The 113,089-nt window shown below is 49.1% G+C and carries 107 protein-coding genes, 1 tRNA gene and 1 pseudogene; 49 read left to right on the top strand and 60 right to left on the bottom strand.

Annotated elements, in window-relative coordinates; translation table 11 throughout:
* The 3 genes from ACTHR2_RS05720 to ACTHR2_RS05710 all read left to right on the top strand — a co-directional run bounded on the left by ACTHR2_RS05720 (window position 1) and on the right by ACTHR2_RS05710 (window position 1,873).
* Window positions 1-75: transfer RNA gene (locus ACTHR2_RS05720), tRNA-Gln, on the top strand.
* 176 nt (window positions 76-251) lie between these two features.
* Complete coding sequence (locus ACTHR2_RS05715) at window positions 252-1,235, top strand: ribose-phosphate pyrophosphokinase (RefSeq protein WP_263336733.1); 984 nt, start codon at window positions 252-254, stop codon at window positions 1,233-1,235.
* 65 nt (window positions 1,236-1,300) lie between these two features.
* Window positions 1,301-1,873, top strand: a complete 573-nt coding sequence (locus ACTHR2_RS05710; protein WP_263336728.1) for a 50S ribosomal protein L25/general stress protein Ctc — start codon at window positions 1,301-1,303, stop codon at window positions 1,871-1,873.
* Between the two features lie 108 nt (window positions 1,874-1,981).
* Here ACTHR2_RS05710 and hscB read toward each other — a convergent pair whose 3' ends face one another.
* Window positions 1,982-2,482: a Fe-S protein assembly co-chaperone HscB gene (gene hscB, locus ACTHR2_RS05705; RefSeq protein WP_263336720.1), complete on the bottom strand. Its 501-nt coding sequence runs from the start codon at window positions 2,480-2,482 to the stop codon at window positions 1,982-1,984.
* Between the two features lie 79 nt (window positions 2,483-2,561).
* Here hscB and ACTHR2_RS05700 point away from each other — a divergent pair.
* A pseudogene (locus ACTHR2_RS05700) lies at window positions 2,562-2,784 on the top strand (alternative ribosome-rescue factor A).
* Here ACTHR2_RS05700 and iscA read toward each other — a convergent pair.
* From iscA to iscR, 6 genes are all read right to left on the bottom strand, one after another.
* Entirely contained in the window at window positions 2,744-3,064 is a 321-nt protein-coding gene (iscA, locus tag ACTHR2_RS05695) for an iron-sulfur cluster assembly protein IscA (RefSeq protein WP_063075834.1), read from the bottom strand. The pseudogene ACTHR2_RS05700 and the gene iscA overlap by 41 nt on opposite strands.
* A 21-nt stretch (window positions 3,065-3,085) precedes the next feature.
* Entirely contained in the window at window positions 3,086-3,379 is a 294-nt protein-coding gene (locus tag ACTHR2_RS05690) for a recombinase RecA (protein WP_263336714.1), read from the bottom strand.
* A 257-nt stretch (window positions 3,380-3,636) separates the two neighbouring features.
* Window positions 3,637-4,023, bottom strand: coding sequence for a Fe-S cluster assembly scaffold IscU (gene iscU, locus ACTHR2_RS05685; protein WP_003674559.1), 387 nt, complete (start codon window positions 4,021-4,023; stop codon window positions 3,637-3,639).
* A 68-nt stretch (window positions 4,024-4,091) separates the two neighbouring features.
* Complete coding sequence (locus ACTHR2_RS05680) at window positions 4,092-4,220, bottom strand: hypothetical protein (RefSeq protein WP_004519897.1); 129 nt, start codon at window positions 4,218-4,220, stop codon at window positions 4,092-4,094.
* A gap of 118 nt (window positions 4,221-4,338) precedes the next feature.
* Entirely contained in the window at window positions 4,339-5,553 is a 1,215-nt protein-coding gene (locus ACTHR2_RS05675; RefSeq protein WP_004519895.1) for an IscS subfamily cysteine desulfurase, read from the bottom strand.
* Window positions 5,554-5,604: 51 nt separating this feature from the next.
* The gene (gene iscR, locus ACTHR2_RS05670) at window positions 5,605-6,051 is read right to left on the bottom strand and encodes a Fe-S cluster assembly transcriptional regulator IscR (RefSeq protein ID WP_004519894.1); all 447 of its coding nucleotides are present in this window, start codon (window positions 6,049-6,051) and stop codon (window positions 5,605-5,607) included.
* Window positions 6,052-6,410: 359 nt separating this feature from the next.
* Between iscR and ACTHR2_RS05665 the strand changes: the two genes are divergently transcribed.
* Window positions 6,411-7,583 (top strand): alpha-hydroxy acid oxidase, encoded by a 1,173-nt coding sequence (locus tag ACTHR2_RS05665; RefSeq protein WP_263336705.1) that lies wholly within the window; start codon window positions 6,411-6,413, stop codon window positions 7,581-7,583.
* 61 nt (window positions 7,584-7,644) lie between these two features.
* Here ACTHR2_RS05665 and dsbD read toward each other — a convergent pair whose 3' ends face one another.
* Together dsbD and folE2 are read right to left on the bottom strand one after the other, a co-directional pair.
* Window positions 7,645-9,450, bottom strand: a complete 1,806-nt coding sequence (dsbD, locus tag ACTHR2_RS05660; protein ID WP_263336651.1) for a protein-disulfide reductase DsbD — start codon at window positions 9,448-9,450, stop codon at window positions 7,645-7,647.
* A 216-nt stretch (window positions 9,451-9,666) separates the two neighbouring features.
* On the bottom strand, window positions 9,667-10,440 hold the full coding sequence (gene folE2 / locus ACTHR2_RS05655; protein WP_263336647.1) for a GTP cyclohydrolase FolE2: 774 nt from the start codon (window positions 10,438-10,440) through the stop codon (window positions 9,667-9,669).
* A 178-nt stretch (window positions 10,441-10,618) separates the two neighbouring features.
* On the opposite strand from folE2, the gene ACTHR2_RS05650 reads away from it, so the two are divergent.
* From ACTHR2_RS05650 to ACTHR2_RS05635, 4 genes are all read left to right on the top strand, one after another.
* On the top strand, window positions 10,619-11,776 hold the full coding sequence (locus tag ACTHR2_RS05650) for a trans-sulfuration enzyme family protein (RefSeq protein ID WP_263336645.1): 1,158 nt from the start codon (window positions 10,619-10,621) through the stop codon (window positions 11,774-11,776).
* A gap of 70 nt (window positions 11,777-11,846) precedes the next feature.
* Complete coding sequence (locus ACTHR2_RS05645; protein ID WP_263336641.1) at window positions 11,847-12,290, top strand: META domain-containing protein; 444 nt, start codon at window positions 11,847-11,849, stop codon at window positions 12,288-12,290.
* Between the two features lie 98 nt (window positions 12,291-12,388).
* Window positions 12,389-13,168 (top strand): ferredoxin--NADP reductase, encoded by a 780-nt coding sequence (locus tag ACTHR2_RS05640; protein ID WP_070608885.1) that lies wholly within the window; start codon window positions 12,389-12,391, stop codon window positions 13,166-13,168.
* A 77-nt stretch (window positions 13,169-13,245) separates the two neighbouring features.
* Complete coding sequence (locus ACTHR2_RS05635; RefSeq protein ID WP_263336635.1) at window positions 13,246-14,256, top strand: adenosine deaminase; 1,011 nt, start codon at window positions 13,246-13,248, stop codon at window positions 14,254-14,256.
* Window positions 14,257-14,302: 46 nt separating this feature from the next.
* Here ACTHR2_RS05635 and bioB read toward each other — a convergent pair whose 3' ends face one another.
* Entirely contained in the window at window positions 14,303-15,355 is a 1,053-nt protein-coding gene (gene bioB, locus ACTHR2_RS05630) for a biotin synthase BioB (RefSeq protein ID WP_263336630.1), read from the bottom strand.
* A gap of 217 nt (window positions 15,356-15,572) precedes the next feature.
* Between bioB and miaA the strand changes: the two genes are divergently transcribed.
* The 3 genes from miaA to hpnC are packed head-to-tail and all read left to right on the top strand — an operon-like array spanning window position 15,573 to window position 18,110.
* Entirely contained in the window at window positions 15,573-16,514 is a 942-nt protein-coding gene (miaA, locus tag ACTHR2_RS05625) for a tRNA (adenosine(37)-N6)-dimethylallyltransferase MiaA (protein ID WP_263336628.1), read from the top strand.
* A gap of 3 nt (window positions 16,515-16,517) precedes the next feature.
* Window positions 16,518-17,240 (top strand): tRNA adenosine(34) deaminase TadA, encoded by a 723-nt coding sequence (gene tadA / locus ACTHR2_RS05620; RefSeq protein ID WP_263336625.1) that lies wholly within the window; start codon window positions 16,518-16,520, stop codon window positions 17,238-17,240.
* Between the two features lie 54 nt (window positions 17,241-17,294).
* On the top strand, window positions 17,295-18,110 hold the full coding sequence (hpnC, locus tag ACTHR2_RS05615; RefSeq protein WP_263336622.1) for a squalene synthase HpnC: 816 nt from the start codon (window positions 17,295-17,297) through the stop codon (window positions 18,108-18,110).
* A 48-nt stretch (window positions 18,111-18,158) separates the two neighbouring features.
* On the opposite strand, the gene htpX is transcribed toward hpnC, so the two are convergent.
* From htpX to surE, 6 genes are all read right to left on the bottom strand, one after another.
* Window positions 18,159-18,998, bottom strand: coding sequence for a protease HtpX (htpX, locus tag ACTHR2_RS05610; RefSeq protein WP_263336619.1), 840 nt, complete (start codon window positions 18,996-18,998; stop codon window positions 18,159-18,161).
* 188 nt (window positions 18,999-19,186) lie between these two features.
* The gene (hemF, locus tag ACTHR2_RS05605; protein ID WP_440375461.1) at window positions 19,187-20,095 is read right to left on the bottom strand and encodes an oxygen-dependent coproporphyrinogen oxidase; all 909 of its coding nucleotides are present in this window, start codon (window positions 20,093-20,095) and stop codon (window positions 19,187-19,189) included.
* Between the two features lie 197 nt (window positions 20,096-20,292).
* Entirely contained in the window at window positions 20,293-20,826 is a 534-nt protein-coding gene (locus ACTHR2_RS05600) for a C40 family peptidase (protein ID WP_263336613.1), read from the bottom strand.
* Between the two features lie 43 nt (window positions 20,827-20,869).
* Window positions 20,870-22,393 carry a phospholipase D family protein gene (locus tag ACTHR2_RS05595; RefSeq protein ID WP_263336609.1) on the bottom strand — a complete coding sequence of 508 codons (1,524 nt, stop codon included), beginning with the start codon at window positions 22,391-22,393 and terminating at the stop codon, window positions 20,870-20,872.
* 78 nt (window positions 22,394-22,471) lie between these two features.
* Entirely contained in the window at window positions 22,472-23,383 is a 912-nt protein-coding gene (locus ACTHR2_RS05590) for a peptidoglycan DD-metalloendopeptidase family protein (RefSeq protein ID WP_440375460.1), read from the bottom strand.
* 93 nt (window positions 23,384-23,476) lie between these two features.
* Entirely contained in the window at window positions 23,477-24,232 is a 756-nt protein-coding gene (surE, locus tag ACTHR2_RS05585) for a 5'/3'-nucleotidase SurE (protein WP_440375459.1), read from the bottom strand.
* A 98-nt stretch (window positions 24,233-24,330) separates the two neighbouring features.
* Between surE and ACTHR2_RS05580 the strand changes: the two genes are divergently transcribed.
* Window positions 24,331-24,669 (top strand): hypothetical protein, encoded by a 339-nt coding sequence (locus tag ACTHR2_RS05580; RefSeq protein ID WP_107723339.1) that lies wholly within the window; start codon window positions 24,331-24,333, stop codon window positions 24,667-24,669.
* A 55-nt stretch (window positions 24,670-24,724) separates the two neighbouring features.
* Here ACTHR2_RS05580 and ACTHR2_RS05575 read toward each other — a convergent pair whose 3' ends face one another.
* Together ACTHR2_RS05575 and ACTHR2_RS05570 are read right to left on the bottom strand one after the other, a co-directional pair.
* Complete coding sequence (locus ACTHR2_RS05575; protein ID WP_150537792.1) at window positions 24,725-25,093, bottom strand: rhodanese-like domain-containing protein; 369 nt, start codon at window positions 25,091-25,093, stop codon at window positions 24,725-24,727.
* Window positions 25,094-25,205: 112 nt separating this feature from the next.
* Complete coding sequence (locus ACTHR2_RS05570; RefSeq protein ID WP_003686488.1) at window positions 25,206-25,541, bottom strand: carboxymuconolactone decarboxylase family protein; 336 nt, start codon at window positions 25,539-25,541, stop codon at window positions 25,206-25,208.
* Between the two features lie 128 nt (window positions 25,542-25,669).
* Between ACTHR2_RS05570 and ACTHR2_RS05565 the strand changes: the two genes are divergently transcribed.
* Complete coding sequence (locus ACTHR2_RS05565; protein WP_107723337.1) at window positions 25,670-26,626, top strand: cupin domain-containing protein; 957 nt, start codon at window positions 25,670-25,672, stop codon at window positions 26,624-26,626.
* Between the two features lie 101 nt (window positions 26,627-26,727).
* Here ACTHR2_RS05565 and typA read toward each other — a convergent pair whose 3' ends face one another.
* Window positions 26,728-28,539, bottom strand: a complete 1,812-nt coding sequence (typA, locus tag ACTHR2_RS05560) for a translational GTPase TypA (RefSeq protein ID WP_107696847.1) — start codon at window positions 28,537-28,539, stop codon at window positions 26,728-26,730.
* A gap of 419 nt (window positions 28,540-28,958) precedes the next feature.
* Between typA and bfr (ACTHR2_RS05555) the strand changes: the two genes are divergently transcribed.
* Window positions 28,959-29,423, top strand: a complete 465-nt coding sequence (gene bfr, locus ACTHR2_RS05555; RefSeq protein WP_004520304.1) for a bacterioferritin — start codon at window positions 28,959-28,961, stop codon at window positions 29,421-29,423.
* Between the two features lie 29 nt (window positions 29,424-29,452).
* Window positions 29,453-29,926 (top strand): bacterioferritin, encoded by a 474-nt coding sequence (gene bfr / locus ACTHR2_RS05550; protein ID WP_003680736.1) that lies wholly within the window; start codon window positions 29,453-29,455, stop codon window positions 29,924-29,926.
* Between the two features lie 121 nt (window positions 29,927-30,047).
* Here bfr (ACTHR2_RS05550) and ACTHR2_RS05545 read toward each other — a convergent pair whose 3' ends face one another.
* Window positions 30,048-31,163 carry a class I SAM-dependent methyltransferase gene (locus tag ACTHR2_RS05545; RefSeq protein WP_263336578.1) on the bottom strand — a complete coding sequence of 372 codons (1,116 nt, stop codon included), beginning with the start codon at window positions 31,161-31,163 and terminating at the stop codon, window positions 30,048-30,050.
* Window positions 31,164-31,389: 226 nt separating this feature from the next.
* On the opposite strand from ACTHR2_RS05545, the gene ACTHR2_RS05540 reads away from it, so the two are divergent.
* Window positions 31,390-33,183, top strand: a complete 1,794-nt coding sequence (locus ACTHR2_RS05540; protein ID WP_049330811.1) for a 2-isopropylmalate synthase — start codon at window positions 31,390-31,392, stop codon at window positions 33,181-33,183.
* Window positions 33,184-33,265: 82 nt separating this feature from the next.
* Here ACTHR2_RS05540 and ACTHR2_RS05535 read toward each other — a convergent pair whose 3' ends face one another.
* The 5 genes from ACTHR2_RS05535 to ACTHR2_RS05515 form a co-directional block, all read right to left on the bottom strand.
* Window positions 33,266-33,598, bottom strand: a complete 333-nt coding sequence (locus ACTHR2_RS05535; RefSeq protein ID WP_263336573.1) for a hypothetical protein — start codon at window positions 33,596-33,598, stop codon at window positions 33,266-33,268.
* 96 nt (window positions 33,599-33,694) lie between these two features.
* Window positions 33,695-34,180, bottom strand: a complete 486-nt coding sequence (gene purE / locus ACTHR2_RS05530; protein ID WP_003686478.1) for a 5-(carboxyamino)imidazole ribonucleotide mutase — start codon at window positions 34,178-34,180, stop codon at window positions 33,695-33,697.
* Window positions 34,181-34,260: 80 nt separating this feature from the next.
* Window positions 34,261-35,016 carry a tetratricopeptide repeat protein gene (locus tag ACTHR2_RS05525; protein WP_107723331.1) on the bottom strand — a complete coding sequence of 252 codons (756 nt, stop codon included), beginning with the start codon at window positions 35,014-35,016 and terminating at the stop codon, window positions 34,261-34,263.
* A 14-nt stretch (window positions 35,017-35,030) separates the two neighbouring features.
* The gene (locus ACTHR2_RS05520) at window positions 35,031-35,699 is read right to left on the bottom strand and encodes a class I SAM-dependent methyltransferase (protein ID WP_263336566.1); all 669 of its coding nucleotides are present in this window, start codon (window positions 35,697-35,699) and stop codon (window positions 35,031-35,033) included.
* Window positions 35,700-35,711: 12 nt separating this feature from the next.
* A complete protein-coding gene (locus tag ACTHR2_RS05515) occupies window positions 35,712-35,897 on the bottom strand; it encodes a DUF3460 family protein (RefSeq protein ID WP_003680728.1) in 186 nt (61 codons plus the stop codon).
* Between the two features lie 215 nt (window positions 35,898-36,112).
* Here ACTHR2_RS05515 and ACTHR2_RS05510 point away from each other — a divergent pair, with 215 nt between their 5' ends.
* A complete protein-coding gene (locus tag ACTHR2_RS05510; RefSeq protein ID WP_263336560.1) occupies window positions 36,113-37,465 on the top strand; it encodes a polynucleotide adenylyltransferase PcnB in 1,353 nt (450 codons plus the stop codon).
* Window positions 37,466-37,582: 117 nt separating this feature from the next.
* Here the strand turns inward: ACTHR2_RS05510 and rpoD are convergent, their stop codons facing one another.
* Window positions 37,583-39,535, bottom strand: a complete 1,953-nt coding sequence (rpoD, locus tag ACTHR2_RS05505; protein ID WP_150537799.1) for an RNA polymerase sigma factor RpoD — start codon at window positions 39,533-39,535, stop codon at window positions 37,583-37,585.
* Between the two features lie 195 nt (window positions 39,536-39,730).
* A complete protein-coding gene (gene dnaG / locus ACTHR2_RS05500) occupies window positions 39,731-41,503 on the bottom strand; it encodes a DNA primase (protein ID WP_263336554.1) in 1,773 nt (590 codons plus the stop codon).
* Between the two features lie 330 nt (window positions 41,504-41,833).
* On the opposite strand from dnaG, the gene ACTHR2_RS05495 reads away from it, so the two are divergent.
* Window positions 41,834-43,270, top strand: coding sequence for an NAD-dependent succinate-semialdehyde dehydrogenase (locus ACTHR2_RS05495; protein ID WP_263336551.1), 1,437 nt, complete (start codon window positions 41,834-41,836; stop codon window positions 43,268-43,270).
* 698 nt (window positions 43,271-43,968) lie between these two features.
* Here ACTHR2_RS05495 and ACTHR2_RS05490 read toward each other — a convergent pair.
* Window positions 43,969-44,955, bottom strand: coding sequence for a malate dehydrogenase (locus tag ACTHR2_RS05490; RefSeq protein ID WP_003680720.1), 987 nt, complete (start codon window positions 44,953-44,955; stop codon window positions 43,969-43,971).
* Window positions 44,956-45,076: 121 nt separating this feature from the next.
* Window positions 45,077-46,051, bottom strand: coding sequence for a PhoH family protein (locus ACTHR2_RS05485; protein WP_049328513.1), 975 nt, complete (start codon window positions 46,049-46,051; stop codon window positions 45,077-45,079).
* Between the two features lie 102 nt (window positions 46,052-46,153).
* On the opposite strand from ACTHR2_RS05485, the gene ACTHR2_RS05480 reads away from it, so the two are divergent.
* The 3 genes from ACTHR2_RS05480 to rlmB all read left to right on the top strand — a co-directional run bounded on the left by ACTHR2_RS05480 (window position 46,154) and on the right by rlmB (window position 47,981).
* A complete protein-coding gene (locus ACTHR2_RS05480; RefSeq protein WP_440375458.1) occupies window positions 46,154-46,864 on the top strand; it encodes an AzlC family ABC transporter permease in 711 nt (236 codons plus the stop codon).
* Window positions 46,861-47,169: an AzlD family protein gene (locus ACTHR2_RS05475; RefSeq protein ID WP_440375457.1), complete on the top strand. Its 309-nt coding sequence runs from the start codon at window positions 46,861-46,863 to the stop codon at window positions 47,167-47,169. The genes ACTHR2_RS05480 and ACTHR2_RS05475 overlap by 4 nt, the downstream gene beginning before the upstream one ends.
* 62 nt (window positions 47,170-47,231) lie before the next feature.
* Window positions 47,232-47,981, top strand: coding sequence for a 23S rRNA (guanosine(2251)-2'-O)-methyltransferase RlmB (gene rlmB / locus ACTHR2_RS05470; protein ID WP_440375456.1), 750 nt, complete (start codon window positions 47,232-47,234; stop codon window positions 47,979-47,981).
* 53 nt (window positions 47,982-48,034) lie between these two features.
* Here the strand turns inward: rlmB and ACTHR2_RS05465 are convergent, their stop codons facing one another.
* The 3 genes from ACTHR2_RS05465 to pdxH form a co-directional block, all read right to left on the bottom strand.
* A complete protein-coding gene (locus ACTHR2_RS05465; protein WP_440375455.1) occupies window positions 48,035-49,627 on the bottom strand; it encodes a vWA domain-containing protein in 1,593 nt (530 codons plus the stop codon).
* 252 nt (window positions 49,628-49,879) lie between these two features.
* The gene (locus ACTHR2_RS05460) at window positions 49,880-50,938 is read right to left on the bottom strand and encodes a pseudouridine synthase (RefSeq protein ID WP_440375454.1); all 1,059 of its coding nucleotides are present in this window, start codon (window positions 50,936-50,938) and stop codon (window positions 49,880-49,882) included.
* Between the two features lie 159 nt (window positions 50,939-51,097).
* Window positions 51,098-51,730: a pyridoxamine 5'-phosphate oxidase gene (gene pdxH, locus ACTHR2_RS05455; protein WP_036490991.1), complete on the bottom strand. Its 633-nt coding sequence runs from the start codon at window positions 51,728-51,730 to the stop codon at window positions 51,098-51,100.
* Between the two features lie 111 nt (window positions 51,731-51,841).
* On the opposite strand from pdxH, the gene dut reads away from it, so the two are divergent.
* The 3 genes from dut to guaA all read left to right on the top strand — a co-directional run bounded on the left by dut (window position 51,842) and on the right by guaA (window position 54,521).
* Window positions 51,842-52,294 carry a dUTP diphosphatase gene (gene dut / locus ACTHR2_RS05450; protein ID WP_263336526.1) on the top strand — a complete coding sequence of 151 codons (453 nt, stop codon included), beginning with the start codon at window positions 51,842-51,844 and terminating at the stop codon, window positions 52,292-52,294.
* 186 nt (window positions 52,295-52,480) lie between these two features.
* Window positions 52,481-52,807 carry a hypothetical protein gene (locus tag ACTHR2_RS05445; protein WP_039862324.1) on the top strand — a complete coding sequence of 109 codons (327 nt, stop codon included), beginning with the start codon at window positions 52,481-52,483 and terminating at the stop codon, window positions 52,805-52,807.
* 148 nt (window positions 52,808-52,955) lie between these two features.
* Complete coding sequence (gene guaA / locus ACTHR2_RS05440; RefSeq protein WP_003686344.1) at window positions 52,956-54,521, top strand: glutamine-hydrolyzing GMP synthase; 1,566 nt, start codon at window positions 52,956-52,958, stop codon at window positions 54,519-54,521.
* Between the two features lie 71 nt (window positions 54,522-54,592).
* Here the strand turns inward: guaA and gloB are convergent, their stop codons facing one another.
* Both gloB and ACTHR2_RS05430 read right to left on the bottom strand, forming a co-directional pair.
* Window positions 54,593-55,342, bottom strand: coding sequence for a hydroxyacylglutathione hydrolase (gene gloB / locus ACTHR2_RS05435; RefSeq protein ID WP_263336519.1), 750 nt, complete (start codon window positions 55,340-55,342; stop codon window positions 54,593-54,595).
* Window positions 55,343-55,365: 23 nt separating this feature from the next.
* Window positions 55,366-56,451, bottom strand: a complete 1,086-nt coding sequence (locus ACTHR2_RS05430; RefSeq protein WP_263336516.1) for a hypothetical protein — start codon at window positions 56,449-56,451, stop codon at window positions 55,366-55,368.
* A gap of 310 nt (window positions 56,452-56,761) precedes the next feature.
* Between ACTHR2_RS05430 and ACTHR2_RS05425 the strand changes: the two genes are divergently transcribed.
* Window positions 56,762-57,202 carry a DUF6530 family protein gene (locus ACTHR2_RS05425; protein ID WP_263336514.1) on the top strand — a complete coding sequence of 147 codons (441 nt, stop codon included), beginning with the start codon at window positions 56,762-56,764 and terminating at the stop codon, window positions 57,200-57,202.
* A 153-nt stretch (window positions 57,203-57,355) separates the two neighbouring features.
* On the opposite strand, the gene purL is transcribed toward ACTHR2_RS05425, so the two are convergent.
* The 7 genes from purL to ACTHR2_RS05390 form a co-directional block, all read right to left on the bottom strand.
* Window positions 57,356-61,366, bottom strand: coding sequence for a phosphoribosylformylglycinamidine synthase (gene purL / locus ACTHR2_RS05420; RefSeq protein WP_263336511.1), 4,011 nt, complete (start codon window positions 61,364-61,366; stop codon window positions 57,356-57,358).
* Between the two features lie 307 nt (window positions 61,367-61,673).
* A complete protein-coding gene (rep, locus tag ACTHR2_RS05415; protein ID WP_440375453.1) occupies window positions 61,674-63,674 on the bottom strand; it encodes a DNA helicase Rep in 2,001 nt (666 codons plus the stop codon).
* 90 nt (window positions 63,675-63,764) lie between these two features.
* Window positions 63,765-64,700, bottom strand: a complete 936-nt coding sequence (locus tag ACTHR2_RS05410) for a dihydroorotate oxidase (protein ID WP_440375452.1) — start codon at window positions 64,698-64,700, stop codon at window positions 63,765-63,767.
* 224 nt (window positions 64,701-64,924) lie between these two features.
* Entirely contained in the window at window positions 64,925-66,106 is a 1,182-nt protein-coding gene (locus ACTHR2_RS05405; RefSeq protein ID WP_440375451.1) for an aspartate aminotransferase family protein, read from the bottom strand.
* Between the two features lie 112 nt (window positions 66,107-66,218).
* The gene (locus tag ACTHR2_RS05400) at window positions 66,219-67,163 is read right to left on the bottom strand and encodes a class I SAM-dependent methyltransferase (protein ID WP_263336500.1); all 945 of its coding nucleotides are present in this window, start codon (window positions 67,161-67,163) and stop codon (window positions 66,219-66,221) included.
* Between the two features lie 14 nt (window positions 67,164-67,177).
* Window positions 67,178-67,573 (bottom strand): glycosyl transferase, encoded by a 396-nt coding sequence (locus tag ACTHR2_RS05395; protein ID WP_300483670.1) that lies wholly within the window; start codon window positions 67,571-67,573, stop codon window positions 67,178-67,180.
* A gap of 21 nt (window positions 67,574-67,594) precedes the next feature.
* Entirely contained in the window at window positions 67,595-67,798 is a 204-nt protein-coding gene (locus ACTHR2_RS05390; RefSeq protein ID WP_440375450.1) for a hypothetical protein, read from the bottom strand.
* A 115-nt stretch (window positions 67,799-67,913) separates the two neighbouring features.
* Between ACTHR2_RS05390 and ACTHR2_RS05385 the strand changes: the two genes are divergently transcribed.
* Window positions 67,914-69,299 (top strand): DEAD/DEAH box helicase, encoded by a 1,386-nt coding sequence (locus tag ACTHR2_RS05385; protein ID WP_440375449.1) that lies wholly within the window; start codon window positions 67,914-67,916, stop codon window positions 69,297-69,299.
* Between the two features lie 127 nt (window positions 69,300-69,426).
* On the opposite strand, the gene leuB is transcribed toward ACTHR2_RS05385, so the two are convergent.
* The 8 genes from leuB to leuC all read right to left on the bottom strand — a co-directional run bounded on the left by leuB (window position 69,427) and on the right by leuC (window position 75,712).
* Window positions 69,427-70,497 (bottom strand): 3-isopropylmalate dehydrogenase, encoded by a 1,071-nt coding sequence (leuB, locus tag ACTHR2_RS05380; protein ID WP_263336489.1) that lies wholly within the window; start codon window positions 70,495-70,497, stop codon window positions 69,427-69,429.
* 66 nt (window positions 70,498-70,563) lie between these two features.
* Window positions 70,564-71,427, bottom strand: a complete 864-nt coding sequence (locus ACTHR2_RS05375) for a DUF1444 family protein (protein ID WP_263336485.1) — start codon at window positions 71,425-71,427, stop codon at window positions 70,564-70,566.
* 38 nt (window positions 71,428-71,465) lie between these two features.
* Window positions 71,466-71,927 carry a YhcH/YjgK/YiaL family protein gene (locus tag ACTHR2_RS05370; protein ID WP_263336482.1) on the bottom strand — a complete coding sequence of 154 codons (462 nt, stop codon included), beginning with the start codon at window positions 71,925-71,927 and terminating at the stop codon, window positions 71,466-71,468.
* 103 nt (window positions 71,928-72,030) lie between these two features.
* Window positions 72,031-72,699 (bottom strand): DUF2625 domain-containing protein, encoded by a 669-nt coding sequence (locus ACTHR2_RS05365; RefSeq protein ID WP_107723308.1) that lies wholly within the window; start codon window positions 72,697-72,699, stop codon window positions 72,031-72,033.
* A 68-nt stretch (window positions 72,700-72,767) separates the two neighbouring features.
* On the bottom strand, window positions 72,768-73,409 hold the full coding sequence (leuD, locus tag ACTHR2_RS05360) for a 3-isopropylmalate dehydratase small subunit (RefSeq protein ID WP_003677355.1): 642 nt from the start codon (window positions 73,407-73,409) through the stop codon (window positions 72,768-72,770).
* A gap of 45 nt (window positions 73,410-73,454) precedes the next feature.
* A complete protein-coding gene (locus ACTHR2_RS05355) occupies window positions 73,455-73,820 on the bottom strand; it encodes a VOC family protein (protein WP_049331002.1) in 366 nt (121 codons plus the stop codon).
* A 103-nt stretch (window positions 73,821-73,923) separates the two neighbouring features.
* Window positions 73,924-74,178, bottom strand: coding sequence for a hypothetical protein (locus ACTHR2_RS05350; protein WP_070608961.1), 255 nt, complete (start codon window positions 74,176-74,178; stop codon window positions 73,924-73,926).
* Window positions 74,179-74,302: 124 nt separating this feature from the next.
* The gene (gene leuC, locus ACTHR2_RS05345; RefSeq protein ID WP_263336469.1) at window positions 74,303-75,712 is read right to left on the bottom strand and encodes a 3-isopropylmalate dehydratase large subunit; all 1,410 of its coding nucleotides are present in this window, start codon (window positions 75,710-75,712) and stop codon (window positions 74,303-74,305) included.
* 264 nt (window positions 75,713-75,976) lie between these two features.
* Between leuC and gshA the strand changes: the two genes are divergently transcribed.
* The 7 genes from gshA to ACTHR2_RS05310 all read left to right on the top strand — a co-directional run bounded on the left by gshA (window position 75,977) and on the right by ACTHR2_RS05310 (window position 85,397).
* Window positions 75,977-77,335, top strand: coding sequence for a glutamate--cysteine ligase (gene gshA / locus ACTHR2_RS05340; RefSeq protein WP_263336466.1), 1,359 nt, complete (start codon window positions 75,977-75,979; stop codon window positions 77,333-77,335).
* A gap of 108 nt (window positions 77,336-77,443) precedes the next feature.
* Window positions 77,444-78,514 carry a magnesium/cobalt transporter CorA gene (gene corA / locus ACTHR2_RS05335; protein WP_263336463.1) on the top strand — a complete coding sequence of 357 codons (1,071 nt, stop codon included), beginning with the start codon at window positions 77,444-77,446 and terminating at the stop codon, window positions 78,512-78,514.
* A 114-nt stretch (window positions 78,515-78,628) separates the two neighbouring features.
* Window positions 78,629-79,111, top strand: a complete 483-nt coding sequence (locus ACTHR2_RS05330) for an acyl-CoA thioesterase (protein ID WP_049351048.1) — start codon at window positions 78,629-78,631, stop codon at window positions 79,109-79,111.
* Window positions 79,112-79,238: 127 nt separating this feature from the next.
* Window positions 79,239-82,010, top strand: a complete 2,772-nt coding sequence (gyrA, locus tag ACTHR2_RS05325; protein ID WP_440375448.1) for a DNA gyrase subunit A — start codon at window positions 79,239-79,241, stop codon at window positions 82,008-82,010.
* Window positions 82,011-82,074: 64 nt separating this feature from the next.
* Window positions 82,075-83,916, top strand: coding sequence for an excinuclease ABC subunit UvrC (gene uvrC / locus ACTHR2_RS05320; protein WP_440375447.1), 1,842 nt, complete (start codon window positions 82,075-82,077; stop codon window positions 83,914-83,916).
* Between the two features lie 27 nt (window positions 83,917-83,943).
* Window positions 83,944-84,693: a type I 3-dehydroquinate dehydratase gene (aroD, locus tag ACTHR2_RS05315; protein WP_108700176.1), complete on the top strand. Its 750-nt coding sequence runs from the start codon at window positions 83,944-83,946 to the stop codon at window positions 84,691-84,693.
* Window positions 84,694-84,827: 134 nt separating this feature from the next.
* Window positions 84,828-85,397 (top strand): acetate uptake transporter, encoded by a 570-nt coding sequence (locus ACTHR2_RS05310; protein ID WP_063067856.1) that lies wholly within the window; start codon window positions 84,828-84,830, stop codon window positions 85,395-85,397.
* Between the two features lie 76 nt (window positions 85,398-85,473).
* On the opposite strand, the gene yfaE is transcribed toward ACTHR2_RS05310, so the two are convergent.
* The 5 genes from yfaE to nrdA form a co-directional block, all read right to left on the bottom strand.
* The gene (gene yfaE / locus ACTHR2_RS05305) at window positions 85,474-85,773 is read right to left on the bottom strand and encodes a class I ribonucleotide reductase maintenance protein YfaE (protein WP_049331016.1); all 300 of its coding nucleotides are present in this window, start codon (window positions 85,771-85,773) and stop codon (window positions 85,474-85,476) included.
* Between the two features lie 61 nt (window positions 85,774-85,834).
* Window positions 85,835-86,212, bottom strand: a complete 378-nt coding sequence (locus ACTHR2_RS05300; RefSeq protein WP_009427512.1) for a DUF6979 family protein — start codon at window positions 86,210-86,212, stop codon at window positions 85,835-85,837.
* A 75-nt stretch (window positions 86,213-86,287) separates the two neighbouring features.
* Window positions 86,288-87,421, bottom strand: coding sequence for a class Ia ribonucleoside-diphosphate reductase subunit beta (gene nrdB / locus ACTHR2_RS05295; protein WP_141745805.1), 1,134 nt, complete (start codon window positions 87,419-87,421; stop codon window positions 86,288-86,290).
* Window positions 87,422-87,498: 77 nt separating this feature from the next.
* Window positions 87,499-88,365, bottom strand: a complete 867-nt coding sequence (locus ACTHR2_RS05290) for a DUF4393 domain-containing protein (RefSeq protein ID WP_440375446.1) — start codon at window positions 88,363-88,365, stop codon at window positions 87,499-87,501.
* 40 nt (window positions 88,366-88,405) lie between these two features.
* Window positions 88,406-90,685 carry a class 1a ribonucleoside-diphosphate reductase subunit alpha gene (gene nrdA / locus ACTHR2_RS05285; protein WP_440375445.1) on the bottom strand — a complete coding sequence of 760 codons (2,280 nt, stop codon included), beginning with the start codon at window positions 90,683-90,685 and terminating at the stop codon, window positions 88,406-88,408.
* 391 nt (window positions 90,686-91,076) lie between these two features.
* Here nrdA and ACTHR2_RS05280 point away from each other — a divergent pair, with 391 nt between their 5' ends.
* Window positions 91,077-91,409 carry a stress response protein gene (locus ACTHR2_RS05280; protein ID WP_107737144.1) on the top strand — a complete coding sequence of 111 codons (333 nt, stop codon included), beginning with the start codon at window positions 91,077-91,079 and terminating at the stop codon, window positions 91,407-91,409.
* Between the two features lie 51 nt (window positions 91,410-91,460).
* On the opposite strand, the gene ACTHR2_RS05275 is transcribed toward ACTHR2_RS05280, so the two are convergent.
* Both ACTHR2_RS05275 and ACTHR2_RS05270 read right to left on the bottom strand, forming a co-directional pair.
* Window positions 91,461-92,195 (bottom strand): epoxyqueuosine reductase QueH, encoded by a 735-nt coding sequence (locus tag ACTHR2_RS05275; protein ID WP_101756277.1) that lies wholly within the window; start codon window positions 92,193-92,195, stop codon window positions 91,461-91,463.
* A 99-nt stretch (window positions 92,196-92,294) separates the two neighbouring features.
* Window positions 92,295-93,752, bottom strand: a complete 1,458-nt coding sequence (locus ACTHR2_RS05270) for a patatin-like phospholipase family protein (protein WP_440375444.1) — start codon at window positions 93,750-93,752, stop codon at window positions 92,295-92,297.
* A 139-nt stretch (window positions 93,753-93,891) separates the two neighbouring features.
* Here ACTHR2_RS05270 and recO point away from each other — a divergent pair, with 139 nt between their 5' ends.
* The 10 genes from recO (at window position 93,892) to ACTHR2_RS05220 (ending at window position 105,883) form a co-directional block, all read left to right on the top strand.
* Window positions 93,892-94,635, top strand: coding sequence for a DNA repair protein RecO (gene recO / locus ACTHR2_RS05265; protein ID WP_440375443.1), 744 nt, complete (start codon window positions 93,892-93,894; stop codon window positions 94,633-94,635).
* Window positions 94,636-94,705: 70 nt separating this feature from the next.
* Window positions 94,706-95,434 (top strand): pyridoxine 5'-phosphate synthase, encoded by a 729-nt coding sequence (pdxJ, locus tag ACTHR2_RS05260; protein ID WP_440375442.1) that lies wholly within the window; start codon window positions 94,706-94,708, stop codon window positions 95,432-95,434.
* A gap of 88 nt (window positions 95,435-95,522) precedes the next feature.
* Complete coding sequence (gene acpS / locus ACTHR2_RS05255; RefSeq protein WP_070711955.1) at window positions 95,523-95,900, top strand: holo-ACP synthase; 378 nt, start codon at window positions 95,523-95,525, stop codon at window positions 95,898-95,900.
* Between the two features lie 153 nt (window positions 95,901-96,053).
* Window positions 96,054-96,857 (top strand): NUDIX domain-containing protein, encoded by an 804-nt coding sequence (locus tag ACTHR2_RS05250; RefSeq protein ID WP_440375536.1) that lies wholly within the window; start codon window positions 96,054-96,056, stop codon window positions 96,855-96,857.
* 1 nt (window position 96,858) lies between these two features.
* Window positions 96,859-97,281, top strand: a complete 423-nt coding sequence (locus tag ACTHR2_RS05245) for a hypothetical protein (RefSeq protein WP_440375441.1) — start codon at window positions 96,859-96,861, stop codon at window positions 97,279-97,281.
* A 763-nt stretch (window positions 97,282-98,044) separates the two neighbouring features.
* On the top strand, window positions 98,045-98,920 hold the full coding sequence (gene prpB / locus ACTHR2_RS05240) for a methylisocitrate lyase (protein ID WP_440375535.1): 876 nt from the start codon (window positions 98,045-98,047) through the stop codon (window positions 98,918-98,920).
* An 84-nt stretch (window positions 98,921-99,004) separates the two neighbouring features.
* A complete protein-coding gene (gene prpC / locus ACTHR2_RS05235) occupies window positions 99,005-100,159 on the top strand; it encodes a bifunctional 2-methylcitrate synthase/citrate synthase (RefSeq protein ID WP_070711958.1) in 1,155 nt (384 codons plus the stop codon).
* 403 nt (window positions 100,160-100,562) lie between these two features.
* Window positions 100,563-103,169, top strand: a complete 2,607-nt coding sequence (gene acnD / locus ACTHR2_RS05230; protein WP_070837981.1) for a Fe/S-dependent 2-methylisocitrate dehydratase AcnD — start codon at window positions 100,563-100,565, stop codon at window positions 103,167-103,169.
* A gap of 118 nt (window positions 103,170-103,287) precedes the next feature.
* Window positions 103,288-104,457 carry a 2-methylaconitate cis-trans isomerase PrpF gene (gene prpF, locus ACTHR2_RS05225; RefSeq protein ID WP_440375440.1) on the top strand — a complete coding sequence of 390 codons (1,170 nt, stop codon included), beginning with the start codon at window positions 103,288-103,290 and terminating at the stop codon, window positions 104,455-104,457.
* Between the two features lie 214 nt (window positions 104,458-104,671).
* A complete protein-coding gene (locus ACTHR2_RS05220) occupies window positions 104,672-105,883 on the top strand; it encodes an acetate kinase (RefSeq protein WP_128580680.1) in 1,212 nt (403 codons plus the stop codon).
* A gap of 75 nt (window positions 105,884-105,958) precedes the next feature.
* Here ACTHR2_RS05220 and purM read toward each other — a convergent pair whose 3' ends face one another.
* Window positions 105,959-106,993, bottom strand: coding sequence for a phosphoribosylformylglycinamidine cyclo-ligase (purM, locus tag ACTHR2_RS05215; protein ID WP_003686290.1), 1,035 nt, complete (start codon window positions 106,991-106,993; stop codon window positions 105,959-105,961).
* A 203-nt stretch (window positions 106,994-107,196) separates the two neighbouring features.
* On the opposite strand from purM, the gene ACTHR2_RS05210 reads away from it, so the two are divergent.
* Entirely contained in the window at window positions 107,197-108,267 is a 1,071-nt protein-coding gene (locus ACTHR2_RS05210; RefSeq protein WP_263336380.1) for an AI-2E family transporter, read from the top strand.
* 66 nt (window positions 108,268-108,333) lie between these two features.
* The gene (locus ACTHR2_RS05205) at window positions 108,334-109,050 is read left to right on the top strand and encodes an S-methyl-5'-thioinosine phosphorylase (RefSeq protein WP_263336377.1); all 717 of its coding nucleotides are present in this window, start codon (window positions 108,334-108,336) and stop codon (window positions 109,048-109,050) included.
* Between the two features lie 45 nt (window positions 109,051-109,095).
* Here ACTHR2_RS05205 and ACTHR2_RS05200 read toward each other — a convergent pair whose 3' ends face one another.
* From ACTHR2_RS05200 to ACTHR2_RS05190, 3 genes are all read right to left on the bottom strand, one after another.
* Entirely contained in the window at window positions 109,096-109,590 is a 495-nt protein-coding gene (locus tag ACTHR2_RS05200) for a hypothetical protein (protein ID WP_049328665.1), read from the bottom strand.
* Between the two features lie 144 nt (window positions 109,591-109,734).
* Window positions 109,735-110,169, bottom strand: coding sequence for a hypothetical protein (locus ACTHR2_RS05195; protein WP_263336367.1), 435 nt, complete (start codon window positions 110,167-110,169; stop codon window positions 109,735-109,737).
* Window positions 110,162-111,469 (bottom strand): homoserine dehydrogenase, encoded by a 1,308-nt coding sequence (locus tag ACTHR2_RS05190; RefSeq protein ID WP_049330891.1) that lies wholly within the window; start codon window positions 111,467-111,469, stop codon window positions 110,162-110,164. The genes ACTHR2_RS05195 and ACTHR2_RS05190 overlap by 8 nt, the downstream gene beginning before the upstream one ends.
* Before the next feature lie 206 nt (window positions 111,470-111,675).
* On the opposite strand from ACTHR2_RS05190, the gene ACTHR2_RS05185 reads away from it, so the two are divergent.
* Window positions 111,676-112,050, top strand: coding sequence for an MTH938/NDUFAF3 family protein (locus ACTHR2_RS05185; protein ID WP_263336358.1), 375 nt, complete (start codon window positions 111,676-111,678; stop codon window positions 112,048-112,050).
* Between the two features lie 239 nt (window positions 112,051-112,289).
* Window positions 112,290-113,089 (top strand): DUF6531 domain-containing protein (locus tag ACTHR2_RS05180; RefSeq protein ID WP_440375439.1); only part of this gene is annotated, 800 nt, incomplete at its 3' end.

Genomic DNA, 113,089 nt, shown 5'->3' with positions numbered 1-113,089 from the left:
GGGGAGTCGTCAAGCGGTTAAGACACTGGATTTTGATTCCAGCATGCGAAGGTTCGAATCCTTCCTCCCCAGCCAAATAAAAGCGTGTAAGTTTTCTTACACGCTTTTTTACGCTAAGAGCAAAATAACGCTGAAAAACTTTTTTTTACCCGTCTTTACGCGTATAATCGCGTAATTAGTGTCTTAGACATGGGGCAGAGGGAAGCGTAATGTTTTCTGCGCGTAAATCAAATCTTGAATCAGGTGAAGATATGGCTGCTTATGACAGTTTAATGGTGTTTACCGGTAATGCAAATCCGGAATTGGCGCAACGTGTTGTCAAACATTTGGATATTTCACTCGGTGAAGCCACTGTTTCCAAATTCTCTGATGGCGAAGTAGCCATTGAATTGTTGGAAAATGTGCGTGGTCGCGATGTGTTTATTTTGCAACCTACCTGCGCGCCAACCAATGACAATCTGATGGAAATTTTGACTATGGCCGATGCACTCAAACGTGCTTCTGCCGGTCGTATTACTGCCGCGATTCCTTACTTTGGCTATGCGCGTCAAGATCGCCGTCCTCGCTCTGTTCGTGTACCGATTTCCGCTAAATTGGTTGCGAATATGTTGTACTCAGCCGGTATTGACCGCGTATTGACTGTTGACTTACATGCCGACCAAATTCAAGGTTTCTTCGATATTCCGGTAGATAATATTTACGCTACCCCGATTTTATTGAACGATATTAAACAACAACGTATCGACAATCTGACTGTTGTCAGCCCTGATATCGGTGGTGTTGTACGTGCACGTGCTGTTGCTAAATCTTTAAATGCTGATTTGGCCATTATCGACAAACGTCGTCCTAAAGCCAACGTGGCTGAAGTAATGAATATTATCGGTGACATTCAAGGCCGTACCTGCTTGATCGTAGATGATATGATCGATACGGCAAATACTTTGTGTAAAGCAGCCGTTGCCCTGAAAGAGCGCGGTGCAGATCGTGTACTGGCATACGCCAGCCATGCAGTATTCTCTGGTGAAGCAGTGAGTCGAATTGCTTCTTCCGAAATTGACCAAGTAGTTGTAACAGATACGATTCCGTTGTCTGAAGCAGCTAAAAAATGTGAACGCATCCGTCAAGTAACTATTGCCGGTTTGCTGGCTGAAACGGTACGCCGTATCAGCAATGAAGAATCCGTCTCATATCTTTTTAATGAAGAAGTGATGACAGGCAGCATGTTGCTGCCATAACCCGATGTCGTCTTAAGCTGGTCGCGGCCGATGATGACGATTTTATCTAAATTGGAGTATTAAACATGACTTACGAAATTCAAGCCTCTGTTCGCGAAGCCCAAGGCACTGGTGCGAGCCGCCGCCTGCGTCGCGAAGGCCAAATCCCTGGCATTCTGTACGGTGAAGGTCAAGAGCCTGTTGCTATCGCTGTAGACCACAAAACTGTATTCTACGCATTGGAAAAAGAATCTTTCCATACTGCTTTGATTAAACTGTCTTTGAACGGTGAAACTAAAGACGTTATCGTGCGTGACTTCCAAATGCACCCATTCCGTCGCGAAGTTCAACACATCGACTTCCAAGCTGTAAAAGCTGATCAACCTGTACGCATCCGCGTTCCTCTGCACATTGTTAACGCTGAAAACTCTCAAGCTGTTAAACTGCAAGGTGGTCGCGTATCTCTGTTGAACACTTCTGTTGAAGTAGTTGTTTTGCCTGCAAACATTCCTGCTTTCTTGGAGTTGGATTGTGCATCAGTAGTTGCCGGCGACATTCTGCACTTGTCAGACGTCAAATTGCCAGAAGGTGTTGAAAGCGTTTCCCTGAAACGTAATGAAAACCTGGCTGTTGCTACTGTTACTGGTAAAAAACGCTAATCGGTAGTTAATATAAGAAAACCGTATCAGATTTATCTGATACGGTTTTTGTTTTACATATAAAATCATTTGCTATAAAACTTAGGCAAATGTAACAGCATATGTACTTTATAAGATTGAAGCAATTTCATTGCGAAGCTTATTAAGAAAGCGTCCATGCCGTACCCATTGTGCAGCTGATTCATAATCCTGCTGTTCAAATGCTTGTTGCAAATCTTGATATAGGCTGCTTTGTACTTCTTGAATTTCTTGATCCAGTGCCCGGATGGCATCATGGTTTTGTTCCATTTGAGCATCCATCAATGTTTCCCGCCATTCCATCTGCTGCATGAGGAATTCCGGTGAAAACGAAGTGTGTTCAGGTGCATCAGCATCGATATTTTGGCTTTTCAAGAGATAAGCAGCCCGATCAATAGGACTTTTTAATGTGCGGTAGGCATCATTAATTGTAGAAGACATCATAACGGCTTGTTTCTGCTCAAAAGCTGAAGCAGAAGCAAATTTATCAGGATGAAATCGGGCAGCTAAAGCCCGATAGCTTTGTTCGAGTGCTTCAGTATCAATATTGAAAGATGGCTCAAGCTGGAAGAGGTTGAAGTATTGAGACATGATATTAAAGGAAAAAATCTAAAGAAGAGGATTATTTTACGATATAATCCGGAAACTGTTTATACGAAAGGAAAACAATATGACCGGTAAGGTGCAACACAATAAAGGCAAAATACGAGACAATACCTTAAAAGCCTTAGTCAAATCTGATTTGTTCCGACACAAAGTAGAACGAAAAAGAAAAGGCAAAGGTAGCTATAATAGGCAAGAAGCCAAAAAATGGCGGGATGGTTTTGATACTTTCCCGCCATTTTTTATATTTTAAACGTGGAAGCTCTCGCCACAGCCGCAGGAGTCTTTAACGTTTGGGTTTTCAAATTTGAAACCTTCCTGCAAACCTTCTTTAGTGTAATCGACTTGCGTGCCGTCTAGATAAACCAAGCTTTTCGGATCGATATAAACGCGTGCACCGTGTTCTTCAAAAATCAGGTCATCCTCGTTCACTTCATCGACAAATTCCAGGTTGTATGCCATGCCCGAGCAGCCGCTGGTTTTCACACCTAAGCGCACGCCCAAGCCTTTGCCACGTTTGGTCAGGTAGCCGTTGATGTGTTTGGCTGCGTTTTCTGTGATGGTAATCATGCTTTTTTCCTCATTTCGCAATCATTTTCTGTTTGTCTGCTTTTTTATTTCAGACGACCTCTTGACTCTCAGGACGTCTGAAAACGCTGTTTTGCCGCACTCTATTGCGGCGGCAATGGCAGCTTTTGCCTGCGGACTGTTTTTCCAACAGGTCGAACCGGTCAATTGTGCGCCTTGTTCCAAAATATCGTCCAAATCTGCCGCCGCCAGCTTGGCAACATCATCCAACCCCATTTGCCGCAAACGCTGCAATATGGTTTTACCTATGCCTTTGACAGCAAGTAGGGATTGGATTTCTTCATCGGTAAAAGGCATATCGTCTTCTTTGATTTTGCAGGTATAACGACTAAATATAAGCTGTAGCTTATTGCCCTCTCCCTAACCCTCTCCCGCGGGGAGAGGGGATAGATTGGCAGGTAATCCCAAACTTGGTAGCAACTTCAAAACGATTAAGTTTCTGTACAGTTGGTTTTGCCTCACAAAAGAAGAGGGAGGGAAACCATTAGATTTACTTTTCTCGAAGACTCGCCGGGAATCTTGGGCACCTGCCGACAAGGGTTCGTTGAATCCGGTTATTTGTTTTCCTGACGTTTGCGATAGTCGGCAACGGCTGCTTTTACCGCATCTTCAGCCAAGATGGAGCAATGGATTTTCACAGGCGGCAGTTCCAATTCTTCGGCAATTTCGCTGTTTTTGATTGCCAGTGCATCGTCAAGGCTTTTGCCTTTAACCCACTCGGTGATCAGACTGGAAGAAGCGATGGCGGAGCCGCAACCGTAAGTTTTGAATTTTGCATCTTCGATAATACCCTCATCGTTTACTTTGATTTGCAGACGCATTACGTCACCGCAGGCGGGCGCGCCAACCATGCCGGTACCGACAGATTCGTCGTTTTTGTCGAAAGTACCAACGTTGCGAGGATTTTCGTAGTGGTCGATTACTTTATCGCTGTATGCCATGATGTGGTTTCCTTAATGTTTTTGATAGTTTAAGTAGTTTGTTTGCTGATTTTCAGACGGCCTGAAGTTTAGATTTTGCACGCGCCGCCTTCGCAGCCGTCGTCGTTTTCCGAATCGACGCCGCCTTCCACGGTAACGCCGTCAAAATCTTCAAGCAGGTTGTCAAGATTATCGAGGTCGAGTTCTTGTTCATCCATAGTTTATGTCTTTAATCTGAAAGTTATGCCTTAGTGGGGCTAAGGGATCAAATGAGATCTATATATGGGTCGTCTGAAAAGTTTTATTGATTTTCAGACGGCCTTTTATAAATGCGGATTAATGCGCTGCCCATTCAATCGAGTTCAAATCGATACCTTCTTTAAACATTTCCCACAGAGGAGACAGTTCGCGCAGTTTGCCGATTTTGGATTTAATCAGTTCTGCTGCGAATTGGACTTCTTCTTCGGTGGTCATGCGGCCGAAGGTGATGCGCAGGGATGAGTGTGCCAATTCGTCGTTGCGGCCGAGTGCGCGTAAAACGTAGCTTGGCTCAAGGCTTGCGGAAGTACAGGCGGAGCCGCTGGATACGGCGAGTTCTTTGACTGCCATAATCAGGCTTTCGCCTTCGACGAAGTTGAAGCTGACGTTCAGGTTGTTTGGAGCGCGGTGTTCGAGGTCGCCGTTGATGTAGACTTCTTCGATGCCTTCGATACCTTTGAGGAAGATATCGCGCAGTTTCAGGTAGTGCGCAGTGTCTTGTGCTAATTCTTCTTTGGCAATGCGGAAGGCTTCGCCCATGCCGACGATTTGATGGGTCGGCAATGTGCCGGAACGGAAACCGCGTTCGTGACCGCCTCCGTGCATTTGGGCTTCGAGGCGGACGCGTGGTTTACGGCGTACATACAGGGCGCCGATGCCTTTAGGGCCGTATACTTTGTGGCCGGACATAGACAGCAAATCAACTTTGGCAGCTTCAACATCAACAGGTACTTTGCCGCATGCTTGTGCTGCGTCAACGTGGAAAATAATTTTGCGTTCGCGGCAGATTTCGCCGATGGCAGGAATATCTTGAACCACGCCGATTTCGTTGTTTACCCACATAACGGAAACGAGGATGGTGTCTTCGCGGATGGCGGCTTTCAGTACGTCTAAATCGACCAAACCGTTTTCTTGTACGTCCAGGTAAGTTACTTCATAACCTTGGCGTTCGAGTTCGCGCATGGTATCGAGCACGGCTTTGTGCTCGGTTTTTACGGTGATGAGGTGGTTGCCTTTAGATTTGTAGAAGTGCGCCGCGCCTTTGATAGCGAGGTTGTTGGACTCGGTTGCGCCGCTGGTAAAAACGATTTCTTTGGAGTCGGCGTTAATCAGGGCTGCAATGTCTGCGCGTGCTTTTTCGACTGCTTCTTCTGCTTCCCAGCCGAAGCTGTGGCTGTTGGAGGCTGGGTTGCCGAAAATATCGGACAGGTAGGGAATCATTTTTTCGGCAACGCGGCGGTCAACGGGAGTGGTTGCGGCGTAGTCGAGGTATACGGGGGTTTTGACGGTCATGGTTTGCTCTTTCGTTTGGTCATCTGCCTGCGGTCTTTGCCGTAGGTCGGTTTAATGAATGTGTGTAAAGGTAACGACATGACTGCTGTCGCTGCAGTTTTTTTGTTCAATGATGCTTTGCAGCGTAACGCTGCTGAGGTAATCATTGATGGTTTTGTTTAAGTTCTCCCAAAGGTCATGGGTCAGGCAGGGGGCACCGTGGTGGCAGTTTGCTTTGCTGCCGCATTGTGTGGCATCCAGTCGGTCTTCGGCTGCGGAGATGATTTGTGCAATATTGATTTGCTCGGCGGGTGCGGCAAGGATATAGCCTCCGCCGGGGCCGCGTAGGCTTTCAACCAATCCGGCACGGCGCAGCTTGCTGAATAATTGTTCGAGGTAGGAAAGCGATATGCTTTGTCGTTCGCTGATGGCACTGAGTTTGACAGCGCCTGTTTGCGCGTTCATCGCCAAATCTATCATGGCGGTTACTGCAAATCGCCCTTTGGTAGTCAGTCTCATGGTGTGGTTGCCTGTGTGGGGCGTTTTTATTAGTGGGGGAATTGTCTAATATCTGAGTGTTTCAGTCAAGTATGTGGCAGCTCGGTTTGATTGTTTGTTTAAATGGTGGCATTGGCTGATTTTTAAATTGGAAAATATTTTCTTTATTTTTCTGTAATTTGGATTTAAGGCCGTCTGAAAAAAGGCTATCAACCCTACAAATATCAGGGTTAAAATGTTTTGATTTAATATTGATACTAATATAGATTATCAAAATTATTCTTAAAATTTAGTTGTTTTGATGGAGCAGAGCAAAGGGTTGTTTGAAATATTCAGACGGCCTGAACCATCCGTCTTTACTTGAACAGAGGCAATCGACAATGAAATGTGATTTAAGCAAAATAACCTGTATCGAAGACTTGCGCCTTGTTGCCAAACGTAAAATGCCGCGTATGTTTTATGACTATATTGACTCAGGCTCTTGGACGGAAACCACTTATCGTGAAAATACGTCGGATTTTAAAGACATCCGTTTCCGTCAAAAAGTATTGGTTAATATGGAAGGACGCAGCCTTGAGACCAAAATGATCGGGCAGGATGTGAAAATGCCGGTAGCGATTGCGCCGACAGGTTTCACGGGCATGGCGCACGCCGACGGTGAAATCTTGGCGGCGCGGGCGGCGGAAAAATTCGGTATTCCGTTTACGCTGTCGACCATGTCTATTTGTTCGATTGAAGATGTGGCTGAAAACACCAGCTCGCCGTTTTGGTTTCAGCTTTATGTGATGCGCGACCGCGAGTTTATGGAAAACCTGATTAAGCGTGCAAAAGCTGCCAATTGTTCGGCTTTGGTATTGACCGCCGATTTGCAGGTTTTGGGTCAGCGCCACAAAGACATTAAAAACGGCCTGTCTGCGCCGCCGAAACCGACCATCGCCAATTTAATCAATTTGGCGACCAAACCGGAATGGTGTATGAAAATGCTGAACACGGAACGCCGTACCTTCCGCAATATCGTCGGTCATGCGAAAAACGTAGGCGATTTGTCTTCGCTGTCTTCATGGACTTCCGAACAATTCGACCCGCGCCTGAGCTGGGACGATGTGGCGCGCATTAAGGATTTGTGGGGCGGCAAGCTGATTATCAAAGGCATTATGGAACCTGAAGATGCGGAAAAGGCAGCGAAAAGCGGTGCGGACGCATTGGTCGTTTCCAATCATGGCGGTCGTCAGCTTGACGATACCGTGTCTGCCATTAAAGCTTTGCCTGATGTGGTTAGCGCAGTGGGCAGCGACATCGAGGTTTGGATGGACAGCGGTATCCGCAGCGGTCAGGATATTTTGAAGGCTTGGGCTTTGGGTGCGAAAGGTACGATGATTGGCCGGGCGTTCCTGTATGGTTTGGGTGCGTATGGTGAAGAAGGCGTAACCCGTGCGCTGGAAATCCTGTATAAAGAAATGGATATTTCTATGGCGTTTACCGGCCATCGTAATATTCAAGATGTTGATTCCAGCATTTTGCGTTCTACGCGTTGGCATCAAGATGAGTTTTAATTTTTGAACATATGAAAAGGCCGTCTGAAAATCTGTTTTCAGACGGCCTTTTTATAGACGGCTATTTCTCGTTTTTGCGATACCATTCAATGAAGGCATCGGGTTTGACAAAGCCTAATAAGGGTTCGCTATGACTGCCGTCGGCGTGGACCACAAACACACCCGGAGGGCCGAAGAGGCCGTATTCTTTCAGTAAGGCCTGATGGTCGGGAGTGTTGGCGGTTACGTCGATTTGGAAGAAGCGCTGCATATCGACCGCTTCGTGTACCTGCGGTTGGTTGAGCGTGTAGGCGGCCATTTCTTTGCAGGATACGCACCAGTCGGCGTAGAAATCAATTAGCACGGGCTTGCTTGGATCGGCTTTCAAGGCGGCATCCATAGCGGCTTTGAGTTCGCCGACATCGGTAAACATCTTGCCGTGGTCGGTTTCTTGGCCGGCTTCGGATGGCGGAACCAACGTTAAAAAGTGGTGCAGGGCGGTGGTTTGTTTGTTGAAGCTTTGCCAGCCAAACCACGAGCCGCCAATCAACAGTAAAAAGCCTAATACGGCGGCAACTGTTTTCAGACGGCCTTTTTGTTTGCCTGATTTTGTCAAAAGCATCAGGGCGGGAACAATCATCAGCAAGGTGTAGAGGCCGACTACTGCGAAATAGGGCAGATGCGGCGTGGCGAGATATACGGCAACGGCCAGCAAAATGAAGCCGAACGCGTATTTGATGCCGTTCATCCAGTCGCCTGCTTTAGGCAGGATATGGCCGCCGAATGTGCCGATGATAATGAGCGGTACGCCGGTGCCGAGTGCCAAGACATAAAGCGCGAGGCCGCCCAACACGGCATCGCCGGTTTGGCCGATATAGCCCAAAGCAAATGCCAGCGGAGGCGCAACGCACGGGCCGACAATCAGCGCAGACAAAATACCCATGATAAAGACGGAAACGATTTTACCGCCGGAGAGTTTGCTGCTTTGATTTTGGAAATAGGATTGGACAGAGTTGGGCAGCTGGATATTGAAGAGGCCGAACATGGACATAGCCAGTACCACCATCAACGCGGCAGCGGCAAGCACAACCCAAGGCTGTTGCAGCCATACGGTCAACAGCGCACCGGTCAAACCGGCAATCACGCCGACCAAGGTATAGGTCAGTGCCAAACCTTGTACATACACCATCGACAAGGTGAATGCGCGGCCTTTGCCGGCTTTTTTATCGCCCACGACAATACTGGAAACAATCGGCAGGAGCGGATACATGCAGGCGGTAAAGCTTAAGCCCAAACCTGCGACAAAAAACGCCAACAGGTTGGCGTTTAAAGTATCCCAAGAGAGCTTGAAGCGGCTGCTATCGGGATTGTTTGCACTAGGCTGGGCAGGCATTGGGCCGTCTGAAGAGGCGGACGGTTGCAAAAAGCGGTCTTTGGCAGAAACCGGCTCATCGCTTTGCGGCTGGTAAACCCCGTTGCCTTTTATGTCAAACTCGGTATCCACAGGCGGATAACACACACCGGCTTCGGCGCAGCCTTGATAAGTCAGCGTCAGTTTGTATTGCGGCGCGGCTTGTTTGTAAGGCAGGTCGACCTGTGCGGTATGGTGGTAAACCGTTTGTTTGCCGAAGAATTCGTCTTCTTTTTCTTCGCCTTTGCTGAATTTGGGTTCGCCTAGAATTTTGTCAGGATTGGTCGCTGCAACGATTTTGGACTGGTACATATAGTAGCCGTCAGCGATTTTGAACTGCACACTGATGCCTTGATCGGTTACATTGACTTGAGGTACAAAGGCTTGCTCTGGAGGCAGCAAATCATTGGCATCTACTGCGAATGCGAAGCTGCTCAAGCCTAAAAATGCAATGAGGAAATAAAGGAATTTTTTCATAGTATCTACGGAGATGCCGTTGAGAAACCGTCATTATAAATGATGGGAAAACAATCGGCTTAATTTATGTTAAATATTGCGAGAGAAATCTAATGCTTTTGAATTATATCGAAATAGGGTTGCCCATATATGACCGATAGTCTCATGTTATCGTTCAATTTATGCCAAAGGCCGTCTGAAACGTTCAGACGGCCTTTGTTGCTATTTGGCTCAACTTTAAGGATAAGCGATATAAGCGTAAGCGGAATGGTTGTGTATCGATTCGAAGTTTTCGCTTTCGACGACGAATGATTCGATGCGTTTGTCGGCTATTAACACCGTGGCCACATCACGAACCATGTCTTCGACAAACTTCGGATTTTCGTATGCTTTTTCCGTTACATACTTTTCGTCAGGGCGTTTAAGCAAACCGTAGAGTTGGCAGCTTGCCTGTGCTTCGACGTAATCGATGATTTCTTCGATGGCTACATCCGCGTTTGCAATCAGGCTGACGGTCACATGCGAACGTTGGTTGTGCGCGCCGTATTGGGAAATTTCTTTGGAACACGGACACAAGGAAGTAACCGGAACCATCACTTTCAGGCTGTGGCTGTATGTACCGTTTTTGATTTCGCCGGTCAGGGTAACATCATAGTCGAGCAGCGATTGGATGCCGGAGACCGGCGCGCTTTTCTTGCGGAAAAATGGGAAGGAAACGCTGATTTTGCCGGAATGGGAATCCAGCAGGGCAACCATGTCGGCAGTCAGCTTGTGCAGCGTATCGAAATCCAAAGCATCGGTTTGTTTTTCCATCAGGGCGACAAAGCGCGACATATGCGTGCCTTTTTGGTCGGCAGGCAGGAAAACCGTCATGGTCAGGCGGGCGACGGTGGATTGTTCGCCTTCTTTGCTTTTGAGGGAAATCGGAAAGCGCAGGTCTTTGATGCCGACCTGATTAATCGGCAGGTTGCGTAAATCGCGGCTGGATTGCACGTCTGCAATGGCGTTCATGCGTGGTATGTCCTTCATGATAGGATTGTTGAGATGCGTGTGGAGGGAATCGACTCGTATCGGCCGATTTGCAAATGCGAGATTATATCACTTGCTTTATCCGCCTGCATTGATTGTTTCTATTTTTCAGATAGTGATAAAATCTTCGATTATTCACATCTACATAGGCAGAGACTAAATGAAATTCGCCACGAAAGCCATTCATTCCAGCTACGATTGCGACGAACACAACCGCGCGCTGATGCCGCCGATTTATCAGAACAGTATGTTTGCCTTGCACGAAATCGGCGAGCAGGTTCCTTACCGCTATTCGCGCCTGAGCAACCCGACCCGCCAGGTCTTGGAAGATACCGTTGCCGATTTGGAGCATGGTGCGGCCGGTTTTGCGTTTTCCAGCGGCATGGCGGGGATTGATGCCGTATGGCGTACTTTCCTGCGCCCGGGTGATACCATTGTTGCTGTCGCCGATATTTACGGCGGTGCTTATGATTTATTGGTCGATGTTTATCAAAAATGGGGTGTGAACGTTGTTTTTGCCGATTTGGGCAATCCGGATAATTTGGATGAGCTGCTCAAAGCGCACAATGTCAAACTGGTTTGGCTGGAAACGCCGTCCAATCCGCTTTTGCGCTTGGTAGACATCAAAGCGCTTGCCGCAAAAGCCAAAGCGGCCGGTGCGCTGGTCGGCATCGACAACACCTTTGCCACGCCGTATCTGCAACAGCCGTTGGATATGGGTTGCGATTTTGTATTCCATTCCGCTACCAAATATTTGTGCGGCCATTCGGACGTATTGATGGGCGTAGTCGTTGCCAAAACCAAAGAGCTGGCGCAGCCTTTGCACGACATGATGGTGCATACCGGCGCGATTGCAGGTCCGATGGACTGCTGGCTGGTGTTGCGCGGTATCAAAACGTTGGCCTTGCGCATGAACGCCCATTGCCAAAACGCACTCGAAATCGCACGCCGTTTGGAAGCCCATCCTGCCATTGAAAAAGTGTTCTATCCCGGCCTGCCGTCTCACGAACATTACGAACTCGCCCAAGCACAAATGCCCAGAGGCATCGGCGGAGTGGTGACGGTTTATCTCAAAAACGATACGCGTGAAGCAGCCAATAGCGTGATTAAAAACATGAAACTGGTCAAAATGGCTTCCAGCCTCGGCGGCGTGGAAAGTTTGGTCAACCATTGCTATTCCCAATCCCACAGCGGCGTGCCGCATGATGTGAAAATGGAAATGGGTATCAAAGTCGGCCTGCTGCGTTTCTCTGTCGGTATTGAAGACGTTGACGATATTTGGAACGATATTTCCAAAGCATTGGATACGACTTTGTAAATAAGGCTTAAAGGCCGTCTGAAGGTGAATAGTTTTTCAGACGGCCTTTAGTAATACATAAGGAATAGATATGAAAACATTATTCGGCGCATTGATGAGTATGGTGGTTTTGGCAGCTTGTACATCTCCTTCAGTATCTCAGCCTGAACAAGCCTCTAAAGCGCAGGTGCAAACTCAACAAACGGTGCAACCTACTTTAGCCGCCAAATGGCGTGTTGTCGCTTTTAATAAATTCACCGAAAAAGAATTGGCCGGTATTGATGCCTATCTGGATTTGAGCGAGATGCCTAAGGCGTATGGCAAGATGGGGTGTAACGGTATGATGTTCCAAGCCAATACGATTGGTTCGGACAAAATTGATTTTGGCCATATTGCGGTAAGCATGATGCTGTGTGAAGACATGAAGCTGGAAGATGCGTTTTTGCGCAAACAAAGCGTGTGGAACTATCGTTTTGACGGTAACGATTTGATTTTGGAACAAAAAGGCATCAGCATCCGTTTGCGCCGTGAATAATCTTAAAGGCCGTCTGAAAATAAATATTTCAGACGGCCTTTTGAATCTTTATAATAAGCCCTATTTGAAACTGATACCGAATATCAAGGAAACCTATTATGGCAGCTTCTCCAGAAGCCAAGTTTACCGAAGAAAAAGTCTTGTGGATCAAACACCATACGCCCAAGCTGATGACTTTTGCCATCAGCCGCCCTGAGTCCTACCGTTTTTCGGCAGGGCAGTTTTCGCGCCTTGGTTTCCGTGACGGCGAGGGCTTTATTTGGCGCGCGTATTCTGTCGTATCTGCCGAATACGCCGATACGCTTGAGTATTTCGCAGTATTAATCGAAGGCGGCCCGATGTCGGCGCGTTTTGCTGCGATGAAAGAGGGCGACACTATTTTATTGGATAAAACGGCTACCGGTTTCCTCTTGCCCGAGCGTTTCCCCGACGGAAAAGATTTGGTTATGCTCTGCACAGGTTCAGGCATTGCGCCTTTCCTCTCCATTATCGAGCAGCCTGAAATTTGGCAGCGTTTCGACCGTTTGGTTTTGGCGCATTCCGTCTCTTACGCCGACGAGTTAATTTTCAACCAGCGCCTTGCCGATTTGAAAGAGCATCCGCTGATTGAAGAATATTTCCATAAATTCACTTTTGTGCCAGTCACTACGCGTGAGGAAACGGAAGGCGCATTGAGCGGCAAACGGATTCCCGAATTGCTGAAGAATGGCGGCTTGGAAGAAAAAGTCGGCTTCAAGTTCACCAAGGCCGATACGCGCTTTATGGTCTGCGGCAACCCGGCAATGGTCAAAGACACTTTCCAAGCACTAATGGATTTAGGCTACGCTATGCACCGCAACCGTATCCCCGGCGAAATCATGATGGAAAATGGTTTCTAACAGGTAAATGGTCAAAGGCCGTCTGAAAGTTTCAGACGGCCTTCAATATTAAATATAAACCGAAAATCAGAGAAAATATGAATATCAAACAATTGATCCAAGCCCTGCCCAAAGCCGAGCTGCACGTCCATATCGAAGGGACGTTCGAGCCGGAGTTGATGTTTGAAATCGCCAAGCGCAACCACATCACGATTCCTTATGAAAATGTCGATGCGGTACGGCAGGCTTATGATTTTCACAATTTGCAGTCGTTTTTGGATATTTATTATGCCGGTGCCGGCGTATTGTTGCACGAGGCGGATTTTTACGATTTGACCCGCGCGTATCTTGAGCGTTGCCGCGAAGACAATGTCGTGCACACGGAAATATTTTTCGATCCGCAAACCCATACTGCGCGGGGGGTGGCGTTTGAAACCGTGATTAACGGCATTGTCCGAGCCTGCCGTGAAGCCGGGCAGCAATGGGGCATAAGTACGCATTTGATTATGTGTTTCCTGCGGCATTTGTCGGAAGAAAGCGCATTTGAAACCTTAAATCAGGCTTTGCCTTATAAAGAACACATCATCGGCGTAGGCTTGGATTCGAGCGAGCTGGGGCATCCGCCGTCCAAGTTTGAACGTGTGTTTGCTCAGGCGCGGGCGGAGGGTTTGTTGACGGTGGCACATGCTGGAGAAGAAGGACCGCCGGAATATGTTTACGAGGCTTTGGACTTGCTGCATGCCCGCCGTATCGATCATGGCGTACGGGCGGAAGAAGATGAGGCCTTGATGGCGCGTTTGATTACAGAGCAAATGCCGTTGACCGTTTGCCCGTTGAGCAATTTGAAATTAAAAGTATTTCCGGAGATGGCAAAACACAATTTGCGCCGTATGTTGCAACGCGGCGTATTGGTAACCGTTAATTCCGATGATCCGGCGTATTTCGGCGGCTATATGAACCGTAATTTTGAAGTGCTTGCCGAGGCTTTGGATTTGAGTGTGGAAGAAATTAAAACCTTGTGCGCCAATTCGTTCCGCGCTTCGTTTTTGAGCGAGGAGGAAAAGGAAAAATGGATACGGAAGATTGAAAGTTTTAATGCTGAATCATGATAAAAGGCCGTCTGAAAAAGTTTCAGACGGCCTTTGTTGATGGCGGTTAATAGTCGACTTTGATTTTAGGCGTTTTCTGCGCGGCTTTGTATTCTTCTTCCAATTCAAAGCGCAGCGGATACAAATTCAGTTTTTCCATCAGCAGGCGGTCGCCGTCTTCGTCCGGATTGCCCGTAGTCAGCAGCTTGTCGCCGTAGAAAATCGAGTTTGCGCCAGCCATGAAACACATGGCCTGCATGGATTCCGGCATATTGCTGCGGCCTGCGGACAGGCGGACGTAGCTGTGCGGCATGGTAATGCGCGCGACGGCGATGGTGCGGACAAATTCCGTCCAGTCCAAATCTTCGGCATCGGCCAGCGGCGTGCCTTCTACTTTAACCAACTGGTTAATCGGCACGCTTTCGGGTTGCGGGTCGAGGTTGGCAAGGCTGGCAATCAGGCCTGCGCGTTCGGCGCGGGTTTCGTTCATGCCGACAATGCCGCCGCAGCAGACTTTCAAACCGGCATTACGGACTTTGCCCAAAGTATCCATGCGGTCTTCGTGTTTGCGGGTGTGGATGATGTCGTTGTAGCGTTCGGGGTCGGTGTCGAGGTTGTGGTTGTAGTAGTCCAAACCGGCTTTTTTGAAGTCTTCAGCCATGCCGTCTTCGAGCATGCCGAAGGTGCCGCACACTTCCATGCCCAAGCCTTTCACCGCGCTGATGATTTCGGAAACGACAGCTACGTCTTTGGGTTTGGGTCCGCGCCATGCCGCGCCCATGCAGAAACGGCTGGCGCCGCGCGATTGGGCAATTTTGGCTTTTTCAACGATTTCGTCCACGTCCATCATCTGCTCTTTGCCCAGATTGGTGTTGTGGTGTGCCGATTGCGGGCAGTAGGCGCAATCTTCGGGGCAGCCGCCGGTTTTGATGGAGAGCAGGGTGGAAAGCTGGATTTCGCGCGGGTTGAAGTTTTGGCGGTGGATTTCGGCAGCTTGGAAAACGAGGTCGAGGAAAGGCAGTCCAAACAAAGCCTCGACATCGCATTTTTTCCAATAACGCGCAGTCGGATGCGGCTTGCGCTCGGTTTGACGGCGCAAGGCTACGGGAGATACGGTCATAGTGTGTTCTTTCGTGTTTACAGCGACGCAGTGTCGCTGACGGCTTGACTGCCGGCGCAATGACGGCAGCAGCAGGTTTGAAATCAATATAAAAGGCCGTCTGAAACGGCGCAGCAAGTGTAACGCTTTTGATAATGTAGAGCAAATGTTTCAGACGGCCTGAAATATGGTTTGCCCGGGTTTGCTATAATCGCATTTTTAATTTTTCCGTTTTCTTATGAACGCGCCCAAAGCCTTCGCCGTACTCGGCCCGACCGCCGGCGGTAAAACCGCACTGGCCTTAAATATTGCCCAATCGTTGCCGGTGGAAATCATCAGTTTGGATTCCGCGCTGGTGTATCGCGACATGGACATCGGTACAGCCAAGCCGACTGCCGAAGAGCTTGCCGCCGTACCGCATTATTTGATTGATATTATCTCGCCGCTGGAAAGTTACAGCGCGGCGGATTTTGTCGGCGACTGCGTGCGCTTGGTGAACGAAATACATGCGCGCGGACGCTATCCGCTAATTGTCGGCGGTACGATGATGTATTTCCACGCGCTGACGAAAGGTTTGAACGATTTGCCCGGCGCGGATACGGCGGTGCGCGCACAGCTTCAGGCAGAAAAAAACGAACATGGTCTGGCAGGCCTGTATCGCCGTTTGCAGGAAGTTGACCCGATTACGGCAGGCCGTCTGAAAGCCAATGACAGTCAGCGTATTGAGCGCGCTTTGGAAGTCTACCTTCTGACCGGCAAGCCTTTGAGCGAACATTTCACAGAGCAGAAGCAGGCCGCGCCTTTATTGGATTTATGTACGGTTGCCCTTATCCCTGAAGACCGCCATTTGTTACACCAGCAAATCGAAAAACGCTTTTTAAATATGCTGGAACACGGTTTCCTCGATGAAATGCACGCCTTGCGCCACGATTATCCGCAGCTGCATGCCGACATGCCGTCTATGCGCTGCGTGGGCTACCGTCAGGCTTGGGATTATCTCGAAGGCGAAACCGATTATGACACCTTTGTCGAAAAAGGCATTGTCGCCACGCGCCAGCTTGCCAAACGCCAGTTGACCTGGTTGCGGAAAATTCCTTTGGCGCACACGTTAGATCCTTACGCAGACAGCGATTATGTTCAGACGGCCTTAGCCTTGGCGCGTCAGCATTTTCAGGAATAATCCATGCTGACCACGCCACCACTTGCGCCTAAAACATTGGCCGCATTAAAAGAATTGGGTATTCGTACACGGGAAGATTTGCAAAAAATCGACGCAGTTCGTGCATTTCTATTGCTGAAAGCGTCGGGTTTGACCGTAACCAAAAGCACCTTGTGGCAACTTGACGCGTTGGTTTCAGGTGTGGATGTCCGGTGTATTTCCGAGGAGAGAAAGACGGAGCTGGGCGAGGCCTTGAAAAACCATCCGCCTGTTGCCGTTTTTCCTTCTCAAGGCGATGTGGAAACCTTTATGCGGCTGGCGATAGAACAGGCCAGACAATCGGCAGCATTGGGCGAAGTCCCCGTTGGCGCGGTCATCGTATATCAAGGCAAGGTAATCGCAGCGGCACACAATACCTGCATTGGCGACCACAATGTCAGCCATCATGCCGAAATCAACGCACTTGCCGCTGCCGGCAAAGCCTTACAAAACTACCGTTTGGAAGATTGCGACGTGTACATCACATTAGAGCCTTGCTCCATGTGCGCCTCTGCCTTGATACAGGCAAGGATCGGGCGCGTGATTTATGGTGCGGCCGAAGCTAAAACCGGTGCGGCAGGCAGCGTGGTCGATTTGTTTGCCGACAAACGTCTGAACAAGCATACCGCAATTTTAGGCGGCATATTGGCAGAAGAATGCCAAAGCGTATTGCAGGATTTCTTTGCGGCCAAACGTAAGGCCGTCTGAATTTCAGACGGCCTGTCAGCAAAAAAAACTTTATTTTAAATTTTCGGATTTCCCATGTCAGTCAATCATTACGAAAACTTTCCAGTTGGCTCCATTGTGCTGCCGCGCCGTTTGCGCAAGCCGATTCACGCCGTTTACGCTTTTGCACGGACGGCGGACGATATTGCCGACGAAGGTAATGCCGAAGCAGCCGAACGCCTGCGCCAACTGGACGAATTGAAAGCAGAATTAGACCGCATTGCACAAGGTGGGAAACCGCAAACGGCTTTGATGCAGCGTTTGTACAACGAAGCGATTGAGCCGTTTCAATTACCGTTGCAGCCGTTTTATGATTTGCTGGCGGCGTTCAGTCAGGATGTGGGCAAAACCCGTTATGAAAACTTTGGTGAATTGATTGCCTATTGCCGCTTGTCCGCCAATCCGGTGGGACGTATTATGCTGCATTTGTACGGGCAAACCGATGAAGTGAGCATGGCGCAAAGCGACGGCATTTGTACTGCCTTGCAGCTGATTAATTTCTGGCAGGATGTGGCGATAGATTGGCAGAAAGGTCGCGTGTACATCCCTCAGGAAGATTTGCAGAGGTTCAAAGTCAGCGAAGAGCAGATTGCGACCGGCAAAGCCGACTTTGCTTTTCAACGACTGATGGCGCACGAGTGCCAACGTGCTTTTCAAATGCTGAAGGCAGGCTCGCCGTTGGGCAAAACCCTCAAAGGACGAATCGGTTTTGAGTTGCGCATGATTATTGTCGGCGGCCAGTTGATTTTGCAGAAGCTGGACGGTTGCAAATATGATGTGTTTAACCAGCGGCCGCTGTTGGATAAGAAAGACTGGATGATTATCATCAAACGAGCTTTGCTGAAGAAATAAAAAAAGGCCGTCTGAAATGGATGTTTCAGACGGCCTTGATGTTTTCGATTAGCGGTTTTTCAAACGGCTGATGCGGTTGTCCAAAGAAGGATGGGTACTGAACCAAGAATCTTTGGCTTCGCTGGCAATGCCCATTGCAGTCATGGTTTGCGGCAGGTCGCTGGGGTTGCCTTTCAAGCGTTGCAGGGCGGCAATCATTTTCGGCGCACCCACCAGTTTTGCAGCGCCTGCATCGGCGCGGTATTCGCGTTGGCGGCTGAACCACATCACAATGATGCTGGCGAGGAAGCCAAATACGATTTGCAATACCATGCTGACCATGAAATATGTACCTTGCGACGTACTGCCGTCATTGTTGCGCGCCACCATGCTGGAAACGATACGCGCCAAGAAGACGACAAAAGTATTCACAATACCTTGAATCAGCGTCAGCGTTACCATATCGCCGTTGCCGACGTGCGCCATTTCATGCGCCAAAACGGCTTCGACTTCATCTCGGGTCATGTGATCGAGCAGGCCGGTGCTGACAGCGACGAGCGAGCTGTTTTTGGTTGCGCCGGTTGCAAAGGCGTTAGGCTCGGGAGAGTCGTAAATGGCTACTTCCGGCGTTTTCAGATTCCATTGGCGGGCTTGTGCTTCAACAGTTGCCAACAGCCAAGCTTCTTCTTTGCTTTGGGGCTGGTCGATGACGACGGCGCCGACCGAATGTTTGGCGATGGTTTTTGACATCAGCAGGGAGACAATCGAGCCGCTGAAGCCGACGACTGCGGAATAAGCCAACAAGCTGCCAACCTGGTCGGTACTGTTGATGCCCAAGATGGCCAAAATAACACGGATGACAACCAGAACTGCGATATTGGTTGCGATAAATAAGAAAATGCGTTTCACCGATTATTCCTTTTTAGTGTGGTTTGTGAGGTGATTTTTATATGGGCGCATTGTCTCAAAAACTCTATAGAGATGAAACAGCATGATAGGCAAAGGTATGCAAATTCAAAGCAATTGAAGCAAAGGCCGTCTGAAAAGGTAGTCTCAACCAGTGAGAATCGCTTTTCAGACGGCCTCTTATAGGTAAACTATCTGCCGGCTTCTTCCAGCCAGTTGCGCGGTATAAGGAATTGATTGAGGCGTGCTTCGGGTGAACCTTCTTCCGGTGCATATTGATACTCAAAGCGTACCAAAGGCGGCATGGACATCAAAATGCTTTCCGTACGGCCGCCGCTTTGCAGGCCGAACAGCGTGCCTCTGTCCCAAACCAAGTTAAACTCGACATAGCGTCCGCGACGGTAGAGTTGGAAATCGCGTTCACGTTCCCCATAAGGCGTGTTTTTGCGTTTGGCCACAATCGGCAGATACGCGGCGATATAGCCTTCCCCAACCGCTTTGATAAAATTCAAGCAGGTATCGAAATCCCAACGGTTTAAATCGTCAAAAAACAGGCCGCCCACGCCGCGTGTTTCGTTACGGTGTTTCAAATAGAAATATTCGTCACACCATTGTTTGAATTCAGGATAAACCGATTCGCCAAATGGCGCGCATACGTCCCGCGCCACTGTGTGCCAATGCACGATATCTTCTTCAAAAGGATAAAACGGCGTCAAATCAAAGCCGCCGCCAAACCACCAAACTGGCTCGGCATTTTCAGGATAGGCAATAAAAAAGCGCACATTGGCATGGCTGGTCGGCACATACGGATTTTTCGGATGAATCACCAGCGATACGCCCATGGCTTCAAACGCCGCGCCTGCCAATTCCGGACGATGGGCAGTGGCAGAAGCCGGCATTTGGGTTCCCTTTACATGCGAAAAATTTACACCGGCCTGCTCGAATACTGCGCCGTTTTTCAATACGCGTGTTTCGCCGATGCCCAGTTTCCCTGTCCATGCTTCATGCACAAATTCGGCTTCACCATCTTCTTGCTCCAGCGCGGTGCAGATTTGGTTTTGCAAGGTTTTGAGGAGGGTTAGAACGGATTCTGTGTGCATGATATTTCCTTGATGGTTTTGTACTTATAAAATGACAGGGCGAAAGATGATTTAAGCTTTTAAAACTGAGTGTTATTTTACTATTGCTTTATTATGGGTAAATTTTTGCATGGGGCTATCTTGCAATCAAGCTTGACTCATCAGCAATAGATTGAAAGGTATCGATGATGTTGCGATACCTTTCAGACGGCCTTGATTTATTCAGTAAAAAAGGTATGTGCGCCCAAATAGTTTTTGGCGTAAAACGGGGTAGAAAGTTTTTCGGTTTTGATGGTTTTGCCGCTGCTGGGGGCGTGGATGAATTCGCCGTTGCCGATGTAGAGGCCGACATGGGAATATTTGTGTGCGCCGCCGGTGTTGAAAAAGACCAGGTCGCCGGCTTTTAATTTGTCATCGGAAATTTTACGGCTGGCTGCGGCCATATCGCGCGCGGTGCGTGGCAGGTTGACGTTGAGGGCGTTTTTATAGACGAATTGGATCATGCCGCTGCAGTCAAAGCCTGTGGCTGTGGTACTGCCGCCCCATTTGTAGGGCGTGCCGATCAGACCCATGCTGTGAAGCATCAATTCCTGCGAACCTTGAGTGCGGTCGATATGGGAAATGCGGACAGATTGGACTTTTCTGGCGGTTGTTTGCGGCTTGTGGGATTTGTGTTTGCCTGTGGTGCCGCATGAGGCCAACAATAGGCCGGTGGTACAAACAAATAGGGTTTTGCAGATGAGTCGATACATGGTGAATTCCTCCGGCCGCATGATTTCTGTTTTCAGACGGCCTCTATAATAATCCTTCTATGGGCAGAATGGACAGGATTTTTGAAGTCATCCGTTTCCAGAACTTGGCTTCGGGCTCGTGTGCGTAAGTTCGTTTTTCGCTTGGGTCATACCAGTATAGTTTATTGTAATTGCCAAGCGTTACTTGATAGGCGTAGCTTGGGGTGGTCGTTACGAGGGTGCGCTGCATTTGGCCTGCGATTTCGGGGCTTTCGATGACGACACCCATTTCGGTATTGAGGCGTGCGGAGCGTGGGTCGAGGTTGAATGAGCCGATGAAAATGCGTTTCTCGTCCACGATGAATGTTTTGGCATGCAAGCTGGTGGCGGAGCTACCGGTCAAGCCGCGGTCTTTGGAAGTCGGAACGGCGTGGTTTGGCTGGAGTTCGTAAAGTTTGACTCCGGCTTTAAGCAAAGGTTTGCGGTATTTGACGTAGCCGGAATGGACGGCGGCAACATCGGTTGCTTGGAGCGAATTGGTCAGGACGGTAACGTCCACGCCGTTGTGAATCAGCTTTTCTATGGCCTTAACGCCCGATTTTGTGGGTACAAAATAAGGGGAGACAAGGTAAACGCTTTTTTCTGGTTGCTTGAGGGCATCTTGCAGGCGTTCGGAAATAGGCGGTTTGTGCCGGTCGCGGTCTAAGCCTTTGGCCGGGTCATCGCTGATCAGGCGTGTGCTGACGCTTTGCCACTCCATAAGGTTGCTCTGCATTTTTTGATAGAGGTTGGAGTGTTCGATACTTTGACGGTAGCGGATGAGCGTTTGGTTTTTATCTTGGTCGGTGTAATCGAGCTCTACCAATCCTTTTTGCAGGTTTCCCCGTTTGATGATGCTGGTTGCGTTGTAGGCGGAATGGCTTGCCCAATAGCGGTCGAAGTCTTGGGAAACTTCGGTTACGACGCGGCCTGTGGCGAGGATATCGAGGTCGGCAAAGATGGTATCGTCGTTAACCTTAAAATATTCGTCGCCGATATTGCGTCCGCCCAAAATGGTAGCACGGTTGTCGGCGGTAAACGATTTGTTGTGCATCCGGCGGTTAAGTCGCGGAAAGTCAGTAACATAGCCGAGTGCACGCCATTTTCTGAAAATAAAGGGATTAAACAGACGGACTTCGATATTGGGATGATTGTCGAGTGCAAGCAGGAGATCATCCATGCCGTTGGTGTTGTTGTCGTCCAGAAGCAAACGCACACGGACGCCGCGTTCGGCCGCGCGATGAATCAGGTTGAACAAAAGCTTGCCGGAGATGTCGTTGTGCCAGATATAGTACTGCAAATCGAGGGTATGGTCGGCGGATTCAATCAGGGCGGCACGGGCGACAAAGGCTTCATGGGCATCGTTCAGCAGATAGATATGGGAAATATCGGCCTTGGAGGGAGTAGAAGGAATACCTAAGGCGCTGTCCAGTCGCGGCGTTGAAGGGATGTCAAGATAACTGCTTTGGGTGCGTTCGTCCAATGATGGCAAAAACGCGGCGCAACCGCCCAATAGCAGGGTATAAAGAAGAGGAAGATGAAATTTCATGGGAAACCGGTACAAACAATCCCTACCTAAATGACATTTAGGCAGGGATTGAATTGAAATTAGGTTGCTTGAATCAGCTTAGAAGGCAACATAATTTGCCGGATTGACCGGTTTGCCGTTTTGACGGATTTCAAAGTGCAACTGAGTGCGGGATGCATCGGTATTACCCATGTGCGCAATGGTTTGACCGCGTTTCACGGTTTGGTTTTCATTAACCAGCAGGCGTTGGTTGTGGCCGTATGCGCTCAAGAATGAGGAGTTGTGTTGGATGATGACCAAGTTGCCGTAACCGCGCAAGCCTGAGCCTGCGTAAACGACTTTACCGTCTGCCGCTGCAACGACAGGCTGACCTTGTGTACCGGCGATATCTACACCTTTGTTGCTGCCGCCGAAGTTGGCAATAACGTTACCGGTAGTCGGACGCTGCCATGTGATGCCGCTAACGTTGCGGCTGCTGCCGGTAGATACGGTTGGTGTATTGGCAGGAGTGCTTGGGGCCGGAGCAGTGGTTGTAGTTGTTGGCGTAGAAGGTTTGCTTGCAGAAGCTGCAGGTGCAACGTAGCCTTCAGGTTTCACTCGCAGGGTTTGACCAATGCTAATGGTGTTGTCGGCCAGGTTATTCCATGCACGCAGATTGTCTTGGGTAATGTTGTAGCGTTTGGAGATGTTGTAAACGGTATCACCACGAACAACAGTATGTGTCGCTGCATTAATATCAACAGGCGCATAAGAAGGCGTGTAAGTGCCGGTGCTGCCGCTGTTGTACGTTGGAGCAGGTGTACTTGCCGGCGGAGTGTATGGAGCATCTGCCGCTGGGCTGGTGTTGGTATTGTAAGGCACTGCACCGTAAGGATTGTCAGCGGTAGAGCTTGTTGTTGAACCACCGCTTTGTGTGCCGACGACTACAGGAGCCGGTTGTTGGCTGGCACAGGCTGCAAGTAATAAAACCAAAGCTGCCGATCCGGCATAAGATACACTTTTTTTCAACATGTTAATGACTTTCGTATTCGGGTAATTGTTCTCGTCGGGGCATATCATAATAAAAATATGCTTGTTTCTCAAGTGTTCGGCTGTTAGGGACTGTTAAGGCGCAGGGATTTCTGACCAAAAGGAAGCGGTTTGCTCCATTTGTCCGTAGGCAGTCAAATCGACTTGCAGGGGGGTAATCGTGATGAAGCCGGATGCGCATTCGCCAAAGTCGGTACCTTCTTCGCTGTCGGAAACATCGCCGACCGGCCCAATCCAATAAATTTGTTCACCACGTGGATTATACATGGGAACAATGCTTTGTTCATGATGACGACGGCCGAGCCGTGTAATTTTTATGCCTTGGATATCCTCAGGTGCGACGGCAGGGATATTGATGTTCCATAAGATGGGTTCGGAAACAGGGTGTTTGAGAAAGTAGGAAAGCAGTATCCAAGCGGCTTTTTCCGCGGTTTCCCAATAACGGCCGCTGGAATCGGCAAGCGAGAAAGCAATGGCGGGAATACCCATCAGGTAGGCTTCCGTCGCGGCGGCAACCGTACCGGAATAAAGTGTATCGTCGCCCATGTTTGCGCCGTTGTTAATGCCGGACAAAACTAAGTCGGGTTTGAAATCGGCAAGGGCGTATTGACCGACATAAATACAGTCGGTGGGCGTACCATTCACATAGTAAAACCCGTTTTCCGCCTGTTTCAGTTGTAAAGGACGGTCTAAAGTCAGGGAATTGCTGACGCCGCTGCGATCGCGTTCGGGCGCAACCACCCTGACATTGGCAAATTCTGCACACACTCTTGCCAAAACTGCCAAACCGGGCGCAAGATAACCATCGTCGTTTGAGATTAATATGTTCATGTGACAATATTGTGTCTATCGGTAAGATGGGCGGTATTGTACTGGTTTGCTTGAGCGATTGTCCACGAATCGGCAACGTTTGGGCGGAAAGGATAATAATGAAACATTATGAGTTAGACCCCAAAGCTTTATTGGGCGGCGTGATTGCTTCAGACGGCAATCAGGAGATTGTTCAGCTTTCACTGCAGAAGAATAATGAAATTCCGGCATATGAGGCGGATGCGATTATTTTGCTTTTGGTTTTAAACGGCAAAGCTGAAATCAAAACGGTGGACGAAGTTTTGCAAACCGAAGGCTTACAAGTTATCCGTTTTGAGCCGATGGAAGCACACAGCATTCGCGCCTTGGCCGATAACACCAATATTTTGGTTATCAAACAATTGATTCACGAAACCGGTCTCAGCAAACGTTTGAGATTTGGAAGTTGCTGTCTGTAATGGCAATAAAGGCCGTCTGAAAAGTTTCAGACGGCCTTTTTAAAATCAACTAGGTTTATTTCAAACCTTTTTTCACCAAGTCTTCATAACCGCCATGGTTGGTTACGTTGGTGTAGCCGGCTTTTTTCAGCTCAGTCAGCGCGGCTTCTGCACGGCGGCCGCTGCGGCAGTAGAGGTTGACCGGTGCGTTTTTATCCGGGCTAACGGATTTGATGCGGTCAACGATTTGATCATGCGGAATATTGAGTGCACCTTGCAAATGGCCTTCTTTAAATTCTTCGGCAGAGCGGACATCAATCCAAACGCCTTTTGCTTTTGCAGGTTGTGCCGCGCTTTTTTCAACTTTTGGCATAGAGGCTGCGGAAGCGGCCAAAGGAGTGGCAATAGTGGCGGCAAAAAGTACGGCGGTCAGCAGTTTCTTCATGGTTCAATCTCCTATTAGACAGAAAACAATATGATAACTTTATCAGTTTAGCATTTCATCAGGCCGTCTGAAAGGGGAGTCGGCTTTCAGACGGCCTGATTTTACAAACCGATTAGCGTTGGGTTTCTACTGCTTCCAAAGCGCGTAAAGCGTAGGTATAAGCGGCACCAGCGTTCAGGGCGATAGCAGTGGCCAATGCGCCGGCGATTTCACTTTCGGTTGCCCCAGCTTTGGCTGCGGCGGCTGCATGCACGCTGATGCAGCTTTCGCAACGCGTGGTAATGGCAACGGCAATGGCGATCAGTTCGCGTGTTTTGGCATCCAGTGCTTCGGCAGCGGCTGCTTGATCCAGTGCGCCGTAGGCTTGCAGCATTTTAGGATGGTTTTTACCCAGTTCGCCGAATGCTTTTTTTACCAAGGCGGTATGTTCAGGCCAGTCTTTAAACATGATATGTCCTTTCTTAATGTGAGTGGATAAGATAAAAAATCCTATCCGTTTGTGTTTGGTGTGTGTATTATTGCAATAATTGGATGAATAAAATCGTCAAAACATCTCATTTATTGGTAAAAAACACTATGGATATTTTGGATAGGCTGGTCGAATTGGCGCAGGTAAAAGGCAGCGTGGATGTTCAATGTCTTTTTCGGGGGGAGTGGTATGTGCGGCATGAGCCAAAGCGTGCGCATGGTTTGGTACATATCGTAACTGCCGGTTCAGGTTATATCCGAATTGATGGGGAGCAAGAGGCCAGGCTGCTGAGTGCGGGGGATGTCATTTTTTTCCCGCGCAGCGTAGGGCATACTTTGAGCAGCGACAGCAGTTGTGAAAATTTCAGTGTCAGCGTGCTGACGAGTAAAAAAGGCGCATTTAAAGTCAAGCAGAGTCATGCAGGAGGAGATGCGGCTTTGCATCTTTTCTGCGCGCGGTTTGAATATGAAGCTCAGGCGGATATTATGGCAGGGCTGCCTGACACAGTTTTGCTGAATATCAACGATCCTTCTTTACAGTATTTGGTGGCATTGTTGCAATATGAGAGCGGTCAGGCTTTGTCCGGCTCGGTAGCGGTTGTGAACGCATTGGCTTCGGTGTTGTTGGTATTTCTACTTCGAGCCAGCCTGGAGAAAAATGGGGAAGCGCAATTAAGCGGTTTACTGAATGGTTGGCAGGACAAACGTTTGCGGAATTTGCTTCAGGCAGTAGTGGATAAGCCGGAAGAGGAATGGAATATCGAGAAAATGACCGTGATTGCCAACTTATCTCGCGCCCAGTTGATGCGAGTATTTAAGCAGCAGACGGGAACAAGCCCGCACGCCTTTGTTAACAGTATTCGCTTGCAACATGGGGCATTATTATTGAAACAGACGGCGGATTCGGTTTTATCGGTTGCGCTCTCGGTCGGTTTTCAATCGGAAACGCATTTTGGCAAGGCATTTAAAAAGCAATATGGGATATCGCCGGGGCAATATCGTAAGAATGATCGCGCTGATGAAGCAGCAGTACAAGCGGAAGAAATGCCGATTTACTTTATTTGAACAGATGATAAAAGGCCGTCTGAAAGTGTAAAAATGAAATCTAGGATTTCTAAAACACTTTTCAGACGGCCTTAATTTTAAAATGCGTCAATCAAACAGAATCAGTCCAGTTTTTTGAAATGACGGCGACGTTCCAATTCGCTCAGGTAGCGTTTACGCAGGCGGATGGATTGTGGCGTGATTTCAACCAGTTCGTCATCGTCGATGAACTCAACTGCACCTTCCAAAGTCAATTTGATCGGCGTAGTCAGGCGCACGGCTTCATCTGTACCGCTGGCGCGGACGTTGGTCAGTTTTTTACCTTTCAGAGGGTTTACCACCAAGTCGTTGTCGCGGCTGTGAATACCGATAATCATGCCTTCGTAGACTTTGTCGTTTGGAGAAACGAACATACGGCCGCGGTCTTCCAAGTTCCACAGGGCATAAGCAACGGCTTCACCTTGCTCTTGAGAAACCAGTACGCCGTTGTGACGGCCGGGCATATCGGGTTTAACCGGAGCATAGTCGTCAAAAACGTGGCTCATCAAGCCGGTACCGCGGGTCAAGGTCATAAACTCACCTTGGAAACCGATCAGGCCGCGTGCAGGAATATGGTATTCCAAACGTGTACGACCGTTACCGTCGCTTTCCATATTGGTCAATTCGCCACGGCGGCGGCCGAGTTCTTCCATGACCGCGCCTTGGTTGTCATCCGGTACGTCTACGGTCAGGTTTTCGTAAGGCTCGCATTTTTGACCATTGATTTCACGGAATACCACGCGCGGTTTACCAACTGCCAGTTCGAAGCCTTCGCGGCGCATGTTTTCCAACAAAATAGTCAGGTGCAATTCGCCACGGCCGGAAACGCGGAAGACGTCGGCATCGGCAGTATCTTCAACACGCAGGGCAACGTTGGTCAGCAATTCTTTTTGCAGGCGGTCACGGATTTGGCGGGAAGTCACGAATTTGCCTTCAGTACCGGCCAAAGGAGAAGTGTTGACCATAAAGTCCATGGTCAGGGTCGGCTCGTCCACGCTCAACATAGGCAAGCCTTTAGGATTGTCTTTGTCGGTAATGGTTACGCCGATACCGATGTCTTCGATACCGGAAATAATCACGATATCGCCGGCTTCAGCTTCTTCCAAAGGTACGCGTTCCAAGCCTTGGAAACCCAACAGTTGGTTGATGCGGCCTTGTGCAACTTGTTCTTCATGGTTCATCACGGCAACGACTTGGCCGGGTTTGATGCGGCCGTTCAAGATGCGGCCGATACCGAGGCGGCCGGTGTAGTTGTCGTAGTCCAGTTGGGAAATTTGCAGTTGCAGCGTTTCGTCCGCGCTGCCGCTTGGTGCGGGCGTATGTTTTAAGATGGTCTCAAACAGAGGACGCATATCGTTGCTCTCGTCGGTTTCTTCCAATTTGGCAAAGCCGGAGAGGCCGGAAGCATAAACGATAGGGAAGTCCAATTGTTCGTCTGTTGCGCCCAGGTTGTCAAACAATTCGAATGTTTGGTCGATAACCCAGCTTGGACGGGCAGACGGTTTGTCGATTTTGTTGATAACAACGATAGGTTTCAGACCCAAAGCCAAGGCTTTTTTGGTCACGAAACGGGTTTGCGGCATAGGGCCTTCTTGTGCGTCAACCAACAGTACGACACAGTCGACCATGCCCAATACACGTTCCACTTCGCCACCAAAATCGGCGTGTCCCGGGGTATCTACGATGTTGATATGGTAGCCTTCGTATTCGATGGCGGTATTTTTAGCGAGAATGGTAATGCCGCGCTCTTTTTCAAGATCGTTGCTGTCCATGACGCGTTCTTCGACTTGCTGGTTGGAACGGAATGTGCCGGACTGACGCAGCAATTGGTCAACTAATGTGGTTTTGCCATGGTCGACGTGGGCGATGATGGCAATATTGCGGATTTGTTTCATGATAATTTATGTGTTTCAGCTAGGTGCTTAAAAAAAAGATAACTGGTAATTATAGCACGATTCGCAAGTGATGGCGGAATGGGTGATTCAAAAAAATCAGGCAAAAGCAGTTGAGAATAATTCATAATTAAATTTGATTGATTTTGTTGGATTATTTGCTTTTATTTATGGTTAACGAATGTAAATGTTTTTGAATAATGCAATGGATTCTTAATACTAATGTCAAAAAAATATTATTAAAAACAGGGGATTAATTTTTCAGACGGCCTTTTTGGCTGGTTAACTTTTTTGATAATTGTTTGTATTTTAAATAGAAAATTTGTCAAAAGTGCTACTTGTGCATACAATTACCTCATTCCATAACAACACACGAATCTTCATTTCGTGATTATCAACTTTTAAAAGAAAGAGAAAGAATTATGCAAGGCAACCAAGCAGTTATTGATTACATGAACGAATTATTGTCTGGTGAGTTGGCTGCTCGCGACCAATATTTTATCCACTCTCGCCTGTACTCTGAATGGGGTTACACCAAACTGTTCGAACGTTTGAACCACGAGATGGAAGAAGAGACCACTCACGCCGAAGACTTCATCCGTCGTATCCTGATGTTGGGCGGTACGCCTAAAATGACCCGTGCCGAACTGAACATTGGTACTGACGTAATCTCTTGCCTGAAAGCAGACTTGAACACTGAATACGAAGTACGCGATGCGCTGAAAAAAGGCATCAAGTTGTGCGAAGAAGCTCAAGACTACGTTACCCGCGATTTGATGATTGCCCAACTGAAAGACACTGAAGAAGATCACGCTCACTGGTTGGAACAACAACTGCGTCTGATCGAATTGGTCGGCGAAGGCAACTACTACCAAAGCCAACTGTAATCTAGCGTATAACATACAAGGAGCTGAATATGAAAGGCGATCGCTTAGTTATCCGCGAATTGAACAAAAACTTAGGCTTGTTGCTGATTACCATTAACCAATACTTCCTGCATGCCCGCATTTTGAAAAACTGGGGCTTTGAAGAATTGGGCGAACACTTCTTCAAACAATCCATCCGCGAAATGAAATCCGCAGACGATTTAATCGAGCGTATTTTGTTCTTGGAAGGCCTGCCTAATCTGCAAGAATTGGGTAAACTGTTGATCGGTGAATCTACCGAAGAAATCATTGCCTGCGATCTGAAAAAAGAGTATGAAAAACATGATGCTCTGGTTGCAGCCATCGCTCTTGCAGAAGAGCAACAAGACTACGTCAGCCGTGATTTGTTGGAAAAACAAAAAGACATCAACGAAGAACACATCGACTGGCTTGAAACTCAGCAGGAATTGATTGGCAAAGTTGGTTTGCCAAACTACCTGCAAACAGCGGCGCAAGAGGACTAAAACACAAACCACTGCCAAATATAGCAGTCCCTGCTCCCATCAACGGCATATCTTTACGGATATGCCGTTTTCTTTTATAGAAATGCTTAAAGGCTGTCTGAATGTTCAGACGGCCTTGATTTTATATCGCTTTCAAACGGTATAGATAAGTAGTTTCCTTGTTTCTGGCAAACGCCAAAGGATCGGATTCATCTATTGCTTTTTTGTGTTGCGGTTTGGTTTTCAAAATATCGACTATATTGAGCGAGGCCGTCTGAAAGCATTGGTTTAGAAAGTCTTTATCGCGCAAATGCAAGTGTTCTGCCAAGTCGGAAATAATCAGCCAAGCTTCGCCGTTTGGATTTAAGTGCTGGCGTACGCCGTTGAGGAACGCAGTCAGCATGGCATGATTGGGGTCGTAAAGGGCAGTCTCAATAGCCGAGGTCGGTTTTGCCGGCAGCCAAGGCGGATTGCAGACGATAAGGTCGGCGCAAGTTTCGGGAAATAAATCAATCGATTGGATGTTGACGGCTTTATCCAAGCCTAGGCGTTCGAGGTTTGCTATGGCGCAGGCAATTGCTTTGGGGTTGGTGTCTGTGGCAATGATGTCGGGTATGCCTCGTTTGGCCAAAATTGCGGCAATAACGCCTGAACCGGTGCCGATGTCAAAGGCCGTCTGAATATTGGGAGCGAGTGGGGCTTGTGTGATTAAATCCAAATACTCGCCGCGCAGTGGAGAGAATACGCCGAAAGGAACATGGATTTTTCCGTCTAGTTGAGGGATATCTATGCCTTTTTTGTGCCATTCGTGTGCACCGATAAAGCCTAGTAATTGATTCAGCGGCAAAAGAAACGGCTTATTGTTTGGTGTGTCGTAAACATCGCATAGAGCGGCGTAGATATCGGGTGCGCGTGCATTGCCCAGTTGAAAATTCGGTTGAATTTCAACGGCAAGCATATTGAGCAAACGGCTTTGTTGCGCCTGTTTCATACGGTGGGCATGAAAGGCTGTCTGAATATCGGCAGGTGCGCCTTTCTTTTTTTCAGACGGCCTGCGGATACGTTTTTTCATTGCAGATAAGACTTGCTTGGCATTGTGAAAATCGCCAGTCCAAACAGTTGCAGTTTGCGCGTGGGCATTTTTTAAGATTTCTGTTGCGCCTGCTTCTTGTATGTAAACCGCCTGCTTGGGTGGCTTTTGTGTACTTTTGTTGCGCCATTCGATGTCGGAGCGGTTGGTAGGGATGGTATGGGGCATAATGTGTTTCAAATCGGGGAAATAGGGGATTAGTTTACTATATTTAGGATGTGTTCGGTTTGAGAGGAGCTTTTAATAGTCCAAATTAGACAAAATGTATAAAAATTTCTCAAGTTTTAAAATTTATACCAATATTTTGATAAAAATAGATTGTCGTTTTGTCTAAAATGAGTATAATGCAAAACTAGAACACAATAATCTTAATCAGATTTGGACAAGGAACATCATGCAATTAGACATTGACCGTTTGGTTGCCTATTTTGGCGGCGTAAACGCGCTGGCCGAAGCCCTGAAACAGCACGACCCGGAAAATGCTGCAACGACGGCGGCTATCTATAAATGGCGTACACGCGGTTCTCTGCCTTTAGCACAGTTGCAAAAACTGACCGCTTTGGCGGAGGCACAAGGCAGACCGCTTGATTTGAATGCTTTTTTACAAAAAAACGAATCTCTGGAGAGAACAGAAATGACACAAACCAACCGCGTTATCATTTTCGATACCACTATGCGCGACGGCGAGCAGTCGCCCGGTGCGTCCATGACCAAAGAGGAGAAAATCCGCATTGCCCGCCAGTTGGAGAAAATGGGCGTGGATGTGATTGAGGCGGGTTTTGCCGCCGCGAGTCCGGGCGATTTTGAATCGGTTAATGCGATTGCCAAAATCATTACTAAATCTACAGTTTGCTCATTGGCGCGTGCCGTTGAAAACGATGTGCGTAAAGCAGGCGAAGCTGTTTCCCCTGCTCCGAAAAAACGTATTCACACTTTTATCGCCACCAGCCCCATCCACATGGAGCACAAACTGAAAATGAAGCCGCAGCAGGTCATCGATGCGGCGGTCAAAGCGGTGAAAATTGCCAAAGAATATACTGACGATGTGGAATTTTCCGCCGAAGACGCCGTGCGTTCGGATTTGGACTTCCTCGCCAAAATCTTTACGGCGGTTATCGAGGCAGGCGCAACCACCATCAATATTCCCGATACTGTCGGCTACTCCATCCCTTCCGTATGGTACGAGCGTATCAGTAACATCATCAAAAGCGTGCCCAACGGCGACAAAGTAGTCTGGTCGACCCACTGCCACAACGACTTGGGTATGGCGGTTGCCAACTCGCTGGCCGCTGTTCAGGCAGGCGTGCGTCAGGTGGAATGTACCATCAACGGCTTGGGCGAACGTGCGGGTAATGCCAGCCTTGAAGAAATCGTGATGGCGTTGAAAGTGCGTCATGATTTGTTTGGCTTGGAAACCGGCATCGATACCACGCAAATCGTGCCGGTATCCAAACTGGTATCTACTATCACCGGCTATCCGATTCAGCCAAACAAAGCAGTAGTCGGCGCAAACGCCTTTGCACACGAATCAGGCATTCATCAGGACGGCGTGTTGAAACACCCTGAAACCTATGAAATCATGACTGCCGAATCAGTCGGCTGGTCAACCAACCGCCTGACTTTGGGTAAACTCTCCGGCCGTAATGCTTTCAAAACCAAGCTGGCAGATTTGGGTATCGAATTGGAAAGTGAAGAGGCGTTGAATGCGGCATTTGCACGCTTCAAAGAGCTGGCGGATAAGAAACGCGAAATCTTTGATGAAGACTTGCACGCTTTGGTGTCTGACGAAATGGGCAATATGAATACTGAAAGCTACAAATTCATTTCCCAAAAAATCAGCACTGAAACCGGCGAAGAACCGCGCGCCGATATTGTGTTCAGTATTCGCGGCGAAGAAAAACACGCTTCCGCTAGCGGATCAGGCCCTGTTGATGCCATCTTCAAAGCCATTGAAAGCGTGGCTCAAAGTGGCGCAACCTTGCAGATTTACTCTGTCAATGCGGTAACTCAAGGTACAGAAAGCCAAGGCGAAACTTCCGTCCGTCTGCAACGTGGCGACCGTGTGGTCAACGGCCAAGGTGCGGATACCGACGTATTGGTGGCAACTGCCAAAGCCTATTTGTCTGCGCTGAGTAAATTGGAATTCGGCCAAGCCAAGCCAAAAGCGCAAGGCAGAGGCATGATTTAATGCTTTGAACAAGTAAAGGCCGTCTGAAATCGTAGTGATATGTTTCAGACGGCCTTTTTTATGTAGTCAAAAAATAGTTTGTTTATTGAAGTTTAAGCAGTCGGTCTTGTTCGACAGACAATACGCCGTTTATTTTTTTGAAATAGGCAATAGTATCTTCAATATTGGTCTTGGAGGACGGACGAATGGCAATACCGTGCAGGTTTTTGTATTCGTAAACCAAAGTTGCACCGGAGATTTTCACTGCTTTTAGCAATGGCGCGGAACCGGTTTGAGCATCATAGAAGATAATCAGATTGCCGGTTGTATCTTGGGTTTGTTGCTGAGATGGAATAGTAGTTGATTGAGCGGGAGTGTTTGGGCTTTGGCAGGCACAAAGCAGGGTGGAGAGTAGGACGAATGCTAGGGTTTTCATGGCATTAATTCAATTTGATAAAACACTAAGGCCGTCTAAACAATCGTAAAACGAAATCAAAGTTTCCCTTTACAACTTTCAGATGGCCTTTGTCAGTCATGCTTCAGGCAATTCCATGGCTAGAACGGTTTGTTCTTGTTTGGCACGGAAAGCTGCCAATTTTTCAGCCAATTCAGGATTTTCATTGGCCAAAAGTGAAATGGCAAACAGCGCTGCATTGGCCGCGCCTGCTTCGCCAATGGCAAATGTGGCAACAGGAACACCTTTGGGCATTTGCACAATCGAAAGCAGGGAGTCTTCGCCGCGCAGATATTTGCTGGGCACGGGAACACCCAAGACGGGCACCGTGGTTTTGGCTGCAACCATGCCTGGCAAATGCGCTGCGCCGCCTGCGCCGGCAATGATGGCTTTGATGCCGCGTTCGCGTGCGGTTTCGGCGTATTCAAACATCAAATCAGGCGTGCGGTGTGCAGAGACGACACGCGCTTCGTATTCAACGCCGAATTCTTTGAGAAATTGTGCTGCCTGCTGCATCACCGGCCAATCGCTGTTGCTGCCCATAATAATGCCGACTTGGATCATGAGGAGTTCCTTTTGCTTGAATGGATTAAGGGTAAAAAAATATTCAGACGGCCTTGGGGATGACAAGGCCGTCTGAACGTTTATCTTTGTTTGAGACTGATGGAAGCGCGTTTTGCCGCTTCGCTGTTGGGGAAGCTTTGTATCAGTTTGCGCCATGTGCTGCGGGCGATGTCTTTTTGTTGCAGTTTGTATTGGCATTGGCCGATGCTGTACATGGCATCGGGAGCTTGCGGGCTGTTGCGGAATCGGTTGGCGTAGCGGTTGCCGATTTCGATAACGGATTCGCAGTTGCCCAGACGCTGTTGGCTTTGCAGAAGTAGATACATATTGCGGCGGGCAATTTCGCTGCCGTTGCCGCCGTCGGCTTCTTTCAAAATGGCTACTGCAGCGGAGAAATTATTGCGCTGATAGTATTTTTGTGCCTGGTTATAAAGGCGCAGCTCGTTTTGTGCGGCTGAGTCTGTTTCAGACGGCACGCCGCCGTCATTGGCCAAATAGTTCATTTTCAGCTTGTGGTCGTCCAAACGCTGGGCTTTGGGTTTGGGAGCCAAAGGGGTTGGGCGTTTGATGGTTCGCTGTTTTTCCAGTGTTTGCAGGCGTTGATTTAATTCTTCAACGGTGCGTTCCAGTCGGGCAATTTGTATGCCCAAGTGGTCAATCTGGGTTTGTTCGTCCAAGCGCGGATAGGGAATATTTTTTTCAGGCAAAGGCTCGCGCGGAATATCCGGCAGGACAAAGTTGGGATTGTCGGCAGGTTGGGGAGGATGGGAAACGGCGCATGATGTGGCCAATAGAGTAAGCGGCAAAAGAAACAGGGAATGTGATAATGTTTTCATCGGATTGTGTCGTTTTATTTTTTTAGTAGCAGTGTCAAACCGTCGCCGATAGGCAGGGTAATGGGAATAATACGTGTATCGTGTGGCAGATTTTGGTTGAAATGGCGCAGGATATCCAAGCTGGGCGGATCGTTTTCGGTAGCTTCATTCATGACACGCCCACCCAGCAAGATATTGTCGATGGCAATCACGCCGCCACTCCGTATCAGTTGCAAACAGCGTTCAAAATATTTTGGCGTAGGCGGTTTGTCGGCATCGATAAGTGCCAAGTCGTAGCTTTCCGATTCGCCTTGCGCAATCAAATCATCCAAAGTCAGCAAAGCCGGTTGCAGATGAAGCGAGATTTTATGCGCTATGCCTGCAGCCTGCCATGTTTCTCGGGCAATATCGGTAAAGGTTACATTAATGTCGCAAGCCGTGATTTTGCCGTCTTCGGGGAGGGAAAGCGCCATGGCGGTGCTGCTGTAACCGGTAAAGACGCCAACTTCCAAATATTTTTTAGCATTCAACAATTTGGCCAACCACACCAACATAGCTGCCTGCTCTCGGGCGATGGCCATCTTTCCCAGACGATGTGATTGGGTACGCTCGCGCAATGCGGTCAAAACGGGATGTTCGGATTGACTGATGCTGTTGAGGTAATGTTGTAATACCGGATCGGTATTGTGGGTGTTGGTCGTCATGCCGATACGGGATTAGTCTTGATAGTAGGTGTAGGGTTTTTTGTTGACTTTGGCCGCTTCAAATTCGGCCTGCTCTGTCGGGTTGAGGGTAACATCCCATAGCAAATGGCGGTTTTCGAGGCGTTGTGCTTCCATTTCGGGATTGTCTTCCATGAGTTTGTCGAGGAATTGGGTAGCTTCGGATTTGTAGTGGTACATGATGTTCTGCCTGAATCGTTGTCAGACTGTCATTATAGCCGATATTTTTTGCCAATACGCTAATTAATCGAACTTCCATAAGGTATAATGGCACGTCTTTTTAGGCCGTCTGAAGCCTTTGCTCAATGTTTTGTCCCTTCTGCGGCAGAATATTGTGCAAAGGCTTAAGCCAGACAAGTTTCAGACGGCCTTTTTTATTGTGAAAAGAGCTGCTTATGTTAAAAAAATGGCTGCATAAAGTGTTGCCTAAAAAACACGTCAAATCATTGCCCGAAAAGGAAATTATCCCGCTTGAGCAACACGGTATCCTCACGGATATGTTGAGCTTTGCCGCGGAGAAAATTGCCAAACGCCTTCATGAAGCCGGTTTTCAGGCTTATGTTGTGGGCGGTGCCGTTCGGGATTTGTTGCTCGGGGTCGAGCCCAAAGACTTTGATATTGCAACCGATGCCACGCCAGAGCAAATCCGCAAAGTATTCCGCCGCAGCCGCATTATCGGCCGCCGCTTCCAAATCGTTCATGTGATGATTGGCCCTGAAACCATTGAAGTGACGACGTTCCGCGGTGGCGATAAGGTTCAGCAAAATGCGCAAGGCCGCATTATGAAGGACAATACTTACGGCAGCATTGAAGAAGATGCCATGCGTCGCGACTTTACTTGCAATGCGCTGTATTACGACCCGATTAAAGAGGAGATTTGGGACTTCCATCAGGGTGTGGCTGATGTTGCCGATAAAAAATTGGTGATGATAGGCGATCCTGCCGAACGCTATCAGGAAGATCCTGTCCGTATTCTTCGCGCCGTCCGATTGTCGGGTAAATTGGGTTTTGAAGTGGAAGAGCAAACCGCTTTGCCGATTGCCGAATACGCAGGCCGTCTGAAAAATGAGCCTGTTGCTCGTCTTTTTGACGAAATTCTGAAAATTCTGTTTTCCGGTTATTCTCGTGCCTGTTTGAAAAGGCTAAACGAGTTGGGTATTCCCGAAGACATCCATCCGCTTTTAGATGCCTTGAAAACTGCTGAAGCAGCCGACAAACGTATGATTATGTTGGCCTTGAAAAATACCGATGAGCGCCTTCGTGCGGATAAGTCCGTTTCCGTCGGTTTTGTATTGGCGGCGGTATTGTGGCCGACACTAAACGCCATTTGGCAACGCAATCAAAGCCATGGTCAAAAACCTGTCCCTGCGTTGATGGATGCGATGAACACCATGCGTGACACAGTGGAGAAAGGTTGGGGCGTACCGCAACGATTTTCTGCAACCATGCGTGAAATCTGGCAATTTCAGCCGCAATTCGACAATATGCGCGGCGCGCGCCCGTATCGTCTGTTGGCGCAAGCCCGTTTCCGAGCCGCTTATGATTTTCTGATTTTGCGTAGTGAGGTTGGCGAGGTTGATAAAGATATGGCTTCTTGGTGGACAACTTTCCAACATGCCGATGAGGAAACCCGTCAGCAAATGACTGCGGCTAATGATCACAAACGTCAGAAACAAAGTGGATCAACTGATGGCAAACCCAAACGTCGCCGCCGTCGTCCGAAAAAGAAAACTACAGAGGCTGAATAAGTTATCAAAATAAATTTAAGGCCGTCTGAAACGATTAAATCTTTTGGGATTTGGTTTTCAGACGGCCTTTTTGTATTCCAATAAAAAACCGCAGGTCTTTCAACCTGCGGTTTGCTTTTATGATTTGTTTTCTTCGCTGTCAAGGAAGCTGCGGAGGCGGTCGCTGCGGGTCGGGTGGCGCAGCTTGCGCAGGGCTTTAGCTTCGATTTGACGGATACGTTCACGGGTTACGTCAAATTGTTTGCCGACTTCTTCCAAAGTGTGGTCGGTATTCATATCAATACCGAAACGCATACGCAAAACTTTGGCTTCGCGCGGCGTCAGGCTTTCAAGGATTTCTTTGGTTACTTCGTGCAGGCTGGTGTACATTGCAGCTTCTGCCGGCGCAACGTTGTTGGCATCCTCGATGAAGTCGCCCAAGTGCGAATCGTCGTCATCGCCAATCGGTGTTTCCATGGAAATCGGCTCTTTGGCGATTTTCATGATTTTGCGGATTTTGTCTTCCGGCATTTCCATTAGTTCGGCCAGTTTGGCGGAATCAGGCTCTTCACCGGTTTCTTGCAGGTATTGGCGCGAGATACGGTTCATTTTGTTGATGGTTTCAATCATGTGAACCGGAATACGGATGGTACGTGCTTGGTCGGCGATGGAACGCGTAATCGCTTGACGGATCCACCATGTGGCGTAAGTCGAGAACTTGTAGCCGCGGCGGTATTCGAATTTGTCCACCGCTTTCATCAGGCCGATATTGCCTTCTTGAATCAAATCCAGGAACTGCAAGCCGCGGTTGGTGTATTTTTTAGCAATGGAAATAACCAAACGCAAGTTGGCCTGAATCATTTCCTGTTTGGCTGCTGAAGTTTCTTTCTCACTCAACACCATGTTTTTGTTGATCTCTTTCAACTCTTCGATGGAAATGCGGGTTTCAGCTTCCATATTTGCCAGCTCGGTTTGTTTTTCGAGGATGGCGTGGCGGAAACGATCCAATGCGTTTGCCCATACACGGCCTTTGGCTACTTCTTCTTCTACCCATTCCAAATCGGTAATGGCTGGCAGGAAGTTTTTGATGAAGTAGTCGCGCTCCATGCGGACGCGGTCGATACAGATGTCGCGGATTTCGCGTTCGAGTTTGCGGATGTTTTCAACGCGGCTGCGCAGGTTGCTGCTCAAATTTTCGATTTGACGTGTGGCAAAACGGACTTCTAACAGTTTGTTGGCAATGGCATCGCGGTGTTTAAGGTAGTTGGCGTGTTGGCTGCCGTGTTTTTCCAACTGTTTAATCATTTTGCCGTATTCGCTCTCGATAAAGGCGAAGTGTTCCAAAACTTTTTGTTTCAGTTCGGCCAAATGGGCGGCGGATATGGCTTCAGAGTCGCCGCCGGAGTCGTCTTCATCTTCCTCGTCGCCATCTTCATCATCGCTATCGGCTTCTCCTTCTTCGTCATCAGGTTTGGCATTTTCCAAATGACCCAGGCCTAATTCGTTCAACAAGACTTCATTAGGATCGATGATGGCTTCAACCACTTCATCCACACGGATTTCATCATTGCGGACTTGTTCGATCAACGCCAGAATTTCGGCAATCGAGCCCGGGCAGGCGGAGATTGCCTGCACCATGTTTTTCAGTGCATTTTCGATTTTTTTAGCGATGATGATTTCGTCTTCACGTGTCAACAGATCGACTTGACCCATTTCACGCATATACATACGCACAGGGTCGGTAGTGCGGCCAAATTCTGAATCTGCGCTGGAGAGTGCTGCTTCGGCTTCTTCAACGGCATCGTCGTCGGTCATGGCGGCGGCGTTGTCGCTCAAGAGGATGTCTTCAGCATCAGGAGCTTGCTCGGTTACTTGGATGCCCAAGCCGGAAATCATGCTGACGATGTTGTCGATTTGCTCGGCGTCGGACATATCGTCGGGCAGCGCGTCGTTAATTTCGGAATAAGTGATGTAGCCGCGTTCTTTACCCATAATAATGAGTTGACGCAGACGGGCGCGCTGCTCTTCGATACTCAAGGGACGGTTGTCATCTTGGTCTTGGTATTCTTCGTAGTTTTGGTTTTTAGACATGGATTGCTCTCTAGGTTGATAGGATGCCGACGGTTTACGGTGATGTGGCCGTACCTGAAGGCGGAGCAGAGCTTTTTGTTGTGAAATCAGATTTCACTTTAATACTCTGAGGCCGTCTGAAAAATATTACAGATGGAGTGTTCTGCGTGTCATGTTTCGCAGCGTGTGTTTAGATTGTTCAGACGGCCTGAGGGGTTAGTTTTGCTTTGCCGTCAAAAGTGACAGCAATAGTCTTTTTTCATTTTCGGTCAAACCAGTTTGAATACTTTTTTGCTTTAAAGTTTCGATTTGACTGTATTTTAATTCATTTAACAACTTTTTCATGCCGATTTGGAAACTTTCGCAATCTTCTTCATTATCCCCTTCCATTTCTTCAGAATGAAGGGTCGATAAAAAGATTTGATTGACGGTTTCCTCATAGGGCGAACCGCGCATATATTCAAGCACTTGTGCGGTTGCAGGAGTCGTATCGTGATGCTTGATGGTTTCGGCCAGATTGGCAAGGCAGGCGAAGTCACCGCTTAAAGCCAGATAATCGGGCAGGTCTATATATGAAGCCCAAGCCGGATTTATCAAGAGGCTGCGTATCTGTCTTTGAACCAGTGTCAGCATGGTTGGCTGTTTGACAGAAATGGGCGGTAGTTTGTAACTTTTTTGTTTGACATACCGCTTTGGCGCTTCTTGTCCGAGTAACTGGGCGAGGTTGTCAGGGTCAATGCCTACGAGCTCGCTGAGTTTTTGTTTCAGAAGATAGCCTAATGCCGGCGCGGTAATCTGAGCCAAGAGCGGAGAACTGGTTTTGACCAATTCTGCTTTGCCTTCTTGTGTATTGAGGTTGAGGCCGTCTGAAAGATGTTCCCAAAAGTATTCCGATAGGGGCTTGCTTTGGTTTAACAAGGCATCTTCAAATTGAGTCTTGCCGTAGGCGCGGATGTAGCTGTCTGGGTCGTGTTCTTCGGGTAGGAAGAGAAAATGCAGCGATTTATCGTCTTTTAATTGTGGCAACGCATTTTCCAGCGCGCGCCAAGCCGCTTTACGTCCCGCGCCGTCGCCATCGAAACAAAAATAAATACTGTCGGCCTGACGCATCAGGATTTTAACGTGTTCCGTCGTGGTTGCCGTACCCAAAGCTGCTACGCCGTAGCCGACGCCGAACTGCGCCAATGCGACCACGTCCATGTAACCTTCGACCACCAAAATCCGTCTAGCCTCTTTTACGGCAGCACGCCCTTCATATAGCCCGTAAAGGTTTTTCCCTTTATCGAACAAAGGAGTATCCGGCGAGTTCAGGTATTTGGGTTTGGAGTCATCCAATACGCGGCCACCAAAGCCGATGACCTGCCCGCGCGGATTACGGATAGGGAACATAATCCGATGGCGAAAGCGGTCGTAATGTTTGCCTTCGTTGTCGATGACCATGCCCGTATCCACCAACGCAGTATTAGGATAGGGTTGGAATACTTGTGCCAAAGGCTGCCAACCGTCAGGCGCATAGCCCAAACCATAATGCGCGATGATTTCCGCACTCAAACCGCGTTTGTCCAAATAAGCCTTCGCCGCCGGATTGAATTTCAACTGTTGCGCGTAAAAATCCGCTGCCGCTGCCGTCGTTTCTTCCAAAGTCTGTTGTTTTTTCTTACGTTCGGCACGGATTTCGGGGTTGTCTTCCTGCCCACGAACTTTAGGTACCGTCATGCCGACGCGATCAGCCAAAAACTGCACCGCCTCCGGAAACGACAGCCCCTGATGTTCCATCACAAAACCAATCGCCGAACCATGAGCCCCGCAACTGAAGCAATGGTAAAACTGCTTAGTCGGGCTGACCGAAAACGACGGTGTCTTTTCCTTATGGAATGGACAGCAGGCCATATAGTTCGCCCCGCCTTTCTTCAGCGGAACCTGCTCGTCGATAATATCGACAATATCGATTTTGGACAAAAGCTCGTCAATGAAATCAGATGGAATCATGGCTCGGCAGAAGAGGATGGACGGAAAATATTTCAGACGGCCTTATAAACAGACAAAGGCCGTCTGAAAATGGAATTTTGGATGAGGATTGAGATGAGTTTTGTATTATAGCAAATAGTTGTAATACATGTGTCTTATCCTTTTGAGGTAGAGTATTAATAATCGTATTTCATTCGTAATTAAGATGGATATGATGTCGTTAAAGCAAAGGCCGTCTGTAAGATATTCAGACGGCCTTTGCTGTTGTCTTATTTTTGCGATTTAGTTGCGCTTTCATGGTATGAATATGATAATGAACACATATTCCAGATTTTAGAAAGCTAGTTTCTTATGAAAGATTTTGCCTGTTTGCTCAATCATCCCGATATTTCCTTTTCTCCGATTTCAGACTGCCTCAAAGTCGGCAATCCGGCAACGGGCGAGACCTTGGCGTTTGTCCGCACGACTCGTTCAGACAGCCTCAAATTGCTGATTCAAAAGGCGGAGGTTGCGCAAAAATTATGGGCGGCAAAAACTGCGTTGGAGCGCGCTGATGTGTTGTGGCGTTGGTATTTTTTGATTAAAGAAAACAAAGAAGAACTGGCGCGTATCATGACGATGGAGCAGGGCAAAAGCCTGACTGAGGCGCGTGGTGAAATTGATTATGCGGCTTCGTTTGTGCGCTGGTTTGCGGAAGAGGCGCGGCGGATTGACGGCGATGTGCTGACAAGTGTGAAAGCGTCACAAAAACTGGTTGTGTTGAAACAGCCTGTCGGCGTTACTGCTGCGATTACGCCGTGGAATTTTCCATCTGCGATGATTGCGCGCAAGGCTGCGCCTGCTTTGGCGGTTGGTTGCGCGATGATAGTCAAACCAGCATCACTCACGCCTTTGAGTGCGTATGCATTAGTCGTTTTGGCTTATGAAGCGGGCGTATCACAGGATTTGTTGCCTGTTGTCAGCGGTAGTGCTTCGGAAATCAGCCATGAATTTGCCACGAATCCGACCGTGCGCAAAATCAGCTTTACCGGTTCAACCGAAGTCGGTGCGAAAATTTTTGCCGATAGCGCGGCAGACATTAAAAAACTCAGTTTGGAGCTGGGTGGTAATGCGCCGTTTATCGTGTTTGACGATGCCGATTTGGACAAAGCCGTCGAAGGTGCGCTGGCCAGCAAGTTCCGCAACAGCGGCCAGACCTGCGTCTGTACCAACCGCGTTTACGCTCAATCAGGTATTTACGACGAATTTTGCCGCAAATTAAGTGAAAAAGTGGCGGCGCTCAAATTGGGCAACGGCTTGGAGGATGGCGTAAACCAAGGGCCGTTGATTGAGGAAAAAGCGGTGGAGAAAGTCGAGCAGCATATCGCCGATGCGCTCTCAAAAGGCGCGGTTTGCCTGACCGGCGGCAAACGCAGCGCATTGGGCGGAACGTTTTTCGAACCGACCGTCTTAAGCGGCGTAACGGTGCAAATGGCGGTAGCTCGCGAAGAAACCTTCGGGCCTTTGTGTCCTGTGTTTCGTTTTGAAACCGAAGCCGAAGTCATCGAGGCCGCGAACAACACAGAATACGGTTTGGCTGCTTACCTTTATACGGCTGATACCGCCCGCCAGTGGCGCGTCGGCGAAGCCTTGGAATACGGAATGGTCGGTATCAATACGGGCTTAATCAGTAATGAAGTGGCACCATTTGGCGGCGTAAAACGCAGCGGTTTGGGACGTGAAGGCAGCAAATATGGTGCGGATGAATATTTGGAATTGAAATATTTGTGCATTGATGTAGCGGAATAAAGCTGCACAGTAAAGGCCGTCTAAAATTTGGTTTTCAGACGGCCTTTTTTAAACGCAGAAAAGGTATTGGGTAATTTTCATATTATGAGAACGAGCTTTATAAAGAAGCAAAACCATAAGAAACAAAGTTGCAAAAAATTTGTCACATGTTTATAAAATTAGTTTGATAACTATTTTATATGTTTTAATTGCATTAGAAGTGTATTCCAAATTTCTGGCAGTAGTTTTTCTTTGAGTGATGGCAGCGAAATTTTGGCACATATATCGGCGGCACAATTAGTTATATACACAAATGTGGGCAAGGCGAGATTGGTTCTTTTTGCTCACACAGTGTGGCTCATATCGATAGCGTGGGAACTTTATCTAGGTTGCAATTTTGGGGTATGATTTTTATAAAAAAGGTGATGTGAATGTTGAAGAAATTTTTAATCCTGTTTTGCGTAGCTTTCACCGGCGCATGCAGTTCCTTTGATAGAGACGGTTTGACAAATGGCTCATATTCTCAAGGGAAACGGCTTGACCCGAATTGTGATCATTATGCTGTCGGCGGTAGTGGTGGCGGTTGTACACCGTCAGGTCAATGGCATCTTAAAGATAAGCAAGGACAAAGAGTGCCATTCTAGCTTTTAAAAATGATTGTAGAACGGGCATTTAATTATTTAGGCCGTCTGAAATTTGGTTTTCAGACGGCCTTTGTTTTAGAGTAGATCCTGGATGGCTGAACGTTCTTCTTCCAATTCGGCCAGTGTGGCGGCGATACGTTTTTGGCTGAATTCATCCGACAAATCCAAGCCTTGGACGATGCGGTAGCTGCCTTCGTCACAAATGACGGGGAAGCCGAAAATCAAACCTTCGGGAATGCCGTAAGAGCCGTCGGATGGAACGCCCATGGTTATCCATTTACCGCTGCTGCCGAGCAACCAGTCGCGCAGGTGGTAGATGGCGGCATTGGCTGCGGAAGCTGCGGATGATGAACCGCGTGCGGCGATAATGGCGGCACCGCGTCCGGCAATTTTCGGCATGAAGACTTCGGTGTTCCAGTCGGGTTCGGTAATCATGTCTTGGACGGACTCGCCATTGCTGGTGGCGTAGCGGTAGTCGGCGTACATGGTCGGGCTATGGTTGCCCCAGACGCACATTTGCTCGATGGAAGTAATCGGGCGGTTGATTTTTTCGGCAATTTGGCTGACAGCGCGGTGATGGTCGAGTCGCATCAGGGCTGTAAAATTTTCCGGCGGGATGTCGGGGGCGGATTTCATGGCGATGTAGGCGTTGGTATTGGCCGGATTGCCGACGACGAGGACTTTAACGTTGCGATTGGCAACTTTGTTCAACGCCGCGCCTTGTACTTTGAAAATTTCGCCATTGGCGTGCAGCAAGTCGGCGCGCTCCATGCCTTGCGTACGCGGGCGCGCTCCAATCAAGAGGGCGATGTCGGCATCTTTGAAGGCGACTTCGGGGTCGTCTGTGGCGAAGATGTCGGCAAGGAGCGGGAAGGCGCAATCCTGCATTTCCATAATCACGCCGCGTAATGCCTGTTGTGCCTGCGGCAAGTCGAGCAGCTGCAGGATAACGGGTTGGTCGCGTCCGAGCATAATGCCGCCGGCGATACGGAAGAGGGTGGCGTAGGCGATTTGGCCTGCCGCGCCGGTAACGGCGATTCGGACGGGTGGCTTGAGGGTCATATTTTTCCTTTTGAAGTCTTTGTTTTACTTGATTTTCGGATTATAGCAGTATTATGGGGAGAATGATGTAGGAAGGCCGTCTGAAATTTGATTTTCAGACGGCCTTGAGTGTTTGAAAAGATTATTCGCCGTTTTTCTTTTCAGCTTGTTCTTCTGCTGCTTCATAGGCTTCGACGATTTTCTGTACCAAAGGATGGCGGACGACGTCTTCGCTGGTGAAGGTGTGGAAATACAGGCCTTCTACATTGCGCAGTTTTTCGCGTGCATCTTTCAAGCCGGATTTGATGTTGCGCGGCAGGTCGATTTGGCTGATGTCGCCGGTAATGACTGCTTTGGCACCGAAGCCGATACGGGTCAGGAACATTTTCATTTGTTCGGGCGTGGTGTTTTGCGCTTCGTCCAGAATCACATACGCGCCGTTGAGCGTGCGCCCGCGCATGTAGGCGAGCGGGGCGATTTCAATCAGGCCTTTTTCCATGAGTTTGGTCACTCGGTCGAAGCCCATCAGGTCGTAGAGCGCGTCGTAGAGCGGTCGCAGGTAGGGATCGACTTTTTGCGCCAAATCGCCCGGCAGGAAGCCTAATTTTTCGCCTGCTTCGACTGCAGGGCGTACCAAAACGATGCGTTCGATTTGGTGTTTTTCCATGGCATCGACGGCGGCGGCAACGGCAAGATAGGTCTTACCCGTACCGGCAGGGCCTAAACCGAACACGACATCGTGGTTGAGCAAGGCGCGTATATAGCCGTTTTGGCGCGGGGTACGGCCGCCGATGCTGCCGCGTTTGGTGCGGAAATAGTATTGTTGGTCGTGGTGTTTTTCTTCGTGTTTTTCATCTGCGGTTTTGGCTTCAACGGCCGCAAGACTGATGGCGTTGTCGTCCAAGTCGCCTTTTTCTGCGGCTTCGGCAAGCGACAGCAAGGCACGACGGCCGGCGTGTGCCAGTTCGCCCATGAAGGTGAAATGTTCGAAGCGGCGGCTGATTTGGATATCAAGGGCTTTGCCTAAGGCTTCGAGATTGCTGTCGAGAGCGCCGCACAGGCGTTGCAACACGGTATTGTCAATTTCTTCAAACTGCAGATGGACGGTGTGGGTCATATCGGTTTCCGTAAATAAATCTAATTTTTCCGTATTATACCCTTGTTCAGACGGCCTGCTTTATAATACGTAGCTTCTTTTTAATAAACCGTTTCAATCAAAATGAATCACACTGCTTCTCCTCAATCGGAATTTCTGCGCGGTATCAAAGAATGTTCCCCCATGCTGATCGGCTTGTTGCCGTGGGCGCTGATTTTGGGTATGCAGGGCGGGCAGAAGGGCATGAGCTGGCTGGAAATGCTGTTGATGACGGGTATGAACTTTGCCGGAGGTTCGGAATTTGCCGCAGTCAATTTGTGGGCAAATCCTTTGCCGATTCTGCTGATTGCAACAGTTACGTTTATGATTAATTCGCGCCATATCCTGATGGGTGCTGCCCTTGCACCGTATATGAGGGATATGCCGCTGAAAAAGGCGATGCCCGCGCTGTTTTTTATGTGTGATGAAAGCTGGGCAATGGCGTTTGCTGAAATTCAAAAGCGTAAGGCGGCAGGTTTGCCTGCATTCAATATGCCGTTTTATGCCGGCGTGTGTTTTATTTTGTATGTAACGTGGATTGGTTTTGCAGCATTTGGCGCGGCAGTCGGCCCGATGTTCGGCGATGTGGCGGCTTGGGGCTTCGGCATGGCGTTTCCTGCGGTGTTTTTGGTGTTGCTGCGCGGTATGTGGAAGAGCTTTGCGGCTTCACGCCCTTGGTTTGTCAGCCTGATTGTGGCGTGCGCAACTTATTTGACCGTGGATGGCGCATGGTATGTTCCGGCCGGAACGTTATCGGGTTTGTTGGCGGCGTATGTGTGGGGAGAGCAAAAATGAAGGATTTGTTGTCGCTGCAATCGTTTTTGCTGTTTTTAAGTATGTTGGCCGTTACCTATTCAACCCGATTAATCGGCTTTTTTGCATTGCGCAACCGTACATTGAGCCGTCGCGTGCAAGTGGTTATGGAGGCTGCGCCGGGCTGCGTGTTGATTTCGGTGATTGCGCCTTATTTTGTGTCGGACAAACCGCATGAGCTGATTGCCATTGCTTTGACGGTATTGGCCGCCAGCCGGTTTTCGATGTTGGTAACGGTATTAATCGGCGTTGGCACTTCGGGCATACTCGGTTATTTGATGAAATAAAAAATTTTCAGACGGCCTTACTTGTTATAATGGCCGTCTGAATTTTTTGATAAAGCAAAAACATGGCAAACCAACGACTCATCTATGGCTTTCATGCCGTCAATGCCCGTTTGTGGCAAAACCCGAAATCGATTACCGAACTCTATATCCAAGAGGGCAAATCCGATGCGCGCACCCGCGATGTATTGGATAAAGCGGCCTCTGAAAACGTGCGCGTACATTTTGCCGATGCCGACCGCCTGAATGCCATCAGCAAAGGGGCGCGCCATCAGGGCGTGGTCGGGTTTATCGACGCTTCCAAAAACCATGTTCATTTGGAAGATGTGTTGGAAAACCTGAGCGAACCACCGTTTTTGCTGGTATTGGACGGTATTACTGATCCGCACAATCTCGGCGCGTGCCTGCGTACCGCCGACGCAATGGGCGTACACGCCGTCATCGCACCAAAAGACAAAAGCGCGGGACTGAACGCCACTGTCAGCAAAGTTGCCTGCGGCGCGGCAGAAACCGTCCCCTACATCACCGTGACCAACCTCGCCCGCACCCTGCGCGAGCTGAAAGAATACGGCATCTGGATCATCGGCACCGACATGGGCGGCAACGCCGACCTCTACCATTGCGACCTGCCCGACAGCGCGGCATGGGTGATGGGCAATGAAGGCGAAGGCATGCGCCGCCTGACGCGCGAACATTGCGACATGCTGGTGTCGATACCCATGTTCGGCACGGTCGAAAGCATGAACGTCTCCGTCAGCGCAGGCATGGTGTTGAGCGAAACGCGCCGTCAACGGGTGTTGAAATCGGAAAAATAAAAAGTTTAATTAAAAGGCCGTCTGAATGTTTTTCAGACGGCCTTTTTCAGGTTTTATTCTTTAACCAAAGGACCTGATTTCTTTTCGCTACCGGCGGCAATGCGAACCAATTGGAGAAATTCCGATTTCAGTTCAAACGGATCGTCGCCTTGGACTTTCTGTACCATTTTTTCAATGTCGCTCCAGCCAAGTTTGCCGTTGTATTCGCCGCCGCGCAGGGCCTGGGCATAGGAAGCTGCGGCAAGGGCAAGCAGGGTGTCTTTATCGGCTTGCTCCAGCGGTTTGCTGCCAACAGGGATTGCTTGTTCCATCAGCTTGCTGTCTTTTTCTCCGGGCAGTTTGTAGCGTACTTTGACAAAGGCGTATTCGTTTTTACTGCCTTTGACGGCAGGGGCTTTTTGATAGCGTGATTCGTTCAGCCAGCCGTTTTTGCCTGCCGGAATGATTTCATAGATGGCGGTCACGCTGTGGCCTGAGCCGATATCGCCAGCATCTACTTTGTCATTGTTGAAGTCTTCATTGCGCAGGGTGCGGTTGGTGTAGCCGACCAAGCGGTATTCTTTGACAGTGGCAGGATTGAATTCGACTTGGATTTTGACATCTTGCGCAACGGTGGCTAGTGTGGAAGTCAGTTGCTGTTGCAGAACTTTTTTCGCTTCTTTTTCGTTGTCGATATAGCTGTAATTGCCGTCGCCTGCATCGGCAATTTGTTCCATCATGTCTTCGTTGTAATTGTCCGTACCGAAGCCTAGTGTACTGAGTGAAACGCCGGTTTTACGTTTTTCGGCAACCATGGATTTGAGCGTCTCGGTATCAGATACGCCAACATTAAAGTCACCATCGGTCGCCAAAAGGATACGGTTGATGCCGTTGGGTACAAAGGCTTTTTGTGCTTGCTCGTAGGCCATGCGTAAAGCGGATTCGCCTGAGGTCGAGCCTTCGGCCTCCAGTTTGTCGATGGCCTTCAGGATAGTTTCTTTATCAGCACCTGATGTGGGTGGAAGTACCAGCTCTTCGCCTGATGAATAGGTAATCAGAGTAACTTTGTCCTGAGGACGTAATTGTTGGGTCAAGATCCGCAGCGTTTTTTGAACCAACGGAAGTTTATTTTCTTCATCCATGCTGCCGGATACGTCCACGAGGAACACAAGATTGGCGGGCGGAAGGTCTTTCTTTGCCGTGTCTTGTGCTTGAATGCCGATTTTGATCAGCTTGGCTTCCGGTTGCCATGGAGAATCAATGGTTTCAGTGTGAACGGCAAATGGACGACCGTCAGTAGGCAGTGGGTAGTTGTAAGGGAAATAATTAACAATTTCCTCAATGCGCACGGCATCTTTGGGTGGCTGTTTGCCGCTGTTCAGAAATCGGCGGACGTTAGCGTAGCTGCCGGTATCGACATCGATGCTGAATGTGGAAACAGGTTCTTGAGCAACGGATTTAACCGGTTGATCGGGTTGGTCTTGGTAGCGTTCGGTGTTTCGAGCATTGACAGTAGGTGTTTTAACCTTCTGTATGGCAACAATTTGGCTTTCCTTGAATCCTAGAGAGGGTCCAAAAGAGGGATTTGAGTATTCTTTTGATTCAGAACACGCGGTCAAAGCTGCCAAAGTGAGTATGGAAACGGTTTTTAGGAAGAAACGGGGCATGATTTAAGCTCCAGGGAAATATCATATGCTGATTATTAAAAGTGTTGATGGCAGTGTATTGGCAGATTCAACGAGAGCGCAGAGTCACTTTTTATTTGGATTTTAATGTGTGAATAGTGGGTTAAGTTTAAATCAGGACAAGGCGGAGCAACGCGGTACTGGTCTAAACTTAACCCACTATTTTATGACTTGGGCAAGATTTTGTCGGGCTGAGACGATTTTGTAAAGGCCTCAGCCCCGATTTATCTTACATTAACTTTTCTTCCGGCGACGTTCACCCGGCAGCAGCATATCTGCCCATTTGATGATGTTGGCGACTTCTGCCGGATTGAGTTCGTAGAACTGTCCGCGTTTAAGGCGGTTGGGTAGGCCGATAGGGCCGAAGCCGACGCGCACGAGGCGGCTGACGGTGAGGCCTTGGCTTTCAAAAATGCGGCGTACTTCGCGGTTGCGGCCTTCTTTGATGACGACGTTGTACCATTTGTTTGCGCCTTCGCCGCCTTGTTCGTAGATGCGTTCGACTTTTGCCAAACCGTCTTCGAGCATAACGCCTTCTTCGGTCAGGACGTGCATTTGTTCGGTGGTCAACTCGCCCAATACGCGCACGGCGTATTCGCGTTCGACTTCAAAGCTGGGGTGGGCAAAGCGTTGAACCAGTTCGCCTGAAGTGGTCAGGATCAAAAGGCCGCTGGTATTGATGTCCAAACGGCCGATAGCCACCCAGCGGCTGCTGGCTGCTTGCGGCAGGCGGTCGAAGATGCTGACGCGGCCTTGCGGGTCGTCGCGGGAAACGATTTCGCCTTCTTGTTTGTAGTAGAGGATGATGCGCGGCAGGCGGTCGGCCCATTTGAGTTTGATGATGCTGCCTTTGACGGTAACGTGGTCGTCGGGGGTGACTTTGTCGCCCAGTTGGGCGACGCGGCCGTTGACCGTTACCCAGCCGTTGCTGATCCATTCTTCCATTTCGCGGCGTGAGCCGACGCCGGAAGCGGCCAGGACTTTTTGCAGGCGCTCGGGTTCGAAGCGTGAAAGGTCGCTGCGGCGTTCTTTCAAATCGCGGGCGTGCTCCATGATTTTTTGGTTGGGGTTGCGGACAACCAGTTTTTTGGCTTTGGCGGCACGTTGTTTTGGGGCAATATTTTGAGCTTTAGGGCCGTCTGAAACTTTTTGGCCGTAAGGTTTGCCTGATGTTTTGCGTTCGTTGTCTGGACGTTTTTTATTGGCGAAGGATTTGGCCGGTTTGGAAGGTTTCTTGGCGGCAGACGATACGCCGTCGCGCCATTGGCGTTTGCTGGAAGGCTGTTTGGACATGATTTTTCCTAACTCGCTTGAAAAAGCGGTTCTTCTGCGGCAGTTGCGGCAGGGGTTGGATTGGGGGAAAAGGCCGTCTGAAAATCAGATTCAGACGGCCTGCCGATGAAAGCTTGTATTGTAACTCAACCAGTAATTTTTTGTTTGAAAATCCGAAAATTATGGTGAAAGGCGTTCGCGTATCCAGTTGCCGTCAACCAGGCGGTATTGGATGCGGTCATGCAGGCGGCTGGGGCGGCCTTGCCAGAATTCGATGCGGTCGGGAATAACGAGGTATCCGCCCCAATGCGGCGGGCGGGGAACATGCAGGGGATGTTTGACGCCGACGGCTGCGGCTTTGGCCACCAAAACGGCTTTGCTGGAAATCACTTCGCTTTGATCGCTTGCCCATGCGCCGATACGGCTGGTGTAGGGGCGGCTTTCAAAATATTCGTCCGAAGCGGCGGCGTCGAGTTTTTCGATGCGTCCTTCAATGCGCACTTGGCGCTCGAGTTCCGGCCAGAAAAAAGTCATGGCGGCAAAGGGGTGTGCCGTATAGGAGCGGCCTTTGCGGCTGTGGTAATTGGTAAAGAAAACAAAGCCTTTAGGGTTGACTTCTTTCAGCAGTACCATGCGGCTGTTGGGTCTGCCGTCTTCGCCCACGGCGGCAACGTTGACCGCGGTCGGCTCGTTGACTTCGGCGTGAATCGCTTCGTTCAGCCATTGCTCGAATTGGACAATCGGGTCGGCGTGGCACTCGGCTTCCGACAGCTCACGTTTGCTGTAATCTTCGCGGATATTGTGCAGATCCATGATTTTTCTCCTTAGGTTTGACTGAATCATACTCCGTTTTTTCAGACGGCCTCAAGGGCATTTGTGTATAATCGTAGCCCTTTCCAATATAGAACAATACGGAGTCCTGTCATGCAAACCGAAGTCGAACTGAAAATCTTAAATCCGAAAATGGCCGATTCCCTGCCTGCTTATGCAACGCCCGGTTCTGCCGGTTTGGACTTGCGTGCCTGCTTGGATGGAGCCGTTGTGTTGCAGCCGGGCGATGTATATCTCGTGCCGACCGGTTTGGCGGTGCATTTGGCCAACCCTGCGTATGCGGCCGTTTTGTTGCCGCGTTCCGGTTTGGGTCATAAACACGGTATTGTTTTGGGCAATTTGGTCGGTTTGATTGACTCGGATTATCAAGGAGAATTGAAGGTTTCTCTGTGGAACCGTGGTAAAGAAGCGTTTACCATCGAGCCGATGGAGCGCATCGCGCAAATGGTGATTGTGCCGGTTGTCCAAGCCGCGTTTAAGGTTGTGGACGAGTTTGCCGCCAGCGAGCGGGGTGAAGGCGGATTCGGCAGCACCGGCAAAGCCTGATGATTTGAAAGGCCGTCTGGAACAGGATAAATTGAAATATTCGATTTCGGTTTGCCACGGTTCAGACGGCCTTTTTGTTGTGCCAACCTTTGCATAATTACACACAAGATTGCATTTTTATATCTTGCCTGCATGGCCGACGCACCCAATAATACAGGCCGTCTGAAACCTTTACGGAGCGTTGTTATGTCCCGCCCCTCACTTTTTCTGCCTTTGTTTTTGATTATCTTTGGCGCGATTTGGTTTTTACGCGCTACGGATATTTTGCCTGCGACATCGACCATGATTGCCGGTGCATTAATTATTTTGGGCTTTGCCGTGTTGATTATGGACGGCATCAACAAACAGTCTATCGTTTCCGGTCCGATGCTGGTTTATATCGGTACAGCCATTTATCTGCACATGAGTTACTGGATTTACCTCTCGCCGTTATTGGCCATCGGCATGGTCGTGTTGGGTTGCCTGCTGTTGCTCTCGCGCAGCGATATGATTCCTGAGAAACACACAAAATAGAAAGATGAGAGATTTGGGTTTTGCCCTATAAAGGCCGTCTGAACAATGGTATAATCCGCCGATTCAGACGGCCTTTTTTATTGTGGTTTAAATTTGAAATTTACCCTCTCGGCCGCACCGTTTTCTTACATTTTACAAAGTTTCCGCCATGACCCAAGACAAAATCCTTATTCTCGACTTCGGCTCGCAAGTTACCCAGCTGATCGCCCGCCGCGTGCGCGAAGCCCACGTTTACTGCGAACTGCATTCTTTCGACATGCCTTTGGAAGAAATCAAAGCCTTTAACCCGAAAGGCATCATCCTCTCCGGCGGCCCTAATTCCGTTTACGAATCCGATTATCAAGCCGATACCGGTATTTTTGATTTGGGCATTCCGGTCTTGGGCATCTGCTACGGCATGCAATTTATGGCGCACCACTTGGGCGGCGAAGTTAGCCCGGGCAACCAACGCGAATTCGGTTATGCGCAAGTTAAAACCATCGACAGCGAGCTGACACGCGGCATTCAAGACGATGCGCCTAATACGCTCGACGTATGGATGAGTCATGGCGATAAAGTTTCCAAACTGCCTACCGGCTTCTCTGTTATCGGCGACACCCCGTCTTGCCCGATTGCCATGATGGAAAATGCTGAGAAACAATTCTACGGTATCCAATTCCACCCTGAAGTGACCCACACCAAACAAGGCCGCGCGTTGTTGAACCGCTTTGTCTTGGATATTTGCGGCGCACAACCAAGCTGGACCATGCCGAACTACATCGAAGAAGCTGTTGCCAAAATCCGCGAACAAGTTGGTAGCGACGAAGTGATTTTAGGTTTGTCCGGCGGAGTGGACTCTTCCGTAGCGGCCGCGTTGATTCACCGCGCCATCGGCGACCAACTGACCTGCGTGTTTGTTGACCACGGTCTGTTGCGTTTGAACGAAGGCAAAATGGTGATGGACATGTTTGCCCGCAACTTGGGCGTACGCGTGATTCACGTTGATGCCGAAGAGCAGTTCTTGGCGAAACTTGCCGGCGTGACCGATCCGGAGAAAAAACGTAAAATCATCGGCGCAGAATTTATCGAAGTCTTTGACGCTGAAGAGAAAAAACTCACCAATGCCAAATGGTTGGCGCAAGGTACGATTTACCCTGACGTAATCGAATCCGCAGGCGCAAAAACCAAAAAAGCCCACGCCATCAAATCCCACCATAACGTTGGCGGCCTGCCTGAAAACATGAAGCTCAAATTGCTTGAACCTTTGCGCGACTTGTTCAAAGACGAAGTACGCGAATTGGGAGTCGCTTTGGGTCTGCCTCGCGAAATGGTATACCGTCATCCGTTCCCGGGCCCGGGTTTGGGCGTGCGTATCTTGGGCGAAGTGAAAAAAGAATACGCCGACTTGCTCCGTCAAGCAGACGATATTTTCATTCAAGAATTGCGCAATACTACCGATGAAAACGGTACATCTTGGTACGACCTGACCAGCCAAGCCTTTGCCGTATTCCTGCCCGTGAAATCCGTCGGCGTAATGGGCGACGGCCGTACTTACGATTACGTCGTTGCTTTGCGTGCTGTGATTACCAGCGACTTTATGACTGCGCACTGGGCTGAGTTGCCTTACTCGCTGCTTGGCCGTGTGTCCAACCGCATCATCAACGAAGTCAAAGGCATCAACCGCGTAGTTTATGATGTCAGCGGCAAACCGCCTGCCACGATTGAATGGGAATAATCCCTAAATAATGAAGGCCGTCTGAACAGATATTATTCAGACGGCCTTTATTTTTTAGGGACTAAGCCCAATTAAAATTGATTTTTCAATTCACGCAAAGCAGCGAAGACTTCGAGTTCGCTGTTTAATTTTCGTCCGCTCAATTCTTCGGCGCGTGCCTGAACTTGAGGCAGGTGTACGCGGAAAAACGGATTGACTTTATGTTCGTGCGCCAGGCTGACAGGCAGCGTCGGCGTGTGTTCTGCTGCGGCCAAGGCCGTCTGAATGTCGGCATTGTTTGGCTCAATATGCTGGGCAAAGCGCAGATTGGAGGCGGTGTATTCGTGCGCCGGATAAAACAGCGTTTCTTCGGGCAGTTGGTTGAATCGGTGGAAGCTGTCGTAAAGCTGCTCGATTGTACCGGTAAATACGCGGCCGCAACCTGCTGAGAACAAGGTATCGCCACAGAAAACGTGCAGGCCGTCTGAATTTTCCAGCAGATAGCTGATGTGGCGGTCGGTATGGCCGGGGGTTGCCCAAACGGTAACCAAGCCTTCGCCAAACGGGAACTGCGTACCTGCGGTGACGGTATGCGTCGCCACGTCGATGTCGCTTTCTCCATAGATCGGGGATTCCAAAAAGCCGTGAAACAGGCTTTTTGCGCCGCCGGTATGGTCGGGGTGTGGATGGGTAATCCATGTTTGCGCCAGCATCAGGCGGTTGTGGACGAGAAATTTCAAAACGGGCGTGGCATCGGACGGATCGACGCAGGCGGCATGGTTGCCTTCTTGAATCATCCAGATGTAGTTGTCGTTTAGGGCTTGGATTGGCGTGATTTTCATATGCTTTCTTCTGGTTAGGGGTTTCAGACGGCCTCTAAATAATCTTTAATATTCGGGCTTTGGCCGAACACGGCTTCATGGGCTTGATGGATGCACAGTCGGTTGAACAGCAATCTTTGGGTTTGGTCGCCGTCGATAATTCGCACTTGACCTTGCAGTTTGGGCGCGTCGTGATGAAAGGTATTTTTAAACGCGTGCCAACGGTCGGTTTGCAGATGGACGATAGCAAACATATCGTGCGAGATATTAACGCCGATGCTGAATAGCTTAGCTGAGGCTTGCAGGCAGAAACTGCTGTCGCCAAACAGACACAGCCCCGTGTTTTCCGGATAGCGGAACAATTCGATTTTCACTGCTTCGGGTTCGGCAAAGATATTACAAAACAGTCGTTCAAACAACGACGGTTGCACCACGCCTTCGCTCAACATACCGTAAAGCCCGCCCAGCCAATCGACATAGCCGAGAAAGGTGAAACGGTAATCCTGCATAATGGCTTCGATGCGCTTGGGGTCGCGTTTGCTGATCAAGCGGACAAATTCAAAACCGACTTCCGGCAGCCGCGCCCGCAGTGTTTGATGCAGTCGGTGGGCAAACAGGTTTTTATGGTTGTGCGGATTGCGCAGAATACCGAGGAATTTCAGCCGCAATATCCGCCACAAGGCATCCGGTACTTTGACGGTGTCGGCATTTGCCGTAGTTGTTTTCAGACGGTCTGTAGGCAGGGTGCGCAGATGGTTACAGGCCTCTTCGTAGCCGCTTTCATGACGGTTGAACCAGGTTTCCAGATTGTATTGGTTGGCGGTGTCTTCGACAAAGGTCAGCGTATAGAGGTTTTTCGCGGCCAAGTTGCCGATGATGTTGACGCTGATCGCTTCGCTGCGGTTTTGTTCTTTGCCGCGGGCTTTTTCGCCAGTATGGAACATAGACAGCGGCAAGCGATAAACGTTTTGATTTTGCGGGCTGACCTGCGGATTATGCGAATGCTGCCGTTGCTCGGTTTGGGCGATGAAGTGGTGTTCCTTAGTCGGATTCGCGGTCAACAGGGCGTAAGGCTTTTCTCCGCATTCGGAAAATTCGCAATCGCTGAGAATAAAGGCTTGTCGAGTCATAATGTCGGGAAAGGCCGTCTGAATATCTCGATTATAGTTTAAAAGAGGGAATTATACAGAATGATGCTTCTGCTTGCAGAATACGCTAATAGGAATCCAAAAAACACTTCGCTGCCGTCATTCCCGCCTGCGCGGGAATGACGGCGGTCAAGGTGTCCTGTCTCTCTTTAAACCACTATAAAAGCTCACCTGAAAAAAATAATTTAATATTTTTACTAACTTACTTACTAAGTAGGTTAGTAGGCGTTGCAGTAATAAAATTGCTTTAGTATAATACAAATTCATAAATTAACCTGCTATGGAGGCACTAATGGATATACCTACTCATTTGAACCACCGCCCTATTATTAAATGGGAAAACTATTCTAAAGTAGATGGACGTTTTGCAAATGATGAAGATGCACAAGGCTTATCAGTCGGCGTAGCGCAATGGAATAGTTCTGATGAGAACAAACCTGATATTTCGGTTAAAGTATGGCGACATACTGGTGAGAGATGGTCGCGCCAATCTGAAGAAATTCCACCACACCGCCTTGTTGATATGACTAGTTTGTTATGCTCAGCTTTGATGTATGTAAGAAACGATAAGTTATTAAGTGATGAATCTTTCAATATTACCAGTAGTCAGGACGCTATATTGTTAGAACAGCTAAAAGAAGGGTTACAAAAAGAAGAACCTTTTCTTGAATCTTCATTACTCCGTTTGGCCAAAATGTTAAAACAATTAGGCTATTGTGATAAATTGAAATAAGAAGAAGTCATGCTATTATCTCCGTACAGACAGAAATAACGGCAGTTAACGCAAAAGAATGAATAAAGGTCGTCTGAAAACGAATATAGCAGAATCCGCTAAATCGTTTTCAGACGACCTTTTCTTTAAAGCCGAATCAAATCAGCCTGCCGGTTAACCCAAAGCCTTCCTTGCACCGGCAAAGAGGCGGTACCAGCCGGACAATTCCGTCCAGTCTTCCGGTTTCCAGCTCATTTGCGCGGCACGGTATACGCGTTCTGGATGCGGCATCATGATGGTAACGCGGCCGTCTGCGTTGGTCACACCGGCGATACCTTGCGGCGAGCCGTTGGGGTTGAGCGGGTAGGTTTGGGTAACTTGGTTTTGTCCGTCGACGTATTGCAGCGCGATGCCGAGGTCGTCTGAAATTTTGCCGCCGTGAAGCGCGAAGTCGGCGCGGCCTTCGCCGTGGCTGACCACGACAGGCAGGCTGGAACCTTGCATTTCGTTCAGAATCAGCGACGCGGATTTCGGAACATGAACCATGCTCAGGCGCGCTTCGAACTGTTCGCTCAGGTTGCGTTTAAACTTCGGCCAGCCTGCCGTGCCGGGGATGATTTCGGCGAGGTTGCTGACCATTTGGCAGCCGTTGCACACGCCCAATGTCAGCGTGTTCGGGTCGGCGAAGAAGGCGGCAAATTGGTCGCGCAGAGCAGGGTGGAACAGAATCGATTTCGCCCAGCCTTCGCCTGCGCCGAGTACGTCGCCGTAGCTGAAGCCGCCGCACGCCGCCAGCATTTTGAAGTCGGCAAGGTTGACGCGGCCTGCCATCAGGTCGGACATATGCACGTCGTAGGCATCGAAACCGGCGCGGGTGAAGGCGGCTGCCATTTCGATTTGGCCGTTTACGCCCTGTTCGCGCAGGATGGCGATTTTGGGTTTCGCGCCGCTGTTGACGAAAGGCGCGGCGATGTCTTCGTTTACATCAAACTTCACGTCGGCAAACAATGCGCTGCGTTCGTTGTCGCCAATCAGGGCGAACTCGCTGTCTGCGCAGGCGGGGTTGTCACGCAGGCGTTGAATGGCATGGCTGGTTTCCTGCCATGCGCGTTGCAGGTCGGCGCGTGGTTGGTCGAACAGAGTTTCATCGTCAACTGTGATTACAAGACGGTCGGATGTCGGATTGATTGTGCCAATATAATGGCTGGCAAATTTGCCTATCTTGCGCGGAGAGAAGCCTCCCTTGTTTACAAAAAATTCTTTCTTGTCAAATTGCTTGAGTACATAATCAGCATCTTCTGCACGAACTTGTAAAACTGCACCAAGCTCTTCATTAAACAGCGAACGGATTACGTTTTCTTCGGTAGAGATGATAGAACCAGCATTAACAAAGCCTAGGTCGTGGTCAACCTGGGCAGGTGTATAGGTTGCTATCGTGGTTGCAAAAAGTATGCTTCCCAATGTGATATCTAACCCGCAACGCCCCGCAAACGCCATTTCCGCCAGCGTCGCAAACAAGCCGCCGTCGCTGCGGTCGTGGTATGCCAAGAGTTTGTCTTCAGCGACAAGCTCCTGAATCACGCCGTAGAAGTCTTTCAGACGGCCTGTATCGTCCAAATCGGGCGCGTCGCCGCTCATGTTGTTGTAAACCTGACCGAATGCCGAGCCGCCCATACGCGCTTTGCCAAAGCCTAAATCGATAAACAGCAATACGCTGTCTTCGACGTTTTTCAACTCAGGTGTAACGGTTTTGCGCACATCTTTCACAGGCGCGAACGCGGAGATAATCAGGCTCAACGGCGAAACGACGGATTTTTTCTCTTCGCCGTCCTGCCATACGGTTTTCATCGACAGGCTGTCTTTGCCCACGGGAATACTCAAATCCAATGCCTGACAGGCTTGGGAGACAGCTTCGACGGTGCGGTAGAGTTTTTCGTCTTCGCCCTCGTTGCCGCACGCCGCCATCCAGTTGGCGGAGAGTTTGATATTGCCGATGTCGCCGATATTGACCGCAGCGATGTTGGTGATGGCTTCGCCGACGCACATTCTGCCCGAAGCAGGCGCGTCAAACAGGGCGACAGTCGGTTTTTCTCCCATAGACATCGCTTCGCCGCGATAGGTATTGAAGCCCATCATGGTAACGGCGCAGTCGGCTACGGGGGTTTGGTATTTGCCGACCATTTGGTCGCGGTGGGTCATGCCGCCGACGCTGCGGTCGCCGATGGTAATCAGGAAGTTTTTAGCTGCTACGGTAGGCAGGCGCAAAACGCGGTAGGCGGCTTCGGTAATGTCGATATCGCCAGCGTTAAACGGTTTTTCAGACGGCGTAACCGTTTTGTCGGTGCGCGTGGTTTTGGGCGGTTTGCCGAGCAAAACGTTCAACGGCAAATCGACAGGGTTGTTAGAGAACAAATCGTCGCGCACTTTCAAATGGCCGTCGTCGGTCGCCGTGCCGACCACGGCAAACGGGCAGCGTTCGCGTTCGCAGATGGCGCGGAAGGTCTCCAAATCTTTTTCCAAAATGGACAATACATAACGTTCTTGCGATTCGTTGCACCAGATTTGCAGCGGGTTAAGGCCATGTTCTTCCAGCGGCACTTCGCGCAGCTTGAATACTGCGCCGCGTCCGGCATCGTTGACGAGTTCTGGGAAGGCGTTGGACAAGCCGCCCGCGCCGACGTCGTGGATGGAGATAATCGGGTTTTTGTCGCCGAGCTGCCAGCAGCGGTCGATGACTTCCTGTGCGCGGCGTTCGATTTCGGGGTTGCCGCGTTGCACGGAGTTGAAGTCTAAAGAGGCGTCGTTCGTGCCGGTATTCATCGAAGAAGCCGCGCCGCCGCCCAAGCCGATAAGCATGCCCGGGCCGCCCAGTTGGATCAGCAACGCGCCTTCGGGGATTTCGTCTTTATGCGTCTGCTGCGCCTGAATGCTGCCCAAGCCGCCGGCGATCATAATCGGTTTGTGGTAGCCGCGAACCTGACCGTCAAACTTCTCTTCAAAGGTGCGGAAGTAGCCCAAGAGGTTGGGGCGGCCGAATTCGTTGTTGAACGCCGCGCCGCCGATCGGGCCTTCAATCATGATGTCTAGAGGGGAAGCAATATGGCCGGGTTTGCCATAGGCTTGTTCCCAAGGCTGCTCCAAGCCAGGGATATTCAAGTTGGAAACGGTAAAGCCGGTCAAGCCTGCTTTCGGACGTGAGCCTTTACCTGTCGCGCCTTCATCGCGGATTTCACCGCCCGCACCCGTTGCCGCGCCTGCAAACGGCGCGATGGCGGTCGGGTGGTTGTGTGTTTCCACTTTCATGATGATATGGGTGTCTTCTTCGTGGAAACGGTAGCCTTGGTTTTCCGCCGCATTCGGATAGAAACGCTCGACTTTGGCGCCTTCAATTACGGACGAATTGTCTTTATAGGCAACGACTGTGCCTTCGGGATGTGCGTTGTGTGTATCGCGAATCATGCCGAAAAGGGATTTCGGTTGTTTTTCGCCATTGAGGATGAAGTCGGCGTTGAAGATTTTGTGGCGGCAGTGTTCGCTGTTTGCCTGAGCGAACATCATCAATTCAACATCGGACGGATTGCGGTTTAAAGCCTGATAGTTTTCAACCAGATAATCGATTTCGTCGGCTGAAAGCGCCAAGCCCATTTCGGTATTGGCTTTGACCAATGCCTCTTTACCGCCGCCCAATACATCTACGCTGGAGAAGGTTTCCGATTGGATATGGTGGAACAGTTGCGCCGCTGCATCGATGTCGGTCAACACGCTTTCGGTCATGCGGTCGTGCAACAGGGCTGCCCATTGCTGTTTCTGTTCATCATTCAGACGACCTTCCAGCCACACCGCCATGCCGCGCTCGATGCGCTCTATGCCTTCCAAGCCGCAGTTTTCGGCGATATTGGTTGCTTTGGAAGCCCAAGGCGAAATGGTGCCCAAACGGGGCGTTACCAAAAATAAATGCAAGCCCTCGCGCGCTTTGGGCGTTTGTTCAACGCTTTGCGCTGCCAGTAAGGCTTGCAGTTTTTCGACTGTCGAGGCATCAAGTGTTTTTTCGCTACCGACAAAATACCAAAATTCGCTGCTTAATTTGACTTCGGGCAGGCCGAGGGCGGCTGCTTTTTGGAAGAGTTTTTCAACACGGAAATCGGAAAGGGCGGTTACACCGCGCAAGGGCAGAACAACAGACATGGATTCAGCTCACAAAATGCAGTTGGGGAATCCTTTATTATACCTGAAAAATGCAATTTTGCTTGTGAATTTATACTTCAAGTGTTGACAATTTTTGCTTGTAAATTGAAGGAGAATGAGGCGATCGTGTCACCTGCTTTTTTATTTTGTACCTGATTATTCGATTATTTTTGTTTATTTTTGAAGAATCTGGAGGAATGGAAATAGATGGGCATAAAGGTATTAAAGTAAAAATTATTTGATTGTTGTCTTTGACATTTTGCTGACAATAAGGCCGTCTGAAATTCTGTTTTCAGACGGCCTTGCTTTATCCCTTTCTTTTGTTTCCCAGCATATCCAGCAAACCTGCCAGATTGCTTTTCCCTTCTTCCTTACTCACAAGCGGCTCGCCGCCTTTACGGCCTAGGATTTTGATGTCTTCCTGTGGCATTTCATCTATGAAACGGCTCGGCTCGGGGAATTGCCATGTACCTTGTTTTTTGCGTTTGAGGCAGTGGGTTAGTGTAAGCTGGCGTTTGGCGCGGGTAATGCCGACGTACATCAGACGGCGTTCTTCTTCGACATTGTCTTCTTCTATGCTGTCGTTGTGCGGCAAGATGCCTTCTTCGCAACCAATAAGGAAAACGTAGGGGTATTCCAAGCCTTTGGAAGCGTGCAGGGTGGAGAGTTTGACGGCATCGACTTCTTCTTCACCTTTACCTTCCAAAAGCGTCATCAGGGCGATGGTTTGGGCGAGTTCGATGATGTTTTTGCCGTCTTGCTCGCCTTTGCGTTCCAGCCAGCCGGTCAGGTCGGTAACGTTGCGCCATTTGATTTCGCCTGCTTTGCCTTCTTCATTGGCCAGCAAGTGGTTTTCGTAGTCGATTTCTTTCAGCAGGTTATGAATAAGCTCGCCTGCTTCGCTGGTTTCGGCTTTGGCGCGGTAGTTTTCAATCATATCCATGAAGGCTTGCAGGTGTTGGCGGTTGATATTGTTCAACAGGGCAAGCGCTTCTTCGGTTTGCGCGGCTTCATATAGGCTGCATTCGTGTTCGTGCGCGTAGGTGTTGAGTTTGCCCAGCGTTACATCGCCGATACCGCGTTTGGGCGTGGTTACGGCGCGAAGGAAGGCGGGATCGTCGTTGGGATTGGCAAGCAGGCGCAAATAGGACAAGACGTCTTTGATTTCGGCTTTATCAAAAAAACTTTGTCCGCCGGAGAGTTGGTAGGGAACGCGCGCGCTGCGTAAGGCTTCTTCGAAAATCCGCGCCTGATGGTTGCCGCGGTATAACACGGCAAAATCGGCGTATTGGGTTTTGTCGCCGCCGACCAGCTTCTGCTTGACGATTTGGCTGACAACCCAGTCGGCTTCATGCTGCTCGCTTTGACAGGCAACGACTTTGACGATTTCGCCTTCGCCGAACTGCGACCAAAGTTTTTTGGTAAAGAGTTTGGGGTTGTTTTCGATGACTTTGTTGGCGATTTTGAGAATCCGCGCGGTGGAGCGGTAGTTTTGCTCCAGTTTGATGACTTTCATCTGCGGATAGTCTTCCTGCATTTTGCGCAGGTTTTCCATGTTTGCGCCGCGCCATGCGTAGATGGACTGGTCGTCGTCGCCGACGGCGGTAAACATGCCTTCCGCGCCGGTCAGAAGCTTCATCAGCGTAAATTGGCAGGTGTTGGTGTCTTGACATTCGTCAACCAGCAGATAACGCAGCCGTTGTTGCCATTTGTTGCGTACTTCGCTGTTTTGCTGCAACAGCACGGCAGGCAGGCGGATTAAGTCGTCGAAGTCCACCGCCTGATAGCTTTGCAGGGTTTCCTGATAACTCGCATACACGCGCGCTGTTTGCTGTTCCCACACATTAGAGGCCGTCTGAACGACCTCTTCAGGCGTTTTTAAATCGTTTTTCCAAAGGGAAATTTGATGCTGCGCTTTGAATATGGCTTCTTTGCCCGTACCGCCCAAGAGCTCGCCGATGATTTTGGCGCTGTCGGTAGAGTCGAGGATGGAAAAGTTTTTTTTGTAACTGATATGGTTCGCCTCTTCGCGCAAAATCTTCATACCCAAAGAGTGGAACGTGCAAATCGTCAGCCCGCGCGTTTGCGACTTGGGCAGCATTTTGGAGACGCGTTCCTGCATTTCCGTGGCGGCTTTGTTGGTAAAGGTAATCGCGGCGACGGTATGCGGCAGATAGCCGACATTGACGATCAAATGCTTGATTTTTTGCGTAATCACGCCGGTTTTGCCGCTACCTGCGCCGGCAAGGACGAGCAGGGGGCCGCCGAGATATTTGACCGCAGCTTGCTGTTGGGGGTTGAGTTTCATTGAAGGGGAAGACGGGTAATGTGGGGAGCAATTATACAACAAGGCCGTCTGAAATTTTCAGACGGCCTTGGGCGTTTTTTAGAGTAAACCTTATTCAAAATATTTCAATTTGCCTTTGAAGTCTTCCAGCTTCTCATAGCCTTTTTGCGCCATGATGGCTTTTAATTCAAGGGAAACCCGTTCAAAAATACCGACGCCTTGCTGGTGTAGCGCCGTGCCGATCTGCACCATGCTTGCGCCGCACAAGATGTGTTCAAACGCATCACGGCCGCTGTAAACGCCGCCGGTTCCGATGACTTGGATAGACGGATCCAGTCTTTGATAGAACGCGTGGACATTGGCGAGCGCAGTCGGTTTGATGTATTGGCCGCCTATGCCGCCGAAGCCGTTTTTCGGGCGGATGACAACGGATTCGTCTTCGATATACATACCATTGCCGATGGAGTTGACGCAGTTGACGAATTTTAGGGGATAGCGGTTGAACACTTTCGCGGCCTGATCGAAATGGGCAATATCGAAATACGGCGGCAATTTGATGCCCAAGGGCTTGTCGAAGTAGGTAAAGGCATTATCCAAAATCGTCTCGGTTGTTTCAAAGTCGTAGGCGATTTGCGGTTTGCCGGCGACGTTTGGGCAGGATAGGTTGAGTTCGGTAATGCCGTTGAACCCGCTGTTTTGCACCTTTTCCAACAGGATATGTGTTTCGCCGGGCGACAGACCGACCAGTGATAGGAAAAATGTCCGTTCCGGCTGAGAGTCTTGAAGGGTAAGCAGGTAATCCAGATAGTAATCAATGCCTTGATTCGGCAAACCCATCGAATTTATGCTGCCGAGAGGCACGTCCCGATAACGCGGCTCGGGGTTGCCTTGACGAGGGGTAAGCGTTGCGGTCTTGGTAATGAAAGTACCTGCCGAAGACTGTCTGACCGCTTCCAATTCCTCAATAGTCATACACGACACACCAGCCGCATTCATCAGGCAGTTGTCAAAAGAAAAACCGGCGATTTGTGTTTTCAACGATACCATCTCCTGCTCCTTTCCTTCGTAAAATCAAAATGTTTGCCAAGCGTAACACGAAGAGGCGGTACGATTTTTAACAAACATCAAATGACAAAGCATGTAGGCGGATGTTGTTTTCAATATTGAAAAAAAGCCGTCTGAAAAACTCAAACAGTCTTTCAGACGGCCTTCACTATATGGCATTAATAGAACCAAAAGCTGTCGGCTGATTTGGATATTGGGTTTTAAAATCAGGCCAACCATTCGTCCAAGGCTACTTCAAAACGTTTCAAGCCTTCGGCCATGTCTTCATCGTTCAGCAGCAGGCTGGGGGCGAAGCGTACCACATTGGCGCCGGCAACCAGTACCATCAGGCCGTGTTTTAAAGCGGCGGCAGTGATTTCAGATGCCTTGCCTGCGTATTTGTCTGCCAACACGCAGCCGAGCAGCAAGCCCATGCCGCGGACTTCTTTAAATACGCCGGTTTTTACGCCCAATTCACGCAAGGCCGTCTGAAGTTTTTGGCCTTGTTGCTGAACGTGTGCCAATGTTTCGGGCGCATTGATGATGTCAAATGCACGGCTGCCGACTGCGCACGCCATTGGGTTGCCGCCGAAGGTCGAGCCATGTGTTCCGGGGCCGAAGGTTGGGGCGATTTTATCGGTGGTCAGTATCGCGCCAATCGGGAAGCCGCCACCCAAGGCTTTGGCGGAGCTGAGAATATCGGGTGTTACGCCGTAATGCTCGTAGGCAAACAGTTTGCCCGTATGACCCATGCCGGTTTGCACTTCGTCCAAAATCAGCAAGGCGCCGTGTTTGTCGCATAAACGGCGTGCGGCTTGCAGATATTCTTGGGTGGCAGGCAGGATGCCGCTTTCGCCTTGAATCGGCTCGATAATCACGGCGCAGGTTTTGTCGCCGACGGCTGCTTCCAATGCGGCAACATCATTGAAGGGAACGTGGGTAATGCCGGCCGGCAGCGGCGCGTAGTCTTTGCTGTATTTGGGCTGGCCGCCGACGGATACGGTAAACAGGGTGCGGCCGTGGAAGCTGTTGAGGCAGGAGATGATTTCGGTTTTGTGTTCGCCAAAATGATCGCGGCCGTATTTGCGCGCCAGTTTCAGCGCGGCTTCATTGGCTTCTGCGCCGGAATTGCAGAAAAACACTTTGTCGGCAAAGGTGTTTTCGACCAATTTTTTGGCCAATTCTTGCGCCGGTTGGGTGGTATAGATATTAGAAATGTGCCAGAGTTTTTGCGATTGTTCGGCCAAGGCTGCGACCAAATCGGGATGGCAATGCCCCAGCGCGTTTACTGCAATGCCGCCTGACAGGTCAATGTATTCTCGTCCTTCGGTATCCCAAACCCGGCTGCCGAGCGCACGTTCCGGAATCATGGGGGCGAATGAGAAATTGGGCGTCAGGTAGTTTTGCATGTTCTTTTCCTTTTGATATTGTCAACAATTTCTTCAATTATGCGCCTATTGATTGAGAGATTCAATATGGTAATCAGGCCGTCTGAAAACTGGCTTTCAGACGGCCTGATGCTTATTTATGCTTGATTTCCCAGCATTGATGGATTTTTTTGTTGCGGAAATCGTCGGGAACGGACTGTTTGGAAATATCTTTGACTGCGTATTGTTCCGATACCGAATCGTCCAACACAAAACTGCGCAAGTTGTTGGAGAAATACAGAATGCCGTCTGAAGCGAGCAGGCTCATTGCGCCGTCAATCAGCTTCTTATGGTCGCGCTGGATGTCGAGGATGTCGAGCATCTTTTTGCTGTTGGAAAAGCTGGGCGGGTCCATGACAATCAGGTCGAACCTTTTGCCTTCATCTGCGGCATTTTGCAGGTATTGGAACACATCGGCGCGGACGATTTTGTGTTGTTCGGTGTCAATGCCGTTTAGTTCAAAATTGCGTTTTGCCCACTCGAGATAAGTGTTGGATAAATCGACGGTTTCGCTGGATACCGCGCCGCCGGTTGCGGCATAGACGGTAAAGCTGCCTGTGTAGGAAAACAGGTTGAGGAAGCGTTTGCCTGCTGCAGTTTCGCCGACTTTTTTGCGCGTGTTGCGGTGGTCGAGGAAAAGGCCGGTGTCGAGGTATTTGTCGAGGTTGACCCAAAACTTGCGGCCGTTTTCAGTGATGACGAAATCGTCGCCGGTTTTGCCGGTTTTCTCGTATTGCTGTAAACCTTTTTGACGTTCACGGCGTTTGAGGTGGATTTGTTCGGGCGCAAAACCGGTTACAAAACCGATGGCTTCCAATACATCGGCAAGCCATGCTTTGTATTCTTCGGGCTGCATCAGCCAGCCGGTATCGTATTCCTGAAGATGGATTTGGTCGCCGTAAACATCGACGGCAAAGGGAAATTGGGGAATATCGCGGTCGTAAATGCGCCAGGCTTCGATATTGTTGCGTTTGGCCCATTTCATAAGATGTTTGATGTTTTTGCCCAAGCGGTTGGCAAAGGGGGTAATGTCGGTCATGGTTTCAGACGGCCTTATTGGGGAAGTTTCCAGAATTGATCAGCAGGGACGTAGGCGTGTCGGTCAAGCATATAGAGAATTGTATCGTCAGGCGCAACCATGGTGGCGCGGTCGGTCTTGCCTTTAAACGGGAACACGATTCGTGCTTCCGAGGCGTTTTTGATGTCGATGCCGTAGCTGGTTCTGCCGCTTTCCAGTTTGTATTGGTTCTGAGTGTATTCGTAGACGGTTTCTTTGCCTTTTTCGTCTTTGATAGTAAAGCTTTTTTTGGCAAAGGTGATTTCGGCTTTGCTGCCATCGGACGCAACGGCCTTCCATTCGCCGCGATAACTCTCTGATCCGCTGCACGCGCCAAGCAACAGGGCGACAGCAAGTGCAGGTAATAAGGCGGTGGTTTTGAAAAACTTCATGTCGGATTCATCCGTGCTGATTCAATAAAACGGCATTATAGCTTGATTTTGCAGTCGCAGCCTGTTTTGCTTGACCTGGGCGGTTTTCTCCTTTATTATCCGCCGTTCGCCTTTTGATACGAAGCCATCGTCATCCAACCTAAACCGCTGTTTCGGGCGCGTTTCTTTTATTGCTTGCATATTTGCAAAGCCTTTTCTGTGCAGGTTGTCGTCGATGTTAACCACAAGCAAGATGCTTGCGACAACCCTGTAACTTCACATTTCCCGTATCGTTACTTTCCTTTGCTTCAGGTCGTCTGAAATTGTTCAGGCGTGCGCGTTGTTGTCTCTTAGGATAGATATGTCTATTAAATTTGCCGATTTGAACCTTGATAAAAACATTTTGTCTGCCGTACGCAGCGAGGGTTATGAAAGCCCAACCCCGATTCAGGCGCAAGCGATTCCGTTTGCTTTGGACGGCCGCGACATTATGGCTTCGGCGCAAACCGGTTCAGGCAAAACCGCAGCCTTCCTGCTGCCGACTTTGCAAAAACTGACCAAGCGCAGCGAAAAACCGGGCAAAGGCCCGCGCGCTTTGGTCTTGACCCCGACCCGCGAACTGGCAGCTCAGGTGGAAAAAAACGCGCTGGCGTATGCTAAAAATATGCGTTGGTTCCGTACCGTCAGCATTGTCGGCGGCGCATCTTTCGGCTACCAAACCCGTGCTTTGAGCAAACCGGTTGACCTGATTGTCGCTACTCCGGGCCGTCTGATGGACTTGATGCAGAGCGGTAAAGTTGATTTTGAACGTTTGGAAGTGCTGATTTTGGATGAAGCCGACCGTATGTTGGACATGGGCTTTATCGATGACATTGAAACCATCGTGGAAGCAACGCCGAGCGACCGTCAGACTTTGTTGTTCTCTGCCACTTGGGACGGCGCAGTGGGCAAACTGGCGCGCAAATTGACCAAAGACCCTGAAACCATCGAAGTTGAGCGTGTGGATGATCAAGGCAAAATCGAAGAGCAGCTGTTGTACTGCGACGATATGCGCCATAAAAACCGCCTGCTCGACCACATCTTGCGCGATGCCAATATCGACCAATGCGTGATTTTTACATCCACTAAAGCCATGACCGAAGTCATTGCGGATGAACTGTACGAAAAAGGTTTTGCCGCCAACTGCTTGCACGGCGATATGCCGCAAGGCTGGCGTAACCGCACGCTGATGGATTTGCGCAAAGGCCGCTGCAAAATTTTGGTTGCCACCGACGTTGCCGCACGAGGTATCGACGTACCAACCATTACCCACGTTATCAACTACGACTTGCCGAAACAGGCTGAAGACTACGTTCACCGCATCGGCCGTACCGGCCGCGCAGGCCGTACCGGTATTGCGATTACTTTTGCCGAAGTGAACGAATACGTCAAAGTACACAAAATCGAAAAATATATCGGCCGTAAATTGCCCGAGCTGACCATCGAAGGCATGGAGCCGACACGTAAACGCAAATCTGCCGGTGGCAAACCGAAAGGCAAAGGCGGCTGGCGCAGCGATAAGAAACCGGCTAAAGAAGGCTTCGGCGGCAAATCACGCGGCGAAGGCCATAAAAAAGACGGTTTCAAAAAAGATGGCTTTAAGAAAGACGGTTTCAAGAAGTCTGACGGTTTCAAAAAAGGCGGCGAAGGCTTTAAAGGCAAACGTAAGGCTAACGACGGCTTTGGCGGCAAACATAAAAAAGGTTGATTGTTTCAATCTTAAGGCCGTCTGAAATAAGACGAAAGGGCGTGTGAAGACACGCCCTTTTTTATGGTTTCGAGTTTTCGCATATAAAAAAGCGCGGGATTGATCCCACGCTTTTTCAGACGGCCTCTTACAAAGCGGCTAATACGGCATCGCCCATTTCAGAGCAGGAAACCAGTTTGGTGCCTTCTTCGTAAATGTCGCCGGTACGCAAGCCTTGTTGCAGTACTTTTTGTACGGCGTTTTCAACTTGTTGAGCGCGAGCTTCGTCATTTAGGCTGTAACGCAGCAACATGGCAAGAGACAATACGGTCGCCAGCGGATTGGCTTTGTTTTGACCGGCAATGTCAGGAGCAGAGCCGTGGGACGGTTCGTACAGGCCTTTGCCGTTTTCGTCCAAAGAAGCAGAAGGCAGCATACCGATGGAACCGGTCAGCATGGAGGCTTCGTCGGAGAGGATATCGCCGAAGATGTTGCCGGTGGCAATCACGTCAAATTGTTTGGGCGCACGTACCAACTGCATGGCGGCGTTGTCGACGTACATATGGGAAAGCTCGACATCAGGGTATTCTTTGCCGATTTCTTCAAAGATTTCGCGCCACAGTTCGGTGGTTTCCAAAACGTTGGCCTTGCCTACGGAGCAGACTTTTTTGCTGCGTTTTTGGGCGGATTGGAAGGCAACGTGGGCGATGCGGCGGATTTCGCTTTCGCTGTATTTCATGGTGTTGTAACCTTCGCGTTCGCCGTTTCCCAAAACACGGATGCCGCGCGGTTCGCCAAAGTAAATATCGCCGGTCAGTTCGCGTACGATAAGGATGTCGAGGCCTGCTACGATTTCCGGTTTCAGAGTGGAAGCATTGGCCAGCTCTTTATACAAAATGGCAGGGCGTAGGTTGGCAAACAGATTCAAGTCTTTACGGATGGCCAACAAGCCGCGTTCAGGGCGCAGCGGACGGTCGAGATTGTCGTATTGAGGAGAACCGACTGCACCAAGCAGTACCGCATCGGCTTTACGGCAAAGGTTTTGCGTGAATTCTGGATAAGGATGGCCGTATTCGTCATAGGCTTCACCGCCCAAAGGTGCGTATTCGTAGCTGACATCCAAACCTTGTTCGATAAGTTTGTCGAGTACGCGGACGGTTTCTGCAACGATTTCAGGGCCGATGCCGTCGCCGCGCAAGATAGCGATATGTTTGGTCATTTCGGGTTTCCTTATGGGAAGGTTTTAGGTAAAGGGCAGGCCGTCAGTTTTTCAGACGGCCTTAAATCAATTTGCTCTGAAAACGCTGATTGTACCATTATGGTACTGGTAAAGCTGGGTAGAAATCGCGTAGGCAGAGTCTTCAAATGCCTGCAGGGCAATATTCGCCATCGCCTGCAAAGCTTCTTCATCGGACGGGCTGCAAACGAGCAGGGCGTTGCGTGCCGGGACTGCAAAAACAGGGTTGGCCGGCAGCATAGGATCATCTTTAAGTACTTCGTCCAAAAGCAAAATCAAGGAAGCATCATAGTCGTTGTCCAAATGGATTTGGGTCAATGACCAACCTTCGGCATGATGAATTTGGACACGTCCATTCATCCGTTGGCGCAGATTATCCATGGCGGTACGATACAAGGCGTCCTCATCTTCAATACCGGCCTCTTTCATATGTTCACGATTGAGCGTATGCATGGATTCTTCCGTATCCACCATATAAAGCAACATGATATCGCCGGCAATCGGTTTGTATACCAGGTAATCGGCAGGTTCGGCTTCGTCCGTATTTGTAATCAGTCTGGCGTTTTCCAGATAAATCGTATTTTTAATTGTCGGAAGAATTTGTTGTGCTGAAACAATGGCATCAGTGTCTTGAATCTTATAGATAACCGCTAAATTGGCTGCAACAATCGCCTCCAAGGCCTCGGGATTTTGCAGATAACTTGTGTAATGGTTGCTCAAATATGTGCTGAATGATGCTTCATCGTCTTCGGAAAAATGGACAATAATCGGCGAAGACGCAATATTTTCGCCCCAGTCGATTTTTGCCTCAAGATCCAATTCTTCTTGGATGCGGCGGGCAAAGTATTCGACAAATTCCTGCCAAGTCATTAATTTAGGTTTGGAGCGGAACAACCTGCTGAAAAAAGACATATTGTGTCCTGAATAAGGGGATAAGGCCGTCTGAAAAATTATAGACGTTCGGTTTCAACACGGATTTTAAAAACAACTTTGCGTATGTTTGCCCTGTCGCCGACCAAAGGGGCATGCGCATCATTCGGGAAGAATAGCGCAAATTCGCCGGGCTCCAAGGTCAGCCAAGTTTCCGGCTCGCAGTCGAAAAACTCGATATCGCGCTTTTCGTTGTAGCCTAAACCGTTTTTCAGACGGCCTCTGTCTATCCAGCCATATGTTTCGCTGCCATCAATCGGCGTTTGAATATCAATGTGTTTTAAGTGCGCTTCAGGCTGAGCTTCGCCTTTAGTCCTCATCGGCTCGCTGCCGATAAAAATACGGATATTGGGGTTCTCGCACGGCACTTGGCCGTCCGGCAGCTTGGTAAAATCTAGGGTTTGCAACAGATGGAAGGCCTCAGCAAAGTCGGGATGCAAGGCAGCGTAGCGGGTGGCATTGCTTATGGTGTCGGTAATCATGGTGTGGTTAGGTAGAAATTAAACTTCAGGATGTAGAGAAGCCAATACGGTTTTCAGGATGCCTTATTTGGATTCTGACAATAAGGCTGTCTGAAAAGGCTTTTTATAGAGTTATGTTTTGCAGATCCAAAGTGGAAGCATAATGTTCAGCGATAGGAATACGCTTGCGGCTGACTTGGTTTATATCGCTGCCTTCTTCAGTCCATAAAAACGGAAAGAACGTGTAAACGCTGTCGCCATTCAAATCACGGATTTCTTCGTGCCAATTTTTCCAACGCAGGTTTTCGTAAAACAACTGTAAATCGCCGTTCAATGCCCAATTTAAGAAGTCGCCATAACCTTTACCGCAATCTTCCCATTCCAGTGTATCCGGTGGTAGGTAGAAAACATTACCTACTTTGCCATTCAATCCTCCGCCATTAATCGCAAAATAGCCTCCAGCAACATCATCGGCAAACAGATAATAGGGAGCAGGGCCTGCTGGCTCGGATTGTGTACGGCTTAGATTCCAACTTCCCAAACCACGAGGTAGCTTCGCGCTGCCAGAACCAAGTATCCGTAACCAGCCGTCATCGATAAGAATACCGCCGGTTTCATAAACGACAGCACCCATAAACGAACGTATCGTTACTTGGGTTTTGACAAGTTCTTCCTTTGCCTTTTCAAGCGTACGTGGCAGAACTTCAACGCTGTTTACCGCTTCTGTAAGCCACTCTTGAATCAATGGCCACGCAGGGTCTTGGGTTTGGATTAATTCGTCGAATGATCTCATGGTCTATCCCAAAACATTCAGTAAAGGCCGTCTGAAACACTTAAATTTTTCAGACGGCCTTTTGTATGTCAACCGTTAAACAGCCAAGGCTGGCTTTGGCGGCGTTTTTCTTCAAAGGCGTGAATTTCGTCAGCGTGTTGCAGGGTCAGGCCGATTTCGTCCAAGCCGTTTAAGAGACAGTGTTTGCGGTGTTCGGTAATGTCGAATGTGAATGTTTCGCCGCTAGGGGTGGTCAGGGTTTGCTCGGCAAGGTCGATGGAGAGCTGATAGCCTTCGTTGGCTTCAACTTCTTTGAAAAGCTGGTCAACCTGTTCTTCTGTCAAAACGATAGGCAAAAGGCCGTTTTTGTAGCAGTTGTTGAAGAAGATGTCGGCGAAGCTGGGGGCGATGACGGCGCGGAAGCCGTAGTCGTCCAATGCCCAAGGGGCGTGTTCGCGTGAAGAGCCGCAACCGAAGTTTTTACGCGTCAACAGGATTTGTGCGCCTTGATAGCGTGGCTGGTTCAGGGAGAAATCCGGATTCAACGGGCGTTTGCTGTTGTCCATGCCCGGTTCGCCGTGGTCGAGGTAACGCCATTCATCAAAAGCATTGGGGCCGAAGCCGCTGCGTTTGATGGATTTCAGAAATTGTTTGGGGATGATGGCATCGGTGTCGACGTTGCTGCGGTCGAGCGGGGCGACGATGGCGGTAATTTTGGTAAAGGCTTTCATGTCAGATTCTTATAGTAATAATGGGAAATTTTATGGCTATTCGGGTTAGCGTGTGCTGTGCAAACCGATTCGGTTGCCTTCTGTGTCTTCGATAAATGCTGCAAAGCCGTTGGCAATGCGGAATTTTTCTTGTAACAGTTTGCCGCCTGCTGCAACGGCTTTTTCTGCTGTTTCGGCACAATCCGGGCAATTGAAGAAAATGGTTGTACCGCCGTGGCCGGGCTGGGCATTGCTGTCGTGCCAAATCATGCCGGCCGTACCGTGTTGGGTGTAATCGGCTGGGAAAATGATGAAACGGAATCCGTTGCCGCCAACGTCTTGCAGGGGCTTACCGAATACGGATTCGTAAAAGGCTTTGGCGCGATCCAAATCATGAGCGTGAATACCAAACCAGCTTGACGGATTACTCATTGTTTCTTCCTTTGCTTGGAATCGTGAAAATGTCTGAAAAATTAATAATGTATCAGGCCGTCTGAAACGGAGTCAGGAGCTTCAGACGGCCTGATTTACCGAATTATTCGGTAGCGGCTTCGATTTTTTCTCCAACATGGCTCATGCCGCGGCCTACTGCATTGCCGCCTTTTTTAACGGCTTCGCCGGTTTTTTCGGCAACGTGTTCTGCGGTTTCTTTGGTTTTATCGGCTACGCGCTCGGCAGTCTCTTTGGTTTTGTCCCAATTGCGGTTGGTATCGTTTTTTGCGCCGGACCAAGTGCTGGAACAAGCTGACAGGATGAGGGCTGCGGCAGCTAATGCAAACAGTTTTTTCATACTAGATTCCTTTCAAGTTATCAATGATTAAGAAGGTTTTCGGACGTTTTGCGCAATAGGAAAACTTACTTGAGCAAGGTATTGTTTCAGACGGCCTGATCAATAAAGGCCGTCTGAAAATACTTTAAGCCATAGTGCGGATGTCGGTAAAGTGGCCGGTAACCGCGGCTGCAGCTGCCATGGCAGGGCTGACGAGGTGGGTGCGTCCACCGTTGCCTTGACGGCCTTCAAAGTTACGGTTGGAAGTAGAGGCGCAACGTTGTCCCGGGGTCAGGCGGTCGGCATTCATGGCGAGGCACATAGAGCAGCCTGGTTCGCGCCATTCAAAACCGGCTTCGATAAATACTTCGTGCAAGCCTTCTTTTTCGGCCTGTTCTTTCACCAAACCGGAGCCGGGGACAATCAATACGCGTTGTACATTGTCCGCTTTTTTACGGCCTTTGGCGATAGCGGCGGCTTCGCGCAAGTCTTCGATACGGCTGTTGGTGCAAGAACCGATAAAGACGATATCGACAGGGATTTTGTTTAATGGCGTACCAGCTTCCAAGCCCATGTATTCAAGGGCGCGTTCCATGCCGCTGCGTTTGACCGGATCGGCTTCTTCGGCAGGATTAGGCACTTTGCCACTGATGTCCAAAACCATTTCAGGCGATGTGCCCCAAGTCACTTGAGGCTCGATGTCTTCGGCTTTGAAGTGGTATTCTTTATCGAATACTGCGCCTTCGTCAGACACCAGCGTACGCCAGTATTCGACGGCTTTATCCCATGCTTCGCCTTTAGGTGTGAAAGGTTTGCCTTTTACATAGTCGATGGTGGTTTGGTCGACGGCAACCATGCCTGAGCGCGCACCGGCTTCAATCGCCATATTACACAAGGTCATGCGGCCTTCCATAGAAAGGCTGCGGATGGCTTCGCCGCCAAATTCGATGGCGTAGCCTGTACCGCCGGCCGTACCGATTTGGCCGATGATATAAAGCGCCACGTCTTTGGCGGTAACACCGGGTTTCAGACGGCCTTCAACGGCAATCAGCATGGATTTGGATTTTTTCGCAGTAATACATTGGGTCGCCATGGTGTGTTCGACTTCGGAAGTGCCGATACCGTGCGCCAATGCGCCGAATGCGCCGTGGGTAGAAGTGTGCGAGTCGCCGCAGACAACGGTCATGCCGGGCAGGGTGGCGCCTTGTTCCGGGCCCATAACGTGCACGATGCCTTGGCCTTTATCCATAAACGGGAAGTAGGCGAGTGCGCCAAACTCTTTAATGTTTTTGTCCAAAGTATCAACTTGCAGTTTGGAAATCGGGTCTTGGATACCTTTGTCCCAGTCGCCGGTCGGGGTGTTATGGTCGGCTGTGGAGACTACGCTGTCGATACGCCAGAGTTTGCGGCCGGCCATTTTCAAGCCTTCAAATGCTTGTGGGCTGGTTACTTCGTGAACCAGGTGGCGGTCGATGTAAAGCAGAACAGTGCCGTCTTCTTCTTCGCGGACGACGTGGCTGTTCCAAAGTTTATCGTAAAGGGTTTGTGTGCTCATGATGAGTATTCTTTGCTATTGGTAGGTATGAATGATGGTTTGCGTTTATGGGCGGATTTTAGGCTTTTTATAGGGGCTGCGCAATAGAAATTTGTCCAATTTTTAAAATTTGTCGTAGAGTTTCAAAAATTCTTACTGAAAATTAGACAAATTGTAGAATTGTTGACAAAAAGATGCATTTTATCTGAAAGAATGCTTGTCGAAATGCACTAAAAAGTTCTATCATTCTCACTCAACATCCACACTTACCAAGAGGTATAGAGAATGAAATTACCGGTAATGGCTCCTGAGCATCTGACTCAATTACGGGAATTTGAGAAAAAAGTCCTTGCCAATCATGCCAAAATCGAAGCATGGTTCCGTTCGCATTGGAACGAACACCGTCCGCCGTTTTATGGTTCGGTTGACATCCGTAATGCCGGTTACAAAATTTCATCTATCGATATGAACCTGTTTCCGGGCGGCTTCAATAATTTGAATCCCAACTTTATCCCGCTGGCGGCGGTTGCCGCGCAAGATGCGGTGCAGCGTGCCTGTGAAACGGCAAAATCCGTATTGATTATTCCTGAAAACCACACGCGCAACACATTCTATCTGCAAAACGTTTACGCACTCAGCGAGATTTTGCGTTCGGCAGGATACGAAGTGCGCTTGGGCAGTTTGAATCCTGAAGTGACTGAGCCAACCGAGTTTGAAACCGCGTTGGGCGACAAAATTTTGCTTGAGCCTTTATTGCGTACCCGTGAGCGTGTACATCTCGCAGACGGTTTCTCGCCTTGCGTTGTTTTGTTGAACAATGACTTGTCTGCGGGTGTTCCTGAAATCCTTAAAGGTATCAACCAAACCGTTTTGCCTCCATTGCACGGCGGTTGGACGACTCGCCGTAAAACCGAACACTTCGGCGCGTACAACCAAGTTGCTGCCGAATTTGCCAAGTTGATTGACATCGACGAATGGCAAATCAATCCTTATTTTGAAAAAATCAGCGGTTTGGATTTCCAAGAACGTGAAGGCGAGGATGCGTTGGCGGAAGCAGTAGAACGTGTGCTGGCGAAAATTCAAGCCAAATACGATGAATTGGGTATTACAGACCAGCCTTTCGTGATTGTGAAAGCCGACGCAGGTACTTACGGCATGGGCGTGATGAGTGTTAAATCTGCGGATGAAGTGCGCGGCTTGAACCGTAAAAACCGCAATAAAATGGCGAAAGTCAAAGAAGGTTTGGAAGTCAGCGAAGTCATTGTCCAAGAAGGTATTTATACCTACGAAACCATGAACGGCGCCGTGTGTGAACCTGTCGTTTATATGATGGACCGTTTCGTTATCGGCGGTTTCTTCCGTGTACACGAAGGCCGTGGCGCGGACGAAAACCTCAATGCCGGCGGTATGGTATTTGTGCCACTGTCCAACAGCATTCCTACCGGTAACGGCGATAATTCTCAAGAAGCACCTGAAGCCTGCAAACGCGTATTTGAACAATGGGATTCGCTCGGTATGCCGCGCTCTGAAAAAGACTGCGACGTGGACAACGAACACAACCGCCTCTACGTTTACGGCGTAATGGCGCGCCTGTCCTTGCTTGCTGCCGCATTGGAGTTGGAGAAAACCGCGCCTCAAGCCTAATAAAGCATAAAGCGTTGATCGATATTGTCAGGCCGTCTGAAAATTTGTTTTCAGACGGCCTTTTCTGTCTGTACAATTCATTCTAACTAAAAAACATGATTTATTTTTATGAGCAAACCAGCCAATCCAGTTGAGACAACCGACAATCTGCAAGACCAAACCATGCAGCGCAGCAATACCGACAATGCGCCGCGTTCTGCTATCCATCAAACCTTGTATTCCGCCGATACCTTTGCTCAGCATGATTATCTTGCCGGAAAAAACTTGCCCGATATTGCCCGCCCGCAAGAAGGTCAAATCAACTGGCTGCATTTTGTCGGCATCAATGATGTTGTCTTGCTCAAACACGCGCTTGAGCCTTACGGCATCCATGAGCTGGTGATTGAAGATATTCTCAGCCGCAAACAGCGTCCGAAAATCGAAGACTACGGCAGCTATGTTTTTACTGCCGCACAGGTTTACCACTATACCTCCACGGGCAAGCTCCATTCTGACCAAGTGTATGTGATTATCGGCAAAGATTTTGTGTTGTCTTTCCAACAAAAACCGTTGGGCTTGTTCAGCCATCTCCGCCGGCAGATGCACGAAAATCCGCACAATATTTTGAACAAAAATACGGCGTTTCTTGCTTATTGCCTGCTTGACCGCATCGTGGATGACTATTTTATCGTCCTAGAAGAGTACAACAACCGCGTCGAAGTCATAGACAAATCCTTGTTTAAAAACGAAAACAGCGATATTCTCGGCAAAATTCACCGCCTCAAGCGCGATGCCGTCCGCCTGCGGCGCGCGCTTTTACCATTGCGCGATGTGTTCTATCAGCTTGCAGTGCGCGGCGATTTTGCCATTTTCAAAGGCGAATCGACTGTTTATCTGCGCGACGTATACGACCATAATATGCAGCTTATCGAATCGCTTGATGCCTCGCGTGATATGGTGTTGAGCATGATGGACATTTATCTTTCCTTCCAATCCAACCGCATGAACCAGCAAATGCGCGTGTTGACAGTTATTACCATCATCTTTATGCCACTGACCGTCATAACCGGCATCTACGGTATGAACTTCGACAATATGCCCGAGCTGCATTGGCATTACGGCTATTTCATGGTTTTGGGTGTGATGCTGTTCATCATCATCGGACTGCTGATTTTCTTTTCGAGTAGAAAATGGCTTTAAACGGGTAGGCAAGGGGTTGAAAGTCAACGTTTAAAAACGGTAGAATGATTTTGCACACGTGCAGTCTGAAGTTTTCAGACAATTTAAAAATAAATATCAAAAGGAGAAGAAACTATGAAACCGGAACGCCAACTACCTTCCCATGAACTGATCATGTCCGAGCTGATGATGCCTTATACGGCAAACTTCAGCGGCAATGTTCACGGCGGCGATCTTCTGCGCCTGCTCGACCAAGTGGCATATTCCTGCGCCTGCCGTTACAGCGGAACCTATTGCGTTACTCTGTCTGTTGATAAAGTATTGTTTAAAGAGCCTATTCATGTCGGCGAACTGGTAACCTTTTACGCCAGTATCAACTACACCGGCCGTACTTCTATGGAAGTCGGTATCCGTGTGGAGGCGCAAAACATCCACACTGGCGAAGTGCGTCATACCAACAGCTGCTACTTCACCATGGTTGCTGTTGAAGACGGTAAGCCGGTTCCTGTCCCACCTTTGGAAATCAATACACCGCGCCAACGCTGCCGTTATGAAAGGGCTAAAAAGCGTAAAGAGTTGAGTCTGCAGGCTGCGGACAAAGATTCTGGCTGTAACTAAATTAAATTTATTAAATAATGAAGGCCGTCTGAAACCCTGTTTCAGACGGCCTTCACGCAAAAGCCATAAACCGCTTGTTTTGTGGTAGAATCAACAAGATTTTTGCCATACGAAATTACAGATAATCATGACCGACGCAACCATCCGCAACGACCATAAATTTGCACTCGAAACCCTGCCTGTCAGCCTTGAAGACGAAATGCGCAAGAGCTACCTCGATTACGCCATGAGCGTGATTGTGGGCCGAGCCCTGCCGGATGTCCGCGACGGTCTCAAGCCGGTACACCGCCGCGTGTTGTACGCGATGCACGAGTTGAAAAACAACTGGAATTCCGCCTATAAAAAATCGGCGCGTATCGTCGGCGACGTTATCGGTAAATACCACCCTCACGGCGATATAGCCGTTTACGACACCATCGTCCGCATGGCACAAGACTTCTCCATGCGTTATGTACTGATCGACGGTCAGGGCAACTTTGGTTCTGTCGATGGCTTGGCCGCAGCAGCCATGCGTTATACCGAAATCCGCATGGAAAAAATTTCCCATGAAATGCTGGCGGATATTGAAGAAGAAACCGTTAATTTCGGCCCCAACTATGACGGCAGCGAACATGAGCCGCTGGTATTGCCGACCCGTTTTCCCGCGCTGTTAGTCAATGGTTCGTCCGGTATTGCCGTCGGTATGGCAACCAATATCCCGCCGCACAATTTGGGCGATACCATCAATGCCTGCCTGCGTTTGTTGGACGAGCCTGAAACTGAAATCGATGAACTGATCAACATTATCCAAGCGCCCGATTTCCCAACAGGCGCAACTATTTACGGCTTGAGCGGCGTGCGCGAAGGCTATAAAACCGGCCGCGGCCGCGTGGTAATGCGCGGTAAAACCCATATCGAGCCTATCGGTAAAAACGGTGAACGCGAAGCCATCGTTATCGATGAAATCCCATATCAAGTAAACAAAGCCAAGCTGGTTGAGAAAATCGGCGAGTTGGTACGCGAAAAAACGTTGGAAGGCGTATCCGACCTGCGCGATGAGTCCGACAAATCCGGTATGCGTGTCGTGATCGAATTGAAACGCAATGAAAATGCCGAAGTCGTTTTGAACCAACTCTACAAACTGACCCAGCTGCAAGACAGCTTCGGTATCAACATGGTGGCTTTGGTTGACGGCCAGCCGCGCTTGCTGAACCTGAAACAAATCCTGTCCGAATTTCTGCGCCACCGTCGCGAAGTCGTTACCCGTCGTACCTTGTTCCGCCTGAAAAAAGCGCGTCATGAAGGCCATATTGCCGAAGGTAAAGCGGTGGCCTTGTCCAATATCGACGAAATCATCCGTCTGATTAAAGAATCTGCCAATGCGCCGGAAGCCAAAGAAAAACTGCTGTCCCGCCCATGGCGCAGCAGCTTGGTTGAAGACATGCTTAGCCGCACGGATTTAGACCTGCACATGATGCGCCCTGAAGGCTTGCCAGAGAATTTGGGTCTGCACAGCCAAGGCTATTACCTGAGCGAATTGCAAGCCGATGCCATCCTGCGCATGAGCCTGCGTAACCTGACCGGCCTAGATCAGGAAGAAATTGTCGGCGAATATAAAAACCTGATGAGCAAAATCATTGATTTCGTGGATATTCTTTCCAAACCTGAACGCGTTACCCAAATCATCCGCGAAGAATTGGCAGACATCAAAGCCAACTTCGGCGATGAACGTCGCAGCGAAATCAATCCGTTTGGTGGCGATATTGCAGATGAAGACCTGATTCCGCAACGCGAAATGGTCGTTACCCTGACTCATGGCGGCTACATCAAAACCCAGCCGACAACCGATTATCAGGCGCAGCGTCGCGGCGGCCGCGGCAAACAGGCAGCGGCAACCAAAGACGAAGACTTTATCGAAACCCTGTTTGTTGCCAACACGCATGATTATTTGATGTGCTTTACCAATTTGGGCAAGTGCCATTGGATTAAAGTGTACAAACTGCCGGAAGGCGGTCGTAACAGCCGAGGTCGTCCGATCAACAATGTTATCCAATTGGAAGAGGGCGAAAAAGTCAGCGCCATCTTGGCCGTCCGCGAGTTCCCGGAAGACCAATACGTCTTCTTTGCCACCGCACAAGGCATGGTGAAAAAAGTCCAGTTGTCTGCGTTTAAAAACGTCCGCAGCCAAGGCATTAAAGCCATCGCGCTTAAAGAAGGCGATTACTTGGTCGGCGCAGCGCAAACCGGCGGTGTGGACGATATTATGTTGTTCTCCAACTTGGGCAAAGCCATCCGCTTTAACGAATATTGGGAAAAATCCGGTAACGATGAAGCAGAAGATGCCGATATCGAAACCGAAAATGAAGATTCAGACGGCCTGGATGATGAAAATACCGAAAACGCATTGCCAAGCGGCAAACACGGTGTCCGTCCGTCCGGTCGCGGCAGCGGCGGTTTGCGCGGTATGCGCCTGCCGGCCGATGGCAAGATTGTCAGCCTGATTACCTTCGCACCTGAAGCTGAGCAAAGCGATTTGCAAGTATTGACCGCTACCGCCAACGGCTATGGCAAACGCACCCCGATTGCCGATTACAGCCGTAAAAACAAAGGCGGCCAAGGCAATATCGCCATCAATACCGGCGAGCGCAACGGCGATTTGGTTGCCGCGACTTTGGTCAGCGAAACCGACGACCTGATGCTAATTACCAGCGGCGGCGTCCTGATTCGTACCAAAGTTGAGCAAATCCGCGAGACCGGCCGAGCAGCCGCAGGTGTCCGCCTGATTAATCTGGATGAAGGCGAAACCTTGGTCAGCTTGGAGCGCGTGGCCGAAGAGGCTGAAGATGAAGCCCCTTTAGAAACCGATGCAGCTGAAAACCAAGTGGTAGAAACTGAAGATACTCCGTCTCAAGAATCTTAAACGTCAATGAACAAGGCCGTCTGAAAAGTTTTCAGACGGCCTGCTTATTCCAAAAGAAAATCCCGTGAGCGCAACCGAACCGTTCGATTTACCTCTTTTTCTGAAAAATCTGCCCAATCTGCCGGGCGTGTACCGTTTTTTTGACGAAGACAATAATGTTTTGTATGTCGGCAAAGCGGTTAATCTCAAGCGGCGCGTTTCCAGCTATTTCCAAAAAAACGACCATTCTCCGCGTATTGCATTGATGGTAAAACAGGTTCACCATATCGAAACCACCATCACGCGTTCCGAAGCCGAAGCACTGATTCTCGAAAACAACTTCATTAAAGCCTTATCGCCGAAATACAATATTCTTTTCCGCGATGACAAAAGCTATCCTTATTTGATGCTCAGCGGCCATCAATATCCGCAAATGGCGTATTACCGCGGCGCGCTGAAAAAGCCTAATCAATATTTCGGCCCGTATCCCAACAGCAACGCCGTGCGCGACAGCATTCAAGTGTTGCAAAAAGTATTTATGTTGCGTACCTGCGAAGACAGCGTATTCGAGCACCGCGACCGTCCTTGTCTGCTTTACCAAATCAAACGCTGCACCGCTCCTTGTGTCGGCCACATCAGCGAAGAAGATTACCGCGACAGCGTACGTGAAGCCGCGACTTTCCTCAATGGCAAAACCGACGAACTGACGCGCACCTTGCAACACAAAATGCAAACCGCCGCCGCCAATCTGCAATTTGAGGAAGCAGCCCGTTACCGCGATCAAATTCAAGCGCTCGGCATCATGCAGAGTAATCAGTTTATCGACAGTAAAAATCCGAACAATCCAAACGATATTGATTTGCTCGCGCTGGCGGTTTCAGACGGCCTGGTTTGCGTACACTGGGTTAGCATCCGCGGCGGACGGCATGTCGGCGATAAAAGCTTTTTCCCTGACACCAAAAACGACCCCGAACCAAACGGGCAAGACTACGCCGAAGCCTTCGTCGCCCAACACTATCTGGGCAAAAGCAAACCCGACATCATCATCAGCAACTTTCCCGTTCCCGATGCGCTGAAAGAGGCTTTGGAAGGCGAACACGGCAAGCAGATGCAATTTGTCACCAAGACCATAGGCGAACGCAAGGTCTGGCTGAAAATGGCGGAACAAAACGCACAAATGGCGATTGCACAACGTCGCCTGCAACAAAGCAGCCAGCAACACCGTATTGACGAACTGGCCAAAATCCTCGGCATGGATTCAGACGGCCTCAACCGCCTTGAATGTTTCGATATCAGCCACACGCAAGGCGAGGCCACTATTGCGTCCTGCGTTGTGTACGATGAGCAAAACATCCAGCCTTCGCAATATCGCCGCTACAACATCACGACCGCCAAGCCCGGCGACGACTATGCCGCCATGCGCGAAGTGTTGACGCGCCGTTACGGCAAAATGCAGGAAGCCGAAGCCAACGGAGAGGCCGTCAAATGGCCGGATGTCGTGTTGATTGACGGCGGCAAAGGGCAAATTGGCGTAGCCGTATCGGTATGGGAAGAACTCGGGCTGCACATTCCTTTGGTCGGTATCGCCAAAGGCCCTGAGCGCAAAGCCGGCATGGAAGAACTCATACTGCCTTTTACCGGCGAAGTCTTCCGCCTGCCGCCCAATAGCCCGGCCTTGCATCTATTGCAAACCGTACGCGATGAGTCGCACCGCTTTGCGATTACAGGCCACCGCAAAAAACGCGACAAAGCGCGCGTTACTTCCTCACTCAGCGAAATCCCCGGTATCGGCAGCAAACGTCGCCAAGCATTGCTTACCCGATTCGGCGGTCTGCGCGGCGTGATTGCGGCCAGCCGCGAGGACTTGGAAAAAGTGGAAGGCATCAGCAAAGCCTTGGCGGAAACCATTTACGAGCATCTGCACTGATTGGCTTGAAGAGCAAAAAGGAACAATATGAAACCTGTTATCATCAAAAATATCGAGATCGGCAAAGGCCTGCCTAAAATTGCCGTGCCGCTGGTGGCTGCCAATACGCAGGAATTGGAGCAGGCTTTGCGCGTATTGAAAGAGACGGCTTTTGACATTATTGAATTTCGTGCGGATTTTTTCCAAAAAGCGCTTGATGCCGATTTTATTACCGAACAATTAGGCATTGTCCGACAGGCTTTTCCTGACAAGCCCTTACTGTTTACGTTTAGAAGGGCGCAAGAGGGCGGCAATACGCCTTGTTCTGACGACTATTATTTTGAATTATTGGAAAAAATCATCCGTTCCAAACAAGCCGATATTATCGACATCGAGCTTTTTGCCGAGAAAAGCGGCGTAAAACAAACCATTGCTTTGGCGCATGAGTATCAAACTGTTGTCTTACTTTGCAATCACGATTTCCAAGCCACGCCGTCTTTGGCAGACATTACAGGCCGTCTGAAAATAATGGCCGAGTGGGGCGCGGATATCTGCAAAATTGCCGTTATGCCGCAATCGCCGCAAGATGTATTGACCTTATTACAGGCAACATATGATGTTTCACAAATTATCAATCGCCCGATTATTACTATGTCTATGGGTAAAATCGGAGCCGTCAGTCGCTTGGCCGGCTCGACTTTCGGCTCGGCCGTTACCTTTGGTGCGGCACAAAAAACGTCAGCTCCCGGTCAAATTGATGCCAACGAATTGAAGAAAATCTTGGCAACTTTGGGATAGTTTAATTATTAATATTTAAGGCCGTCTGAAAAATATTTTTCAGACGGCCTGATTTTTTTAAATTTATTTCTTTTAATTTTAAATAAAATAGGTAACAATAGGCTTCCTATTTCAATAACTAGAGGAGAAATAAAATGACTACTACTAAAGAAAACCTAGCGAACCCAGGTCCAGTAGGCCTGTGTGGCTTTGCATTGACAACTTGGTTGCTCAGTCTGATTAACGGCGGCTTTTTTACTGCTCAAGAGGGTGTCGGCTTAGTTTTGGGCATGGCTCTCGCCTTTGGTGGTATCGCTCAAGTTATTGCCGGTATGTTTGAGTTCAAGAAAGGCAATACGTTTGGCTTTACCGCTTTTATCAGCTATGGCGCATTCTGGTGGACATGGGCTTTGTTTACCATCTTTTTCAAAGGTGAAACAGCCCCGGCATTTATCGGCTGGTATCTTTGCGCATGGGGTATGTTTTCGCTGATGATGTTTGTGGCCACCTTGACCAAGCCTAAAGTATTGAGCGGTATTTTCTTTTGCTTGACACTGACTTTCTTTGCACTGGGTATTGGCGATGGTATGGAAAATCATAGCATTGTCCATATCGGCGGTTGCTTAGGCTTGGTAACTGCACTTGGTGCGTTCTACTTGGCAGCGGCAGAGGTCATCAACGAATCTTTCGGCCGTACTGTTTTGCCGGTTGGCGAACGTAAATAAGGTTGCTTAAACAAAATGCCGTCTGAACGGTGGAAATGAAATCAAAGATTTCGGCCACAATGTTCAGACGGTATTTTTATTTGTCTTCAAATAAATCGACATCAAATAAATCCGGCTCTTTGATGCGCTCCCGACAATCAAGTTTGATGTCTTCAGTAACCCGACAGCAGCACGGCAAAATTTCTCCGGGCGCGATGAAGGCGAGCGGAAAATTATCATAAGACACTTTCCCATCCAAGATTTTGACCCGGCATGAACCGCAATAGCCGCTGCGACATTGGTATTCAACCTCGTGTCCGGTGCGCTCTAAGCCCTCCAATAAGGTTTCACCTTGTTGGAGTTGGAAGGTTTTGTCGTGTGTGCTGATGAGTGCCATGTGTGTTTTAGGGCATAGAGGCCGTCTGAACAATGTTTCAGACGGCCTTAAATATATAAATTCAAATAATCAAGCCTTTTTCCCACAAGGCCAAAACGACATGAAGCTGGCTGTTATATTTTTTTTCATTACCCACAATTTCGCGCCAGAAAACGGATTTTTTCTGATTTGCCCATTCGGGATCATTTTTTAAAAGGCTGACCGCTGCAACGGCATATTCTCCGTTTTTGGAATGTTTGGTTTTGACTTTTTCCGGGTTGATTCCTTTAACCAACCCCGCACGACACAATCCCAAAAATGCATTCTTTGGGCATCCTTTTTTTCTAATTGACTCCTTGATGGGAAATGATGCCGCAATCTCTGTCCAAGCTTGTTCCATATCTTCATATTTAGAATATGATTCAGCTGCTTTTACCGCAATGTCGCCATAAATCTTCATTTTTGGTTATACCTTGAGGATTGAAAAGAGATTTTCAGACGGCCGGTTACGCCCAAAGGCCGTCTGAAACGCGGTTTACAGCTCGAAATCGCCCAAATCGTCCGCGCTGACTTCCGAATCAATCTGACCGATTAAGTAAGAAGAAATTTCCACTTCCTGCGGCGCAACCTGTACATTGTCAGAAGACAGCCATGCGTTGATCCAAGGAATTGGATTTTGGGTCGCACCTTCAAATCCGGCAGGAAGGCCAACCGCCTGCATACGCAGATTGGTAATGTATTCAACGTATTGAGCCAGAATTTCCTTGTTCAGGCCAATCATTGAGCCGTCTTTAAACAGATAGGCCGCCCATTCTTTTTCCTGCTCGGCTGCTTTTTTGAAGAGGTTGAAACACTCGTCCTGCAATTCATTCGCAATTTCAGCCATTTCAGGATCATCGGCACCGGCACGCATCAGGTTGAGCATATGCTGGGTGCTGGTCAGGTGCAGGGCTTCGTCACGGGCAATCAGTTTGATGATTTTGGCGTTGCCTTCCATCAATTCGCGTTCGGCAAAGGCGAAAGAGCAGGCGAATGAAACGTAGAAGCGGATGGCTTCCAATACGTTGACGCACATCAGGCAGAGATAGAGCTTTTTCTTCAACTCGCGCAAAGATACGGTAATGAGCTTGCCGCCGACATTGTGCGTGCCTTCACCCAACAGATTGTAATACTGAGTGTATTCAATCAAATCATCGTAATAGCAGGCAATGTCTTCAGCACGGGCGATGATGTATTTGTTTTGCACAATATCATCGAACACGACTGATGGATCATTCACGATATTGCGGATGATATGAGTGTAGCTGCGCGAGTGGATGGTTTCGCTGAAGCTCCACGTTTCAATCCAAGTTTCCAGTTCGGGAATCGACACCAAAGGTAAGAACGCAACATTCGGGCTGCGGCCTTGGATAGAATCGAGCAGGGTTTGGTATTTCAGATTGCTGATGAAAATATGTTTTTCATGTTCGGGCAGATTGGCGTAGTCGATACGGTCGCGCGACACGTCGATTTCTTCCGGACGCCAGAAGAAAGACAATTGTTTTTCGATCAGTTTTTCAAATACTTCGTATTTCTGCTGGTCATAACGGGCGACATTTACCGGTTGACCAAAAAACATCGGCTCTTTCAGCGCGTCGTTTTTGGTTTTGGAAAAGGTGCTGTATGACATAGTTAAGTGTTCGCAGGACATAGCTGTTTCTCTTAGGGATAGAATTTACAAATGTAAAGAGTACGTATTTATATAAATCAACAACATATATTCACAAACATATTTCCTAATGAAGTTAATTCACACACCCCTTTTTTCAACTCTACTTTTTTTTCTTCTAAACAATCCTCAATATCTAAAATAGAAATATTCAAATCTAAAGCAATTTCATTTTTAGAATAATTTTTTTCTAATAAACTTTGAATTTTTAATTTTAAATCTGTAAGTGGATTACATATGCTTAAAGACTCAAGTAAACTAGTAGAATAAAAATCTTCATATTGCTTATCATCTTGAAAACATCTATTAAAATCAATACGTACCAAACCTAATTGGATTAAATTATCTATAGATATTGCCGTTTTTTCAATGTCTTGCTCTCCAAATGCAAGGCAAACAATTAAATTAAAAAAAATTAATGCATTGTCATTATTTTTTTTAATATAATATTTGCCAATCGCTATATTTTTTAATTCTTTCATTAATTGAAGAAGTTTTGCATCATGGGACGATAAAGACTTAACTTTTTCAACAAAGCTATTGTGGATCTTTCCATTATTTCTAGCATCGAAAGAGGCTGATACTAACTTTGCAAATATTTCCCTAAGTTCTTCTTCTTCAAGGTAATATTGAGATGCCTCGATCGCAGGTCCTAAAATACTATACTTAGGTTCTTGAATTTCTTCTTGAGGAATTTTTTCTAAATTTTCATTAAGTCTATTACTGAAATCATCTAACTCTTTTTTCCTTTTTAGTTGCTGTTTTTCCATCCATAAATCAAAAGAACCAAATACTTGCTTCCATACTAAATTTAATGTATGAGCAGGTGCTTCAGCTCCCTTTGTCAATAACGTTGTAGCACCTGCTGTTAAAACAGTTACAACTGTTGTATCCATAATACTCATATCCAATTTTCTTAGAAATCTTCAACAATCTTTAATATGCTCAAATCTTACAAGCCCCGCCTGCGCAGCCGTCATCTTGAATATCGGCCTGTGTATCGTCCGCACCATCGCGGGTGTTATGGTAGTACAGTGTTTTGACGCCATATTTGTAGGCAGTCAGCAGGTCTTTCAGCATTTGTTTCATGGAAACTTTGCTACCTTCAAATTTGTTCGGGTCGTAGGCGGTATTGGCGGAAATCGATTGATCGACGAATTTTTGCATTACGCCGACAAGTTTCAGGTAGCCTTCGTTGCCGGGAAGCTGCCACAGAGTTTCGTAGGCGTCTTTCAGGGTTTCAAACTCCGGCACGACTTGTTTCAAAATACCGTCTTTCGATGCTTTGACCGTTACCAATCCGCGTGGCGGCTCGATGCCGTTGGTGGCGTTGGCAATTTGCGAGCTGGTTTCAGACGGCATGAGTGCGGTCAGGGTAGAGTTGCGCAGGCCGTATTTGACGATGTCGGCGCGCAGGCTTTCCCAGTCGTAGTGCAAAGGCTCGTTGCACACGGCGTCCAAGTCTTTTTTGTAGGTGTCGATAGGCAGTTTGCCTTGCGAATAAACGGTTTGGTTGAACAGCGGGCATGCGCCGTATTCTTTGGCAAGGTTTACCGATGCTTTGAGCAGGTAATACTGCATGGCTTCAAAGGTGCGGTGGGTAAGGCCGAGGGCTGAGTCGTCGCTGTAACGTACGCCGTTTTTCGCCAGATAGTAGGCGTAGTTGATGACGCCGATGCCGAGTGTGCGGCGGTTCATGGTTGCGGTGCGTGCGGCTGCAACCGGATAGTCTTGATAATCCAGCAGGGCATCAAGTGCGCGTACGGTCAAATCGGCAAGTTCTTCCAGTTCGTCCAAGTTGTTCAATGCGCCCAAGTTGAAGGCAGACAGGGTACACAAGGCAATTTCGCCATTCGGATCGTTGATGTTGTCCAGCGGTTTGGTCGGCAGGGCGATTTCCATGCACAAGTTGGACTGATGAATAGGCGCAACGCGCGGATCAAACGGACTGTGCGTGTTGCAGTGGTCAACGTTTTGGATATAGATACGACCGGTACCGGCGCGCTCCTGCATCAGGGTGGAGAACAATTCTGTTGCCGGCAAAGTGCGTTTGCGGATGTTTGGGTCTTGCTCGTATTGAGTGTAGAGGCGCTCGAATTCGTCTTGGTCGGCGAAGAAGGCATCATACAAACCTGGAACTTCATTCGGTGAGAACAGGGTAATGTTGCCACCTTTAATCAAGCGGGTGTACAGTAGGCGGTTGATTTGCACACCGTAGTCCAACTGACGGATACGGTTGTCTTCTACGCCGCGGTTGTTTTTCAATACCAACAGGCTTTCGGCTTCGATGTGCCACAATGGGTAGAACAAGGTTGCCGCGCCGCCGCGTACGCCGCCTTGCGAGCAGGATTTAACCGCCGCTTGGAACATTTTGAAAAACGGGATGCAGCCGGTGTGTTGTGCTTCACCGCCACGGATTTCGCTACCCAAGCCGCGGATACGGCCGGCGTTGATGCCGATGCCTGCTCGTTGGGAAACGTATTTCACAATCGCGCTGGTGGTCGCGTTGATGGAGTCGAGGCTGTCGTCGCATTCAATCAATACGCAGCTTGAGAATTGACGGGTAGGGGTACGCACGCCGCTCATGATAGGCGTAGGCAGCGATACTTTGAATGTGGAAACGGCGTCGTAAAAGCGTTTGACGTAATCCAAACGGGTCTCTTTCGGATATTTGCTGAAGAGACACATGGCCACCAAAATGTATAAAAACTGCGGCGTTTCATAAATTTGGCGGGTAACGCGGTTTTGAACCAGATATTTGCCTTCCAGCTGTTTTACGGCAGCATAAGAGAAGGTCATGTCGCGGCTGTGGTCGATATAGGCATTCAGCTCGTCGAATTCTTCGCGGCTGTAATCTGCGATGATGTGGCGGTCGTATTTGCCTGCCTCGGTCAGTTTTTTAACGTGATCGTAGAGGTGGGGCGGTTCAAACTCGCCATAAGCGATTTTGCGCAGATGGAAAATGGCGAGGCGGGCAGCCAGATATTGATAATCGGGCGTATCTTGTGAGATCAGGTCGGCCGCGGCCTTGATGATGGTCTCATGGATGTCGTCGGTACGGATACCGTTGTAAAACTGAATATGAGATTTGAGCTCGACTTGCGATACGGAGACGTTTTGTAAGCCTTCTGCCGCCCAAGTAACAACACGGTGGATTTTGTCTAAATTGATATCTTCCAAGCGTCCGTCGCGTTTGGTTACTTTAATATTCGTTGCTGCATTCATTGTTCAGTCTTCCCATTAAAAAACACAAGATACGGTATGTGATTGCTTTGAACGGCACAATATAATGTATTTTTCTTTGTTTAACTAGACTTGACAATGCGCTTTTTTCGGGGTGTGGATTAGGGGATGGGAGGCTTAAACTAGATTTTATGTGGCTTTGTGGCGATTTGGCATTATTTTGCGTTTGCATCACATTTGGCCAGACATTGGCTAGAGGCTTATGAAATAAAGAAATTTATATTCAGGTTTCGTCTAAATGGAAGGAGTGTTAAATTTTGCAAAGCAAGTAGTATGATGTAGTAATTAACCACATTTTTGTCATGTAAAAAATGGGCGTTTTGCCGGTGCCCTGGCGAAACATATAATGGAAAAACTATTTAGGAGGCGAATCATGTTAATGTTGAAAAATTTAGGTTCCGCACTGGCGGCGGTTGCCGTATTGAGCTTGGGTACTTATTCTGCCGAAGCGGCGGCCAAACCGTATGGCCATCATGTGAGCAAACACCAGCCAGCGAAGAAAAACAAATTGCATCCCGCTTGTAAGAGATACTTTGAGCGCCGTGCTGCTTGGTATCGCTATAAAGGCAACAAGGCCGAGTTGAGGGAAAACCGTAAAGCGGCAAAAGCGTTCCGCGGTTTGCCTTATGCCGAGCAAAAAATTCAATGCCAAGCTGCTTATCAGGCATTTGATGATTTTGATCACGGCAAATTCCGCCGCCGTTAATCGTCTGATTTGAACAAAGGCCGTCTGAATGTTTCAGACGGCCTTTGATATTTATTTCTCAACAATGATTTTGTTTTCGGCTTGAGGCTCGTATTGAGTGGATTCATCACCGTAATACAATACGCCCAGCTTGATGGGGATGCGGCCTTGCGATTTGCGGTGGGCATTGGAGTCGCGCAGGGAGTAGGCGCAACCGCAGTATTCTTGTTGGTAGAAATGCTCGCGCTTGCTGATTTCAATCATGCGTGCGCTGCCACCGCCTTTGCGCCAGTTGAAATCCCAATAAACCAAGTCATCGTACGGCTCGGCAGCGCGATGGCCGCAGCCGTTGATCTGTTTCATGTCTTTCCAGCGTGAAATGCCCAGTGAGCTGGTGAAAACATGAAAGCCGTTTTCATGGGCATATTGTGCCGCTTTTTCAAAACGCATATCGAAACACATGGTGCAGCGGATACCGCGTTCAGGTTCAAATTCCATGCCTTTGGCTTTGGCAAACCATTCTTTGCGGTCGTTTTCGTAGTCGTCGTCTTTATCGACAAAAGGGATGCCGAATTTGTCCGCAAAGCGCATATTTTCTTCTTTGCGCAACATATATTCTTTGTGCGGATGGATATTGGGGTTGTAAAAATAAATGGTGTAGTCGATGCCGCTGGCAAGCATGGCTTCCATCACTTCGCCGGAACATGGGGCGCAGCAGGAATGCAGCAGGACTTTTTTGTGGCCGCCGGGCGGAACGAGAATAGGGCGGTCAATATCGGTAACGATAGGCGTGGTTTTTTCGGTCATGGTTTTATTCTATTTTTGATATTTTTTTCAGACGGCCTTTATCTCTGAGGCCGTCTGAAAGGGTTGAAATCTATTTGTCTATTTTAACAGAGCAATACTTTATGGAACAGATTGTTTCTGTGTTTCTTTTTCGTTTAACGGTTTGAAATCTTTAGCGTCCGGCGGCGGTTCGGCAAAGATGGCGTCAGGATTGTGGTGCGCTGTAAATTCTGTCAGCAGGTTGCGGTAGTCCAACGATTGCTTCATCAGTTCGGCAGCGGCGGTACGCAGATTGTCCACGTCTTCCGGCGGCAGATAAAAACTAGTCGGAATGTTCAATACTTTTTCCCTTAACTCGGAAGGAGGGAGGTCTTTGAGGTTGAGGCTGACGAAGGAGAAGCTGATGCCGTCGGTTTGTTTGTCTTTATTCCACTGATCGACGAAGGCACGGAAACGGCGCAGGGATTCTTGCGAGTTTTGGTCAATGGGGATATTGACGATAGAGGAGACAACGTCGCGGAAACCGGGAACGGCCGCGGTTTTGTCCAAATTGCTGCTGACTTGGTTTTGCGCATTGACGTTGATGACGACGATATGGCGGATGTTGTTTTGCAGGATTTTGTTTGTCAGGATTTTTTCCGGGTACATTTCCGTCATATCTAAAAGGCTGCGCATACCCAGAGTGTCGGTCAGGCCGCCGTCTATCAGGTGGATATAGGGTCGGTTTTTCCCGTCTGCGTATTTTTGGAAGCGCTCGTAAAATTCTTTTATGGTGCGGCTTTGTTGTCTGCCTGTTTCGCTGTCGTCTGCATCTTCGATTTTGATCGGCGGCGTGTAGTTGCAGCGTCCGCCGTTGTTGTTTAGGGTGATCGGTGCAAATACCATAGGCACGGAGCTTGAAGCTGCGACGGCGCGGGCAAGTCGCAAGTCGCCCAAGTCGATACACATCGGGTCGAAATATTCCTGCGTGAAATTGAAACGCTCGCCTATACCCATATCGGTGGCGGAAATGATGGCAAACGGGCCCTTGGCATTTTTTTCCAAATCGCGGAAAGTGGTTTTGCCGAAAAGGTAGTTTTCAAACTGCTCCTGCAACAGATCGCCGCGTCCGTATTCAGGTGAGGCCAGTCGGGGCAGATTGGACATGGAGAATGCCTGTTTGACGACTTGGCGTTGGAAGTTTTGATGCAGGAAGCGTTTGTAAAACAATGGGATAGTGTCTTCGCCTTTCAATGCGAAATAGGCGGCCAAAACCGAGCCGCCGGATACGCCGACGACGACATCGACGTTGGCCAGCAAGGATTTTCTCTTACCGCCGATGGTTACCTGCTGCTGATTGAGCTGTTCTAAAACGCCGTAACCCAACGCCGCCGCACGTGTTCCTCCGCCTGAAAACATGATGACAATTAAGGTATCGTCATCGTTTTCCCGCTGGAGTTTGCTGGTTTCAAAGCGGTAGCCTTGCTTCAAATCGACTGCATCAATACCGGCAACGGGTTGGTATTTCACCAAGGAGCAGGCGGATAACAGGGCGAGAGAAAGTATGGAAAGCGTGGATTTGAGCTGGAATTTCGGCATAAAGTCAACAAAATCGGAAAATTATTGAAAACGGATTATAAAGGTTTTCAGGCGTTGTTCACAGAAGCAGGCCTTTCAGACGGCCTTTCGTGTCGATTTTCCGTTATAATCGACACAATCTTTATCTTTCCAAACCCTTATGGCGCAACCGAACCGCATCAATCACGAACCTGTCTTTCTGCTTGCTTCCGCCCCTTGGCGCGAGAGCAGCTTGTGGGTGGAGGCATTCAGCCGCCGTTATGGACGTGTGGCTTTGTTGGCCAGAAGCGCACGCAAACGGCAGAGCGAATTGCGCGGCGTGTTGGTGCCGTTTGTGCCGGTGAGCGCGTCTTGGTATGGCTCGCAAGAGTTGAAGACTCTGCATCGTGCCGAATGGATAGGCGGTTGGCCGCAGCCGCAGGGCAGGGCTTTGTTCAGCGGATTGTATGTGAACGAGTTGATGCTGAAGTTGACCGTCCGTGAAGACCCGTTGCCCGAGCTTTACGATGTTTTGGCGGAAACCATGAAAACCATTTGTTGCGAGGCCAACCACATTGCCGCCTTGCGCCGTTTTGAATGGTTGCTGTTGACACGCTTGGGCTTTGCCCCCGATTTGTTCCATGACGGCAACGGCAATGAAATCAACGGCGAAGAAACTTATTGGCTCACACCGGAAGAGGCTGTGGTGCCTTTGGCTGAGGCCGACCGTTTCCATCCGCTCAATAAAGGCGTTGCCGTATCGGGTGCGACGTTAATCGATTTGAGGGAAGGCAGTTTCGTTCATCAGGAAAGCCTCGGGCAGGCTTTGAAAGTGGCGCGGCTTTTGATTGACAACCTTCTACCCGAGGGCATTAAGTCTCGGCAGGTTTTGCAGCAGTTACAGCAGTTTGGCTTGGGCAGTTGAATTTTTTTTCAGACGGCCTTTGATATGAGAAGGTTCAGGCCGTCTGAAACCTTAAAGAAAGGACATTATTATGTTGTTAGGCGTAAACATCGACCATATTGCCACCGTCCGCAATGCGCGCGGTACGATTTATCCCAGCCCTGTCGAAGCAGCGCTGATTGCGGAAACCCACGGTGCAGATTTGATTACCATGCACTTGCGTGAAGACCGCCGCCATATTAAAGATGCGGACGTGTTCGCCGTTAAAAACGCCATCCGCACGCGCCTGAATTTGGAAATGGCGCTGACGGAAGAAATGCTGGAAAACGCGCTCAACGTCATGCCGGAAGATGTGTGCATCGTGCCTGAAAAACGTCAAGAAGTAACCACCGAAGGCGGTTTGGACGTATTGGCGCAACAGGATAAAGTGGCCGAGTTCACCAAAATCCTGACCGACGCAGGCATCCGCGTGTCCTTGTTTATCGATGCCGACAACGCGCAAATCCAAGCCGCTTATGATGTTGGCGCGCCCGTTATCGAATTGCACACCGGTGCGTATGCCGATGCGCACAGCCACGCCGAGCGAATGAAACAATTCGAGCGCATTCAAAACGGCGCGCATTACGCCAGCGATTTGGGTTTGGTCGTCAACGCCGGACACGGCCTGACCATTCACAACGTAACGCCGATTGCTCAAATTCTTGCCATCCGCGAGTTGAACATCGGGCATTCGCTGATTTCCCAAGCACTCTTCCTCGGCTTGCCAGAAGCTGTCCGCCAAATGAAGGAAGTCATGTTCAGAGCCAGAATGCTGCCTTAACGGCATCAGTCATACCGACTAAGACAATTGGCTTTGGCCGGTATTCACACTTTCAGACGGCCTGACTATTTAAACAAGGAGCAGACCCATGATTTACGGAATTGGTACAGACATTGTTTCCCTCAAACGCATTATCCGCCTGAACAAAAAATTCGGACTGGCATTTGCGCAACGCATTCTCAGCCCGGAAGAGCTGTTGGAGTTTCCACAGGCAGGCAAGCCGGTCAACTATCTTGCCAAACGCTTTGCCGCCAAAGAAGCTTTTGCCAAAGCCGTCGGTACGGGCATACGCGGCGTGGTGTCTTTCCGCAATATCGGTGTTGGACATGACGCACTGGGCAAACCTGAATTGTTTTTTGCACCGGCTTTGACCAAATGGCTGGAGGAGCAGGGTATCAGCGGCTGCCATCTCAGTATGAGCGATGAAGAGGATACCGTTATGGCTTTTGTCATTGCGGAAAAATAAGGCCGGATTTAAGTATTCTGAAAGATAAAATCCTTTTCAGACGGCCTGAAGGATTAGATATTTGTTAAAAGTCGGGCGTATGGGCCCGACATCGTTTTTTTACGCATAAATCGGCAGGTGTCGCCGCCTGCCGCATATAAGAATAATCTCATGATGACTGAAGACACACGTCCATTGGTACAAGTGGTTGCCGGAATTTTGCTCGACAAAAACGGCCGCTACCTGCTCAGTTCCCGCCCGGAGGGCAAGCCGTATGCCGGTTATTGGGAATTTGCCGGCGGCAAGGTTGAGGCAGGCGAAAGCGATTTTCAAGCCTTGCAACGCGAGTTTGAAGAAGAACTCGGCATCCGTATCCTCGCCGCTACGCCGTGGCTGACCAAAGTCTATTCCTACGAACACGCACATGTACGCCTGCATTTTTTATGGGTGGAAGCCGACCAATGGACAGGTGAAATCCAATCGAGGGAAGGGCAGAAATGGGCATGGCAAAAGGCAGGGGATTTTACCGTTGAGCCGATGTTGCCTGCCAATAGCGCATTGTTACGCTCCCTATCCATTCCGCGCCAACTTCAAGGCCGTCTGAAAAGCGGCTTGAGCGGTCAAAACAGCATGGGCGAATATCATGTTGTGCCATATCTATCGGCTCAGCATCAAACCGCCTCTGCCGTATTGTTGGAATTTGCCAATTGGCAGCAAGGCAAGCCGATAGAAGCGCCCAGCGTGTGGCCAATCATTGAAAATGCCGAACAATGGCAGCAGGTGCAAAATGCGGATGCTGTCGTATGGAAAGTAGCGAATAAAGCGGCAGCCAAGCAAGTTGTCGATATTTTGGCGCAAGGCGTGGCTATGCCGGTGATTGCAGCTGCTCCGGAAAGTATGGTTTCCATTTATTGTGAACAGTGGCAGAGCATGGGTGCGCATGCCGTTGTGACCGATAATGACATTGAGGCCGTCTGAAATGAGTAAAAATCAAAAACTACTGATTGCCGCTGTTTTACTGATTGTGTTTGCGGCGGCCAAACTGCTGCTTTTGGATTGGTGGCAGCGGCAACAGTCAAAAGCGAATGTAGTCGAATGTAGTCTGACACAAGGCTGCGTCCTGCCTGACGGTTCAAAAGTGCGTGCAACCTCCATCAATACACACGATCCGTTTGATATTGTGGTGGAGAATGTGCCGAAGAATACGGGCGCGGTCAGTATCAGTTTCAGTATGAAAAACATGGACATGGGCTTCAACCGCTATAACCTGACGCAACAATCGCCGCAAAGTTGGCAGGCTGCGCAAATCCGCTTGCCGTTTTGCGTCGAAGGCCGCCATGATTACACTGCCGACATTACCATTGGCAAACAGACTTTTCAGACGGCATTTAGTGCAGAGTAGTCATCATGCAAAGGCCGTCTGAAAATTTAAAGGCAAAAATTTTAATTTTTTCAGAAGGCATATTTAAAAGTTCTTTATAAATGAATCAATTATAAATTATTTTTAGATAGATTGTTTACAATTATTCTGACTATCAGCCAAAAGTACAAAACGGACAGAAGCTAGACCACATAAGGGTTTGATGTGGTACAGCCTGTCCGTTTTTTACATTTGTTGTGAAAAAATCGTTTATTAATAACTGAATTTTTTATAATTTTTTTGAAAAAAGTGTTTGACAAGACTGGTTTTATTTTTTAAATTTGTTTCCATAAATAAAAACTACATTGCACTACAAAGGAACATCATCATGAATCTGTATCAAACCACTCTCTCTTGTTATAGATTTTCTCCCGTCTCTGCCGCTCCCGTCGCTGCCAGCTTATTGGCAGTCGCGACGGTCTGAAGGCTCTCGACCCGAATCCAGTTTCCGCATTCCTACAAACGTTTCGGGTTTTAAAATATCTGTATCTCCAATCGAATTCATATTTTGATTAATAAAAATTAAAAAACGTACGCCTCCGCTTCAACCTTATTGTATTTATTGGTTTTGATAACTATTTGTATTTATTGATTTTAAATTTTCAGATGGTTGATGATTGAAATTTTACAGGCCGTCTGAAAACAGTTTTTAGAACGATTGTTTCTTTTTAAACGGTTCGTTTCAAGTTATGAAAAACCGAGCCGTCCGATTAATACTGAAAAAAGTCTATAAAGGAGAAATATGATGAGCCAACACTCTGCCGGAGCACGTTTCCGCCAAGCCGTGAAAGAATCGAATCCTCTTGCCGTAGTCGGTTGCGTCAATGCTTATTTTGCACGATTGGCCACCCAAAGCGGTTTCAAAGCGATTTACCTGTCCGGCGGCGGCGTGGCAGCCTGCTCTTGCGGTATCCCTGATTTGGGCATTACCACAATGGAAGATGTGCTGATCGACGCACGACGCATTACGGACAACGTGGATACGCCTCTGCTGGTGGACATCGATGTGGGTTGGGGCGGTGCATTTAATATTGCCCGTACCATTCGCAACTTTGAACGCGCTGGTGTTGCAGCGGTTCACATCGAAGATCAGGTAGCGCAAAAACGCTGCGGCCACCGTCCGAACAAAGCCATCGTTTCTAAAGATGAAATGGTCGACCGTATCAAAGCTGCCGTAGATGCCCGCGTTGATGAGAACTTCGTGATTATGGCGCGTACCGATGCGCTGGCGGTAGAAGGTTTGGATGCCGCTATCGAACGCGCTCAGGCTTGTGTCGAAGCCGGTGCAGACATGATTTTCCCTGAAGCCATGACCGATTTGAAAATGTACCGCCAATTTGCAGATGCAGTGAAAGCACCGGTATTGGCCAACATTACCGAGTTTGGTGCAACGCCGCTTTATACCCAAAGCGAGCTGGCTGAAAACGGCGTGTCGCTGGTGCTGTATCCACTGTCATCGTTCCGCGCAGCAAGCAAAGCCGCTTTGAATGTTTACGAAGCGATTATGCGCGATGGCACTCAGGCTGCAGTGGTTGACACTATGCAAACCCGTGCCGAGCTGTACGAGAATCTGAACTATCATGCCTTCGAGCAAAAACTGGATAAATTGTTTCAAAAATAAGTAACCGCTTTCAGACGGCCTTTCAACAAATCCGCATCGGCCGTCTGAAAAATAAAACCCATAAAAATACAAAGGAGAAATACCATGACTGAAACTACTCAAACCCCGACCTTCAAACCTAAAAAATCCGTTGCGCTTTCTGGCGTTGCGGCCGGTAATACCGAATTGTGTACCGTTGGCCGTACCGGTAACGATTTGAGCTATCGAGGTTACGACATCTTGGATTTGGCACAAAAATGCGAGTTTGAAGAAGTCGCCCACCTGCTGATTCACGGTCATCTGCCCAACAAATTCGAGCTGGCCGCTTATAAAGCCAAACTCAAATCCATGCGCGGCCTGCCTATCCGTGTGATTAAAGTTTTGGAAAGCCTGCCTGCACATACCCATCCGATGGACGTGATGCGTACCGGCGTATCCATGCTGGGCTGCGTTCATCCTGAACGTGAAAGCCATCCGGAAAGTGAAGCGCGCGACATCGCCGACAAACTGATCGCCAGCCTTGGCAGCATCCTGCTGTACTGGTATCAATATTCGCACAACGGCAAACGCATTGAAGTTGAAAGCGACGAAGAGACCATCGGCGGTCATTTCCTGCACCTATTGCACGGCAAACGCCCAAGCGAATCACACATCAAAGCCATGCACGTTTCACTGATTCTGTATGCTGAACACGAGTTCAACGCTTCTACCTTCACCGCCCGCGTGATTGCCGGTACAGGTTCTGATATGTACTCCAGCATTACCGGTGCAATCGGCGCGTTGAAAGGTCCGAAACACGGCGGCGCGAATGAAGTGGCTTACGATATTCAAAAACGCTACCGCAATGCCGACGAAGCCGAAGCAGATATCCGCGAACGCATCGGCCGCAAAGAAATCGTGATCGGTTTCGGTCATCCGGTGTACACCATTTCCGACCCTCGCAACGTTGTCATTAAAGAAGTGGCACGCGGTTTGAGCAAAGAAACCGGCGATATGCGCCTCTTTGACATTGCCGAACGCTTGGAGAGCGTGATGTGGGAAGAGAAAAAAATGTTCCCGAATCTGGACTGGTTCTCCGCTGTTTCCTACCAAAAATTGGGCGTACCGACCGCTATGTTCACACCGCTGTTCGTAATTTCCCGTACAACCGGTTGGAGCGCACACGTTCTCGAGCAACGCAAAGACGGCAAAATCATCCGTCCGAGCGCAAACTACACAGGCCCTGAAGATTTGGCATTCGTGGAGATTGAAAACCGCTAATACGCGTAACAGCAGGGTGGGCCGCCAGCCCGCCCCATCTCGAAATGCCGTTTGAAAACAATGAATAAATTAAGTTTTCGTTTTTCGACGGCCTAGTGCAGTATGCGAGAGAGAGAGAGCCGGCCGTTTGGAAAACATGCTGCTCTGCTGTCGTCATTCCCATACAGGCAGAAATTCAAAAGTTGAAATGTTCTGCTGTAAAGAGTACTGAAAGATTTAAGTTTGGATTTCCGTCTATACGGGAATGATGGTAGCGGAGCAGCAATTTTTTTTCATACCGCGAATAGATTTCAGACAACAAGCAATAAAACAGAATTTATGGTTTCAGACGGCCTTAAGGTCCGAATCAACAGGCCGTCTGAAACCCCAAAACCAAAAAAAGAATAGATTTAGGAGAACCGACATGACTGCCAACCAACGCTACCGTAAAGCTTTGCCCGGTACGGATTTGGAATATTACGACGCGCGTCAGGCGTGTGAAGACATCAAACCAGGCTCTTACGACAAGCTGCCTTATACAAGCCGTATCTTGGCTGAGAACTTGGTCAACCGCGCAGACAAAGTCGACCTGCCTACACTGCAAAGCTGGCTGGGCCAACTGATTGAGGGAAAGCAGGAAATCGACTTCCCTTGGTATCCGGCGCGCGTGGTGTGTCACGATATTCTGGGTCAGACAGCGTTGGTGGATTTGGCGGGCCTGCGTGATGCAATTGCCGAAAAAGGCGGCGATCCTTCCAAAGTGAATCCGGTGGTGCAAACCCAGCTCATCGTCGACCACTCTTTGGCCGTTGAATGCGGCGGTTACGATCCTGATGCCTTCCGCAAAAACCGCGAAATCGAAGACAGACGTAACGAAGACCGTTTCCACTTCATCAACTGGACAAAAACCGCATTTGAAAATGTGGACGTGATTCCTGCGGGCAACGGCATTATGCACCAAATCAATTTGGAAAAAATGTCGCCGGTTGTCCAAGTCAAAAACGGCGTGGCATTCCCTGACACCTGCGTCGGTACTGACTCACATACGCCGCACGTCGATTCATTGGGCGTGATTTCCGTAGGTGTGGGTGGTTTGGAAGCCGAAACCGTAATGTTGGGCCGTGCCTCCATGATGCGTCTGCCTGATATTGTCGGCGTTGAGCTGACCGGCAAACGCCAGCCGGGCATTACTGCCACCGACATCGTGTTGGCACTGACCGAATTCTTGCGTAAAGAGCGCGTGGTTGGCGCATTTGTCGAATTCTTCGGCGAAGGTGCAAGAAGTCTGTCCATCGGCGACCGTGCCACCATTTCCAATATGACCCCTGAGTTCGGCGCAACTGCCGCGATGTTCGCTATTGATGAGCAAACCATTGATTATTTGAAACTGACCGGTCGCGACGATGCGCAAGTGAAATTGGTGGAAACCTACGCCAAAACCGCAGGCTTGTGGGCAGACGCCTTGAAAACCGCCGTTTATCCTCGCGTATTGAAATTTGATTTAAGCAGCGTAACGCGCAATATGGCAGGTCCAAGTAACCCGCATGCCCGTTTTGCGACCGCCGATTTGGCCAGCAAAGGCTTGGCTAAACCTTACGAAGAGCCTTCAGACGGCCAAATGCCTGACGGTGCAGTGATTATTGCCGCGATTACTTCCTGTACCAATACTTCCAATCCGCGCAACGTTGTTGCCGCCGCGCTGTTGGCACGTAATGCAAACCGCCTCGGCTTGCAACGCAAACCTTGGGTGAAATCTTCGTTTGCCCCGGGTTCAAAAGTAGCCGAAATCTATTTGAAAGAAGCAGGCCTGCTGCCTGAAATGGAAAAACTCGGCTTCGGTATCGTTGCCTTCGCATGTACCACCTGTAACGGCATGAGCGGCGCGCTGGATCCGAAAATCCAAAAAGAAATCATCGACCGCGATTTGTACGCTACCGCCGTATTGTCAGGCAACCGCAACTTCGACGGCCGCATCCATCCGTATGCGAAACAGGCTTTCCTCGCTTCGCCTCCGTTGGTCGTTGCCTACGCACTGGCAGGCAGCATCCGTTTCGATATTGAAAACGACGTACTCGGCGTTGCAGACGGCAAAGAAATCCGCCTGAAAGACATCTGGCCTACCGATGAAGAAATCGATGCCATCGTTGCCGAATATGTGAAACCGAAACAATTCCGCGACGTTTATATCCCGATGTTCGACACCGGCACAGCGCAAAAAGCACCAAGCCCGTTGTACGACTGGCGTCCAATGTCCACATATATCCGCCGCCCGCCTTACTGGGAAGGCGCACTGGCAGGGGAACGCACATTGAGCGGTATGCGTCCGCTGGCGATTTTGCCCGACAACATCACCACCGACCATCTCTCACCGTCCAATGCGATTTTGTCCAGCAGTGCCGCAGGCGAATATTTGGCAAAAATGGGTTTGCCTGAAGAAGACTTCAACTCTTACGCAACCCACCGCGGCGACCACTTGACCGCCCAACGCGCAACCTTCGCCAATCCGAAACTGTTTAACGAAATGGTAAGAAACGAAGACGGCAGCGTACGCCAAGGTTCACTGGCACGCGTTGAACCAGAAGGCCAAACCATGCGCATGTGGGAAGCCATCGAAACCTATATGAACCGCAAACAGCCGCTCATCATCATTGCCGGTGCGGACTACGGTCAAGGCTCAAGCCGCGACTGGGCTGCAAAAGGCGTACGCCTCGCCGGCGTGGAAGCGATTGTTGCCGAAGGCTTCGAGCGTATCCACCGCACTAACTTGATCGGTATGGGCGTGTTGCCGCTGCAGTTCAAACCGGGTACCAACCGCCATACCCTGCAACTGGACGGTACGGAAACCTACGATGTTGTCGGCGAACGCACACCGCGTTGCGACCTGACCCTCGTGATTCACCGTAAAAACGGCGAAACCGTCGAAGTTCCGGTGACCTGCCGCCTCGATACCGCAGAAGAAGTGTTGGTATATGAAGCCGGTGGCGTGTTGCAACGTTTCGCACAAGACTTTTTAGAAGGAAATGCAGCGTAAGGTAAATCGGGTATCGTCAAAATGCCCGGGCTACGCTAAAAAAGGTTTTCAGACGGCCTCGAATGTTTGAGGGGCCGTCTGAAAAAACCATACTAAAAAATACAAAGGAGAATCCGAAATGCCGCAAATTAAAATCCCAGCCGTTTACTACCGCGGCGGTACATCTAAAGGCATTTTCTTCAAACGTACCGATCTGCCGGCCGCTGCACAGCAAGCAGGCGAGGCACGCGACAAAATCCTCTTGCGCGTACTCGGCAGTCCCGACCCTTACGGCAAACAGATTGACGGTTTGGGTAATGCCAGTTCGTCCACCAGCAAAGCCGTGATTTTGGACAAATCCGAACGTACCGATCACGATGTCGATTACTTGTTCGGACAAGTTTCCATCGACAAACCTTTTGTCGATTGGAGCGGCAACTGCGGTAATCTGACCGCCGCCGTGGGCGCATTTGCCATCGAGCAAGGCTTGGTCGATAAATCCAAAATCCCTTCAGACGGCCTGTGTACCGTCAAAATCTGGCAGAAAAACATCGGCAAAACCATTATTGCCCATGTACCGATGCAAAACGGCGCAGTGTTGGAAACAGGTGATTTTGAGCTTGACGGCGTAACGTTTCCGGCAGCCGAAGTACAAATCGAATTTTTAGATCCGGCCGACGGCGAAGGCAGTATGTTCCCAACCGGCAATTTGGTCGATGAAATTGATGTGCCGAATATAGGCCGTCTGAAAGCCACGCTTATCAATGCCGGTATTCCAACCATTTTCCTGAATGCCGCAGATTTGGGCTACACAGGCAAAGAGTTGCAAGACGACATCAACAACGATGCCGCGGCTCTGGAAAAATTTGAAACCATCCGTGCGTATGGTGCACTGAAAATGGGCTTGATCAGTGATGTATCCGAGGCCGCCACCCGCGCCCATACTCCGAAAGTCGCTTTTGTCGCCCCTGTGGCCGATTACACCGCTTCAAGCGGCAAAACCGTCAAAGCTGCCGACATCGACTTATTGGTACGCGCGTTGAGCATGGGCAAATTGCACCATGCCATGATGGGCACCGCTTCAGTTGCCATCGCTACCGCCGCCGCCGTGCCCGGAACGCTGGTCAACCTTGCAGCCGGAGGCGGAGCGCGTAAAGAAGTCCGCTTCGGCCATCCGTCAGGCACACTGCGTGTCGGTGCTGCCGCCGAATGTCAGGACGGACAATGGACGGCCACCAAAGCGGTCATGAGCCGTAGCGCACGCGTGATTATGGAAGGACAAGTCCGAGTGCCGGAAGATTGCTTTTAAGTTTTCAGACGGCCACGCCATTAAACAAGGCCGTCTGAAAACCAAATAAGCAGATTTTAGTCAGGTAAGCGATACCTGCAATGGAGATTAGGGTTGGGCATAAAGCCTGACTAAACACCAAACCAAAGGCAATCTGAAAAGCTCTCAAATGTTTTTGCTCTTTTCAGACGGCCTGAAGCCAAAAAAACAATCAAAAATTCAAAGGAGAAACACCATGTCCAACCAACTCATTCTTGTTCTGAACTGCGGCAGCTCTTCACTCAAAGGTGCCGTTATCGACCGTAAAAACGGTAAAGTTCTCTTAAGCTGTCTCGGCGAACGTTTGGGTACGCCCGAAGCAGTCATTACGTTCAGCAAAGACGGCAAAAAATGCCAAACAGCTTTGACCGGCCGTAACGATCATGCCGGTGCCGTAGGTATGCTGTTGAAAGAGCTTGAAAAACACGGCCTGCACGACCGCATTAAAGCCATCGGCCACCGCATCGCTCACGGCGGCGAAAAATACAGCGAATCTGTTTTGATCGACCAAGCAGTAATGGACGAACTCAATGCCTGCATTCCGCTCGCTCCGCTGCACAACCCTGCCAATATCAACGGCATTTTGGCTGCGCAAGAGCATTTCCCGGGCCTGCCCAATGTCGGCGTGATGGATACTTCGTTCCACCAAACCATGCCGGAGCGTGCCTACACTTATGCCGTTCCGCGCGAATTGCGTAAAAAATACGCTTTCCGCCGCTACGGTTTCCACGGTACCAGTATGCGTTACGTTGCCCCTGAAGCCGCACGCATCTTGGGCAAACCGTTGGAAGACATCCGCATGATTATTGCCCACTTAGGCAATGGCGCATCCATTACCGCGATCAAAAACGGCAAATCCGTTGACACCAGTATGGGCTTCACGCCGATCGAAGGCTTGGTAATGGGTACGCGCTGCGGCGACATCGACCCGGGCGTATACAGCTACCTGACTTCACACGCCGGTTTGGATGTTGCACAAGTTAATGAAATGCTGAACAAAAAATCAGGCTTGCTCGGTATTTCCGAACTCTCCAACGACTGCCGTTCTTTGGAAATTGCTGCGGATGAAGGCCATGAAGGCGCACGCTTGGCTCTGGAAGTGATGACTTACCGCCTTGCCAAATACATTGCTTCGATGGCAGTAGCTTGTGGCGGCATTGATGCACTCGTGTTTACCGGCGGTATCGGCGAAAACTCGCGTAATATCCGCGCTAAAACTGTTTCCTACTTGGATTTCTTAGGTCTGCACATCGACACCAAAGCCAATATGGACAAACGCTACGGCAACTCCGGTATCATCAGCCCGACAGGTTCTATGCCGGCTGTTTTGGTTGTTCCAACCAATGAAGAGCTGATGATTGCCCACGATACGGCGCAGTTGGCTGGCTTTTTGGAAGAAGTAGGTTAGGGTGAAGATTTTCCTAGACCATAAACAATAAAAAGTGCGGATTCATCATCCGCACTTTTTTAATTACATCTCAAATCAAGCCACTTGGGTTTGATGTTCGTCGCCGTTTCGCTCACGAACTGCGCCCAAACGGTAAACGGTTTCGCCTTGTTCGCTCAAGAATGCTTGTACCGCATCGGCATCTTCTTTAGCAATGATAACGACCATGCCGATACCGCAGTTGAAGGTACGGTACATTTCTTGGGTTTCCACATTGCCTGCTTTTTGCAGCCATTGGAACAGTTTAGGCAATTCCCACGCTTTGGCATCGATTTGTGCGACGGTATTTTCAGGCAAAACGCGAGGTACGTTTTCGGTAATGCCGCCGCCAGTAATGTGGGCCATGCCTTTAATGGTGAATTTTTCCAAAGCGGCAAGGATAGGTTTCACATACAGGCGGGTAGGGGCGATGATGGCTTCGCGCAAGGTTTTGCCGTTGTCAAATTCCGCATCCAAATCAGGATTGTCGCGCTCGATGATTTTGCGTACCAAAGAGTAGCCGTTGGAGTGTGCGCCGTTGGAAGCCAAGCCCAAAACAACGTCTCCGGCCTGAATGCTGCGGCCGTTAATCACGCGTTCTTTTTCAACCACGCCGACGGCAAAACCGGCCAAGTCGTATTCGCCTTCGGGATACATGCCCGGCATTTCGGCAGTTTCACCGCCAATCAAAGCGCAACCGGATTCTTCGCAACCTTGGGCAATGCCTTTAATCACATCAGTCGCGCGGGCAACATCCAGCTTGCCGCAAGCGAAATAGTCCAAGAAGAACAAAGGTTCTGCACCTTGAACCAAAATATCGTTGACGCTCATGGCAACCAAATCGATGCCGACGGTATCGTGTTTGTCCCAGTCGAATGCCAGTTTCAGCTTGGTGCCGACGCCGTCCGTACCGGAAACCAATACCGGATTTTTATATTTTTTGCCGATTTCGACCAAAGCGCCGAAACCGCCCAAATCACCCAACACTTCAGGGCGCATAGTACGCTTGGCAAAAGGTTTGATGTTTTCGACCAGTTGATCGCCTGCGTCGATATCCACGCCTGCGTCACGATAGCTCAAAGAAGTGCTCATTGGATTTCCTTATTAGGGTATGGGTAGATTGTCGGAGCGTATTTTATCTTAAATTGGAGGATTCATGCTGAATTTTTTGGCATTATTGTCAACAATTTTTATTTTATCTTAATAGTCGTCGCGCGTTCAGACGGCCTTTGTGAATCTGTTATACTGCTTATTTATTTCGAAAACCTTAAACATCAATTGGGAAATACCTTTTTATGTATCAAAAGAAAGCGCGCAGTGTAAAACCGTGGATTATTATGGCTTGCGTTATCGCGGCCTTTATTTGGCTTTTATATGCCTTGGGCGATGTTTTGACGCCGTTTATCGTAGCTGCCGTTTTGGCCTATGTTTTGAATCCCTTGGTCGAATGGTTGCAACTGAAGCGTATCCGTCGCGTGCCGGCCTCTATGATTATTATGGCACTGGCTTTGCTGATATTGCTGTCGTTGGTGCTGATTATCGTACCTATGTTGTTGAACCAGTTTAACAATCTGGCCGAACGCCTGCCACAAATCGTAGGCTTTGTTCAAAACAAATTGCTGCCGTGGCTCAATAGCGTCAGCGGGGATTATATTCAAATCGATCAAGAATCAATTATTGCATGGTTGCAGTCGCATACGGATGAGTTGAGCAATACGCTCAAAGAATGGATTCCTACCTTGATGCGTCAAAGTGGTAACGTCATCAGCGGCGTCAGCAATTTGGTGTTGTTACCTTTGCTGCTGTATTACTTCTTGTTGGATTGGAAACGCTGGTCTTCCGGAATCAGCAAATTGGTTCCGCGCCGTTTTATCGAAACTTACACGCGTATCAGCGGCAATATGGATGAAGTTTTGGGCGAGTTTCTGCGTGGCCAGCTGATGGTGATGATGATTATGGGCTTGGTCTATGGCTTGGGCTTGATGCTGGTCGGTTTGGATTCCGGCTTTGCCATCGGTATGATTGCCGGTATTTTGGTATTTATTCCGTATTTGGGTGCATTTACCGGCCTTTTGCTGGCGACAGTTGCCGCGCTTTTGCAATATGGCTCATGGCAGGGTTTGTTGATGGTCTGGGCTGTATTCGGTGTCGGACAATTCTTGGAAAGCTTTTTCATTACGCCTAAAATCGTCGGCGACCGCATCGGTTTGTCTCCGTTCTGGGTGATTTTCTCGTTGATGGCTTTCGGACAACTGATGGGTTTTGTCGGTATGCTTGCCGGTCTGCCGCTTGCCGCCGTAACATTGGTTTTATTGCGTGAAGGTGCATCTGCCTATTTCGGCAGCCATTTCTACAAACATAAATAAATCGATGATATTAAGGCCGTCTGAAATCCAAGTTTCAGACGGCCATTGATAACAAAGGAAGTCTATATGTTAGCCATTATCGGCGGCAGCGGTTTGACCAAACTGCCGGAACTCGAAATTACTGAACGAAAAATCGTACGCACTCCATACGGCTTAACCAGCAGTCCTATTTTGTTCGGCAGGTTGGGGCGCTTGGACATTGTTTTTCTCGCCCGACACGGCTTCAGCCATACCATCGCGCCGCATGAAATCAACTATCGCGCCAATATCTGGGCATTGCACTCTTTAGGCGTTGAAAACATTATTGCCATTTCTTCAGTCGTCGGTATCAACCCTGATTTTGAAAACGGCAGTCTGGTGTTGCCGGACGATTTGATTGACTATACCTATGGCCGTAAAGATACTTTTTTTGAAGGCCAAGAATGCCCTGTCGTCCATACCGATTTTTTCAACCCTTATTGCAATGAATTGCGACAAAAGTTATTAAATATCACGAAAGCGCACAATGTGCCGATTTACGACTCCGCCGTTTATGGTTGCCTGCAAGGCCCACGCCGTCCAACCCGCGCAGAAATTGCCCGTTATCGACGTGACGGCGTAGATGTACTCGGTATGACCGGTATGCCCGAAGCTGTTTTGGCCAGGGAGTTGAAAATGGCCTATGCCCACTTTTGCAGCGTCAGCAGCATTGATTGCTTTGATAGCGGAGTAGGGACTGTGGGCTGTAATGAACAGACTTCTATGGCGATGACGAAAATCCGACAGTTATTGAATGGTTTGTAACTGATAATGCCGTCTGAAATGATGTTTTCAGACGGCATTGTTTATTTAAGAAGCCGTTTCACGCGCCCAATGGGGCAGGGAAGCTTTTTGTTTGCGGAATGAGGCAAGTTGCATGCCCCGACATTTTTCAAAAATCAATTCAACTCCGCTTTGTAGCTGTAAAATCAAATTGGTGTGCGTTTCCGTTTTAATAAAATCGATATTGCGTTGTACCAAGCGTTGAATGACGGCATATACATCAAGGCAGCCATTTGCAAAAAACCACGGATTCAACTTTACCCAACGGCCGCCACTTAGTGCAGCATCAGGCTGAAAATCAGCGCGAATCTGTGTCAGCCGATTGTCGGAGAAATGCAGTTCGATATCACCATAAAGCCAAATATTCCAGCCTTTTTGCACCAACAAGCCTTTAGGGACGCAATCAGGCGCAGGAAACATCTGCAAAATAGACTCTGCCGATTGTCCGATTTCCAGATAGTCAAACCGGCCGGTATACAAAAAATCATAAATATCAACGGCAATAGGAAAGTGGTAACGCATGGCAATAACCATAGAAAAGCAATTTACCAAGCTATCTTAAACTTAAAATATAATGAAATCAATTCTTATTACTATTTATTCAATATAAGAAAGGCCGTCTGTTGTTCAGACGGCCTTGTAGCTTTGGCTTAAACCGATATTGGTTCACTCAGCCTTTAAATCAGCTACGCATTGCTGATCGCGTGCTTCAAAAGATTCCGCGCCCCCCAAGAGTTTGAGTTGCTCCTCAGGGCTGATTTTGCCGAAGTTTCGGATTTGCTCGTCAGAGAGTTTGCTTAAAGGCTGATCCCACATGCAGACACAATAGTCTTGAGCTAATTTCTCGTTTTGAGCATCCAAACCTTTTGCCTTCAAATCAGCTTGCCATTTTTCAGCAAAAGGAATGTTTTTCACGCAAGATTCCACCACATTTTGTTTCATCTGCGGCTTGTTCATGGCGCATTGTGAGAGCAGGGCAGTCAGCGCCAGCAAAGACAAAATAATCCATGCCCAAATGCGGATGGTGCGGATTTTTGCCTTGGCTTTTTTTCTGGCTACCAGTTGCTCTTCAGACGGCCTTTCCGTTTGTTGCTCAGTCATGCAGGCTTTCCATGCGGATCATGGTGATCGGAGCATCCACGCAGCTCAGAGCTTCAATCGCTGCGATAGCGCGTTTAACATTGTGTTCCACTGTGGTGTGAGTCAGAATCACGATTTCAGCAGTGCTTTGATTAATCACGCCTTTTTGAATCAGAGCCTCAATAGAAACATTTTCTTTGGCCAAGAGGGCGGCAATTTGACCCAAAGTGCCCGGTTCATCAGTTGCTTGAACGCGCAGATAGTAGCTGCTGGTAATTTCATCCATAGGCAGAATATTTTGCGCTTGAACTTGTGAAGGTTGGAATGCCAAGTGAGGGACACGATGGTCAGTTTCCGCTTCAATCAGTCGGGCAATATCAATGATGTCGGCAACCACGGCAGAAGCAGTCGGCAATGCACCGGCACCTGCACCATAATACAAGGTTTCACCAACCATATCAGCATTGACACGAACAGCATTCATCACGCCGTTAACGTTAGCCAGCAGACGGCTTTCAGGAATCAGAGTAGGGTGTACACGCAACTCGATGCCTTTGTCGGTTTTGCGGGTAATACCCAACAATTTGATGCGGTAGCCAAGTTCTTCAGCGTATTTGATATCGCGGCTGTCAAGTTTGCTGATACCTTCCAAATAGCAGGCAGAAAAGTTCATCGGCGTACCGAATGCCAATGCGCTCATAATGGTAATTTTATGGCCGGCATCATGACCTTCGATATCAAAAGTAGGGTCAGCTTCGGCATAGCCCAAAGCCTGAGCTTCTTTCAATACGTCTGCAAACGCACTGCCTTTTTCACGCATTTCAGTAAGAATGAAGTTGCTAGTACCATTAATAATGCCGGCGATGCTACGGATTTGGTTTGCAGCCAAGCCTTCACGCAAAGCCTTGATAATAGGGATACCGCCGGCAACAGCAGCTTCAAACTGCACCATGACATTTTTTTCTTCAGCCAAAGGGAAAATTTCATTGCCGTATTCAGCCAGCAGTTTTTTATTGGCAGTAACAATGTGTTTGCCGTTTTCAATCGCTTTTAATACCGCATCTTTGGCAATACCGGTGCCGCCAAACAATTCAACAACAACATCAACATCTTGATGTTGAACCAGCTCAAACGGATCTTTGATAAAAGCAGCATTTGGGCAAATTTGTTTGGCTTTTTCTTCGCTCAAATCACAAACAGCAGAAATACGGACTTCACGTCCCAAGCGGCGGCTGATTTCCGCAGCGTTGTCCTGCAATACAGTGGCTGTACCGCCACCGACTGTACCCAAACCTAAAAGACCGATATTTACTGGCTTCATTGTGTCTCCTTTTGAGCCGATACTTTAAAATAATCACGAAAAACCAAGGCTTGTTATAATCGCTTGCAATCGTAAATTCAGAGCAAAGCATCAATGCACAAGGTCAAACGTTGAATCCTACCTGATATTGCTTGATTTTGCACCTTTTTTTGTAAGTTTCCCAAGGCCGTCTGAAAAATCGTTCTACCATAAAAACAGGAATTGCCATGAAAATCACAGAAAACCATATCGATGAAGCCACATCATTTTTTTCATCCTCACAAGGCATATTGCAAATCGGTGAACAAGCATACTCAGAACCCATTTGCTGGCAAGATGGCAAAGTGAGCATCATTCCTCAAGCGACCATCGGAGAATTAAACGAACAAATTTTTGTATCAGCAATTGAGACAGCAGAAAACCGTCCTGAAGTCATCATTATCGGTACCGGAGCGAAACAACAATTCATGCATCCCAAAATTGCCGCAGCCTTATCAACTTACGGAGTCGGCCTCGAATGCATGAATACAGCCTCAGCTTGTAGAACTTTAGTTTTACTGCAAGGCGAAGGCAGAAGCACATGGGCTTGGTTGTGGCCATAATTATAGAAATTACAGCATACCGACTGACATAAGTTCGTATAATTTATATTATGTTAAATTCATAGTGCTAGTATTTTAGTCTATTCATTCCTGTTTCTCCTAGCTATACAATGACTTACACAAAAATCCTATCTGAAATTTTTCAGTACGCTTTTCTTTTCATATCCAAATAAAGTAAGATTCAGTCAACGGATATTATTCTTCTATATCACTATCCAATCTCTGGAGTAAAGCACCCCATGGCCGTCAATAAAATCGCCCGTAAAAGCAGCGACTTCAGGGTCGTCTTTACCGTCCCCGATTTCTGTTGGCCTCCTCCACCCGCTCCCCCTTCCGTTCCACCCATCCCCTTCCCACTCTTTGCCGATCTCGGCGGTGCCAAGACCGTCGCCAAAGACGTACGCCTCAACCGCAAGCCTGCTTTTGTCTTTAATGCCAGTAAGACGGATAAAACTTATGGCGACGAAATCGCCCTTCCGGGCCGTAAAGGGGTAAAAAGCCGCACCGCCACCAAACCGGCCTGGCCGATGCGTCATTCTTCCTCGGTTAAAATCCGCAAACGCTATATCGTGCGTACCGGCGATATGTTCCATATGAACGGCAAGTTCAGCAAAAGACTCCCCCCTAAAACCTGTTTGTCCTGTAAGGGGGCGGTAGGTGCCGGCCGTCCGGTCAATCCGATACACGGGTTGAAGTTTTTGGAGGGTGAAGCCGACTTTGCCTTTGAAGGCATTTTGCCTTTGGTATGGAGCCGCAGCTATTATTCCGACCAAGACGGTACCGGCTGGCTCGGCGAGGGCTGGAGCGTACCGGGCTGCCAGCGCATTATCCGCGATGCGGCCGGATTGGCCTATATCGACGATCAGGGCCGTTTGTTCCCTTTGCCGGAAGTCGATGAAGATGACGAAGAGCCGGTATTGTTCGAGAGCGAACAGATTTGGTTCAGCAAGAACCCGGACGGACATTACGTCATTGCTTCGCTGGACGGTTCGATAGCGCTGCGTTTTGCCCCTTTGGTGGTCGCTGAAGACGGTTCGGA

This window comes from Neisseria sp. P0006.S004, from assembly GCF_051963015.1.
Lineage (GTDB): Bacteria > Pseudomonadota > Gammaproteobacteria > Burkholderiales > Neisseriaceae > Neisseria.
The sequence above is the reverse complement of the archived record's forward strand: the minus strand, read 5'-3'. Positions and strand labels throughout refer to the sequence as shown.

What these genes read in the sequence shown, in the direction of transcription:
- purM (WP_003686290.1), bottom strand. Translation starts at nt 106,993, where the DNA reads ATGAGCACTTCTTTGAGCTATCGTGACGCAGGCGTGGATATCGACGCA.
- pdxH (WP_036490991.1), bottom strand. Translation starts at nt 51,730, where the DNA reads ATGGATCTGCACAATATCCGCGAAGATTACAGCAAACGTGAGCTGTCG.
- guaA (WP_003686344.1), top strand. Translation starts at nt 52,956, where the DNA reads ATGACCCAAGACAAAATCCTTATTCTCGACTTCGGCTCGCAAGTTACC.
- hpnC (WP_263336622.1), top strand. Translation starts at nt 17,295, where the DNA reads ATGTCAGTCAATCATTACGAAAACTTTCCAGTTGGCTCCATTGTGCTG.
- rlmB (WP_440375456.1), top strand. Translation starts at nt 47,232, where the DNA reads ATGGCAAACCAACGACTCATCTATGGCTTTCATGCCGTCAATGCCCGT.
- ACTHR2_RS05365 (WP_107723308.1), bottom strand. Translation starts at nt 72,699, where the DNA reads ATGAGATCATTCGACGAATTAATCCAAACCCAAGACCCTGCGTGGCCA.
- ACTHR2_RS05290 (WP_440375446.1), bottom strand. Translation starts at nt 88,365, where the DNA reads ATGAGTATTATGGATACAACAGTTGTAACTGTTTTAACAGCAGGTGCT.
- ACTHR2_RS05570 (WP_003686488.1), bottom strand. Translation starts at nt 25,541, where the DNA reads ATGTTTAAAGACTGGCCTGAACATACCGCCTTGGTAAAAAAAGCATTC.
- ACTHR2_RS05200 (WP_049328665.1), bottom strand. Translation starts at nt 109,590, where the DNA reads ATGCGTTACCACTTTCCTATTGCCGTTGATATTTATGATTTTTTGTAT.
- aroD (WP_108700176.1), top strand. Translation starts at nt 83,944, where the DNA reads ATGAAACCTGTTATCATCAAAAATATCGAGATCGGCAAAGGCCTGCCT.
- ACTHR2_RS05540 (WP_049330811.1), top strand. Translation starts at nt 31,390, where the DNA reads ATGCAATTAGACATTGACCGTTTGGTTGCCTATTTTGGCGGCGTAAAC.
- ACTHR2_RS05445 (WP_039862324.1), top strand. Translation starts at nt 52,481, where the DNA reads ATGTCCCGCCCCTCACTTTTTCTGCCTTTGTTTTTGATTATCTTTGGC.
- ACTHR2_RS05680 (WP_004519897.1), bottom strand. Translation starts at nt 4,220, where the DNA reads ATGGATGAACAAGAACTCGACCTCGATAATCTTGACAACCTGCTTGAA.
- hemF (WP_440375461.1), bottom strand. Translation starts at nt 20,095, where the DNA reads ATGCACACAGAATCCGTTCTAACCCTCCTCAAAACCTTGCAAAACCAA.
- ACTHR2_RS05690 (WP_263336714.1), bottom strand. Translation starts at nt 3,379, where the DNA reads ATGCCTTTTACCGATGAAGAAATCCAATCCCTACTTGCTGTCAAAGGC.
- leuD (WP_003677355.1), bottom strand. Translation starts at nt 73,409, where the DNA reads ATGAAAGCCTTTACCAAAATTACCGCCATCGTCGCCCCGCTCGACCGC.
- ACTHR2_RS05270 (WP_440375444.1), bottom strand. Translation starts at nt 93,752, where the DNA reads ATGCCGAAATTCCAGCTCAAATCCACGCTTTCCATACTTTCTCTCGCC.
- ACTHR2_RS05410 (WP_440375452.1), bottom strand. Translation starts at nt 64,700, where the DNA reads ATGGTATCGTTGAAAACACAAATCGCCGGTTTTTCTTTTGACAACTGC.
- ACTHR2_RS05520 (WP_263336566.1), bottom strand. Translation starts at nt 35,699, where the DNA reads ATGACGACCAACACCCACAATACCGATCCGGTATTACAACATTACCTC.
- ACTHR2_RS05635 (WP_263336635.1), top strand. Translation starts at nt 13,246, where the DNA reads ATGAATATCAAACAATTGATCCAAGCCCTGCCCAAAGCCGAGCTGCAC.
- ACTHR2_RS05430 (WP_263336516.1), bottom strand. Translation starts at nt 56,451, where the DNA reads ATGACTCGACAAGCCTTTATTCTCAGCGATTGCGAATTTTCCGAATGC.
- rpoD (WP_150537799.1), bottom strand. Translation starts at nt 39,535, where the DNA reads ATGTCTAAAAACCAAAACTACGAAGAATACCAAGACCAAGATGACAAC.
- bioB (WP_263336630.1), bottom strand. Translation starts at nt 15,355, where the DNA reads ATGACCGTATCTCCCGTAGCCTTGCGCCGTCAAACCGAGCGCAAGCCG.
- dnaG (WP_263336554.1), bottom strand. Translation starts at nt 41,503, where the DNA reads ATGATTCCATCTGATTTCATTGACGAGCTTTTGTCCAAAATCGATATT.
- ACTHR2_RS05465 (WP_440375455.1), bottom strand. Translation starts at nt 49,627, where the DNA reads ATGCCCCGTTTCTTCCTAAAAACCGTTTCCATACTCACTTTGGCAGCT.
- gyrA (WP_440375448.1), top strand. Translation starts at nt 79,239, where the DNA reads ATGACCGACGCAACCATCCGCAACGACCATAAATTTGCACTCGAAACC.
- ACTHR2_RS05405 (WP_440375451.1), bottom strand. Translation starts at nt 66,106, where the DNA reads ATGCAAAACTACCTGACGCCCAATTTCTCATTCGCCCCCATGATTCCG.
- pdxJ (WP_440375442.1), top strand. Translation starts at nt 94,706, where the DNA reads ATGTTGTTAGGCGTAAACATCGACCATATTGCCACCGTCCGCAATGCG.
- iscR (WP_004519894.1), bottom strand. Translation starts at nt 6,051, where the DNA reads ATGAGACTGACTACCAAAGGGCGATTTGCAGTAACCGCCATGATAGAT.
- prpB (WP_440375535.1), top strand. Translation starts at nt 98,045, where the DNA reads ATGAGCCAACACTCTGCCGGAGCACGTTTCCGCCAAGCCGTGAAAGAA.
- ACTHR2_RS05370 (WP_263336482.1), bottom strand. Translation starts at nt 71,927, where the DNA reads ATGATTACCGACACCATAAGCAATGCCACCCGCTACGCTGCCTTGCAT.
- ACTHR2_RS05310 (WP_063067856.1), top strand. Translation starts at nt 84,828, where the DNA reads ATGACTACTACTAAAGAAAACCTAGCGAACCCAGGTCCAGTAGGCCTG.
- gloB (WP_263336519.1), bottom strand. Translation starts at nt 55,342, where the DNA reads ATGAAAATCACGCCAATCCAAGCCCTAAACGACAACTACATCTGGATG.
- nrdB (WP_141745805.1), bottom strand. Translation starts at nt 87,421, where the DNA reads ATGTCATACAGCACCTTTTCCAAAACCAAAAACGACGCGCTGAAAGAG.
- ACTHR2_RS05525 (WP_107723331.1), bottom strand. Translation starts at nt 35,016, where the DNA reads ATGAAAACATTATCACATTCCCTGTTTCTTTTGCCGCTTACTCTATTG.
- typA (WP_107696847.1), bottom strand. Translation starts at nt 28,539, where the DNA reads ATGAAACAAATCCGCAATATTGCCATCATCGCCCACGTCGACCATGGC.
- ACTHR2_RS05580 (WP_107723339.1), top strand. Translation starts at nt 24,331, where the DNA reads ATGAAACATTATGAGTTAGACCCCAAAGCTTTATTGGGCGGCGTGATT.
- ACTHR2_RS05475 (WP_440375457.1), top strand. Translation starts at nt 46,861, where the DNA reads ATGAAGGATTTGTTGTCGCTGCAATCGTTTTTGCTGTTTTTAAGTATG.
- purE (WP_003686478.1), bottom strand. Translation starts at nt 34,180, where the DNA reads ATGATCCAAGTCGGCATTATTATGGGCAGCAACAGCGATTGGCCGGTG.
- yfaE (WP_049331016.1), bottom strand. Translation starts at nt 85,773, where the DNA reads ATGGCACTCATCAGCACACACGACAAAACCTTCCAACTCCAACAAGGT.
- ACTHR2_RS05245 (WP_440375441.1), top strand. Translation starts at nt 96,859, where the DNA reads ATGAGTAAAAATCAAAAACTACTGATTGCCGCTGTTTTACTGATTGTG.
- ACTHR2_RS05425 (WP_263336514.1), top strand. Translation starts at nt 56,762, where the DNA reads ATGGATATACCTACTCATTTGAACCACCGCCCTATTATTAAATGGGAA.
- ACTHR2_RS05495 (WP_263336551.1), top strand. Translation starts at nt 41,834, where the DNA reads ATGAAAGATTTTGCCTGTTTGCTCAATCATCCCGATATTTCCTTTTCT.
- ACTHR2_RS05220 (WP_128580680.1), top strand. Translation starts at nt 104,672, where the DNA reads ATGTCCAACCAACTCATTCTTGTTCTGAACTGCGGCAGCTCTTCACTC.
- purL (WP_263336511.1), bottom strand. Translation starts at nt 61,366, where the DNA reads ATGTCTGTTGTTCTGCCCTTGCGCGGTGTAACCGCCCTTTCCGATTTC.
- recO (WP_440375443.1), top strand. Translation starts at nt 93,892, where the DNA reads ATGGCGCAACCGAACCGCATCAATCACGAACCTGTCTTTCTGCTTGCT.
- leuC (WP_263336469.1), bottom strand. Translation starts at nt 75,712, where the DNA reads ATGAGCACACAAACCCTTTACGATAAACTTTGGAACAGCCACGTCGTC.
- ACTHR2_RS05510 (WP_263336560.1), top strand. Translation starts at nt 36,113, where the DNA reads ATGTTAAAAAAATGGCTGCATAAAGTGTTGCCTAAAAAACACGTCAAA.
- bfr (WP_004520304.1), top strand. Translation starts at nt 28,959, where the DNA reads ATGCAAGGCAACCAAGCAGTTATTGATTACATGAACGAATTATTGTCT.
- iscU (WP_003674559.1), bottom strand. Translation starts at nt 4,023, where the DNA reads ATGGCATACAGCGATAAAGTAATCGACCACTACGAAAATCCTCGCAAC.
- gshA (WP_263336466.1), top strand. Translation starts at nt 75,977, where the DNA reads ATGAAATTACCGGTAATGGCTCCTGAGCATCTGACTCAATTACGGGAA.
- ACTHR2_RS05490 (WP_003680720.1), bottom strand. Translation starts at nt 44,955, where the DNA reads ATGACCCTCAAGCCACCCGTCCGAATCGCCGTTACCGGCGCGGCAGGC.
- hscB (WP_263336720.1), bottom strand. Translation starts at nt 2,482, where the DNA reads ATGTCTCAATACTTCAACCTCTTCCAGCTTGAGCCATCTTTCAATATT.
- ACTHR2_RS05515 (WP_003680728.1), bottom strand. Translation starts at nt 35,897, where the DNA reads ATGTACCACTACAAATCCGAAGCTACCCAATTCCTCGACAAACTCATG.
- ACTHR2_RS05205 (WP_263336377.1), top strand. Translation starts at nt 108,334, where the DNA reads ATGTTAGCCATTATCGGCGGCAGCGGTTTGACCAAACTGCCGGAACTC.
- ACTHR2_RS05280 (WP_107737144.1), top strand. Translation starts at nt 91,077, where the DNA reads ATGTTAATGTTGAAAAATTTAGGTTCCGCACTGGCGGCGGTTGCCGTA.
- ACTHR2_RS05600 (WP_263336613.1), bottom strand. Translation starts at nt 20,826, where the DNA reads ATGTATCGACTCATCTGCAAAACCCTATTTGTTTGTACCACCGGCCTA.
- ACTHR2_RS05300 (WP_009427512.1), bottom strand. Translation starts at nt 86,212, where the DNA reads ATGAAGATTTATGGCGACATTGCGGTAAAAGCAGCTGAATCATATTCT.
- ACTHR2_RS05575 (WP_150537792.1), bottom strand. Translation starts at nt 25,093, where the DNA reads ATGAAGAAACTGCTGACCGCCGTACTTTTTGCCGCCACTATTGCCACT.
- ACTHR2_RS05385 (WP_440375449.1), top strand. Translation starts at nt 67,914, where the DNA reads ATGTCTATTAAATTTGCCGATTTGAACCTTGATAAAAACATTTTGTCT.
- nrdA (WP_440375445.1), bottom strand. Translation starts at nt 90,685, where the DNA reads ATGAATGCAGCAACGAATATTAAAGTAACCAAACGCGACGGACGCTTG.
- prpC (WP_070711958.1), top strand. Translation starts at nt 99,005, where the DNA reads ATGACTGAAACTACTCAAACCCCGACCTTCAAACCTAAAAAATCCGTT.
- ACTHR2_RS05715 (WP_263336733.1), top strand. Translation starts at nt 252, where the DNA reads ATGGCTGCTTATGACAGTTTAATGGTGTTTACCGGTAATGCAAATCCG.
- ACTHR2_RS05250 (WP_440375536.1), top strand. Translation starts at nt 96,054, where the DNA reads ATGACTGAAGACACACGTCCATTGGTACAAGTGGTTGCCGGAATTTTG.
- ACTHR2_RS05645 (WP_263336641.1), top strand. Translation starts at nt 11,847, where the DNA reads ATGAAAACATTATTCGGCGCATTGATGAGTATGGTGGTTTTGGCAGCT.
- surE (WP_440375459.1), bottom strand. Translation starts at nt 24,232, where the DNA reads ATGAACATATTAATCTCAAACGACGATGGTTATCTTGCGCCCGGTTTG.
- ACTHR2_RS05480 (WP_440375458.1), top strand. Translation starts at nt 46,154, where the DNA reads ATGAATCACACTGCTTCTCCTCAATCGGAATTTCTGCGCGGTATCAAA.
- ACTHR2_RS05460 (WP_440375454.1), bottom strand. Translation starts at nt 50,938, where the DNA reads ATGTCCAAACAGCCTTCCAGCAAACGCCAATGGCGCGACGGCGTATCG.
- ACTHR2_RS05275 (WP_101756277.1), bottom strand. Translation starts at nt 92,195, where the DNA reads ATGACCGAAAAAACCACGCCTATCGTTACCGATATTGACCGCCCTATT.
- tadA (WP_263336625.1), top strand. Translation starts at nt 16,518, where the DNA reads ATGCTGACCACGCCACCACTTGCGCCTAAAACATTGGCCGCATTAAAA.
- dut (WP_263336526.1), top strand. Translation starts at nt 51,842, where the DNA reads ATGCAAACCGAAGTCGAACTGAAAATCTTAAATCCGAAAATGGCCGAT.
- ACTHR2_RS05650 (WP_263336645.1), top strand. Translation starts at nt 10,619, where the DNA reads ATGAAATTCGCCACGAAAGCCATTCATTCCAGCTACGATTGCGACGAA.
- ACTHR2_RS05590 (WP_440375460.1), bottom strand. Translation starts at nt 23,383, where the DNA reads ATGTTGAAAAAAAGTGTATCTTATGCCGGATCGGCAGCTTTGGTTTTA.
- corA (WP_263336463.1), top strand. Translation starts at nt 77,444, where the DNA reads ATGAGCAAACCAGCCAATCCAGTTGAGACAACCGACAATCTGCAAGAC.
- prpF (WP_440375440.1), top strand. Translation starts at nt 103,288, where the DNA reads ATGCCGCAAATTAAAATCCCAGCCGTTTACTACCGCGGCGGTACATCT.
- acpS (WP_070711955.1), top strand. Translation starts at nt 95,523, where the DNA reads ATGATTTACGGAATTGGTACAGACATTGTTTCCCTCAAACGCATTATC.
- ACTHR2_RS05355 (WP_049331002.1), bottom strand. Translation starts at nt 73,820, where the DNA reads ATGAGTAATCCGTCAAGCTGGTTTGGTATTCACGCTCATGATTTGGAT.
- ACTHR2_RS05195 (WP_263336367.1), bottom strand. Translation starts at nt 110,169, where the DNA reads ATGACTGAGCAACAAACGGAAAGGCCGTCTGAAGAGCAACTGGTAGCC.
- bfr (WP_003680736.1), top strand. Translation starts at nt 29,453, where the DNA reads ATGAAAGGCGATCGCTTAGTTATCCGCGAATTGAACAAAAACTTAGGC.
- dsbD (WP_263336651.1), bottom strand. Translation starts at nt 9,450, where the DNA reads ATGAAAAAATTCCTTTATTTCCTCATTGCATTTTTAGGCTTGAGCAGC.
- ACTHR2_RS05190 (WP_049330891.1), bottom strand. Translation starts at nt 111,469, where the DNA reads ATGAAGCCAGTAAATATCGGTCTTTTAGGTTTGGGTACAGTCGGTGGC.
- rep (WP_440375453.1), bottom strand. Translation starts at nt 63,674, where the DNA reads ATGAAACTCAACCCCCAACAGCAAGCTGCGGTCAAATATCTCGGCGGC.
- ACTHR2_RS05665 (WP_263336705.1), top strand. Translation starts at nt 6,411, where the DNA reads ATGAAATGTGATTTAAGCAAAATAACCTGTATCGAAGACTTGCGCCTT.
- ACTHR2_RS05710 (WP_263336728.1), top strand. Translation starts at nt 1,301, where the DNA reads ATGACTTACGAAATTCAAGCCTCTGTTCGCGAAGCCCAAGGCACTGGT.
- ACTHR2_RS05565 (WP_107723337.1), top strand. Translation starts at nt 25,670, where the DNA reads ATGGATATTTTGGATAGGCTGGTCGAATTGGCGCAGGTAAAAGGCAGC.
- ACTHR2_RS05210 (WP_263336380.1), top strand. Translation starts at nt 107,197, where the DNA reads ATGTATCAAAAGAAAGCGCGCAGTGTAAAACCGTGGATTATTATGGCT.
- ACTHR2_RS05595 (WP_263336609.1), bottom strand. Translation starts at nt 22,393, where the DNA reads ATGAAATTTCATCTTCCTCTTCTTTATACCCTGCTATTGGGCGGTTGC.
- ACTHR2_RS05640 (WP_070608885.1), top strand. Translation starts at nt 12,389, where the DNA reads ATGGCAGCTTCTCCAGAAGCCAAGTTTACCGAAGAAAAAGTCTTGTGG.
- iscA (WP_063075834.1), bottom strand. Translation starts at nt 3,064, where the DNA reads ATGATTACCATCACAGAAAACGCAGCCAAACACATCAACGGCTACCTG.
- folE2 (WP_263336647.1), bottom strand. Translation starts at nt 10,440, where the DNA reads ATGAACGCCATTGCAGACGTGCAATCCAGCCGCGATTTACGCAACCTG.
- ACTHR2_RS05545 (WP_263336578.1), bottom strand. Translation starts at nt 31,163, where the DNA reads ATGCCCCATACCATCCCTACCAACCGCTCCGACATCGAATGGCGCAAC.
- ACTHR2_RS05535 (WP_263336573.1), bottom strand. Translation starts at nt 33,598, where the DNA reads ATGAAAACCCTAGCATTCGTCCTACTCTCCACCCTGCTTTGTGCCTGC.
- ACTHR2_RS05400 (WP_263336500.1), bottom strand. Translation starts at nt 67,163, where the DNA reads ATGACCGACATTACCCCCTTTGCCAACCGCTTGGGCAAAAACATCAAA.
- ACTHR2_RS05675 (WP_004519895.1), bottom strand. Translation starts at nt 5,553, where the DNA reads ATGACCGTCAAAACCCCCGTATACCTCGACTACGCCGCAACCACTCCC.
- leuB (WP_263336489.1), bottom strand. Translation starts at nt 70,497, where the DNA reads ATGACCAAACATATCGCTATCTTGCGCGGCGACGGCATCGGCCCTGAA.
- ACTHR2_RS05330 (WP_049351048.1), top strand. Translation starts at nt 78,629, where the DNA reads ATGAAACCGGAACGCCAACTACCTTCCCATGAACTGATCATGTCCGAG.
- miaA (WP_263336628.1), top strand. Translation starts at nt 15,573, where the DNA reads ATGAACGCGCCCAAAGCCTTCGCCGTACTCGGCCCGACCGCCGGCGGT.
- ACTHR2_RS05375 (WP_263336485.1), bottom strand. Translation starts at nt 71,427, where the DNA reads ATGTCTTTTTTCAGCAGGTTGTTCCGCTCCAAACCTAAATTAATGACT.
- ACTHR2_RS05185 (WP_263336358.1), top strand. Translation starts at nt 111,676, where the DNA reads ATGAAAATCACAGAAAACCATATCGATGAAGCCACATCATTTTTTTCA.
- ACTHR2_RS05395 (WP_300483670.1), bottom strand. Translation starts at nt 67,573, where the DNA reads ATGAAGTTTTTCAAAACCACCGCCTTATTACCTGCACTTGCTGTCGCC.
- ACTHR2_RS05485 (WP_049328513.1), bottom strand. Translation starts at nt 46,051, where the DNA reads ATGACCCACACCGTCCATCTGCAGTTTGAAGAAATTGACAATACCGTG.
- ACTHR2_RS05350 (WP_070608961.1), bottom strand. Translation starts at nt 74,178, where the DNA reads ATGAAAAAACTGTTTGCATTAGCTGCCGCAGCCCTCATCCTGTCAGCT.
- acnD (WP_070837981.1), top strand. Translation starts at nt 100,563, where the DNA reads ATGACTGCCAACCAACGCTACCGTAAAGCTTTGCCCGGTACGGATTTG.